Annotated in this window: 68 protein-coding genes and 1 pseudogene; 13 read left to right on the top strand and 56 right to left on the bottom strand. The window is 38.3% G+C overall.

Features of this window, described 5'->3' with window-relative positions; translation table 11 throughout:
* Positions 1-380 (top strand): transposase (locus BTR25_RS16690; RefSeq protein ID WP_175596811.1); only part of this gene is annotated, 380 nt, incomplete at its 5' end.
* Between the two features lie 260 nt (positions 381-640).
* Here BTR25_RS16690 and BTR25_RS16685 read toward each other — a convergent pair.
* The 3 genes from BTR25_RS16685 to BTR25_RS16675 are packed head-to-tail and all read right to left on the bottom strand — an operon-like array spanning position 641 to position 5,867.
* Positions 641-3,121 carry a glycoside hydrolase family 2 TIM barrel-domain containing protein gene (locus tag BTR25_RS16685; RefSeq protein WP_075689172.1) on the bottom strand — a complete coding sequence of 827 codons (2,481 nt, stop codon included), beginning with the start codon at positions 3,119-3,121 and terminating at the stop codon, positions 641-643.
* 28 nt (positions 3,122-3,149) lie between these two features.
* Positions 3,150-4,442, bottom strand: coding sequence for a glycoside hydrolase family 1 protein (locus tag BTR25_RS16680; protein ID WP_075689171.1), 1,293 nt, complete (start codon positions 4,440-4,442; stop codon positions 3,150-3,152).
* An 18-nt stretch (positions 4,443-4,460) separates the two neighbouring features.
* The gene (locus BTR25_RS16675) at positions 4,461-5,867 is read right to left on the bottom strand and encodes an MFS transporter (protein ID WP_075689170.1); all 1,407 of its coding nucleotides are present in this window, start codon (positions 5,865-5,867) and stop codon (positions 4,461-4,463) included.
* 204 nt (positions 5,868-6,071) lie between these two features.
* Between BTR25_RS16675 and BTR25_RS16670 the strand changes: the two genes are divergently transcribed.
* A complete protein-coding gene (locus BTR25_RS16670) occupies positions 6,072-7,316 on the top strand; it encodes a helix-turn-helix domain-containing protein (RefSeq protein WP_075689169.1) in 1,245 nt (414 codons plus the stop codon).
* 35 nt (positions 7,317-7,351) lie between these two features.
* Here the strand turns inward: BTR25_RS16670 and BTR25_RS16665 are convergent, their stop codons facing one another.
* The 7 genes from BTR25_RS16665 to BTR25_RS16635 form a co-directional block, all read right to left on the bottom strand.
* Positions 7,352-8,470 (bottom strand): Gfo/Idh/MocA family protein, encoded by a 1,119-nt coding sequence (locus BTR25_RS16665; protein WP_075689168.1) that lies wholly within the window; start codon positions 8,468-8,470, stop codon positions 7,352-7,354.
* Between the two features lie 89 nt (positions 8,471-8,559).
* Positions 8,560-10,056, bottom strand: coding sequence for an MFS transporter (locus BTR25_RS16660; protein WP_083652436.1), 1,497 nt, complete (start codon positions 10,054-10,056; stop codon positions 8,560-8,562).
* A 297-nt stretch (positions 10,057-10,353) separates the two neighbouring features.
* Entirely contained in the window at positions 10,354-12,066 is a 1,713-nt protein-coding gene (locus BTR25_RS16655) for a type 2 periplasmic-binding domain-containing protein (RefSeq protein ID WP_075689167.1), read from the bottom strand.
* A gap of 26 nt (positions 12,067-12,092) precedes the next feature.
* Positions 12,093-13,694, bottom strand: a complete 1,602-nt coding sequence (locus tag BTR25_RS16650; RefSeq protein ID WP_075689166.1) for a response regulator — start codon at positions 13,692-13,694, stop codon at positions 12,093-12,095.
* A complete protein-coding gene (locus tag BTR25_RS16645; RefSeq protein ID WP_075689165.1) occupies positions 13,672-15,372 on the bottom strand; it encodes a sensor histidine kinase in 1,701 nt (566 codons plus the stop codon). The genes BTR25_RS16650 and BTR25_RS16645 overlap by 23 nt, the downstream gene beginning before the upstream one ends.
* Positions 15,373-15,649: 277 nt before the next feature.
* Complete coding sequence (locus BTR25_RS16640) at positions 15,650-16,894, bottom strand: Gfo/Idh/MocA family protein (protein ID WP_175596810.1); 1,245 nt, start codon at positions 16,892-16,894, stop codon at positions 15,650-15,652.
* Between the two features lie 109 nt (positions 16,895-17,003).
* A complete protein-coding gene (locus BTR25_RS16635) occupies positions 17,004-17,744 on the bottom strand; it encodes a helix-turn-helix domain-containing protein (RefSeq protein WP_075689164.1) in 741 nt (246 codons plus the stop codon).
* A gap of 138 nt (positions 17,745-17,882) precedes the next feature.
* On the opposite strand from BTR25_RS16635, the gene BTR25_RS16630 reads away from it, so the two are divergent.
* Positions 17,883-20,342: a glycoside hydrolase family 3 N-terminal domain-containing protein gene (locus BTR25_RS16630; protein ID WP_075689163.1), complete on the top strand. Its 2,460-nt coding sequence runs from the start codon at positions 17,883-17,885 to the stop codon at positions 20,340-20,342.
* Positions 20,343-21,261: 919 nt separating this feature from the next.
* Here BTR25_RS16630 and BTR25_RS16625 read toward each other — a convergent pair.
* From BTR25_RS16625 to BTR25_RS16565, 13 genes are all read right to left on the bottom strand, one after another.
* The gene (locus tag BTR25_RS16625) at positions 21,262-22,083 is read right to left on the bottom strand and encodes an alpha/beta fold hydrolase (protein ID WP_083652433.1); all 822 of its coding nucleotides are present in this window, start codon (positions 22,081-22,083) and stop codon (positions 21,262-21,264) included.
* Between the two features lie 214 nt (positions 22,084-22,297).
* Complete coding sequence (locus tag BTR25_RS16620; protein ID WP_075689162.1) at positions 22,298-25,165, bottom strand: family 78 glycoside hydrolase catalytic domain; 2,868 nt, start codon at positions 25,163-25,165, stop codon at positions 22,298-22,300.
* 64 nt (positions 25,166-25,229) lie between these two features.
* On the bottom strand, positions 25,230-26,036 hold the full coding sequence (locus BTR25_RS16615; protein ID WP_075689178.1) for a carbohydrate ABC transporter permease: 807 nt from the start codon (positions 26,034-26,036) through the stop codon (positions 25,230-25,232).
* A gap of 86 nt (positions 26,037-26,122) precedes the next feature.
* Positions 26,123-26,989, bottom strand: coding sequence for a carbohydrate ABC transporter permease (locus tag BTR25_RS16610; protein WP_075689161.1), 867 nt, complete (start codon positions 26,987-26,989; stop codon positions 26,123-26,125).
* 83 nt (positions 26,990-27,072) lie between these two features.
* Positions 27,073-28,392, bottom strand: coding sequence for an ABC transporter substrate-binding protein (locus tag BTR25_RS16605; protein WP_175596809.1), 1,320 nt, complete (start codon positions 28,390-28,392; stop codon positions 27,073-27,075).
* A 193-nt stretch (positions 28,393-28,585) separates the two neighbouring features.
* Complete coding sequence (locus tag BTR25_RS16600) at positions 28,586-29,899, bottom strand: ABC transporter substrate-binding protein (protein WP_075689160.1); 1,314 nt, start codon at positions 29,897-29,899, stop codon at positions 28,586-28,588.
* 57 nt (positions 29,900-29,956) lie between these two features.
* Positions 29,957-31,444, bottom strand: coding sequence for a response regulator (locus BTR25_RS16595; protein WP_075689159.1), 1,488 nt, complete (start codon positions 31,442-31,444; stop codon positions 29,957-29,959).
* 3 nt (positions 31,445-31,447) lie between these two features.
* Positions 31,448-33,214 carry a sensor histidine kinase gene (locus BTR25_RS16590; protein ID WP_075689158.1) on the bottom strand — a complete coding sequence of 589 codons (1,767 nt, stop codon included), beginning with the start codon at positions 33,212-33,214 and terminating at the stop codon, positions 31,448-31,450.
* Between the two features lie 182 nt (positions 33,215-33,396).
* Positions 33,397-36,828: a glycoside hydrolase family 3 C-terminal domain-containing protein gene (locus tag BTR25_RS16585; protein ID WP_175596808.1), complete on the bottom strand. Its 3,432-nt coding sequence runs from the start codon at positions 36,826-36,828 to the stop codon at positions 33,397-33,399.
* A gap of 203 nt (positions 36,829-37,031) precedes the next feature.
* Positions 37,032-38,600, bottom strand: a complete 1,569-nt coding sequence (locus BTR25_RS16580; RefSeq protein ID WP_075689156.1) for an alpha-L-rhamnosidase-related protein — start codon at positions 38,598-38,600, stop codon at positions 37,032-37,034.
* Complete coding sequence (locus BTR25_RS16575) at positions 38,597-39,955, bottom strand: glycoside-pentoside-hexuronide (GPH):cation symporter (protein WP_075689155.1); 1,359 nt, start codon at positions 39,953-39,955, stop codon at positions 38,597-38,599. The genes BTR25_RS16580 and BTR25_RS16575 overlap by 4 nt, the downstream gene beginning before the upstream one ends.
* 148 nt (positions 39,956-40,103) lie before the next feature.
* Positions 40,104-41,093, bottom strand: coding sequence for an AraC family transcriptional regulator (locus BTR25_RS16570; RefSeq protein WP_075689154.1), 990 nt, complete (start codon positions 41,091-41,093; stop codon positions 40,104-40,106).
* A gap of 40 nt (positions 41,094-41,133) precedes the next feature.
* Positions 41,134-41,868, bottom strand: coding sequence for a DUF1836 domain-containing protein (locus BTR25_RS16565; protein WP_075689153.1), 735 nt, complete (start codon positions 41,866-41,868; stop codon positions 41,134-41,136).
* 201 nt (positions 41,869-42,069) lie between these two features.
* On the opposite strand from BTR25_RS16565, the gene htpX reads away from it, so the two are divergent.
* On the top strand, positions 42,070-42,951 hold the full coding sequence (gene htpX, locus BTR25_RS16560; RefSeq protein ID WP_075689152.1) for a protease HtpX: 882 nt from the start codon (positions 42,070-42,072) through the stop codon (positions 42,949-42,951).
* Between the two features lie 35 nt (positions 42,952-42,986).
* Here htpX and BTR25_RS16555 read toward each other — a convergent pair whose 3' ends face one another.
* Entirely contained in the window at positions 42,987-43,622 is a 636-nt protein-coding gene (locus BTR25_RS16555) for a fumarylacetoacetate hydrolase family protein (RefSeq protein WP_075689151.1), read from the bottom strand.
* A gap of 178 nt (positions 43,623-43,800) precedes the next feature.
* Here BTR25_RS16555 and BTR25_RS16550 point away from each other — a divergent pair, with 178 nt between their 5' ends.
* Positions 43,801-44,139, top strand: coding sequence for a replicative helicase loader/inhibitor (locus BTR25_RS16550; protein WP_075689150.1), 339 nt, complete (start codon positions 43,801-43,803; stop codon positions 44,137-44,139).
* A 56-nt stretch (positions 44,140-44,195) separates the two neighbouring features.
* Here the strand turns inward: BTR25_RS16550 and BTR25_RS16545 are convergent, their stop codons facing one another.
* Positions 44,196-44,888, bottom strand: coding sequence for a serine/threonine protein kinase (locus tag BTR25_RS16545; protein WP_075689149.1), 693 nt, complete (start codon positions 44,886-44,888; stop codon positions 44,196-44,198).
* 221 nt (positions 44,889-45,109) lie between these two features.
* Between BTR25_RS16545 and BTR25_RS28200 the strand changes: the two are divergent.
* A pseudogene (locus tag BTR25_RS28200) lies at positions 45,110-45,238 on the top strand (M15 family metallopeptidase); the annotation flags it as partial.
* A 91-nt stretch (positions 45,239-45,329) separates the two neighbouring features.
* On the opposite strand, the gene thrC reads toward BTR25_RS28200, so the two are convergent.
* The 5 genes from thrC to BTR25_RS16515 form a co-directional block, all read right to left on the bottom strand.
* On the bottom strand, positions 45,330-46,721 hold the full coding sequence (gene thrC / locus BTR25_RS16535) for a threonine synthase (protein WP_075689148.1): 1,392 nt from the start codon (positions 46,719-46,721) through the stop codon (positions 45,330-45,332).
* A 163-nt stretch (positions 46,722-46,884) separates the two neighbouring features.
* Complete coding sequence (locus BTR25_RS16530; RefSeq protein WP_075689147.1) at positions 46,885-47,691, bottom strand: alpha/beta fold hydrolase; 807 nt, start codon at positions 47,689-47,691, stop codon at positions 46,885-46,887.
* A gap of 327 nt (positions 47,692-48,018) precedes the next feature.
* Positions 48,019-49,695, bottom strand: coding sequence for a glycerol-3-phosphate dehydrogenase/oxidase (locus tag BTR25_RS16525; protein WP_075689146.1), 1,677 nt, complete (start codon positions 49,693-49,695; stop codon positions 48,019-48,021).
* 141 nt (positions 49,696-49,836) lie between these two features.
* Entirely contained in the window at positions 49,837-51,855 is a 2,019-nt protein-coding gene (locus BTR25_RS16520) for a beta-galactosidase (RefSeq protein ID WP_075689145.1), read from the bottom strand.
* A gap of 203 nt (positions 51,856-52,058) precedes the next feature.
* A complete protein-coding gene (locus BTR25_RS16515) occupies positions 52,059-54,320 on the bottom strand; it encodes a PxKF domain-containing protein (RefSeq protein ID WP_075689144.1) in 2,262 nt (753 codons plus the stop codon).
* A 229-nt stretch (positions 54,321-54,549) separates the two neighbouring features.
* Here BTR25_RS16515 and BTR25_RS16510 point away from each other — a divergent pair, with 229 nt between their 5' ends.
* Entirely contained in the window at positions 54,550-55,380 is an 831-nt protein-coding gene (locus BTR25_RS16510) for an AraC family transcriptional regulator (RefSeq protein ID WP_075689143.1), read from the top strand.
* A 155-nt stretch (positions 55,381-55,535) separates the two neighbouring features.
* Here BTR25_RS16510 and BTR25_RS16505 read toward each other — a convergent pair whose 3' ends face one another.
* The 22 genes from BTR25_RS16505 to BTR25_RS16400 form a co-directional block, all read right to left on the bottom strand.
* Complete coding sequence (locus tag BTR25_RS16505; protein ID WP_075689142.1) at positions 55,536-56,105, bottom strand: 5' nucleotidase, NT5C type; 570 nt, start codon at positions 56,103-56,105, stop codon at positions 55,536-55,538.
* Positions 56,106-56,107: 2 nt separating this feature from the next.
* The gene (gene ribD, locus BTR25_RS16500; RefSeq protein ID WP_075689141.1) at positions 56,108-57,211 is read right to left on the bottom strand and encodes a bifunctional diaminohydroxyphosphoribosylaminopyrimidine deaminase/5-amino-6-(5-phosphoribosylamino)uracil reductase RibD; all 1,104 of its coding nucleotides are present in this window, start codon (positions 57,209-57,211) and stop codon (positions 56,108-56,110) included.
* Positions 57,204-57,962: a GTP cyclohydrolase II gene (locus BTR25_RS16495; RefSeq protein ID WP_075689140.1), complete on the bottom strand. Its 759-nt coding sequence runs from the start codon at positions 57,960-57,962 to the stop codon at positions 57,204-57,206. Before BTR25_RS16495 ends, ribD begins: the two co-directional genes overlap by 8 nt.
* Positions 57,963-58,167: 205 nt before the next feature.
* Complete coding sequence (locus BTR25_RS16490) at positions 58,168-58,857, bottom strand: hypothetical protein (protein ID WP_075689139.1); 690 nt, start codon at positions 58,855-58,857, stop codon at positions 58,168-58,170.
* A gap of 213 nt (positions 58,858-59,070) precedes the next feature.
* Positions 59,071-63,540 (bottom strand): coiled-coil domain-containing protein, encoded by a 4,470-nt coding sequence (locus BTR25_RS16485; protein ID WP_075689138.1) that lies wholly within the window; start codon positions 63,538-63,540, stop codon positions 59,071-59,073.
* Complete coding sequence (locus BTR25_RS16480) at positions 63,518-64,270, bottom strand: DUF6063 family protein (RefSeq protein ID WP_254842733.1); 753 nt, start codon at positions 64,268-64,270, stop codon at positions 63,518-63,520. The genes BTR25_RS16485 and BTR25_RS16480 overlap by 23 nt, the downstream gene beginning before the upstream one ends.
* On the bottom strand, positions 64,267-65,778 hold the full coding sequence (locus tag BTR25_RS16475; RefSeq protein WP_254842732.1) for a hypothetical protein: 1,512 nt from the start codon (positions 65,776-65,778) through the stop codon (positions 64,267-64,269). The genes BTR25_RS16480 and BTR25_RS16475 overlap by 4 nt, the downstream gene beginning before the upstream one ends.
* Entirely contained in the window at positions 65,769-66,842 is a 1,074-nt protein-coding gene (locus tag BTR25_RS16470; protein WP_075689135.1) for a Wadjet anti-phage system protein JetD domain-containing protein, read from the bottom strand. Before BTR25_RS16470 ends, BTR25_RS16475 begins: the two co-directional genes overlap by 10 nt.
* Before the next feature lie 231 nt (positions 66,843-67,073).
* On the bottom strand, positions 67,074-67,721 hold the full coding sequence (locus BTR25_RS16465; RefSeq protein WP_075689134.1) for a ThuA domain-containing protein: 648 nt from the start codon (positions 67,719-67,721) through the stop codon (positions 67,074-67,076).
* An 18-nt stretch (positions 67,722-67,739) separates the two neighbouring features.
* A complete protein-coding gene (locus BTR25_RS16460) occupies positions 67,740-68,435 on the bottom strand; it encodes an SDR family oxidoreductase (protein ID WP_075689133.1) in 696 nt (231 codons plus the stop codon).
* 61 nt (positions 68,436-68,496) lie between these two features.
* A complete protein-coding gene (locus BTR25_RS16455; RefSeq protein ID WP_075689132.1) occupies positions 68,497-68,955 on the bottom strand; it encodes a VOC family protein in 459 nt (152 codons plus the stop codon).
* A gap of 82 nt (positions 68,956-69,037) precedes the next feature.
* On the bottom strand, positions 69,038-71,140 hold the full coding sequence (locus tag BTR25_RS16450) for an alpha-glucuronidase family glycosyl hydrolase (protein ID WP_483295263.1): 2,103 nt from the start codon (positions 71,138-71,140) through the stop codon (positions 69,038-69,040).
* Positions 71,141-71,237: 97 nt separating this feature from the next.
* Positions 71,238-72,032: a Nif3-like dinuclear metal center hexameric protein gene (locus BTR25_RS16445; RefSeq protein ID WP_075689131.1), complete on the bottom strand. Its 795-nt coding sequence runs from the start codon at positions 72,030-72,032 to the stop codon at positions 71,238-71,240.
* Positions 72,033-72,074: 42 nt separating this feature from the next.
* On the bottom strand, positions 72,075-73,181 hold the full coding sequence (locus tag BTR25_RS16440; RefSeq protein WP_075689175.1) for a Gfo/Idh/MocA family protein: 1,107 nt from the start codon (positions 73,179-73,181) through the stop codon (positions 72,075-72,077).
* 19 nt (positions 73,182-73,200) lie between these two features.
* Positions 73,201-74,355, bottom strand: a complete 1,155-nt coding sequence (locus BTR25_RS16435) for a Gfo/Idh/MocA family protein (RefSeq protein ID WP_075689130.1) — start codon at positions 74,353-74,355, stop codon at positions 73,201-73,203.
* A gap of 98 nt (positions 74,356-74,453) precedes the next feature.
* Entirely contained in the window at positions 74,454-75,443 is a 990-nt protein-coding gene (locus BTR25_RS16430; protein ID WP_075689129.1) for an endo-1,4-beta-xylanase, read from the bottom strand.
* A 68-nt stretch (positions 75,444-75,511) separates the two neighbouring features.
* A complete protein-coding gene (locus BTR25_RS16425) occupies positions 75,512-76,441 on the bottom strand; it encodes a carbohydrate ABC transporter permease (protein ID WP_075689128.1) in 930 nt (309 codons plus the stop codon).
* Between the two features lie 13 nt (positions 76,442-76,454).
* On the bottom strand, positions 76,455-77,426 hold the full coding sequence (locus BTR25_RS16420) for an ABC transporter permease (protein ID WP_075689174.1): 972 nt from the start codon (positions 77,424-77,426) through the stop codon (positions 76,455-76,457).
* A gap of 190 nt (positions 77,427-77,616) precedes the next feature.
* Positions 77,617-79,272 (bottom strand): ABC transporter substrate-binding protein, encoded by a 1,656-nt coding sequence (locus BTR25_RS16415; RefSeq protein ID WP_075689127.1) that lies wholly within the window; start codon positions 79,270-79,272, stop codon positions 77,617-77,619.
* Between the two features lie 81 nt (positions 79,273-79,353).
* On the bottom strand, positions 79,354-81,144 hold the full coding sequence (locus tag BTR25_RS16410) for a sensor histidine kinase (protein WP_075689126.1): 1,791 nt from the start codon (positions 81,142-81,144) through the stop codon (positions 79,354-79,356).
* Complete coding sequence (locus BTR25_RS16405; RefSeq protein WP_075689125.1) at positions 81,131-82,741, bottom strand: response regulator transcription factor; 1,611 nt, start codon at positions 82,739-82,741, stop codon at positions 81,131-81,133. Before BTR25_RS16405 ends, BTR25_RS16410 begins: the two co-directional genes overlap by 14 nt.
* Before the next feature lie 126 nt (positions 82,742-82,867).
* Complete coding sequence (locus tag BTR25_RS16400) at positions 82,868-84,025, bottom strand: family 8 glycosyl hydrolase (protein WP_075689124.1); 1,158 nt, start codon at positions 84,023-84,025, stop codon at positions 82,868-82,870.
* Positions 84,026-84,612: 587 nt separating this feature from the next.
* Here BTR25_RS16400 and BTR25_RS16395 point away from each other — a divergent pair.
* The 3 genes from BTR25_RS16395 (at position 84,613) to BTR25_RS16385 (ending at position 90,190) form a co-directional block, all read left to right on the top strand.
* Complete coding sequence (locus BTR25_RS16395) at positions 84,613-85,227, top strand: YesL family protein (RefSeq protein WP_075689123.1); 615 nt, start codon at positions 84,613-84,615, stop codon at positions 85,225-85,227.
* Between the two features lie 177 nt (positions 85,228-85,404).
* Complete coding sequence (locus BTR25_RS16390) at positions 85,405-86,391, top strand: glycoside hydrolase family 43 protein (RefSeq protein ID WP_075689122.1); 987 nt, start codon at positions 85,405-85,407, stop codon at positions 86,389-86,391.
* Positions 86,392-86,596: 205 nt separating this feature from the next.
* Positions 86,597-90,190, top strand: a complete 3,594-nt coding sequence (locus BTR25_RS16385; RefSeq protein WP_139311266.1) for an endo-1,4-beta-xylanase — start codon at positions 86,597-86,599, stop codon at positions 90,188-90,190.
* A gap of 112 nt (positions 90,191-90,302) precedes the next feature.
* Here the strand turns inward: BTR25_RS16385 and BTR25_RS16380 are convergent, their stop codons facing one another.
* The 4 genes from BTR25_RS16380 to BTR25_RS16365 form a co-directional block, all read right to left on the bottom strand.
* Positions 90,303-91,928, bottom strand: coding sequence for a M20/M25/M40 family metallo-hydrolase (locus BTR25_RS16380; RefSeq protein ID WP_075689120.1), 1,626 nt, complete (start codon positions 91,926-91,928; stop codon positions 90,303-90,305).
* 126 nt (positions 91,929-92,054) lie between these two features.
* Positions 92,055-93,464 (bottom strand): amino acid permease, encoded by a 1,410-nt coding sequence (locus BTR25_RS16375; RefSeq protein WP_075689119.1) that lies wholly within the window; start codon positions 93,462-93,464, stop codon positions 92,055-92,057.
* A 48-nt stretch (positions 93,465-93,512) separates the two neighbouring features.
* The gene (locus BTR25_RS16370) at positions 93,513-94,274 is read right to left on the bottom strand and encodes a dimethylarginine dimethylaminohydrolase family protein (protein ID WP_083652429.1); all 762 of its coding nucleotides are present in this window, start codon (positions 94,272-94,274) and stop codon (positions 93,513-93,515) included.
* Positions 94,275-94,291: 17 nt separating this feature from the next.
* Positions 94,292-95,146, bottom strand: coding sequence for a dimethylarginine dimethylaminohydrolase family protein (locus tag BTR25_RS16365; protein WP_483295264.1), 855 nt, complete (start codon positions 95,144-95,146; stop codon positions 94,292-94,294).
* Positions 95,147-95,322: 176 nt separating this feature from the next.
* On the opposite strand from BTR25_RS16365, the gene BTR25_RS16360 reads away from it, so the two are divergent.
* From BTR25_RS16360 to BTR25_RS16350, 3 genes are all read left to right on the top strand, one after another.
* Positions 95,323-96,066 (top strand): IclR family transcriptional regulator, encoded by a 744-nt coding sequence (locus BTR25_RS16360; RefSeq protein ID WP_075689117.1) that lies wholly within the window; start codon positions 95,323-95,325, stop codon positions 96,064-96,066.
* 440 nt (positions 96,067-96,506) lie between these two features.
* Positions 96,507-96,881, top strand: a complete 375-nt coding sequence (locus tag BTR25_RS16355) for a rhodanese-like domain-containing protein (RefSeq protein ID WP_075689116.1) — start codon at positions 96,507-96,509, stop codon at positions 96,879-96,881.
* 128 nt (positions 96,882-97,009) lie between these two features.
* The coding region (locus BTR25_RS16350; RefSeq protein ID WP_083652427.1) for an HTH domain-containing protein at positions 97,010-97,210 on the top strand (201 nt) is incomplete at its 3' end.

Below are 97,210 nucleotides of genomic sequence, written 5' to 3'. Positions count from 1 at the left end.
ATCGTGAAGGTTATAAAGAATATAAATCTAATTCAAAGAAATGCGGAAACTGTCCACTTCTTTCCCAATGTACTCGTTCCAAAAATAAGGTAAAGGTAGTAACACGTCATGTTTGGGAAGAGCACAAGGAAAAGGTAAGAGAAAATCGCTTATCTAAGTCTGGAAAAATGCTTTATAAATTTAGAAAGGAAATGGTTGAGCGAAGCTTCGCAGATTCAAAAGAACTGCATGGGCTTCGCTATTGTAGGTTACGCGGATTAAGAAAAGCAAGCGAACAGGCTCTCCTTACGGCAGYGTGCCAAAATATGGAAAAAATTGCCACACACTTAGCTAGGCTTGAAAGAGTGTGTGGCAATACTAAGATATTTGAACCCTGTTGATTTCCGCGGAAGGTGCGTAGACTCCTGCGGGAGTACGGGGCAGTGGGAGACCCCGCAGGAGCGTAGCGACGAGGAGGCTCCCCGGCACGCCCGCGGAAAGCGAAGCACCTGGAGGGGAAATCAACAGGCCTTGGTGCATAGGCAATTAAATCAAAAACAATCAATTTTTAAATCAAACAAAATGAAAAATTGCCGAGAAAACTACCCTTTCTCGACAATCTGAGGAATCACTATTTGTGATTCCTTTTTATGCCTTTTTGTTAAATATGCACTACTACTTGTTCTTTCTCACTTTCTAACTTCACTGGTATTTCTAAGGACACATTTTGAAAGCCTTCAATGTTAACAGTTAATATAGACGAACCAGACTCATAACCCGCCCGGACAATCGCGAGCAACCTTCCTTTATAGGAAGTAAACTCGCCTGTGGTATAGTTCTCAGTCGTTTGCGGTTTACTAGTACCAAATGCTGCAAGTGTGGCTGCTCCTTCAACTTTGGCAGTTGCTTTATACTCAGCAGTTGGAACTAGTCTGCCTTCTCCATCTACCACTTCCACAACTGCATGGACTAGTGACTGACCATCTGCTGTAAGCTGCTCCTTGTCAGGAACAATACGAATACCAGCAGGTTTTCCTGCTGATGTTAGTAAATCAGAGGAAATTTTTTTGCCACCAGTATAACTTATTGCTTCTAAAGTTCCCGGTTCAAAGATAAGGTCAAACGTTGCTATTAATCGGTTTTCTTTACCAGCAGGCTTTCTTCCTAGACTTTTTCCGTTCAAGATCAGTTCCACTTCATCTGCGGCTGAGTAAACATCTACCTGCACAGGTTTGCCCTCATATCCTGCCCAGCTCCAAGAATTTTCACGTTCAGGCCATGCAAATCGACCTAATACTTCTTTCAAACCGCTATTTATAGGATTAGATGAGGCAATAAAGGTCTCCGCGGATCCCCATAAGATCCTTCTGTATGCAAGCTGCGGACGAGCAAAGCCGCAGAGATCAATGTCAGCACCACCGAAAGTACGCCATGGGTATTCAACTATATGGAGTGTCTTATATGCATTAGCAGCTTCCTCTGAATGCTCATAATAATCTTGTCTTCCAAGTCCTACTTCTCCGATGTAGTCGTAACTGGTCCACACAAAATCACCAATCACGTGCGAAAAGCGCTCAGCATCGGTCCAGTAATCAAACATTTCTATCGGTTTACTTTCTGTACTGCAAATCACACGGTTAGGGTAGGTTTTTAATGCGTCTTCGTATTGATAGTTAAGATAGTTATATCCCACGACATCTAACGGTGCTGCAAATGCCTCAGTATACTCGCCCCAAACACTTTTTCCAAATTCTGAATCTAAATTGGTGATACCTCCACCTGTATTCTTTGACTTTTTCATCAGGTCTTGGAAAAATTTCAACTGATCTTCATCCTCGAGCCCGTTAAAGAAGGAAGGCAGTGAATTCGTAATCGGACGGGTCGGATCTAACTCACGTACAAAAGCAGCAAGCTTTGCAGCCCATTGGTAGCCGTTAGATAACCCACCTCGCTCTGGAACCTCATTTCCAGTAGACCACATAATCACACTTGGGTGATTACGATCCCGTAAAATAAACGCTTCCATATCCGTTTTCCAGTTCTGTTCAAAATATTGGCTATAATCATGGGTGTTTTTCTCCATCGTCCAAACATCAAATGCCTCATTAATGACGAGTAAACCTAACTGGTCGCACGCATCCAGCATATCCCTTGACATCGGATTATGAGCAAAGCGAATGGCATTAAACCCATTATCTTTGTGAATTTTCATCTTACGATATTCGCTGTCCTTAAAAGATGCAGCGCCGAGAATACCGTTATCATGGTGGACACAGCCGCCCTTAAGTTTTATGGTTCTGCCGTTAAGCATAAAGCCATTTTTTGTGTCAACGGAAATGGTCCTTATTCCGAATGTGGTACTATCGTTATCTAGAGCCGTTTCTTTATCGGATAATTGGGCATTAATCTTATAAAGATTAGGGGATTCGATATCCCAAAGATCCGCATTTTCAACAGCAATTTTCACCTGACCACTAACCTTTTCTCCAGCAGGTATATGTACCTTAACTCTTCCGATGCCCGCTTCTGTACCACAGTGATCCTTTTTTATTTTTACGTCTACCCACACATTCGTGTCGTCAGCAGTATGATTCTCCACTGTCGTTTCAACGATTACAAATGCAGTACCGTTAACTACATGTGAGGTATCAGCGAAAATTCCCCAAGGAGCTATATGGATTTTTGGAGCTGAAAGAAGATCGACATGGCGATAGATTCCTGAGCCTGTGTACCAGCGGGCATTTGGCTGTGCATCGTTGTTCACTATTACTGCTAGCCTATTCTTTTTACCGGGCTTTATATAAGAAGTAAGGTCAACATGAAACGGTGAGTAACCATAATGGTGTCTGCCCACGACATGTCCATTTAAAGTAATGGTTGGGTTCATATACACCCCGTCGAACTCTACTAATAATCTTTTACTCTCAGAACCTTCTGGAATATCGAGCATCTTTGTATAAGTCCCTATGCCTCCACCGTAATATCCGGTACCTTGCCCACCTGGTGCCTCCGGATATGGATCCGTCTCGATGGTAAAGTCATGCGGCAGATTAACCGTTTTGCCTGTTTGCCCATATCCCGGTATCATGAACGGTTTACCATTTATAAATTCCCACTTTTGGTCAATATTTTCTCTTAACATATAAATCTCCTCCTGTTTTGAAGTTAGATTAAATTCCGGACCTCTTAATATTCCCTAAAAATGATAGACTTTGCTTTGGATATCTAGTTTGAGTGGAGCGATCAACAGCAATCAGGCCAAAAGTTTGGGCATAGCCTAATTGCCACTCAAAATTGTCTAATAATGACCAGTAAGTATAACCAATTACATTAATACCCTCATCAAGACATTGCTGGACACCAGTTAAAGCACGTTCGATAAATTCCACTCTTTCCTCGTCATGATCAGTGGATATACCATTTTCCGTAACAATGATTGGTTTATCCCAGTGTTTAGCAACAAATCTCAATACATTTCCCAATGCCTCTGGATAATACTCATAACCCATTTTAGTTAATCTAGTTGTTTCGTCTGGTTTTACAATGCCATCCGGTCCATGAATTTTTCGCGAATAATTTTGAACACCTAAAAAATCATCCTCTTGAAGGAACGGCAGGTAGTTAAGAAGGTCCTCGTACTGCTCCTTTTCAGCGGATTGTTCTCCACCAGGTAATGCTTGATGATCATAAAGTGAAAAGGTGATTCCAACCTGGATCGAAGGGTTCACTTCCTTGATTACCTTTCTCGCTTTTTCATGGCATTTCATAATGATTAGTTCGCCATTTTCAGTTCGGGGAGCAAGAAAAGTTTGTACTTTCCTAGGGTCAATACCAAAAGCTTCCCCTACAGAACGAAAATAATTTTCCATTTTTTCTTTCATATCAACATTCAGCCCAACCTGTACATCAACACTGTCCTCTTTATTTGCTGAAGTGCTTTCATTACCTGACATTCTTTTCATGATCTTAGCTATTTGTTTTCCCATATTTGCTTCATTGATCGTACAGATGTAAGGAATGAGAACACCTAACTCGGAAACAACATATTTACAATAATCCCCAAAGTACTCGACCGTTGATTCACTTTCCCATCCACCTTCAGTAATCAACCATTTAGGTGATGAAAAGTGATGCAATGTTACAATTGGTGTCACATTGTTTTGGTGACAAAATTCCAGGACTTGTCTATAATGTTCAATTTCATCCTTATTAAAATCGCCTTTTGCTGGTTCTATCCTCGCCCATTCAATTGAAAATCGATAAGTATTCAAGCCTGCTTCGACTAACAACTGAATATCTTCTTTATACCTATGGTAATGATCAACAGCATCTAAAGATGGCTCTTTATACATCGTGCCAGGCACATGCTCCATTGCCCAAAAATCACTGTTAACATTATTTCCTTCTACTTGGTGTGCTGCGGTTGCCGCTCCAATCAAAAATTCATTAGTGAATCTTTTCATAATAGTTCGTTCCCTTCTCTAATGGTTATTCGGCGAATGATTTCTTCGTTTTGCAAGTTCGATTGCAATTTGTTTCTGCTTCTCCTCCGTAATATCAAACCAAGCTACCGATGCTGTAAATAAAAAGATAATTGCTGGAACAATTCCCATTAAAGCTTTTAATCCAAAAATCGTCTCACTGCTTTGCACCGCTCCTGGTACATAGCCAATCCATAACAGGGAAGTAGCTACAATTGAGCCAGAAAAAGCGATAGCAACGACCTGCATAACTCCTTGAAAAGATCCCATGAATCCATTGATATTAACTCCTGACTTCCATTCGGTATAGTCCATCGCTGCTGGGAGCATGGTAGCCTGAGCCGGATTTGCAAACCCCATAAACAAACTTGCAATTGAAGCGGTAGCAAGAAAGATTACCACACCAGCGGAAGTAGCAGGAATGAACATAACAGAAGCCGTGCATACGACGTTCACAAAAGTGCAAGTCAGGACAATCGTTTTTATTCCAAAACGTTTTGTCAGTTTACCACTAAGCATTACACCGATAATGGTTGGAAGTAAGCTCATCATTCCGAATAAAACAATTAGACTCTCAATATGAAAATAGTATTTGAAATAGTGAATCATTATGGCAGCTCTTATTCCACTTGCTAAATTAACCGCAAATATATTTACGTAAATGATCACAGCATTTTTATTTGTAAACACCGCTATACACATTTCCTTGATAGAAGGTTTAATTTCTTCTTTCCTTGTCTTTAGGACATATCTCTCCTTTAAGGAACGCACTTGGAATACAGATACTAATATACAAAATACAGCAATAAACCCCATCAGGATAGAGAATCCCTTAGCATCATTGCCACCGCCAAATGCTTTGTACAAAGGTTGAGCACCTACTGATACAATGATAGCTGCTAATATAACAGTGAAATACGTATATTGCCCCAAGGAAACTCGGTCATCAACCCTTTTCGTAACAGCAGGACCAACAGCACTAAATGGTGCGGCTTTAATAGAATTTAATAGGTTATAAATTAGATAGGTTACCGTTGCATATACTAGTGTGCCATTAGGGCTAAGATTAAAATCCGTAAAGGTTAGCCATCCAAAAATTGCAATCGGTACGCCCAATATCATGTACCAAGGTACGTACTTTCCCCACGGAGTTGTTACTTTATCTACAACAACCCCAAAGACTGGAATTAATGCTGCACTAATAATATTACTAGTAAGTAATAATCCTGCTACATATGCTGGATTAATTCCCATCACATCTGTATAAAAAAATAACAAAAAAATAGAAACCATTTGTGTATGGATTGTTCCAGTCAATCCACCTAGACTGCACGCTATTTTTTCTCTAGTACTAAGCCTTCGGTCTTCTGCAACAGGTTGATGGTTAACGGCATCAACAGCATGCATCTCCTTCTTCCTCCCCTGTTAAACATATTAAAAATAGTTTAAATGTGCGGCTGTATTTGATATTTAACAAACACTTCCCTCTTTCTTGTTTTCTTAATAGCCTAATAGTAACAGCGTATAAGAATTCAATATGGTATTTTGGTATTTTTTTTAGTATTATTAATAGATAATTAAAATGGTCGTTGGGTTAGGAGCTGATTATGGATGAACACAAATATGGAAACGATTAAAAATAGGTGCAATCTCGTTGCAGATACATTTGAATTACCCGTTTTCTTCATTAATCCAGATGGAAAAGTGATCTATGAGAACTTAAAGAATCAGTTGTTAAACCCTTTATATGAAAACCAGAAAGAGAAATTTTTTAACCCATTACGCTTTGACGCTAGTCAAGAACACCTATTTCCAGTTATCAGGAAATCTGTATTTTCAGAGAAATATATACTAATTAGTGTTTTCAAAAATAAAGTCTTGGAAGGAACCGTGATAACGGGACCTTCTCTATCCTTTCCATTATCTGAAGACAGAATTAGTGGGATCATCAATGACTCACGAGCATTCTTTTACCGTGAAAAAGTTCTTCAATATTATAGAGCTTTACCTGTTATAGGGGCTGAGAAACTTATAAATATAAGTGTATTTATCAATCACTTGTTTAATAATCAAGTACTTTCTCCTAAATCAATTGTAATGGAGAATTCTAAGTTAACTGATAACAATAATATTGAAGAAGTAAACTTAGTTGTTTCTCAGCATTTACAGTCCAATGCCTTTCATCATGATCGACTATTTGAAAAGAAAATCTTGTACATTATAAGAGAAGGAAGAGTCGAGGAATTATCAACGCTATCTTTAATTAAAGAAGAAGAAGTTGCTAGTATCCTATCTAAGTCTAGTTATCTCCGTTCTATAAAAAACCATATTATTACCCTTATCACATTGGTTTCTAGAGCCTCCATTGAGGGAGGCCTCCATGAGGAAATTGCCTTTTCCTTACATGATCGCTATATTCAACAAGTGGAAGAATTACATCGGTTAGATGAAGTGAGAAGTTTAGCGAGAGACGTTCTTTATACCTTTGCTGAGAAAGTTAAACAAGTGAAGGATGAAAAATATTCGAAAACAATTACTGCCTGTAAAGACTATATTTTCAAACATATTTACGATGAAATTAATCATTTAGAAATAGCCAAATACGTTGACCTAAGTCCTAAGTACTTGTCCGCACTGTTTAAAAAGGAAGTTGGCATTACAATAAGCGAGTATATGCAACAAACTAAAATTGATGAGGTGAAAAAGTTACTAGCCTACAGTAAAACCCCCATATCGGAAATATGTTCGTTACTTCATTTTAATGATCAAAGTTACCTTACAAAGGTTTTTAAAAAGGTTGTTGGCATGACTCCAAAGCAATTTAGGGAAAGACACCATCTGTTGGATAAAAAATAACCTTACACTGGTCTGTAGGGTTATTTCTTTTGTCATTAATTTTGAAAGGTTGATCGTGTTATTCTTTCTTGTAATTTATTTAAATAAATATCTTGATCAATAGGAAATGTAATCGTTTGGTTTTCCCAGGATGATAAATAGATGGCGTTTATTAATTCTAACGCCTTTAAACCCTCTTCCCCTGGTGCAATTAATGGGGTATTAAACAGGATTGCATCAATCCAATTTTGAATGATTCCCTTATGGCCTAGGTAATCTCCGCTTACAGAAACTTCATTTTTTATATATTGTGGTGTTTCGAATCCTGCTGTATTCGCCACATTAAATACTCTTTCTGATTCTTTTAATCTGTAAAAGGTTAGTGAATCACCCTCTATCACTATTTTCCCAAGTTCACCTGCAATTTCAAATCGATTGGTTCCAGGTGCTTCACCTGTTGAAGCGATAATGACCCCCGTTGCACCGTTTTCATATTCAATATAGGCGGTAACGTCATCTTCTACCTCAATTGCATGATATTTTCCAGTATGACAGAAAGCATGGACACGCTTCGGTATTAAACCAGTGGTCCAAAGTAATAAATCTATTTGGTGAGCAGCTTGGTTTAAAAGGACACCGCCTCCTTCTCCTCCCCAGGTTCCTCGCCATTCATTTGAATCATAATAGCTTTGTGATCGATACCAATCTGTAATGGTCCAATTTGTCCGCTTAATTTCACCTAATTCACCTAGCTGAATGAGATGACATAATTTTTGAAAAAGTGGATTTGTCCTTTGATTATTCATGATTGCAAAAACCTTTCCACTTCTGCTGGCTATTTCGTTCATTTCTATGACATTTTTAGTGTATACACCAGCTGGTTTTTCAAGAAGTACATGCTTCCCCTTTCTAAAAGCCTTTTTTGCCAATTCTGGATGACTATAATGGGGTGTAGCAATAATAACTGCATCAATGCCAGAATCATTAAAAAGAGATTCTTCATCCTTAAAAAATTGTACCTTGTTTGTCAGGTTACCGTTGAGCCAGTTCATTTGTTCTTTCCGACCACAAACTGCTGTTAATTCTGCCCCTTTAATTAGTCCCTTAGCTAACTGTTGTGCATGGGATTTCCCCATATTACCTAATCCAATCACACCAACTTTAACTTTGCTCACTTTATCACCTCTTTCAATATGAATCTCTAATAAAAATAGAGCCTTTTTAGGMTCTATAAAACTTTCATAAACAAAGACTGTATAAAAAATTAACTAACTTTTGCCTCTTCACGACGAGCTCTTAATACATCTTGAATTTCTTCCATTTTTGCTTTATCTAAGATGTAGTATTTCATGGCAACTAGTGATGCAATCCATGCCAGCATGAGGAAACCAATATATAATAGCATCGTCACCCAGAAGATCGTCTCAGAATAAGGAGTATTTAAGTCTGGAAAGGCTGCTTTAAAACCAATCATTGCCATCATTAAGCCCACAACTGTTTGTGCTAATGAAGATACCATCTTGTCAACGAATGAATAGGTTGTAGCGACGATACCAGGTGCAAAACGACCTGTTCTATAGGTTTCGTAATCAATAATATCCGGGACCATCGGAGAAACCAGTCCAGAAGAAAGATAACGAACTCCGCCACCGATTAAGAATAACGCTACAAAAGCAACCGTCATGAAATTCAAGTTACCAGAACCAATCTGTTTCGGATCACCTAACCATAAGAGTAAGAACATGGCACTAAAACTAATGATACAGCCCCACGTTGCCATGACAAAACCCTTTTTCGTACCAAACTTCGTAGCATAACGAATACCGAACAGGATTACTAGGATATTTGGGATTAGTGCAATTCCCGACAGTGTGCCAAAGAATCCATAATTACCAATAATAATACCGAATAACATAAGATTAACCACTTGGTTACCAGCAATTTGCAAGCTAAGCTTATCAGTTGTTGCTGCCAAAACAAACATTTGTAATGGTCGATTTCCCTTTAATATTGGCCACATATCTTTAAATGAAATATTTTGTGCACTACCATCACCAAAGTTTTCAATACGGTCCTTCGACCAGATTGCGATGGTTGCTAGTGTATAGGCAACTCCTGCAAAAACAGCTGCAGTAATCGCGAACTCTTGAAATAGACCTGGATTACTAAATCCTTGATATTTTGGTGCCAAAACCTTTGATAAATAAATCGAACCTAATGCAAAGAAAGTCGTTGAATACACCACTTGGAACCCGCCTAATACAGGTCGCTGTGCGGGATCATTGGTTAAAACAGCAAGTCCAGCACTGTTGGCGACCCCAACAAACGTGTAGCCTATAATATAAAAAACATATAGGAAAATAAAGTAAATCATCCGCATGCCTTCAGGAACTGTATGTGAGGTAAAGAACATCACAAGCACAGAACTTGCCATTATTAAATAGCCCAGGATGAAAAATGGTCTCACCTTACCTAGTTTCCCATTTGTCTTATCAATAACAACACCAATAATGGGATCCGTAATACTATCAAAAACCCTAGAACCTGTAATAATGATTGAAGCAACGACAGTACCCAGCCCTACAATACCAGCTGCATAAAAGGATACCAACATCATGACAAACATAAATGCATTTTGTCCTACGTTCCCAATAGGATACAGTGCCAACTGCCAAAGCTTAGCACGGTTAAATTTTTTCTCTCTTTCTAATTTTTCTGCTGCTCTTTTCTCTTTAGCTGTTAATTTCGTTTCGCTAGACATTACTATTCCCCCCTACTTTTTTCTAAAATCAACATGGATCAAATATGTTATCGCTTTCCTTTCAAAGGCACGATACATTCTTTGTTGATATACATTCATTATAAAAGCGTTTCCAACGTCTTTATATAGCGTTTCTTTAACTTTACATAGCGTTATCTAAACTATTAATCATTCTATCGGATGGCTTTCATATAATATTATTGTTTTCTCTAACTATGGTGACTTCCTATATAAAAAATGATGCCCCAAAGCCTAAGTGAATGACACTTGGTTTTGGGGCATCCGTTCTTGAAACTGTTACTTTACAGAATCATACCATTCATTTACTTCTTTTGTGACTTCATCTCCGCCACGTGAATACCAGTTCTCAACAAAATCATCAAAAGCCTCAATGGGCTTTTTACCGTAAATGATATCAATAAATGTTTCCATTTCCATCTTTTTAAGCATTTCCCATCTGCGTGACATCGTTGGGGTTGTAGGACCTTGAAAAAACTCCGGTATATCTGCAAATGCCTGCTCTGATGCTATTTTTATTGCCTCCCTAGAAATTAATTCTAGCGGGCCCATACCCAAATCTCCATTGCCAGCTAAGGCTGCATAGTCATGGGTAGTTAGTTTCTCTCCTCTTGCATGTTTTAAGCTGGCTTCTACGCGTTTTGAATTATAAATAGGCGGGCTTCCTGTTAGCATATATTTTGCCGTAAGAGCTCGTCCACCTGGAATCACTTCATTGGTCGTTAAAGCTCTCCCATCCTGAATTACATAATCATAGCCTTCCTGAAAATCCTTGAAAAGGAATGGATTTTCACTTTCATAGATAGAAAATAGTGTATTTTGATAGTGAAAAAACGCTCTTAATGCCTCTTCAGAGATATTTTTGTTGATGAAAATCCCACCAAGATAAGGGTTATCCACCGTCCGCATGATTTTTCCATCCACTCCTTCTGGCAGGGGGTATGGTTTATAGATTACACCCGGATTTGACTGTAATATACTTGTTGAATACGTATTTAGCCAATTTGGTCCGCCCATGATGCCAACCTTGTCAGATAAAATCTGTGCTGTCAACGTGTTAAAATTGTCGAGTGCAAGCTCTTCAGAAATATATCCTTTTTTCTTCCATTCTCTAAGTTTTATTAATGCATCCTTGACTCCTGGTTKAACAGACCCAAATGTAAGCCTTCCATCTTCTCCGGGGTACCATCTATCTGGTACAGCTCCAAACATTCCGAATACCCAAGATGGATTACCTATTGGGTTTGCAGAAAAATCAGGATTAGCGGCTAGGGCAAGTGGTATTGTATCGTTTATACCGTTGCCATCTGGATCCTGAGTGGCAAATGCGTGCATGAGTGCTTCAAGTTCTTCTATAGTGGTAGGAGTTTCAAGTCCAAATTTATCAAGCCAATCTTGACGAATCCACATGACGGGCTGTGTCCCCTGAAATTCGTGTATAATCGGAATTGCATATTTTTTTCCCTCACGAGTAAATGGCCACCAACCTTGAGGTGATATTTCAGCCATTGCTGCTTTATAGGTTTCAGAAGCATACTTTTCGAAGGCTTCCCCCACACCCATTACTAAATCTGACTCTACTAACATTTCAATTAACTGTTCATCTAATGAGATAAACATATCAGGTAATTCCTGACCAGCGGCTATTACAAGTTTGATTCTTTCCTCGTAAGATTGATCAATACGGGGTGAGTGCCATAATACCTCAAAGTTGATACCTAGATGTTCCTTTGCCCATCTAGTGTGAACATTATCAGAAAAAGACTCTCCTTCTCTAAATTTAGTATTAGGCAACTCAGCTAGAACGGTTGTAACGGTAACAGCTGGAGTAATCCTTCCATCCACAATGGTTATTTCTTCTATATTTCTATTACCACTATCAGTTAGTGAATTTACTCCATTTTTGATTTCATCCTTATTACTGCATCCAGCTAAAGAACTACCTAGAAAAAAAACGATGGATATTACGATTAGGCTCCACTTCATATTCATACTTTTCCCCTTGCTTTTTTTCAGACTTAGCCTTTCCTATCCCGATATTTCTGAGGAGTACACCCGTAATGCTTCTTAAACACCTTAATAAAGTGGGACTGCGAAAAGAAGCCAAGTTCATTGCCGACATCTGCTATTTTAAGTTTGCTATTACGAAGTAGGAAATCTGCCCGCTTCATACGTACTTGATAGATATAATCTCCTATTGTTTCATTTGTCATATTCTTATAGACTTTTGATAAATAAACTGGATGTAAGCATACCTTATTGGCTATCGTCTGTAATGACATATCTTCAGATAAATTTTCATGTATATAGGACCTAACAGCTGCGATAATTCTCATTTGTGAGTCATCAACATGGACAGATTTTTGTTTTTTGAAATTTTCAATCCAGTCTTCTGCCCAAGCAAATATGCGCTGTTTAGTAATCATACTCCTTTTTCGCATAAAGAGATGGAATTCTACTCCTAGGTGCTCCTCTATCGATTGATCACCTGTTACGTATAAAGAAGAAAAGGATGAGGAAAGGTGGAGTAAAACCCTGAATAAATAGTCTTGGGAATGTTCTTGTTTTGAATCATTAACCGTTAAAAATTGCGAAATTCTTGCAATCGCTCCATCCCAATCTTCTGCTTGCAATAATGTTAGAATGGTCGGTGCTTCATGTAAATTTACCGTATGTTCTATCTTCAAACTATTAGGTAAATCCTTTACTGTATTAAAATCCACCTCGTATTTGCCCGCATTATGCTTTATTAATTCAATCAATGTTTGATATCTATTCCTTACATCATAGGGAAAGATGCCAACATTGCTTGAACATATGCTGAGGGAGCCTTTTAAGAAGGTTCGAACATATTCTTGAATCTTTTCCGCATAAGAATTTGCTAATTTTAAGTTATCCCGGTTTTTACTTTTAATCAAAAACACAATATATCCTTGATCGGTGATACAATTCCACAATTCAAACAGGTCTTGAAATACCTCTTCTGCAATATTATTAACTGCAAATTCAACTAATGATATCGACTGAAGTTCATACCCTGAAAATCCCTCTTCTAATCGAATAACGAGCATCGTAAATAAATCATCTAGTTTAAAGGAATCAAGGAGTGCTAGTTTTTTTCCTAAACCCATGTGATCACTTGTTTCATTTTCTAGCAAATCATTAAGTATCTGGCTTTTCAACATTGGCATATTTAGATCTAATGTATGCTTGATCTGTTGAATAGAGATGGTTTCCTTTACCTCCTTGTCAATCGTCCGAACAAGATTTTCAACTGTTTTTATCAATTGTCTAATGTTTACTGGTTTGAGTAAGTAATCGATTGTTTGCTGTCGAATTGCCTTTTGTGCATACTTAAAATCATCATATCCTGATATAATAATCGTTTTTAATCTTGGACAAATTGTTCTCATTTTTTCATTTAAATCAAAACCATTCATTTCAGGCATTTGGATATCCGTAATCATGATATCAATGGTTTGTTCTGCAGCAATTTGCAAAGCTTCTTGTGCTGAATATGCTCGATGCACCGCTTTAATTCCATAATCATCCCACGGAATAGTAAGAGCAAGACTATCGACCACAGAGGTTTCATCATCAACGATTATTAATTGACACATACGGTAAACCTCCTTCAAAATTGTCGATTGGCCAAGACAATATAACACACAAACCGCCTAAGGTACTTCTCTTGATCTCCATTCCAGCAGGATTTTCAAAATGGATGGCCATCCTCTGTTTAATATTCCATAATGCACACCCGATGGTATCGTCCAGTGGTTGTTTCATTTGTTCAAGTAGTTTCCGTATTTCTTCCTCTGACATTCCTCTACCGTTATCTTCAACCATAATACGATACAGGTTATCCTCTTTGACTCCAGTAATTCGAATAAATCCTGCTCCCTGTTTCTTTTCGATCCCATGAACAACACTATTCTCGACCAAAGGCTGTATGAGAAGCTTTGGAATAAGCAGAGACCGCATCGAATCTGGAATGTCAATTTCAAAATTTAGACGCTTCATTCTTAGTTGCTGAATAGTAAGGTAATTCTCTACAACACCCATTTCTTTATCAAGTGGGGTTATTGGTTCATCTAGCCTAGTTGAGTATCGGAAATAATCTGCTAAGTTATGTGTCATTGCCTCAACGGCTTCATCATTCCTGAGACGATTCATATTGTTAATAAAAAACAAGCAGTTATAAAGAAAATGGGGATTGATTTGTGCCTGTAGCGTCTTAATCATCGCGTCCCTTGAAATAACCTTTTCTTTATAAACCCTTTCTACTAAATTCTCGATCTCTTCAACCATTTCATTGAAATTTTTATAAAGCATATCAAATTCATTATTACTTTTTCGACTAATCCGGTAAGAATAGTCACCATCCGTAATTTGTCTTATTCCTTTTATCATACTGATAATCGGAACCTGCACTTTTCTATATAGATAGATTAGCGTAATAATGCTAGCTAATAAGAGAAACGCACATGTTGCATAAAAGATCCGTTTCGTATGAACAATTGGCTGGAGAACTTCATCTAAAGGTAAATAATCAATTAAGTACCAGTCTAAAGTCTTGGAACGAACAAAGTTGACCATATAGTCTGTTTCACCTATTTTGATAATATCTGTACCCTCGTCACGATTAACCAAATAGGGGGAAAGCGTTAACAATAAATCGTTCATGATTTCTTTGTCCGAATCTTCATGCATAATAACCGACTTCCCAACTTGAAAGAAAAACGGATGATTGTTTTCAATTCTAGCGTTGTCCACAACCTGCTGTAAATTGTTCTTTGGAAAGGTTATACGAATAGTAAATTCATCATTACTACGGTAGGTTTCGAAACGCTGTTTGGGTGAATGAAAGGTCCAAAGAGAGCCATCGTCCTCTGCAGCTGGAGGATTTATATCATTCGTACCAATCCATTTGTTGATCAAGTGAGAATAGATAGAGGTTTCATGGTTCCATCCTTGTGAAAACCTATGGATATTCAGCATGTTCTCGACTTCTGACCTTAATTTAATTTGTTCATATGTATCAATCAGATCAATAGATGAAAGCAGTTTAATGTTTGGATTTACTTCTATAGAGATGGCTAACATACTTAATTGGTTAACACTCTCATCCACATTGTTTACGGATTGACGTAGTCGATTAAGATTATTTTCTTGAATATCAGTTCGAACAGTCGCCAGGCTAGTATTAATAATTACTGTATACATGATCATTACCGTTGTGATAGAAATAAATATTAAGAGAAGTACTGTGTAAAAAGTACGATAATGTGTTAGCATGTAGCACTCCTTTTCACTAGATGATGCTTTTTTCATTATTCTAATAGAATTCTAGTTAAAAAGATATGAATGTAGAGTAATGGGATATTTTTCATAACTTTCTGTTTTATCATTTATCTACCATAGTAATTGTGTATATTACTTCCTTATCTTCATTATTTATAGTATTTTGGTATTTTATTTGTTTCAATGGTACGTGAAAAACAAATAAAATAAAAAGAAACTCTCCTTTTCTTCTGAAGAGTTTCTTAGCAAAAGTTTTATTTGAAACGGAATACTATTCACATGGAAAAACGATCCCCCATTCCGATCGTAGTCCATCCATAAGCTTCATGGTTTCAAGCGTTTCATCAAGCGGCATAATAGAACTTTCTTTCAAACCCAGATCAAGACAGCGCATGACTTCTTCTACCTCATATTCATAGCCATTGATCCTGTAGGGGATGGAAATTTCCTTAACCCCCTGAGAATTATGAAGACAAATCACTTGAGCACCATGAAAAGGTGGTAAAACCTCAATATACCCATCAGTACCAGTCACTGTTGCTTTCATGGGTCCGAAGCGATCGATGCCAAAACTTAACTCGGCCTTTTCACCTGTACTCCAATGGAAGGTTACTGTATCTACCCCGTCAACCCCGGTTGATGTCATGATACATTCTGATGTAATAGAGTCAGGGAACCTTCCCAAAATTAAATTGGCGAAAGATATGGGATAAATTCCAAGATCAAGAAGTGCTCCCCCTCCAAACTCAGGTAATCTAAGCACTGAATCGGGCTCACAAACAAATGAAAAGTCCGCTTCAATTTTTTTCACCTGGCCAATACAGCCCTCATCAATCCATTCCTTGACCTTTATGATATTCGGGTTATACCTCATCCACATGGCTTCCATTAAAAATACATCGTTTTGGCGTGCGATGGAAATTAGTTCTTCAGCCTGTTCTGCATTGACCGTCAACGGCTTCTCACATAACACCGCTTTTCCTTTAGATAGTGCCAGCTTTGCTGTTTCCAGATGCTGCGATTTAAGATTAGCTATAAAAACCACATCTACAGCAGAATCATTCACCATCTCCTCATAGGAACCATATACTTTTTCTACTTTATGTTTCTCTGAAAAGGTCCTTGCCCTTTCCAATGAACGTGATGCAACAGCATAAAGCTCTGAGCCCTCAGTGCCCTTAATCGCTTCCGCCAATTTTTTAGCAATATTACCTGGACCAATAATCCCCCACTTTAAATCAGTATTAAAACCATCTCTTCTATAATTTTGAACACTTTCTACAATTATTGTTTCTATTCCTGATTCTTCTAATTTCTCTAGGTCCTCGATACATTCTTTTAACTGTTTAGGAGAAATGTTTGACTGCGGAAAACCTGACATTACTTTAAGTGTAAATCCTTGAGCCAGTTCAAGCCTTGGAGCGGATGTGAACCCTGGAAAATGTTTTTCCAATACAGCCTTTGCTGCTTCACTCTTTAATAATTGACCTATTCTAGTATTTTCCGAAAATGGCATAATAGACAACCTTCCCATGATTTTATTTAGGAGTAAACATCCTCCTCATTAAATAGTAAAATTCGTATGGGAAACAATATTGTATTTTAGTCACATATTTGGTGATTTCTTACGAAGATTTCATATCAGTGTGTTTCAAATAGTTGTCCGGTGTTTCTTTGTGTATTTTTCTAAATACCTTACTAAAATATGAATAATTCCTATAACCCAATAATTCTGCAATTTCATTGAATTTGTAAAAATTACTTTCCATTAGTTGAATGGCAACATCCATTTTCACTTTATGGATATAATCCGTTATGGTCTGTCCTGTCTCCATCGTGAATTTTTCTGAAAGATAGCTTCGATTTACGTGGATCGCATTTGCAACATCCTTTGCAAAGAAAAATTTAAATTTGTTGTTATGAATATATTCTATTGCCATCTTAACGATTAGCGAATACTTCCTCATCGAATATTGGTTCATCACTTCAATTAATTCCTCAACAATTTCAAAATTATAATTCTCTAATTCGATTTTGTTACGACAATGAGCAATCTTTATATAAAACTTTTTTTTGGCAGCCTGTGCAACATCCTTTGGCAATCCTTGTTTTATGGCTGTTTCGACAAAAGAAGTTATGGTTGAAGCAATATATAGTTTTTGAATATCTAATTCTTCTTCCAAAATGATATTTATATCTTTTGATTGCTCTGCAATTGTTTTCACTTCGCGAACCAAATCCATATTCCCGGTAATAATAGCACTTTCTAGCAACTGTTTTAGGCGCGTGCTCTTTTCAGAATAGTCTGTATCATATTCTGATTGTATTGACAGCTCCTTGTTCAGTGTATGGTATTCCATTGTCATACCACTTCCTTTCCCCCTGATTATCGTTTCATAAATCTATCTACCAACAATAATACCTAAAAACCAACAATAGTATAATATTTATTTTTATAATCTGCTAAACTTTTTAATAACAAAATTACTTTTAGGAGGATTATTATGATTTACAAAGACCACAGTAAAAGTATCTCTGAAAGAGTTGAWGATCTACTTCAAAGAATGACATTAAAGGAAAAGGTTGCACAATTGTTTGGAATGGTAAATCTAAGGCAACAAGATCCGATTAAAAATGCCGAGGAAAATTATAAAGATGGAGTTGGTACTCTAAGCTTCCTAAACAGCTCTCAGACAGGCACCACGACTAAAGATATAGAAACTTTACATAGTATCCAAAGATTCTTTGTGGAAGAAACTCGCTTGGGCATCCCTGCACTTGTTCATAATGAAGGGATAGCAGGTGCTCAGATCCCAGGTGCGACAACATTCCCGCAATCAATGAATGTCGCCTCCACATGGGAGCCTGAATTAGCTAAAAAAATGGGAGAAGTGGTTAGAAAACAATTGATGGCATTTGGAATTAGAGCTGTACACTCCCCTCTTTTCGATTTGGGTCGTGATCCAAGGTGGGGAAGAATCGGAGAAACCTACGGTGAAGATCCTTATTTAGTCGCCCAAATGGGAACAGCTTATGTGAAGGGCGTACAAGGGAATCATCAAGTTATGGCGGCAGCGAAACATTTTGTCGGTTATGGTAATGCAGAAGGTGGACGAAATGGAGGAGAACAGCAAATTGCTGAAAGAAAACTGTTGGATAGCTATTGTTTTCCGTTTGAAGCAGCGATACATGAAGCCGGGGTAATGGGGATTATGAATAGCTATGGGATTTTGAATGAGCAAGCGGTATCTACCTCAAAATGGCTGCTAACTGATGTTTTGCGTGAAAAATTAGGATTCTCAGGGCTTGTTGTAGCCGATTATGGCAGTGTCAGCCATGCCAATGCACGGTACCGCGTAGCAAAAACTCAAAAAGAGACGGCGATGATGGCCCTCAAGGCTGGAATGGACGTTGAACAACCAAATAACACCTGTTATCGATACTTGGAAGAAGCGGTCGAATCCGGGGAATTGGAAATGGCATATATTGATCGCTCGGTAAGACGAGTACTAGAGACAAAATTTAAGATGGGATTATTTGAAACCCCCTATCAAGAAGGAGATTTTCATGAAGAAATAAGCAAAGTAGAATATCAGGAGTTATCTCAAGAAATTGCTGAAAAATCGATCGTCATGGTAAAGAATCAAGATTCTGTCCTGCCGTTGACACAAGATCTTAAAATCGCAGTAATTGGCCCTTCAGCAGATAGTAAAATTAATTTCTTTGGCGGCTATTCATCCGTTGGAACTGCTGACACAACCACCAGTGATTTTGATCGATCTGAGAATGATAATTTTATTAAAATGGCGTATGATGTCGTCATTACAGAGCATAAGGAAATGTTGAAAACAAGAGGAATCGTATTTGATCAGCGGCCATCTCCTGAACAAAAAGAGAAAATCATTGAAATGCTCAAAAAGAACAGATCTACCTCAAACAAGGTCTATAAAACGACGGATGAGTTCGTCGAAAAGTATTATCCAAACTGTAATACTGTGAAGCAGGTTCTCGAAAATGAATTCGGAACAGAGAATGTTCTCTATGCGAAAGGATGTGACATATCGAAGCGGATTGAGGGTGGACATGAAGAAGTTAAAAAAGCGGTTCAACAAGCGGACATCGTCATCGCAGTTCTAGGCGGAAAAGAAAGTATGAGAGCTCCGGACGCTACTGCTGGAGAGAATAAGGATAATATTAATATTGGTCTTGAACAGCCACAATTAGAAATAATGGAAGAAGTGTTCCAACTGGGCAAGCCAGTGATTTCTGTCATTGTGGACGGCAGACCATTGGCAACCCCATCCATTAGCGAAAAAAGTAAAGCAGTACTCTATACTTGGCTGCCTGCGCAAACCGGTGCACAAGCCATTGCTAACATATTAACTGGAAAAAGCAATCCGAGCGGTAAATTACCAGTTACAGTCGTCAAGGACAGCGGACAGATTCCTATGTATCACAGTCGATTACCATTTTATATGGATATTAATGAATGGGCGGAGTATATTGATCATGATAAAAATACCCCATTATTTCCTTTCGGTTATGGATTAAGTTATACAAACTTCGAATACAGCAATCTTACACTTAGTAAAGAAGTATTAACTGATGGAGAATTGCAAGTGAAATTCACTATCAAAAACATTGGCACCTATCAAGGTGATGAAGTTGCTCAACTCTATATCCGGGACTGTTTCAGTAATATTGCACGACCTGGCAAACAGCTTGTGGGATTTGTTAGAGTAAGCTTGGGTGTGAATGAAGAGACAGAAGTAACTTTCACAGTTAACATGGGGCAACTGGCTTTCCATAATATCAATATGCAACAGGTTGTGGAACCAGGTGAGATGGAACTTTATGTAGGTTCTTCATCGGAAGATATACGACTAAAGGATTCTTTTACTATTATAGGAGAAGAAAAAGAGGTCCTTCGTAAGGTATTTTCATCAAAAGTAACTGTTAATTAAAGAACTTTTACCAACCAACCTCCACTATCACGGTAGTAATATTTCATCATAATTGCTAGAAAAAAAGAAATCGAATGAAATTTCCATTCGATTTCTTTTTTTACCCATTGCTACTGTTCCATGATTGGGAGCCTTATTAAAAACGTACTCCCCTTGCCAACTTCACTAGAAACTTGAATACTCCCTTTATGACTCTCCTATGATTAAACGAGCAGTCTCCGTTCTTTGTTTGGGATGAAATTCATCATATAGATGAAAACCCCTATTCGACACTCCCAAAATATGAATATAATCAGCTTCGAAAAGGCCTGGCTTGTGGAATTTGTAACTCTTTTTCTATTTCCATTAAAGGCAAGCGTTGCGTATGCGTTGAATGTGGGCATGAAGAGTTAGTTAGGGCTGCGGTTTTGCGAAGCGTTAACGAAATAAATCTTCTTTTTCCCCAGATGAAGATTACCACAAATATTATGTTTGATTGGTGCCAGATAATAGAGTTTAAAAGGACAATAAAGAGAATATTAGTGAAAAATTATAAAAAGATTGGAGTCCGGCAATGGACTTATTATGAATAAACTACTTGCCTTTGTAATTCAATAGAAGTTTTGATCATTTCAGATTGATGATGACAATTTTATAGGGATTCGTTAGAGTGTTTGTTCATCATCTGGTTGATAATTGGTTATCATTGGTAGAATGATGACTTTATTTTGAATTATTTTCAGAAGTTTGGTCATCATTATCTTAATGATGACCATTTCTTAGGATTTCTTCCGGAGGATTTGTTTTCATTGACTTAATGATGACATTCTCGCTGAATTACTTTCGGAGTTTGGTCATCATCCGCTTGATAATAACATTCTCCTGTTTAATTCAAATCCAGCAGGCCAGCACCCGGAAAGCAGCTCTCGGCAAGAAATGTCTAGATAGTATGACTGAGGATATCTCCATATATTTCTTCAGGTCTCTCTTCAGTAATTAAATGCCCCGTCTGGTCGTATATTTTTAATTTTGCATTGGGCAAATCCTTGACTAAGCGGTGTCCAACTCCTATTGGTACAACCCGATCCTCTTTTCCCCATACTAATAAGGTAGGAATATCAATATCCTTTAGTTTCTGCGGTACCAAGTCTCCCTCGCGATGACGAAGCAAACGGATAAGGGCTTTGTAAAATTCTTTTTCAGCCAATGGTCTCCCGAATTCTGTTACTAATTCATCATCGATTAATTCTTGATTGAAAAAAACGTTCCTCAATTGCTCTCTAACATCCTTGCGTCCGACATAATAACGGACGAAATGTTCAAATAAAGGTAAATAGGAACTGTATATTAGCGACCTTTTTGCCCGACTTATGTATCCCGAACTGCATAGTAACACTAACCTATTTATTTTTTCAGGTGCTATCCTCGCCATATTAAGCGCAATTTGTCCACCCATTGAATGAGCCGCAATATTTATGGAAGGACATCCAAACTGTTTGACGCATTCTAGCATTAAGAGTGCATAATTTTCTAAGGTGTAAACAAAGGAAGTTGATTTCTCACTTTTTCCAAAACCAGGCAGGTCGACTGCGATGATAGAAAATTGCTGCTGCAATAAAGGAATAATCCTACGAAAGGTATAAGTTGAGGATACAAAGCCGTGTATGAGGAGAATCGGCGGCTTGCCATTTAATAAGTATTCGCAAAACACGTTAATACCTGACACTTTAATGTAGGCTCGAGTCAATCCACATGCTGACAAATTGTCCACTCCTCGATAATAAATATTTCATAAGTATTATTTACCAAGGAGTTTATAATAACCGAATAAAAACAAGCTTGGAATATTCCACCAAGCTTTTACCTGATCTTATATATATTTACTCTCCTGAAGCCATTGCTCTAACAGTTTCATGGTTAAATCCTTTTTGCTCATTTTTATCATATTCTAGTAGTCAGCTTTGCTGTTTTTTTTGCTAAAACTCCTGATCAGCTTTTGTTTGTGCCTGAAGATAAGGTTTACCGTTAACCATTACTTTTGTATTTTTCGTTGTGTTGATTTGGACCTCAATTTTTTCCGGCAGATTAATTTGCAAATCAATATATTCATCTAATTCTTTACAATAAATATCAATTTTCCCCTGTGGAATTGGAACCGACCCTTTCATCCATTTTAGTCCATTTAAATTAGGAGAAATGGCTACTTTAGTAAACCCTGGTTCTAATGGCCTTACACCAAAAAACAGTACTCCAAAAACATATGTCGGCGCTGCAGACCAAGCATGGCAATGGCTGCGGCTAAAATCTCCCTCAATCAATTCCCAGCCTTCCCAGCATGTTGTTGCATCATTTTCCAACATATAACCATATATATCACGGATGTTCGCTAGAACCATATCATTTTTCCCTAGTTTCATTAGGGCTTCGTAATAGAAGAATAAAACAAAAGGGCTTTTTATCTGTACAAAACTAGCTGGGGGATGGATGATATACTCTTCTATTATCTTTTTACGATATCCTTCTGCACAATCAGATAAATAAACAACGAGGTTTGTCTGAACACTCTTGGTTTTCGATTTTGTCCCATCCTCATGGATACTGTCAACAAATACCTTTTCCTCTTCATCCCATAAGTGAAGGTTGATGGCTTGTTTTAGTTTCTTAGCCAAAGATAAAAAGCCAGTTTCGTCTTCCTGTTCTCCTAAAACAGAAGAAAGGTAAGCAGTTTGTCTTAAAGCTTCGACAAGGAGAGCATTTTGGTGCGTTACGATTTTATGTTCAGTATCCATGGGAGCCCAATCTAACATGTTCCAAGCATCTATTTCTACTAACCCTTGCTCATTCATAAATTCTTGAAAACGTTGAACAGTTAGCTTAAGTTCAGGATAAATTTCTTTTATAAAATCTAAATCCCCGGAAAATCGATAATACTCTCTGCAAGCCATCATCCAAAGAATCGACCATGCTGTTAACACATTCTGCCATCCACTCGGTATATGTGATTCTGGTAATGGGGAGCGATAGACAGATTTAGAAATTAGCTTTAAACATCGCCTTACTAAATCATAATTACCAAAAGTGTAGTAATTCATTAAGGAAATATTGTAGGAGTCCCCCGTCCAAAGTGCCTGTTCATACGCTGGACAATCGATAATCGTGTCCTGTGCACACATACGTATCGTGTGCTTCGAGATTTCCCATATTTGATTTAATTGATAATCAGAACTTTGAAATGCCCCAACGTTCCCGGTAGGAAAAGTCGTTACGTCTACTTTCACTCTATAAATCTTACATGGCTTATTAAGATTACGAATCGTTAATAACATATATCGGAAACCTCTCGGTATAAATGACCGGTAAACCTGACGTCCGTCTCGGGCTACATATCTTAAAGAATTGTTTAAAGAAAAGGTATGTTCAATTCTCCCATTTTGATGGATGCTTTCAAATAAGAAAAAGTCGAAAATAGTTCCCTTTGTAGCTTCTACTTCAAATTCGATATGGCCCAAATATTCCTTGCCAAAGTCAATCAAAAATTCTGAGTCTCCTTGTTCCTTCGGTTCCACAGTTGTAAAGCTATGATTTGGCAACACCATATTTTGATGCTGGAAATGTAAGGAATGAACCTGAATGTCTTTTTTAAATATGGAGAGAAGACTTACATTTTCCGTACTGACATGTTCATTCGGAATGGATTTCTCCCACTCTTTAAACGACACTAATTCTCTTAACGTAGAAACCGTCTGCAATTTTTGATATTGCTCGCTTAGAAGGAAGACTTTTTGAACAGATTTACCTATTTGGAGCCGTGTTTCCTTATAGAATGGTCCAATTGCTAGAAATTTGGAATCATCTTCTTGGCCTAATGGGGTTCTTACCTCTACTAAATCAGGAAAATCTAGTCCTAGATGAATGGTCGGTTCATGAAAGGACCCTCCTACATCTATCATTAATAAATTTGCACCTTTTCTTAGATCTACCTTTTCGTATTTTCCATTCTTTGTTTTATACTCAACCCCGTTTAGTTTGAATTCCCATTTGGCTTCTGCATGTGCATCAAAAGTCAGCATTAAAGACCCTTTCACATCGTCCTTAGAAAAGAGCTCAGTCACTACAAATCCTTGGATTATCCTCCCTGAGTTATTATCTAATTCTCCTGGAAAAAAGGTTGGCTTTAGATCTATCGAAAAATGTTGTGAAAGTGGTTTAACTTCTTTTAAGGATAAGACACTCTTTGGAAACACAGGCTCATTTGTTAAATGGGGGATATCTTTCGGAACAAGTTTCCCCCACGGCTGCATACCATGGCTGCCTATTATCTCGGCATTTGACCAAAATGAATCAACAAACACTAGCCCTGTCCACTCATCGTCAAACCTCCCTGCATGATAAATTTCTGACCATGACAAACAATTGGACATTTTGACGGTTTCCTTTATAAAAGCATCATGATTGGCTGTCTTCCAGGAATCATCGGTCTGCACCTGGTCAACCACTTTACCACCTAGTTCAAAATCAATTTGTGCAATTAACCCGCCCCGGCCTTCTATGTAATGCATCGTACCGGTCCCATAATGGTTGACTAATACTGAAATGATATTATCCTCTTTATTTAAACCGCTTAATTCATATTGGTCGTAATACCATTCATTAGTCCAGCCTCGAACAGGACCGGAACCAAGAAATTCACCATTCAAATAAACGGAATATTTGGTGTCTGCAGAAATGGTTAACCTTACTGACTCATAATCTGCAGGAACGGAAAAGTTTTTTCTAAAACAAGACCATTGATTTCTAGGATGTTTGCCGCTCCCATCCCATATCCAACTTGCTTTCCACTCCATGTAGTTACCTCCAAAATAAGACCCGATTCATCCTCGGGTCTCTACTTCATTTAGGTTTATTTTTCTATTTAACCGATCCTGCTGTCATTCCCGATACAATCTTCTTGTTAAAAATAATAAAGAGAATAAGAGGTGGAATAGAGATTAATAACACATTAGTAAATAGTAAATTCCACTTTGTAATGTACATACTCATGAAATTATAGAGCGTTAACTGTAAGGTGGCATTTTCTGCACCCGGAAAGAAATATAATGGGTTAACAAAGTCATTGTAAACGCTCACCGCAGTTAGGACGATTACAGTTGCAGACACTGGCTTTAGCAACGGTAAAATGATATTAAAGAATAAGCGAAATCTTCCACACCCATCGATTAATGCAGCTTCATCAAGCGACCTTGGAATTGTCACCATAAAACCTCGAAACAATATAATCGTAAATGGCAGATTTAATGCTACCTCAACAAGGACAATACCTGGCATTGTCTTAAATAGCCCAATTTCTTGGAGCACCCAGATGGTTGGAACGACTGCTGGAGGAATAATAAGACCCGCAAGAATAAGGAAATTTATAAAAGGGGTAAGCTTCGATACTTTTCTCTGCAATACATATCCTGCTGCTGCACCGAGAATAATTAAAAGAATAATAGAAAAACCTGTTATCATGAAACTATTAAAGAAAGCACGGATAATCATACCATCTCGCGCACTAATGACCTCTTTCATATTCTCTAAAAGATGAAAGGAACTTGGCCAATCCATATTCAACAAGGCGGATTCCTGTGTATTTTTAAATGCATTGATAATAACGAAATAAAATGGAATTCCAAAAATACCTAATGTAGACAATACAGCAAAACATTCCAGTATCATCTTCCAGAACTTTCTGCGTTTCTGTACCTTGCTTTTCTTAATGACGGTAGGATTTGTTTTACTTTCATTTACGACAATCCTGCTCATTACAAATCCACCTCTTTTTTATTGAGATAGGCATATAGTGGGAATGCTAATGCAGAAACGAGTACGAATAAAATCACATTTCCTGCTGTAGAAAGTCCAAAAAAGCCTGCTTGATACTGTTTATATATAATAGAAGCGATCAAGTCAGTACTAAAACCTGGGCCTCCTTTTGTCATTGTCCAAATCAAATCAAAAGAACGGAGCCCCCCTATAAAGGAGAGAATAATGACGGTGTTCATCGCAGGGCGGCTTAGTGGTAATATGATGCTTTTAAATTTGTGCCATGCGTTTCCCCCATCAATCATGAGTGCTTCATAATAATCCTCAGGAATCGACATAATCCCAGCGATAAAAATGACCGTTGCCATCCCGATCCCTTTCCAAACATCCACTAATGCAACCGATAAAAGTGCGATTTTTGTATCCCCTAACCAGTCTGGCCCTACAATTCCTAAACCTTGAAGAACAATATTGATGATCCCTTGTGAAGGATGCATCATCATTGTAAACGCAATCCCGACAGCAATGGTACTCAATAGAGTTGGGAAAAATACCATTGACCGAATAAATCCTATGGTTTTAAGCTTTGAGCTTAGAAATACCCCTAATAATAGTCCAAGAACAACCTTTAAGCCACACGTCACTACCGCATAAATTAATGTATTTTTAAAACCAATATTTAATGAAGGTTCTGATAAGAATGTAATAAAGTTTTCAAAACCAATGAATTTCCAATCTGTTAACGTCCACCATGTCATACTGAAAAATAGGGACATGATTGTTGGCAACAAGAAAAAGACAAAATAAACAATTCCTGCTGGCAATAAAAAGTAATACGTGTATGTTTTATTTGCTAGCTTATTCATCTGTTGCTCCTCCCTTCAATCCTTTAGAAAATTGGCCCTGCTAGAGTCTAGTCAGGGCCAATGAATTAATTAATTTGATTGTTTTACCAACCTTCAAGACCAAGTTGTTTTGCTTGTTTTTCAACGTCTTTGTCGTATAGCTCTGCTCCCTCTTTAGCTGTGCTAATGCCGCTGCCCACTTGTGTCGTAATTTGCTCAAGGTTTGGACCTTTTACCGGGCTTAAGAATTCAAGTGCTGGAGCTGTATTTTCTGATTCAAAATATGGAAGCATATCCTTTACTGCTGCGTAGACATCATCAGAAAGAGTTATTCCTTTTATAGCAACTGGACCAGTAGGTTTGATTTTTGATGTATATAGATCAGTACCTTCCTGGGAGACGTAAAACTCTAAGAATTTTTTTGCTGCATCAATATGTTCACTATTTTTGTTAATGAAAATACCTGCTGGCATCCAAACGGTTAATCCATTCTTGTCTGCACTGTCATTAGGTTGTGGAAAGAATCCAATATCCTCCATTTTGTCTGGAAAGTTTGTCGCAAGATTAGCTAAAGCGAAAGTGATCATAGGATAATGAACACCAGTACCGTCAGCAAGCATTTTTAAACCAGCATCATAACCGGTAGCAAGAAAATCCTTGTTCATGTAACTACCTTTGAACACTTCTTCTAATTTCTCAAAACTGCGGAGCGCAGCAGGAGTAGTAGAAATTTTTGCTTTGTTTGCAGTAAAATCCTCTGCAAAAGTAGAACTTTCTGCAAGGACATTATAGTTATCTGCAAGCACAATTACCTGTGATGTCCAAGTATCCTTGAAAGTTCCAATCACAGCTGTTTTGCCTGCTTCTTTAATTTTTTCGTTATTCGCCATCAATTCTTCCCATGTTTTAGGGACGGATAGACCAAGCTCTTGATATACCTTCTTATTATATAACCAGCCCCCTGCATTTGTTGGAGTCCCTGGGATTCCAAATACCTTTCCATTTGCTGAAACAGCATCCTTGTACCCGTCCATGATAGTTTCCATGAAAGGCTCTTTACTTAGATCAACAAAATTTTGCTCTGGGTTAAGTGCCTGTAACTGTGAACCTGAGTTGTTCCAAACTAGGTCTGTCATGTCGCCGGTTGCAAGACGTGTCTTAATAATATTATCGCCCTCAGAACCACCTGGACGAGTCTCGATTTCTACTTCTATATTATTTTTCTTTTCGAATTCCGCAATAATTGCTTCGATTCCGTCTAGTTGTGTTTGATTATCAATTAAGAATGTGATCGTTTCTGTTTCTGTACTTTCTCCACCACTTGAGGTGGTCTCTTCTTTGCTGGTACAGCCTGCTAATACTCCTGCCATTAGTGCACTGCTAAGTAGTAACGAGAAAATTTTATTTCTTTTACTTTTGATCATCTTTTTTCCCCCTTTTATATTATCTGATCTAGACCACAATCCCTAGTGGTTACTTTTATTTTAAGCGCTTTCATACCCGTTTTTAAGTGAGGCATTTTTTGGATATACGTCCGATTTTTTTAGGCTAGGCAGATTTTATATAAAGAGAAAAAGTCTATCTCTAATTGTTTAAAAATAGAGATAGACTTTTAATTTACCAATCTTTAAGACCAAGCTGCTTTGCTAGATTTTCTATATCTTGGTCAAGTAATACTGCACCTTCTTTTGCGGTAATCTGTCCGCTTCCAACTTGCTTTGTAATTTGTGGGAAGTTTGGACCCTTTAGCGGAGTAAGATACTCAAGGGCAGGAGTTGTGTTCCCTGAATCGAAATATGGAAGCATCTCCTTCACGGCCGCAATTAAATGATCTGGAGCACGCATACCCTTTATTGCAAATGGACCGACAATGATCTTCTTAGATAAGAATGTTTTTTGACCTTCGGCTGAGATAAAATAGGCCAGCCATTTTTTTGCAGCTTCACTATTTTCTGTATTTTTATTTAGATAGATGGCAGCCGGCATAAAAACAGTTAATCCTTGCTGATCGAGGCTGTCACCGGGCTGGGGGAAAAATCCGATATCGTTTATCTGATCAGGGTAATTTTTTTCTATTGTTGTTAAAACTCCAGATACCATTGGGTATTGGACACCGGTGCCCTGCACCAGCATTTTCATTCCATCCTTAACGGTAGATGTTTGATAGTCTTGATTCAAGTACCCATTTCGGGATACCTCTGATAATTTTTCAAAGCTTCTTACTGCACTAGGGGTGGTAGCAAATTTTGCTTTATTGGCTGTTAAATCGGCTGGAAATGTTGAATTTTCAGATAGTACATTGTGGTTATCTGCCAGAACGATCAGCTGTGAAGTCCAGTCATCCTTGTAGGTACCAATTATTGCTGTTTTTCCAGCAGCTTTAATTCTTTCGCTGTTGGCCATCAGCTCATCCCAAGTTTTTGGTACGGATAAACCGAGCTCCTTATAAACCCTTTTGTTATACAGCCAGCCGCCAGCTAAGGCATTACCGCCTGGGATCCCAAATACCTTATCATTTACCATAACCGATTGCTTAAATGCGTCAATCACATTTTTCATAAACGGCTCACCTGTTAAATCAACAAAGTATTCCTCCGGATTGAGTGCATGCATCAAGGAACCAGAATTATAAAAAACCAAATCGGTCATATCACCAGTAGCTAACCGGGTTTTCATCATCTGCTGACCTTCCATTCCGCTTGGACGAGTCTCAATTTCTGTTTTAATACCGTATTTTATTTCAATTTCTTCTGCTACTGCTCTTATTCCATCTTGTTCTACCTGATTGTCTATTAATAGACTTAGAGTAACTTCATTAGTATTTGAAAGGTTTAATGTACGGCCATTATGACTGCTACAGCCAGCTATAACACCTAAAATTAATCCTAAACATAATAATATCTTTACTATTTTTTTGATGTTTTTTAACATACTGATTCCCGCTTCTTTTTTAAAATTGTCTCTATGGTTGATGTTAATCTATGAGTATTAAAAGGAATCTCGATATTGGCCGGGATTTACGCCAACCTGTTTCTTAAATAATTCGGAGAAATGTCTATAGGTATGATATCCTACCTTTTCGCTAACATCCGCCACTTTATTTCCTTCCCTTAATAGGTCCTTAGCCCGCTCAATCCGAAGCTTAGTTAAGTATTTAATATAGGAGATTTTCATTTCCTCCTTAAATAGCAGACTAAAATAAGTAGGGTTCATCCCAACATAATCTGCTACATCCTGCAAGGTTAGCTCTTTAGAAAAATTTCTTTCTATATAGGCACAGGCTTTTTCTACTGCATCATGTTTTTTGTCCTGTCTAATATGAAGGAACCAATCGATAAACATTTCCATCTGATCCTTTAGCCAGCTAAACATTTTCTGTTTCGTTTTTAATCTCCTGATCTCTATATGCGGCAGGTAATTTCCCGGAGTAATTTTTGAAACATCCTCCCCTGTTTCTTTTGCCACTTCCAATCCAAGGTAAATTAGCTTTAAGATCTCCGTTTCGATTACATCTGGATCTAAGCGTTGGGATTGAAGTTTGTTAATGAACTCATTAAGTTGATGAAAAAGACCTAGTTTATCCCCTGTCCGCAGGTAGAAAATAATAGCTTCTTGCTGCTCTGTTAAATCTCCTGGTATATTTGGATTTTCTCCAATTTCCTCAAAACGGGTCCATTCTCCCTGTTCCATAAACTGACCATACCGTAGTGCTTGCAGTGCTTCTTTATAGCTTTTGGCTGCATCGGTAATCTTTTGGTAGGTTCTTCCAGACCCTATGGTTATTTGGTACTCACTCTGCCAATAGAATAATTGCTGCCATAATTCTGTACAGTCTTTTTGAAAATGGAAAATGACTAGTAGATGTTCTTCTCCATTTCGTATATAAACGGATAAGTACGAAGAGTGACTAGGCAAGGTAGCGCATTTTTCTGATAGTGCGAGAACTGTCACTGCCTCAATCTCTTTTATTTCTTTCTCAAAGCTTTTGGCCCACTTTGGTAAGGCCTCGTCGCCCTGAAGAAGTAAGTCTAAGGTTGCTTTCTCTACAAGTTCAACTCTACTATCCTCCCATTTTTCCTCAAGAGATAAAACCTTTTTTCGTTGTTGGATTTTATCTTGTATTCTTTGCAGGGCTTCCTCCATCATCGGGATAGTGATGGGTTTTTCCAGATAGTCTGATACACCAAGCTTTAAAGCCTTCTTTACATAAGTAAAATCATTAAATCCACTAAAAACGATACATACAATTTCAGGGGCAGCCGCTAGAATTTTTTCCACAACCTGTAAGCCATCCATACCAGGCATTCGAATATCCGTAAACACAATATCAGGTGAATGGGTTTCAACTAAATCGATGGCAGCATAACCATTTGTTGCAGTACCTACCAATTCAATTCCGTACTTTGACCAGTCGATCATCATTTGCAAGCCTTGAAGGACTATATATTCATCATCAAATATAACTGCCTTTAACATTGACTAATCCCCCTTTATTGCCGCACGGAATTTAATTTCAATACATGTTCCTTCATTGACTTTACTAGAAATGGAAAGTTTACTTTCTTGCCCGTAAAATAATTTTAACCGCTCGCGGACATTTCTAATTCCATAACCGCTTTCGGTTTCTTCCAGGTTTTCTATTCCCACACCATCGTCCTTGATGGTGAAGGTAGTCCAGCCTTCAGCAAGCCTGCCTTTTAACTCAATGGTTCCTTCCCCCACCTTCGGCTCTAAGCCGTGGTAGATGGCATTCTCGATAAATGGCTGAAGCAGCAGCTTAAGGATTGGTTTATCCAATACACCTTGATCAACATCTTCAATATATTGAAAACGATCTCGGTAACGGTAATTTTGGATGGTTAAATAATGACGAATATGCTCCAGCTCTTTAGATATAGGAATCATATCCTCTCCATTATTTAAACTTAATTTAAAGCTTTCCGATAAGGCTACAGTAATTTCTGCGATATCCCGATTGTTTTGCAGGATTGCCATCCAATAGATCGAATCTAAGGTATTGTATAAGAAATGTGGTTTTATTTGTGCTTGTAAAGCACGTAGTTCAGCTTCCCGTTCTTTTAACTGTGCGTGAATTAACCGCTCATTCAGCTCTTTGTTTTCAACTGTAATCCTTTGGAATGTTTTCCCAATCGAATTAATGGTGTCAGGTCCTTGATCTTCTCCTGATCCCCAAAGCCCCTTCGCCCAGTCAGCCGTCATTTTCTTTAACTGCACCCAAGGACGGGCAACTTTTCCTGATAGAATGAAAGAAATGAATAAAGCCATTAAAGCAATAACAGATGCTATGGCAGCTGTAATGATCCCGATTTGATTGGACTGTTTTAAAAGGTCCTTTTCTTTTGTGATATGGGCAAATTTCCATCCCGTCGTTTGGTTCGTATAACTGCTGATCAGATAACCCCTTTGTTCCAAATCTTGAAACATCGATAAGGTGTCTTTCTCATAACTAAATTCGATATCAAATGTTGAAGGGCTGTTAAAAACCGTCTGTACACCATTCTTAGAAGAATCGATGACAGCTATTACACTATTACTATCATCATTTAGCACTCTAGAAAACATGGACTTTTTAATATTAACAACTAATAAACCAATTTGCTTAGGGTCAAATAGATTATGCGGGTCGCGTAAAAGTTTAACGGAAGAGAAAGTTGTATCATCGGCTCCGTTTGCTAGAACATTATAACTGAAGAAAATGGGTCTTCCTTGTGCCTTAACACTTTTTAAATACCAATCAGAATTAGAGATCTCCTGATAGACCTTACTAGTATTGTAGCTCCCAATGCTATTGTGATTACCGTAACATACAGGGCGATAATGAACATCAAATAGACAGACTGAATCAATATCTTGTGTATCTATAAAATAACTAGATATTAAATCTTGGATTCGTTTTGTTGTGTTCTCATCTAAAACATTTAAACCCACTTCCGAAAAAGCAGCACTATCTACCAACTCTTGGCGTACACTATTGCTCCAAGAAATGACTCTTTCCATATTAATGATATTTCGAAACAGAAGATCTGTTACTTCACTAGAAGTCCGAAGATTATTTCCTGTGGTTTCTAACTGATTTTGAACGAGCGTATTTTTAGCAATATTAAAGGAAATAACACCTAGCAGGATAAGTGGTAAGATGGATAGGCAAATCATGATAAAAAAGTACTTATATCTAATTTTGTCTCGGCGTAGATGATTTYTGACTCTTCTGAATATTAACCTCATGATTGCCCGCCTTCTATAAAATTATGTATGTCTTTTTATATTTTCTATCATCATAAACCGAATTAGAAAGTATTTCTACCATATAAGAAAAGTATTACTGTTATTTTCAATTTTACTAGTAAATTAAGCACAGCCCCTGCCGATTAGGCATGGGCTGTCCCTTAATTGTTGACTTTTAAATGTTACTTTACCTTAAAGGCCAAGCTATCAATTCGAAGGTCTGGTGCATGGAATTTAACATAGATAACGTTCTGTCCTTTTGGAGCGTTTTTGCCCAAGTCAACGGTTACCTCTGTATAACCTAATTCATTTACCGTTACCCCGGCATTTTCAATGGTATACGTGTTTTTTCCTGTAGTTGGAACATTAATCTCTGCAAATGGTGCGCTATCCACGGAACCAGCATGCAAGGTTATTTTTCCACCGGCAGCATCCGAAGCAACGGAGGCGGTCACTTTCTTAGAGCCAGTCAAAACTACTTTCGGAATGGCTACCCACGAACCATTTTGTTTAGAACGAACGGAATAATATTCGCCAACAACCTTCTCTGCTTTCAAGTTTACAGCTGTTCTTCCTTTTGATACCTCATGATAAATTACCTCATTGGTCGCGAATGAATGGTCAAAAACGTTAAACGGCTTATTCGCAGGAAGTGCAGCAACGGAATCGCCAGTAAGAGCTATCTTTTTCTCTGCACGAGGTTCTTCTGAAGAAGTCCCTACAAAAAGTGCATAGTTTCCTTCTTCTACAATGAAGTCACCTTTGTTGACGTCCCAAATGGCAAAATCTTTTGGATCGACTGAAAGAGTTACTGTTTTAGTTTCGCCTGCAGCTAAGGTTACCTTTTCAAATGCTATCAGCTGTTTTTGAGGTGCAAATTCGCCATAAGCAGATTTATTATTCTTCGCGTATAACTGTACAACTTCCGAAGTATCTACCTTTCCACTATTTTTTACTTTTACAGTTGCTTGGAAAGGTGTATCTCCGTTAGCCGTTTTTGGTACACTGAAATCACTATATTCGAAGCTGCTGTATGAAAGGCCATAACCGAAGGGATATGTAACCTTTGCATCTGTATACATATACGTGAGCTTTGATTCGATTGGATCTGAGTTAGTCATATCCACAGTAAAGCGTGGGTCAATCCCGTCTAACGTTACCGTTTTATTTCCTTCTGGAATCACATATTTATTGATTTCTGGAAATGCGGACATATCTGCATACCAGGTAGAAGACAAACGGCCGGTCGGTGCATAGTCACCATAAAGGACTTGCGCCAATGCCTGGCTGTCAAACTGGCCGCCATATGGCTGGTAAACAATCGCCGATACATTCGGATTGTTTTGAATTTTTTCCATCCCAACAGGGAAACTGGTTTTTACAACAACAACCGTCTTTTTACCTTGTGCTGCAAATGCAGAAGATACTTTATCGACTAATTCATAGTCTGAATTACTCATGTTTAAATCAGAGCGGTCATTGCCTTCCCCTGCACTGTGACGAGGGATTGCGCCAACAAAAACGACTGCATAATCGTCGGTTTCGGCGCGATTAACAGCATCAGCACCGACTTCTTTCACTACAGTCTGTTCAAATTTCACATTATCGTTACGAACAGCGGCATTTGCTTTGTTACCTAAAGTTGTTGCTGACGTTTTTAACTTTCCATCCTCACCAGTAGTAATCAAACGACCATTTGAGTAATACCAGTTGGTGAAATCTCCAGAGAAACCTGTTCGGAAACCGCTTGAAATAAGGGAAACCGTGTTATCTTCGTTTTTCTCAACTCTAACGGTTGGTGGGATTGCGCTAGTTTGACCTACCATCTGTGCAAGATCCCAGTCGTTACTTGTTAAATTTAATGCAGTATTATTTGTATTTTCCACAGATGCATTTGCCCCTGTCGGAGAGGTTATCCAACGTCCATTCTTTAATGAACGTATGCTATAGCCTTCTTGCCCCCAATCATATACTTCAAATAATTGGGCGGGGTTATTTACATCTGTTGGCTCAGACGTTGTCGAAAGTTGTGCACCTAATTCAACATTTGGAGCAGTAACCGTTTGACCGTTTAGTTTAGATTCCAGTGCTATTACTTTTACTCCAGAGTCATATGATACATTGTTGGATCCATTTGCTTTAATAATGCTTAGCAATGGTGATATTCCAGAATTTTCGATTTTAGGAGTAGTCCCTACCGAGTAGGTGGTCTTAAATCTTGAATCTGCATATACACCAGTGACCGCTGCTTTCTGATTTTTCTCAAAAGGCAGTACCCCATCGTTCTTGAGTAGTACAATACTCTCTTGAGCAGCACGTAACGCAACGTTTTGATGTTCAGGTACATTGAAGGTTGCCGGTTCTGCTCTTACATCCTTCGCCTCTTGTACAAATGGATAGTTTTTTGGAATTCCGTTTTCATCTACTTCATTGAAAACGCCGACGCGAACTAACTGGTTTACATGTTGACGTGCAGCTTCAATCAAATCTTCTTTTGTCATGCCATATCTGCCTTCTTCGACTGCATCCACTAAAGCGGCCACATCTGCAAGTCCATTCTGCACACTTGGTCCTGGACGCCCGGCATTTGCCCTTGCCAATATCATTAAGATGTTTGCATTCGTCCGATCGGTAGCATATAGCGTATCATAGCCATTTCCTTGCATATTTTCTTGGAAGACTAGTTGGTCACCATTGAAATCAGGTGAACTGTATACCCCATACTTTGAATGATTATTCGCATGTATTTGATAAGGAGATAGAATATTAGGTATACCGTTAGTACGGCCAAATGATGTCATGACCCCTGCGACAGAACCTGTACCAAGAGCTTTCAAAGGACTTTTTGTCTGGTATTCAAAAATCGAACGTGCACTTGCACTGTTGCTAGCAGATTGACGGAACCATTGTGCATTATAGACCGAGAAATGTTTCGTTCCTACCGCTGCACGCATCCAGAAGCCATTGTCACTCTTATCTTGGTCAGTGCCACTTAATCCAGAAGCCAGTCCATCGATCATTTCAGCTGCCATATGAGCATCTTCGGAGAAGCCTTCATCAAATCTTCCACTTAAAGGATTGATTCGCATATCGCTGACTACTGTGAACGCAACAGTCGGGGAAGCATTTGTACCACCGTGAATATTCGATTCCCCTTGTTTTACTTTAAGCGTGCTGATTTTTTCGCTTCCCATTACTTTTCCAATATCAGATAGAAGTTCTTTGTTCCAGGTCTGTCCCATACCGACTAACGCTGGAAAATCAGTAGAAATCCCCTGTACGTTATCAGCAGCTGAAAGCGCACCCGGAATAATTTTCCCTTTATTTGGTCCGCGCTGTAAAGTATAGTGATTCCTTGAACCCGTTGCATAAACAGCAGGCCCTTCTAAACCTGTATACTCAAAATAAGTATCTACAAATTCGTCTAGGTGATCAGGCTTGCCATCAAACAGCGGCATTCCATCAAATACCCCACCAACTTGTTTCTTAAAAATAATATTTTCATTCGCACTTTTCACCGGGGTATTGAAACCAACTAATCCTGCTGTAAGAGTCGTAACAAGCATTACAGATAAAGTTCTCTTCCCCAACTTATAGAGATGGGATTTCTTCATATTGACACTTCCTCTCCCCTTGCATAATAAAGCGTTTTCAATTTTCTTAATTTTCAATATAAGGACCGGTCTCCTATACAAACAATCATAGCCGAATTCCGCAATGTTCCGATAGTGTCCCATTTTTTTGATTCTGTACGGATTTTTTAGGAGCCTCAAAAAAGAAAGGACAATCAACTTGATTGTCCTTTTCTAACATTATTTTAAAGGTTGTACTTCCTTATTAAATAGGTTGGTGTACAGCTCCATGCATGACAGTAGCTGTTGATTAAATGGCTCCCATAAGGTGAAAAGTCTTTATTGTTTGGATCATATAACTCCCAGAACGTATCTGCACCATCTTTTATCATACCGCCCCAGTACTTTTTCATCTGCCAAACTGCCTGTTCTTTTTCTCCTGAGACGAGCAGAGCTTCTACCAGGTGGTGATACATATATGGTGTAGCAACTCCAACCTTTGGATTTTCCTTCAAAAGGCGATTCATTAGATATTTATTCTGTTCCTTGCTGAAAACACCTGCTAACACCATCCAAATTTGGCTTGCCCAAGAAACTTGCCGCTCCGAACCACTGATAAAAAATTGAAGTTCTACATCCCACAAATAAACTTTTACAGCCTCTACTATTTCTTCTAACCGAACTTTCAGAACATCCTTATCTGGTACGTTCAATTCTTCTGCAAGACGAATCGCTTGTTTCATTGTATAAATGAGTACTGCCTGTGATGGAGTTTGTTTGTTTAACCCATCCTGCCAGTCGATGAATGACCACCAGTCAGAAGAATCCTTTACAAGATGATTTTCGTCCAAACGTTCAAGTGCAAGCTCCAGCTGACGTAAAGCGGTTGGCCATAGTTCCTTTAACGTGTCTAGATCGCTAGTTGCATAATAATAATCATGTAATGTAGAAGCAAAGAACAAGGAATAGTCAAACAGGTAGGTATCATCCGCAATTAGATTTGGAGCAACAAAAACGTTTGCAGCAACCTTACCTTTATCATCGGGCACACCAGCAAATAAATATAAACAACGCTTAACAAGGTCGTTGGCGCAGAATGTTTCATAGTTTGCTAATGCTTGTAATCGAAGGTCTCCCAGCCATAGCCTTCGGTCACGCTTTGGACCGTCCTCAAATACATCCTGCATACAATCGGCCAGTGTTTTAATGCTAATCTTATCTATTTCTTGGAGCTCGGCGTCTTGATGGTTTAACGCTTCGACACCGCTTAAATCAGCAGATGTAACAGCTTTACACTCAATATTTTCAAACACGACGTTATATTTAGGTGATGAATCGACTACTTCAAGTTTTATATATCTAAAACTGTACCTCCGAGGCAGAACAATGTTTGCTGGTAATACATCAACGAAAACCGTCTCTTCCTGAAGCCATGAACTGCTTAGCCATCCATTGTAGTTTTCAAATGGTTCTGCCATTTCAACTGGCATTTCACCCATTGTTAACTTCAATTTGAGAGGTGCATCCGGCGGACTTCCCACTGATCGGATATGTATGGAAAGATAACCAACTTGGTGGGCTGCAAAATCAAGGATAACATAATTCCCTTTACCATATTCATAGTCAGATAAAGTGGAAGCCGGAGCAACAAACTCAGGTTTCCAGCCGTGAATCGCATGTTTATCGCTTTTTATTCCGACAATAGAGGTCGGTCTCACTATGGTTTCAATAAGCTTAGGCTTCATTTTTTCTGCTTGTTCGATAAATAGCTCGTTTCTAACAATCACTTGGTTTTCAAGTTTTTGAATGCTCATACCGCTATCACCTGCTTTTCCTTTTTTACTTTACGCGCATCAATTTCAGCTCGAATCTGCGGGTAAATTTTATCTAAGTTATAAAAGCTCATAGTAATCATCGAAATAACAACAAGGACTGCTGGAATAATCAGGTACCCCATCTTAATAGCGAGTAATGCATTTTCAGTTTGTGAAGTGTTTGGTACATAGTTGCCCCATGAGAGCATAAGTCCAAACAATGCACCAGCAACAGCCATTGTGACTTTACCGATAAAACCGTTTAACGCTGATAATATTCCTGCCGCATTGATTCCTGTTTTCCACTCACCATAATCAACCGGGTCGGCCTGCATGGAAAAATAGATGCTTTGTCGAGTACCAAAGCCAAGTGCAGCAATTACTGCTCCAAATATAATGACAGAAACAACCGAACCAGCAAACAACATAATTAATATACCTGTAAGGTTGACAACGCTCGCAATCATAAATAAAGTACGCTTTAACATCTTTTTCGCAATAAAAGGAGTCAAAAAGGTACCCGCAATTGGGACAAATGAACCAATCCCAGCAATAATACCAACAAGATCTGGCCGCTCAAGATTATAAGTAAAATAATAGATTAGTGCACCTTGCTGAAAAAAGTATGATCCCCACATGAATAAGATATTTAGGGCAAAAATGTAATACGGCTTGTTACCTTTCAAAGTAGAAAATGCTTGTTTTACAGTTACCTTTTCAATTTGCACCTGTACCTTTTCCTCTACATTTTTAAATGTGAAGAAGAAAAATAAACTAGCAATTACACTAAAAATTACCATGGTCCAGAAAAATCCATTTGCTTGTGAACCGCCGCCTAAGAGGTTAACCATTGGCATTGTAAAAACACTAACTGCCGTTGCGCCAATAAATGAAAAGATAATTCGTACAGTTGCGAGAACCGTCCGTTCCTGAGGATCACTAGTTAGGCTTGGTAAAATGGATGCAAGTGGTATATTTACCATTGTATAAGCCATTGATAGTCCCATGTAGGTCATGTATGCATAAAGTAGTTTTGCTGCTGGTCCAACGTCAGGAACATAGAATGCTAGAATACCCAGCAGGGCGAAAGGGACAGCACCCCATAGAAAATATGGTCTTGATTTCCCCCATTTTGTATTGGTTTTATCAATAATAACTCCCATCGTAATATCGGTCACACCATCTAATAACCTAGTTAACAAAAACAGTAAACTAACTTGAACGGCTGCTAGACCTACGACATCTGTATAATAGAACATTAAATAAAGCCCAATCATTTGCCAAACAAGATTACATGAAAGATCTGCTGCTCCGTAACCAATTCGCTGACGCCATACACCTGCTGTAGAGTTCATACTATTTCCCCCTGTTTATCACTTTATCTTGAACTAGTTCTTATGTATATTTAACCGCTTTCTGAATCCGCATACAATAAACAGATTACAGTTAAAACTGCTCTTTTTACAGGTTAAGAGGAAATTCTAAGTATGTAAATACAGTTAGTCAACTATTCCTTTTTTTTCGGAACTGACTCGGTGTACACCCAAAGTGCTGTTTAAATTTCCGATGAAAAAAACTGCTGCTCTCATATCCAATATCAAAAGCAATGTCATCAATACTTTTTGTTGTGTTTTTTAATAATAAAGATGCCCTTACCATTTTTTGCATTTGAACGAGTTCCAAAAATGTCATACCTGTTCTTTCCTTTAGTAAATTGCCAAGATAGTTAGGATTAAAATTAAACTTTTCAGCAAGAGATGTGAGGCTGCAATTATGGTAATTTTCCTCAATATAATGTAACAACTCGATTATATTTGCCTTTCCAGCAGTACGTGTAAGTTCGAAATTCATGTCAATCTGATATACACGCATTAGTTCAGTAAACATTACGGGCAAATAAAATTGAACCATCTCAAGGGAGTAGTCCTGTTCATCAAAAAACTCACACATTATGTTTTTTATTATGTATTGTAAATTTTTATTGTCTTGAGAGTGAAATAAAATATAATGATCATGTCTCTGGTTTTTAGATACTGCATTTGCCAAAAAATTAGACACAATCCCTGCGTTTCCAAGACGCCCCATAAAAGACGCAGAGAAAGTTTCTTTCTTCATAATAATATTGATTAGAATATCGCCTTCTCCCAGTGCAGGAATACTGTGCGGTACGTCTATGTCTAACATACATACTTGCCCTTTGGTCAAAACTATCTCCTTGCCGTTAATAATTTGTTTGCAGGCGCCTGAGTAAATATAGTTTATTTCTATAAAGGAGTGCATATGAAGGGGCATGTCGGCGAATCGATGATGCTTATTGATAAAAACAGGTCCCTTATTAAAAAAATATTCTTCTTGCATTCTTGGAATATTACTGCCACTCTCTATAAGTAGTTCACGACCATCAAAATCATTAACATTCTTACGAGTTTTAATTTGTATTTCCTCAATATGGTCAAATTTACGAAGGTAATTATCAAGTTGCTGATGATTCATTGTTGCCCTCCCTCTATAATTCTAAAAACGTTGCTTTGACTCACCATTCCCCATTAGTTAACAATGCAGCAGTGCAATATTTTCTGGTAAGTGTTTTATAATATGCTGAAAAAACGGACAAGGAAGCCGTCAATAATATACTTGATACCATATTTTTTTGTTCTCTACTCAATTCTTCAAAAGTTTCTACCAGTTTCAAAGCTTCCTTTTGGATAAATTGGTCCATATTCTGATGCATATTTTCCCCTGAGTGATAATAAATTTTTTCAAAGATGGTCGCATATGCGTGATAAAATCGAAGAGGATCAATTACATCATCTTCACGGTCTTCCGGATTATTGAACAAAAGGGCAAGAATTTTTCCTATTGAGTCAAAGTCAAGTGAGGCTTTCAAATCCTCCACAATAAAGAGGGTCGCTGCCTGTTCGACTGTATACTTCTTCCCTAACTGGGGACTTCCTATCAACTGTTTTACTTCCCTCTTGACCCAATTTTGTACAGCTGTTGGTGTTAAATGTGTAAACTCAATCTGGTTCCCCAACTCAACAATCTGATTAATAGATAAACCAATGATTGGTGAATTTGTCTTAAGTAATTTCTCAAAAATGGGCGGCATGGCTGTACCTGAACCTATTAAGGCTCCTTCCTTAACCACTTTTTCAATAATAGATGCCCTTGCTTCCTCAAGAATTTGTTTTGGCAATTTTGTACCTACACTAGTTAGTGAAAACAGAAATTCAGCCATGGTTTTTCTCGATAGCTGGAATAATTCCAAGTTAATCAGCCCCGTTTTCTTCTATATATATTGTCTTTATCCTAAATCTTTCCTATCCCTCAGTCAATGTCTGCTTCTCACAATTGCTCCTTTAAAACTATGGGAATAGTATTTATTTGTTGCAATTTTCTATGGAATAATTTAAAATATATTTATAAATCAAGTTCATATGACCTTGAAATTTTTATTAAGGGTGAGGAAATGGGTAAACGTATTTTTTACTTCCTGTTAACTAACGTACTGGTTTTACTAACAATCAGTATTATTTTTTCTCTCATTGGCGGAGGAAATTATATTAATGCACAAGGTGGAATTGAATTTGGGTCGCTGTTAATTTTTAGTGCTGTCATCGGGTTCTCTGGTGCATTTATCTCTCTAGCGATGTCCCGGTGGATGGCAAAGAAAATGATGAATGTTCAAGTGTTAAAACCGGAGGGCCATTTGTCAGCTATGGAAAGGGTTATTGTGGAGAAAGTTCACCGCCTTTCAAGAGCGGCTGGCCTAACACATATGCCTGAGGTTGGAATCTATCATTCTCCTGAAGTAAATGCTTTTGCCACTGGTCCTTCTAAGAAACGTTCTTTAGTTGCTGTGTCATCTGGAATGCTTCAAGAATTGGACGACGATGCCATCGAAGGCATCATTGCCCATGAGGTTGCACATATTGCAAATGGAGATATGGTGACTATGACCCTGCTTCAGGGAGTTGTTAACACATTTGTTGTCTTCCTTGCGCGTATCGCAGCCTGGATTGCTTCACGATTCGTAAGAGAAGAAATGGCTCCAATTGTACATTTTATTGCCGTCATTGTGTTCCAAATTGCATTTTCCATCTTAGGAAGCTTGGTTGTCTTTGCCTACTCTAGACATCGCGAATTCCATGCAGACCGTGGCGGTGCTGACCTTGCTGGGAAAGACAAGATGACTCATGCATTAAAAATGCTAAAAGCGTATACTAATCGTATCAATGGTGGAGAACAAGCTTCCATTGCTACTTTAAAGATTAATAATCAAAGAAAATCATCACTTTTCTCAACACATCCGGACCTTGATGAGCGGATTCAGCGTTTGAGCATGAAGTAAACAAAAAACCTTGCGATGCAAGGTTTTTTTCGTTATCACGATTTCAGTTTTATCAAGCATTCACCAAGAACAGTATTTCCCCAAAGTAATGATAAATGATCATTGTCTGTTATTGGCCCAACACCTTCAGGAGTGCCAGTAAAGATGAGATCTCCTTCTCCTAATCCAAAGTTTTCGGCTGTGAATTCAATGATAGTCTGTAAATCAAAAATCATACTTTTTATGTTCCCCTGCTGTACCTTCTCCCCATTTTTAAGGAGAGAAAAGTCACTTTTCTTCAATTCTTCAGTTCCAGGGAAAGGAATGAATTGACTCACAAGCGCTGAATTAGGAAACCCTTTTGCTAAAAGCCAAGGGTGTCCTTTTTTCTTGAGTTCACTTTGGACATCCCTTAGGGTGAAATCTATGCCGATTGCCATCCCTTCTGCCATTTCATCCACCGTCATCCCTTTTTCATAGGCTTTACCCATTCTGATGACCAATTCAGTCTCAAAATGGATGGATCCACGATTATTTGGCAGTAATACTTCCTGACCAGCAGCTTCTACTAATGCATGAGTTGGTTTAGAAAAAAGCATAGGTGAGGCTGGCACTTCATTCTGCAATTCCTTGGCATGTGCTGCGTAGTTACGACCAACACAATAGATATTATTACATTTATTCAAGATCATCCCTCATTTAAAAAGTTTTGTATAGTAAAATCTTATCCTTCCTTTTTCTATACTGCAACCTTTGGGTATTGCCAAAAGGGGATTAGGATAAAAATAGAGACAAAGAATAACGTAAAACAGCTTAAGATCCGAAGTTAAACGAGTTGAGCGGCGAAGATTATGTTACGGAGGAAATACAATGACTAAGGAACAAGCATTGAAACTATTAATACTAATTGAATCTGTCTATACGAACTGTACATTCAAAGATGAGACCGTTCAGCAGTGGTTCTCATTTTGTTCAGAAATGGATTATGAGAAGGTGATGGAAAAACTGAAAAATCACATTAGAAAAAGCCCTTTTCCACCGGCGATTGCTGATATTGTTGTATTCTCTTTTGAAGAGAATCAGTTTCAGGATACGCTACAGGAATGGATCCACGAAGGGCGTGAGCGAATTGGATGGCAACACAACAGCACCAAACGAGTTACATTACCTGACTGGCTCATCGAATATTCAACAAGAAAATCGATTTGACGCAGACGGTATCCTTTAGGAGCGGTCTTACCGCTCCTAAACTGATTCTATGTCTTTTACTTTTTTGGTAATACTTTACCAGTCCTTTTCTTTCTCGAGAATATTTTTATATCTGAGCTGAATTTCAAAAATTTTTCAATTGAATCATATTGTTTTTTGTTATACCATCTTCGAATCATTTCCAGTAACCAATATGGAACAGTCCTGCCTTCGAATATATGGTAGAATTCTTTGTATGCTTTTTTTAGATGCTCCCAACGGAAATCATTTCCCTGCCGCAAATATTCTGATACATCAATCACCTTCGCCTTGCCATTCTGAAGTAATACATTTTTCAAGTGAATATCACGAGGATTTAGACCACTTGCTCTTGCATATCTCTGTGCTTCTTCAACCTCCTGTATAACGGTATAGGGTATTTTTATTCCTTGAAGGAGACAGTCATACAGTGTAATGCCGGATTCAAAACTCAGAACTAAATACCTATCACTAACCGCATAACATATTGGAAAAAACAGTGATCCTTTCAATTTCTGGTAAACCTTTGCCTCTATTTGAACTTTTTCTTTTTTATCATCGGCATACAACTTAAAAGCATATGCTGGGTTATGAATGTATTGAAAAACTGCCGCATCAGTTCCAATCCCAACACACCTCAAATCTTCTAAACTCCCGTGAATTGTAACTAGTTTGTTATTGGAATTGGAAGTAATTCTAATCTTAGACAACAATTCATGTACAATTAACAAAGCGTTACCTCCTCACCTGCAACTAGATAATATTTTTTGCAAATGGATCTTAGTATCATGTCTACGAGATTTCCTTTATTATTTATTTTTGGATCTTGATTAAGTTTAATCATGTATAGTGAAAACTTGGAGAAAAAACATTTTAAGTATTTTTTAAGGTTTATGCTTAATAATGGACAACAATGATTGTTGGAAAGTAATAATAGAAGTTTTTTATTTCGGAGAGGGGTGGTGACTGGAAGGAGTTCCCTGATTACCCCCATCTTCAAATGAATTTTGGTCTAACCATTGCCGACCTGCAAAATGGACAAAGACCTGATGGATCATCCTTTGTAGCGGATACTAGATGACAAGCTGCATACTTATGATCGACATTACCAAACACCGTTCTACTAAAAGAGGATGGCCAAAAACTTGGCCATCCTCTTTACATTCCTTCAATTAATTAAACAATTTTTTCAAGTGACGGACGATTTCTTCTTTGTCCGCCTCAATAACTTCCAGATATTGCGGCTTATTAAACAAATCCTGTATTTGTTCAGGGAATGTCTGTTTAATATCACAACGCTCAATTGATTCATTAAACTTTGCTGGGTGGGCTGTTGCAAGTGTTACACAAACCTCACTCGGGCCATTACATACTTCATAGGCAGCAACACCGCAAGCGGTATGAGGATCTAATAAGTAACTAGTTTCAGTATAATACTTGCTGATTGTTTGCAAGCATTCCTCCCCTACTACTCCATGTGCAGCAAAATCTGCCTTCACTTGTCGGAGCTGCTCCTCATTCACGACAATTTTGCCTTCCCTCTTAAAGATGTCCATTAAGGAAGATATTTCACTTGGATTTTCACCAACCAAATAGTACAAATAACGCTCAAAATTGCTCGCAACTTGGATATCCATTGAAGGACTATACGTACTGCGGAACTCACCAGGCTTGTATATGCCATCACGAATAAAGTCTTCTAAAATATTGTTCTCGTTTGTAGCTACAATCAGCTTACCAACCGGCAGCCCCATTCTTTTAGCTAGATAACCAGCAAATATATCTCCAAAATTCCCTGTCGGCACACTAAAGTTAACAGTCTCTGCATCCTGCTCTTTATTCACTTGGAAATAGGCATAGAAATAGTAAACGGTTTGAGCCAAAATTCGAACAAAGTTAATCGAATTAATCGCTCGAAGGTGGTACTTGTTTTTGAAATCAACATCTGCGAATAATTCCTTGATGATTCTTTGACCATCGTCAAAGGTTCCTTCAATCGCTAAATTCAAAACACTTTCATCATGGACAGTGGTCATTTGCAATTCTTGAACCTTACTTACTTTCCCATGAGGGTGCAAAATACAAATGCGAATCCCTTCTTTTCCTCTTACACCCTCAATTGCTGATGCACCCGTATCCCCTGAAGTCGCACCAAGAATATTGATTGATTCTCCCGTCTTCTTGGCTACATAGGAATATAGATTCCCTAAAAATTGCAGAGCAACATCTTTAAATGCAAAGGTCGGGCCATGGAACAGCTCCAATACATACATTTGATCTTTTACTTTCTTAACAGGTGTTACCTCTGGGTGGCGGAAAGTTGCATAGCTCTTTTCAATTAATTCTTTTAGCTCATGTTCTGGAATTTCACCATTAACATAATAGGAGAAAATTTCGAATGCTAACTCCTGGTAAGTTAATTGTGACATTGCATTTAACTTTTCTGCAGGGATTTGCGGGATTTTCTCAGGAACTAATAGTCCCCCATCATTTGCAAGACCCATCATGACCGTATCAATAAAACCAATTTTATCTACGTTTCCACGTGTACTAACAAAGTTCATAGCAGCCTCCAAGTACTTTCCAATTATTTTGCCATATCTCTAAAAAATGATGTCAAAATAAAAAGGATTGAATAATTAATTATATAAAAATATTTAAGTTTCATTTTATATAAATATAAACAACTAGTCGATACTTTTTTGAATATTTTTTATTTTTTTACATTTAGCTTGAATATACCGAATTATATTTCTGTGTTCCCACATTTTTCAAAAATTTTATTGAAGTATCGTTAAAGATTTCTGGCTGATCAATATTACAAACATGTCCGCTGTCCTTGATAACTGTTAGAAAAGTTTTATTGCATTTTCTTACGATTTCTTTCACAGGTGTTAGGAACATATAATCTTCCTCACCCATGATATACAGTGTTGGTATATTTACTCGTTTTTTATTAAAGCGGGTTAATAGAGAATTAATATGCTTAGTTAATGAAAACCACTTAATAAATTCCTTTTGGCATAATTTCTTTGCCTGCTCCACAAATACCAGCCTCGAAGTTTTATGCCTTTTCCTCGGCATTAGGCACCAAGCAAATAACTTATATAACCACATATATGGAAGTACCTTTTTACCTAGATTCCCAAGAGTAATTAAGGTTTTGACTCGGTTATTTAATCCAGTAACCGCACCTCCGAGTACCATTGATTTGATTCTTCTCGGTTCTAATTCTGCCAAGTTTCGAATAATGACTGTACCTAAAGATATTCCGATAAAATGGGCAGACCTAATTTTCAAATGATTTAATACCTCTATGATATCCTTAGTGAGATCATCAAAAGAATAATGTTGCTGTAACTTCTTAACATCCTTAGACCTTCCATGTCCTCGCAAATCTACTAATAATACATTAAAATTTTTTTTAAATTCTTTAATTTGTTTAAACCATATAGCAGAACTTCCACCTGCACCATGTACCAAAACAGTCCACTCGTGTGTATTGTCATTCTTATATGTTTTATAATAAAGCATACGTACCCCCTAATGATGTCCAAAAAAGGACTTTTACCGAAACGGTAAAAGCCCAATAAAATAGACCTTTACCAATTAAACAATTGATAAAGGTCTGGCTAACAACTGAAGCTGCCAACAAAGCCGAGAGCCTTAGGCTCCGTAATGACGACTATGCTGTAAAAGCTACTCCCCTTTAGAAAACATCAAAATTATAAAATATTTCAGATAAAGTATATTAAAAGTATTTTAACAAAGTTATGGATATTTTTCAAATGATAGTCTTTCCGCTTTCTTAATTCCATTTTAAGTAGACCACTAGAGTTTTCGTAACCAAATACAAATTCCTTATATTCCATCAGGAAAGACTGCATTTCTTAACTCTATTTCCAGCTCCTCTTTATATTTAGCTGTTTGTACCTTAGTCCACGCCAATCTTGTCTCCATGAAAGCACTGACATCTTCCTTCCAGGTTCGGACTAAATCAATGTTGAAAAATAGAGCTCCTGTGCGGCGAATAAAGAAGTCTGCAGGTGTAATGACCATTTCATGTTCAATTGAGTACATTAATTGAGCATAAATGATTCTGGATAATGTTTTATTTTTGTCAGCATCAAATGCCTTGCCGTATTGGAATACTTCATTCACATTCGAGCCGTACACTTTAGCCAAACTTCTTCCTTCTTCCTTTGAAAAACCAGATTCAACTGCTTCCAATTCCTTTAAGCGAATGAATGGTTTAAATCCTTCGGAGCCTCCAACGTCTCCTCCGGAAATTGGATATGTTCTAGTTTGAGATTCTTTATAGATTTGCCCTTTTTCTTCAAGGCGTTTAACTATCAGATCCACAACCGATTCTGCCATCTTCCGATATCCGGTTAGCTTCCCTCCCGCAATCGTAATCAGACCGCTTTCTGCTTCCCATATTTCATCTTTACGGGATATCTCTGACGGGTCCCTTCCTTCTTCATATATAAGTGGACGGACTCCTGCCCAGCTTGATTCTATATCGTTATGTGTAATTTTTACCTCCGGAAACATGTAATGAATAGCATTTAATAGATATTCACGGTCTTCCACTAGCATTTTAGGGCGTGTTGCATCTCCTTCATAAAATGTATCGGTTGTTCCAATATAGGTTTTCCCATCACGAGGAATCGCGAACACCATACGCCCGTCTGGAGTGTCAAAATATACAGCTTGAAGCAGTGGAAAAACAGACTGGTCGATCACAAGATGGACACCCTTCGTTAAACGTAGCTGCTTATTATTCCTTGAGTAGTCTTTTTTACGAATAGAATCCACCCAAGGCCCTCCCGCATTTACCACTTTGTTAGCCCGTGTATTTATTGCTTCGTTTGTCAGCATATCCTTCGCCTTGATCCCCATTATTTCATTATTTTGATAGATAAACTCCTCTGCTTTAACATAGTTTAGTATATTTGCTCCATTTTCGACTGCAGCTTTCATGACTTCAATCGTTAAGCGTGCATCATCGGTGCGATACTCCACATAGTAACCTCCACCCTTAAGCCCTTCTCTTCTGATTAGAGGTTCCTTTGATATCGTTTCATCCCTTGTCAGCATTTTGCGTCGTTCAGCCTTTTTTACCCCTGCTAAAAAATCATATACACGTAAACCGATGGAGGTACTCAATAGACCGAATGTGCCACCTTCATGAAGCGGAAGTAGCATCCATTCTGGAGTGGTTACATGGGGGCCGTTCTCAAATACGATTGCCCGCTCTTTACCAACTTCGGCAACCAACCCAACTTGAAACTGCTTTAGATACCTTAATCCACCATGTACGAGCTTAGTAGACCGGCTAGAGGTCCCAGCCGCAAAATCCTGCATGTCTATTAATGCCACTTTCATCCCTCTTAGGGCAGCATCCAAAGCGATTCCAGCACCAGTGATCCCTCCCCCGATCACAAGGACGTCATATTGTTCATCCGATAAAGAGTTAAGCTGGTCTACTCGATTAAAAGACGAAAATGTCACACATATTCCTCCTAGAAGAATCATTGACTAGTTGTAAAAAAGAGACCAAAACTGTGTTATAGCAAGGGCTATAGCATCGTTTTGATCTCATTAGGATCTCGAACTGTTAAATATTAACTTACAATCATTATAACGAAACATTTAATAAGAATAAAGGTAAATAAGTCAATTCTCTACAATCAGCACTCCATACGCATCTAATGAAATGGTCCCGTTCAATTCCTTATCGGTTAACAGGTCTGTTCCTCCACCAATCTCGAATTCTACAGTTGTTGCATTATGGTTCATGACAAATAAATAAGAGCGGCCATCTTTCCTTCTCTCCGTCACTTCCACTCCCTTTGGAACATTAAGCAATGGTTTTATTTCCTTTTCTACGCAAACCGTCTTCACGAAATCTGTTAAAAACGCTGTGTCAGGGCAGGTTCCTACGTAATACGCTTTACCTTTTCCAAAGGAGTTACGTGTTATGACAGGTGTACCAGCATAAAAATCAGAACCATATTCAGCTAGGACTTCTGCACCCTCAGAATGAATAATATCAAACAACAAACTGCACTCATAGCTGCCGTTTAGGCTTCCAGCTGGTTTTTTCATCACAATTTGATTTTTCACTTCAGGAGGCAGTGCATCGATTTCCTCTACCCAAATGCCAAGGAGATCCCGCAGTTCTCCTGGATAACCACCTAGGGTGACAAGATCATGCTCATTAACGATACCGCTAAAGAATGTGGTAACGAATGTCCCTCCATTTTGTACAAACTCTTTTAATTTATTCGCGTATCCTGATTTCACCATATATAATACTGGTGCGAAGACGATTTCATACTGGCTTAAATCTTCATCTACACTAATCATGTCAACCAATATATTTTCGTCAAATAAAGCGGTGTAGTATTTTTGAACTTCATTCAAGTAGTCTAATGCCTTAGATGGACCACTTGATAATTCTGTTGCCCAGCGATTTTCCCAGTCATACACAATCGCTGCTTTAGCAGGTACACGTGAATCAAGCAACTTATCAGAAAGCTTGACTAATTCCTTGCCAAGTTCAGCAGTTTCTCGGAACACTCTTGTATTCTCATGACCCACATGTTCGATTACTGCTCCATGATACTTTTCACAAGCAGCTACCGATCTCCTCAATTGGAAAAACATAACGGTATCCGCACCACGTGCTACTGCCTGATAGCTCCATAAACGCATCACACCGGGCCGTTTCAACGAATTATATGCCTGCCAATTTTGCTGGCTTGGCGTCTGCTCCATTAGCATAAACGGCTGGCCGCTTTTTAAGCCTCTCATCAAATCGTGTGCCAACGCTGTAAAACTAGGTGGTGTATTGTAGCGAGGATAGTTATCCCAAGAAACTACATCCATTTCTTTACCCCACTTAAAATAGTCAAGCTCGCTATAGGTACCCATTAAATTTGTTGTGACGGGAATTGCAGAATTATGCTTTTTTAAAACATCACGCTCTAGTTTAAAGCACTCTAACAGACTATCGGACTGAAAAATACGATAATCTAACGATATCCCTTGAAAATAGCTCGAATTTCTTGCCATTTCTTCACTTAAAACATTGGGCGGTACAATTTCATCCCATTCATAAAACGTATGGCCCCAAAACCGAGTGTTCCATGTTTTATTTAAAGTATCTAAGTTTCCGTATTTTTCTTGAAGCCATTCTCTAAAACTCTTTGCACAGTTGTCACAATAACAGTAGCCGCCATATTCATTGGACACATGCCAGATTAACACGCCAGGATGGTCTTTATATCTTTCTCCTAACCGGTCAGCGATCCTCTCCGCATACTTCCGATAGGTTGGGCTGTTCGGACAGGAATTGTGCCTGCCGCCAAACTTCCGCTTTCTCCCTTGATAATCTACTCTAAGCACATCAGGATACTTTTTAGCCATCCATGCAGGGTGTGCTGCTGTACTTGTTGCTAGACAGGTATAAATGCCATTTTGATATAACCGGTCAATTTGTTCATCCAGCCATGAAAAATGATAGGTCTCTTCATCCGGCTGATTTAATGCCCAGGAAAACACATTCAAGGTTGCCACATCAATTCCGGCAAGTTTAAACATACGGACATCTTCGTCCCAGTCCTCTTTTTCCCACTGCTCTGGATTATAATCTCCACCATACCATATTTTAGGAAGTTTTTCATTTATCACGAGCAATCACCTATCCCTTTATATCATTATATTCCAATTGTATACGATTACAAAGTTGCATTAAATATAATATTAAGGAAGCTGATATAATTAAAAAGCACATTAGTGACATTCCATCGATGATGTTCTACACCTTTAAACGAAAAAAAACCGGCAGGAAGCTCCTGCCAATTCTTAATAACAAATTCTGTTTTGATAGACACCTATTTTAATATTACATTGAAAGTATAAATGGTGCCGCTACCCACTTCTACCCTAATTTTGTATGTTCCTGCAGTCATTGACTTCGTGCTGAGGTTGAAAATATATTGATTTGCACTAGAATCATAGCGGAACAAATTATCATTTACTACTGAACTGGTGGATACACCATTAGCGTCCTCCACATAAATCTTGGCAGTCGCTCCAGTAAGATAGTTACCAGCTTCATCCGTTAATTGGAACTTAACCGGAAGTGTGCTGCCTGCCTTATAGGTTGTGGATTCATCCGTTTTCACAGGTGCAAGAATACCGCTCGCATGAATCGTTTCTCTAGCCGCTACAATCGGTGAATTCGATTCACCTTCGCCATTTACAGCCGTTACTTTATAATAAGATGTACCAACAGGTGCTGCACTATCAGTAAACTCAGGGATTGTGGACGTTCCAATCTTGGTGTATTCACCATTTTCAGTTGATGAACGATAAATATTGTATTCTTCTATCCCCAATACTGGAATCCAGCTTACATTTATATCAGCACTATTATTTACAGCTGCCTTAATTCCTGCAGGAATAAGATTTTTAATGGTTAAATCATATCTGCGGGAATCATATCTGCTGAAATTGTAGTTTCTGAAGTCTGGCATACGTGTTTCGCCTGAAATGTGCTCCCTAAGATTGCTCGTTCCATTTGAGTATATAAATACAGCCAGCTCGCCTGTAAGATTATAAACAATCAGCTCATCTCTAGAATCTCCTGCCATGTCTGCTACCATCACTTGCTCTTTAGCATCGGTATGTTGTTCAAAAGTAACAATCGGATTAAAGTATCCATCATAAAGCTTTGGTACTATTCCACTTGGGTTATCTGCATCAACCCCTCTTCTGTATGCAGTAATAAGCGGGGTATAGCTTCCTGTCCAGTTGTCAAGGGGGCGTACAATACTTCCCCAATCTCCCATTGCACGCTGTTCTTGGTATAAAGTCTCACCTTCCGAGGTGAAAAGGAACATTCCATCCTGCCCTGGGGTTCCTCTGTTCACTCGGTCCAGACCTGCAAGCTCTAATCCAGGAGAGTCTATGCGATAATCACCTACTAGTATTTGTTGAGGTTCTACTGTATCACCATTTCTGAATAATTGGTTCCCCTCAAAGTCGAAGGCAAACGTATCAGAACCACCGAGAATGATTTCATATTCTCCATCACCGTTTATATCTGCTACCCAGTGGGTATCAACGTGATCCGGTAAATTCTTTCTCCAAATTTCCTGTCCATCGTGTGCAATTAAAGAATAGTTATTAACTAACTCATCCCTGCCATCTCCGTCAAAGTCAAAAGGGAGCAAACTATGGCCAGTGTTACCTGGATAATACCATAACTGGTTAAAATCCTTGTCCATCGCCCAGATTTTTGAATATCTATCCTTCAATAAGATATCTTGTGGTGTCGGGTTGCCGGAGAAATTGGCAATAAAGATGGCATCATGTGCTCTTTGATCTGGAAGTTGATGCTTTTGCTCGATCTCACCTGTCTCACCATTAAAAATGTAAAAGTACTTTTCCGTATCTTCGCCCATCTTCATTACCGCGAGTATTTCATTTTGACCATCAGCATCAATATCATAAATCTGAACAGGCTCATCTGCCCCGCTCGTTGTCACTCTCGGGTCGACTGTTCCCTGCTGCCACAACAAGTTTCCTTCAATATCATATGCCGCTAAATGTCCTACAAAACGCGGATTATATGCATCTCTGCTTTCAAAAGCTGGCTGAACCATTAAAATATCATTACGGCCATCACCGTTCATATCGCCGATTCGCATTCTATTTCCTGTCCCTGCTGCACTTATATCGATCTTACTTACCAGATTTGGGAAAGACCATTGTGTCATACCTAGCACTTCTTTGGATTTCACACCTTCTCCAGAAGCGTTTGTTGCTGAAACCTGATATAAATAAGTGGAATCGCTTTCAACTTGATTATCAGTAAAGTTTGTTGTTTGTGTGTTTCCAACTAGTTTGTAATCCTTATACCCTAATCTTGCTCTATAAATATTGTAGCTCTCAGCACCATCTACTGAATTCCACTTCAAAGAAATAGAGTCTTGAGTTACAGAAGGAACTTCCATTCCACCTGGTGCTAATAGTGCGGATTGGACATTTGTTTCAGCAAGTGCAGCTACTGGATTATTTAATAAAACAACTTCGGACATCATTGATACTGTAAGTATACCAGCAAGTAATGTTTTTGATTTTTTAAACATGATTTCCTCCCTATAATAAATGGATTTTTGCTAAACCATGATGTCAAAGATGTTACTCAGCCAATAGTCTTAGGTCCCACCTCCTACTTTTTTCCTCTATGTAATAATTAACTTAGTTGTGATATATTACCATTGTATACGATTACAAAACGGCATTAAATATAATATAATGGAAAGCGATATAAGAAAAAGGAACATTTTACAAGTTGTCCTAGAAAGGAGCTTAAGGATGAAAAAACACTTACTAATTCCATTGAACGAAAGTAAACTTCCGCTTTTTGCTGAAACGATTGGCTTTAATCCTGCTCAAGAAAACATCAACCGGCCAAATGGTTATCCTTATTACCATTGGATTCAAACCGTCAGCGGGCAAGGGACAATCAAGTTACAAAATCAAAGAATATCCCTCCCTCCCCATAACGGCGTCCTCTTTCTGCCGAATGAGGCACATGCCTACAAAAATGAACAAAATGATAGCACTCCATGGAAAACACTCTATATAACATTTGGAGGAACAATGGTAAAAGAGATGTTAATGACACTCGGACTTTATCAATCTGCTTTTTTTCGTTGGGGAAAGGAAGCACCGATTTCTCCCTTTATTATGAACGTGTTAAAGGAAAGTGACGCAATTACAGACAGCTTTAGCGTCAGCTCCTCCTCTAATGTCTATGAATTTCTGCTGCTTTTAAAAATGTACGGGAAAACGAATAAGAACAGAGAAAAGAGTAACCTAGTAACGTTATATTCACTAGTTGACTGGATGAAGTCACGGCTTTCTAACCCAGATATCGGACTAGATGAAATGGCAGCTTTTATTCATACATCGAAACGCCATTTGAATTCATTGTTTCAGAAAAACTTTCATGTTACACCCTATGCCTATTTTGTAAGTCTACGAATCCAGCAATCTAAAAAACTCCTCTTAGAAAACAACTCCATCAGCATCAATGAAATTGCCTTACAAGTGGGCTTTCGCTCAACCAGTCACTTTGTGGCTACTTTTAGAAAAATAGTTGGTGTTCCTCCAGAAAAATACCGTCATTTAAATGGAGTATAAAGTATCTAGACACTGTATTCGAAATAAAAAAAACTCTCCCTTTTACGGGAAGTTTCTTGAACTATGAAATAAATACATATTTCAAATTCCTCCATGTCGCATAGCCTGTTGTTTATAAAAAAGATTGTCGAGAACATATCTCAACAATCTTTACTCTAACTATTTTTTATAATTTGCTTTAACTCTGTCCATTCTACTATCCGCGGGAATTTTAGATTACGATTATAGGATTGGTCCCTCATAAACACTTTCGTTTTTGGTTCATCTAAAAGGGTGTTTAGAACTCCCGGTTTATCGTCAAAGTAGTAATCTAGTTGAAGATTTTTTATGATTTGGACTTTTTCATGATCCTGCATGCCATAAAAGAACCGTTCATCGTTAACTGGAAAACCCTGACTTTTCATCCATTCTTTTGTCCGTTCACCATGTTCCTTAGGTCTAGATGTAATATAGAAAATTTCATGACCCTGCTGGTTCAGATCCTGCAATGTCTCTATCGCATTGGGGAAGGGCGGACAGGAAGTGTAATAGACCTCTTCCAATGAAGAATTCCACATAGCTCTGCCTTCCTCTTCTGTTAATCCAAACGGTTCATGTATTTCTACTCTAGTGAGTTCGTGAAATACTTCAGTAGGCACCTTTTTGCCCAAATTTTTATTATAAATATGAAAGGCATGCTGCCTTAAATCGATCAGAGTATCATCAATATCGAATCCTAATCTCATTTCTAAACTTCCTCATGGTTGTATTTCGGATAGCCAATGAATTTAAAGTCTTTCCCGATTTTTATAATCTCAGTATCCGATAATTCAACTGCATCTTTCATTTTATTGACTCCTGCCCCTTCCAAAAAGGTAGGCGCCTCTTTCCCTCCAATTAATTTTGGAGCAAAATACAAGACGACCTTATCAATTAATTGGTTTTCTAAAAAAGAGGCATTAATGGTACCTCCACCTTCAATTAACACTGACGAAATAAGATTTTCACCCAATATTTCTACTACTTCTTTCACATCTACATGTTTTGCCGCATTTGTGCGATAGACTCTTATTCCTCTAGATAAGAGTGTGTCCTCTTTGTCATGGTCAACATTCTGGCTTGTAAAAATCCACGTGTCAGCTTGTTGGTCGGTAATGACCTTTGAGTCTAGCGGTATTCTCAAGTTGGAATCCAAAATTATTCGGATGGGGTTACGTCCATTTGGAATTCTAGTTGTTAGCTCTGGATTATCTTTTATTACGGTATTAACTCCAACAAGAATAGCCATGTTTTCATTTCTGAGTTGATGTACATCCAGTCTGGACCCTTCAGATGTAATCCATTTACTGTCAGAAGAGTGAGTGGCGATTTTCCCGTCCAAGGTAATACCCGATTTTAATGTAACAAATGGCTTTTTTTGTACAATAAATTTATTAAAAACCTCATTCATTCGCATTGATTCTTCTTGGCGAATGCCAATCACCACTTCAATTCCTGCATCTTCAAGTATTTTAACACCATTACCTGAAACAACCGGATTAGGGTCGAGGGTTGCAATGACCACTTTTTTAATTCCTGCTTCCTTAATCGCAACAGCACAAGGCCCTGTTTTCCCATGATGGGAGCATGGTTCAAGCGTGACATAAATGGTTCCGCCACTTGCTTTATCACCAGCCATTCGAAGTGCATGAATTTCAGCATGCGGTTCCCCTGCCTTTAAATGTGTACCGACCCCTACTATTCGGTTCTCATTTATAATTACAGAACCTACTAACGGATTGGGATCTGTCTGCCCTTTCATGGCCTTTGCATTTTGCAAGGCTAAATCCATATAGAATTCGTGGCTAGTCATTACTACAGTTCACCTCATCACCGCTGATGTGACCGGAACGATTTATTTTTGTCTCAAGGTATTTTTCATTATACTCTGAAACATCGCCCCATAATGGTTCTCTTCCCGAAACAGGCAACCCAGCGTTTTTGAGGGCTTCTAGTTTTTTAGGATTGTTGGTCATGAGAGCAACCGGCTTACTTCTCAATGCTTTTAATACCTGTATGGCATCACTGTAATTTCTAGAATCATCAACAAAGCCAAGCGCTTGATTCGCTTCAACGGTATCATAGTTATTTTCCTGAAGAATGTACGCTAATGCTTTACTAAATAAGCCAATTCCTCGACCTTCATGGTTTGCTAAATAAAATAAGGCACCCGTGCCGTGCTCGACAATCATTTTCATAGACTGTTTTAATTGGTATCCACAGTCACACCGTTTACTGCCAAAAATATCTCCAGTATGGCATATAGAATGCATACGAATAATGGCATCATCACCGTATTCAAAGTCTCCAAAGCTAAGGACACTTGATTGTTGAAGTTCAGCTAAATTGACGGACGCCAACTTATCAATAATCCGTTCAAAATCCTCTGTTACTTCATTACAATTTAGCCAGCAATACCATTTAAATTCAACGGTTTCCCCGTACAAATTAACAGGAAGTTTTATCGGACCAACTAAATAAATTGCACCTTGTTCCGTTTTAATTAGTTGTATTTTATCTTCTAAAATCGAAAGAACTTTAGAATCAAATTTAATCTCTGCCATCGTTATTCCCCCTGGTTTTATTTTATCGTATAAGTACAACTGCCATTCTTAAGCAGCTTTATCTAAACTTATGGAGTTCTTTTATACAATAGCAAAATCAAAGTTGATGCGTCAATTAAAATATTCGTTTATATGAAATTAAGTTTACTATTAGAAAACACTTAAAACCTAATAAAAAAGCCTGTTCTTTTCTAGAAAACAGGCACTAGTTGAACTTCTTTGATATTTTATCATGTGTAACCTCGATTTTTCCCGGAAGGACAAAAAGGTACTCAATCAGACTTTCCAGTAAATCCATTAATAATGAGGTTGTCTCATAGTCCATTTCAGATTCTAATTCAAGCATTTGAAGTAGTGAGCCTCCCGTAGCGAGTAAATGACTCAGAGAATGAATAGGATTTGCCAAATCCACATGATTCGGAAGAATTTCAAGTTGCTGTGACAATGGCTGCCCTTTACTTTTTTCTTTTAGGAAATGTTTTAAGATACTTTCAATCACACGCTTCGACATTACAGCCGTAGCTGAATTTTCTCTCGCTTGATGCACATTAATCGCCGAACGGTAGGCTCTAATCAAATCCTTTGGGATATTGGGAAGACTTTCAATTTGATTGACAGCATGTTTCGCTGCTTGTATATCATATATATACGTATCCGCGTGTTCGCCTTGTTCATCATGAGCATCCTTCGTCATAATCACAAACACAGACGATTTCTTACAGGTTGGACAACTGGATTCGGTTAACACTCCATTCTTGCTGCTTTGGAAATTTGCATTAATCTTAAATTCCGTTATGTTATGACAAACTGGGCACTCACTTTGGATACTCTTTGGTATTTTAAGATTCCCATACCTTATGTAAGAATTGACGGAACCGTGATTGATCCTTCTCATTCATAAGCCTCCCAATTTAATCCATAGATTTAATACCTTAGTCCATTGGAAAATAGTCTGATTATCTTAGTTATCCCCTAAAACAATAAAATAACATATATAACTTTTTGATTTTGCAATAATAAAAACCGCCAGAAGAAATGTCTCCAGACGGTTTTTATTGAGCAGTGGGATAAATAATAGCTCTATTGATGAAATCTTCATTTCATTCTGTTACTTTACCTCAGCAGCTTCCTCTCCCTGGTAAATTCGAAATGCTGGAACAATGGTGTCCGAAACAATTTCTTTTCCCTTTTCACGAATGAAATCTAATTTATAGTAGGCAGCAAATCTTTGGCTGATTTCCGTTTTCACCAATTCGGGCGGAGTGACGACGATGAATTGGAACTTTAGTTTCTCAGCAACTGCGAAGATGGGGTCAAGTACATGTGCCGATGCAGCTTGTCCGAACGGATTATCACAGACTAAAGGAACCCAGCTTTGATCGGTTTCGCTTTTAACGGACAATAGCATCATCATCATAACCATTCTGGCTGATAATTTTTGTCCTCCACTGCCATCAGATTTCGTTTTTGAGCCTTGATTAATGGTCTGCCAGGTTGAATAATGCTCTCTCTGCGGTTTACCGTACATAAAGGCATTATCTGTCCTCATATTATAAACAAGTAACTCAGGATATCGATTTCGAAGGGAGACAAATAAAATTTGCTCATCACTAATGAGTTGCTTTATCTCTTGGTCTAATAATCGATTTTGATCATCAATCATATCAAATTGATTCGTAATTTTATTAATGGCTGTTACGAAATGTTGCTTTAGCAGTGGTTCGATATCTTCAGCCTTTTTAGGTAAAATATCTTCTTTTAGCTGGACAAGCGGGAAGGATCCTCGTTCATTTTTGAGCTTCATTTTGGCAATCATTGAACGAATGGCCTCTGAAATACTCATCACTTTCATACTCGCACGGCTTGCCCAGAAGGTTTGAGCCTTTTCTGCCCTTTCTTTGTCGCGTTCTAATTGCTCCAAACCACTCTGTGAAAAACGCTTCATATTTTTAACAATGCTTTGAATATGCGTATAATGCCTTGTATCCATATGGTCAAGTGTGGTAAGTACTTCATTTTTAAAGCGAATCTCCCAATCCTTGCCTTCAATCGTAAGCTTTAAATTACGTAAGGATTGATCAATTTTCGCGTGCTTTTCTTGACCTTCTTCCTGAATCTTTTGATGTTCTTCACACCAGGATAAGATACAAGCTTTGCCTTGATTCTTAATCTTTTCTATATCCTGCTCAGTAAATGCCGCCGCTTCTTCCTTTAGAATAACAGACAGCGTTAACAGATCCCCTTCATACCCCGTAATATTTGTTTCTGTTTCTTTTCGACGCTTCTCAGTCTGCTTTACTTCCTCTTTTGCTAACTTCGCTTGGTCTTTGATTTCTACGTCTTTAACTTCTAAGTCAAGTTCTTCCCATTTCTCAGGCTGTTTTTCATGCTTTTCTAGCTTTTTGCCTGACTTGTCTCGCTGTTCAGTCGCAAGCTGTAAGGATGTTTCTGCTACTGTGACAGCTGTTCCTTGTTCACGTTCATCTTTTTCCGCTGTTTTCGCTTCCTTGTTTGCGGTTTGCAGCATATTTTCTACTATACTCATAGGTTCATCTGGTTCTCGAACACTATTCCAATCGTTATTAAGAGTACTGAGTTTTTTCTCTAATTTCCTTTGCTGCTTTTGTTCAGTTTCTTTCTTCGCCTGGATAATGAGTAATTCTCTAGCCTGTTCTTCCTTTGATTTTTGTAACTGTTTTAACTCGTCGATACTTCCTTTAATTTCTTCTAATAAATGAGATGAAAGGCGTGGGACCTCTTCACACAGATCCGCTTTTTCATCAGCAGGAAATACTGCTTCTTCAATAAAGTAGGCAATTTCCTTTATCGTTTGTTCCGTGGTCAGCTTCCATTCAAAATAGGTTTGACTCCACTTATTTTGCAGATCAACGACCATTTGATGCTCTTTAGCTATTTCTAGCTGCTGTAGAACTAAAGTGTCCTTTAGTTTCTCTTTCTCTAGTTTCACGCGTTCATTTTCTTGATGCAGCATTTTTTCTTGAACAAAATCCTCTAATGTTTCTACGTCTCTTTTAAGCTTTTTTATTTTTATTTTTGTCTTCTCCAGCTGTTCTTTTAGCTGAAGTTGTAATTCTTTTTCTTTGTCTTGCTGTGTGGTAATTTCCTGTAAATTCGCTTTCTTAGCAAGGAGGGCGTTTTGTTCCTGATTAATCGCCTTCTCAATATCCCTAGAAAGCTCGCTCGATAAGAGTCGATCAATTTCTTTTAGAGTACGACGTAAGGAAATTTCTGTTTTTTCGATTTCTATTAGCGTATCTTTCTTCTCTTCTATTTGTTTAGCAATCTTAATTTTCCAATGAGTGAAGGTGTTTTTATCTGTTAATAGCTCTTGCTCAGTTCCGTTAATCATCACAAATGACGTCTGCTGGGTTTCGCTATTCATTTCCTCACGTAAGAAAATCGGAACAGGACTTTTAAACATTCTTCCGGAAAGAACCTGCTGATTAATTTTTTGCCATTGGTATTTGCTTACGACCAAACCATATGGAAGGAGCGGATCCTTTATAATGGACTTTGCCATTTCCTCTGGACTTAAGGATTGGAGAAATTGGGATCCATAGAACACATCAATGCCTGTTTTCTCATCGATCCATTCCTTTAATTCTTTCACATCTTTATTCGCAATCCAGAAATGTTCATCATTTAAGGAATGGTCGATTTGTGTTTCCCAAAGGTCTTTTTTTATTTTTTCCCCTTGTAGATGGTTATTGCCAAGTATTTCTTCTATCTGTAAGCCATACTTTGATAAAAGAGAGTGAGTAAACGGCACCGTGACTTCGTCTAATAAACCATGAAGCTTATTACCTAGTTTTTCTTCTCTTTGCTTTTGCTCTTCATTTGCTCTATTCAATTCTTCACATTTTTCTTCTGAAAACTGGATAGCTTGGGCAAGCGTACCATGTGAAGTGGCCAGTTGATTTTGCCGTTCATTAGAGTCCTTTTCGTTAGCGTATAGTTCATCTAGTTTTGCCTTTTTGTCTTCTATTTGCTTTGATAGACTCTCAATAAAGCCTTTTAAGTCATAGGTTACACGGTCGCCAAATTCTTTGATGAGTGTCGTTTCCTTCGACTCAAAGGCATGAATTTGCGTATACAGTAAATCGATTTCTGTAGAAGCCTGAGCGATCGCCTTCGTCTTTTGTTTATCCTGTTGCGAAAGCTCCGCTCCCTTTTTCTTTAAGAACTTTTGATAAGCTAAATACTGCTTAACAGCTTCTTGTAACGTTTGATAAGAATGCTCCCAGTACATTTTAGCTTCTTTTTTGATTTCGTCCATTCTTTGATTCACTTGCTCTAAGCCGCTATTTTGTTCCAATTTCTCTATTTGTTGTGAAAGAGAGCGAATCGTCTGTTCGTTTTCACTCCACTCTTTCAATAAAAGCTGAAAGGCTAACTGTTCCTTTCGCTCCTGTTTTTCCTTCAAAATTTCTAGTAAGGAAGTATGCTTACTCTTTTCTTCTACTAGTTTCTTTTCCCAGTCCATAACCGCTCTGTGTGCTTTTGCAAAATCTAAATTATCTTTTTGAAAGCGTAGTTCTGCTTGCCTGATGGTTAATTTCTCCATGTCTTTTTCTAAAGTACACAGTGTTTCCTCTTCCGTTTGTTTCAAATGGTCTAATGCACCAAGAAGCTGTCTTCCTACCTTTATACTGCCCTGAACTATTTCCTTATGTTCTACACCTTTTGCCAGATGCTCTTCAAATGGGACGATGTCCTCTAAGAACTCTTTATGGGCCTGCTCTCTTTTTAAGAGAACAGGCAGGTCCTTCGCGATACTAGCCTGACTTTTGAAAATCTCGACAAGATCATTCTTTTGGTGTTCTGTCCGGTGCAGTACTTGACTAACAGTTGGAATAATTCGTTTCTGGAACAAGGAATGATCATCCTCCGCTCCCTCAAAGTATTTGCCAACTCCGCCTTCATCCTTGTTAATATCCTTCATTATATCCCAGTCTTTACGGTTAATTCCGTATGTATCAAGGATCCGGTAATGTTTCTTCGTATCTCGGTAAACGTCATATCCGTTCCATTTCAAATAGTCCTTCAAGCTTTCAATTTCTGCAACCTCATCATTTTCATAGAGCGGGATATGCTCAAGGGCTGCCTCTTCTTTCCGTTCAAATTCTCTTGTATAAAAAGTAATGTTAGGGAGGATATTTGCTTCCTGTTCCAAAGTCCTGCTTTCATTGCTATTTTCTTCACTCATCGAAATCCGCTGTTCAGCTGAAAACATGCCTCCAGTAATCAGATGTCTGCGGTCCGCACCGTCCAATTCCCATTGAATAAGAACATGAAAAGTATATGGAATAAATTGCTCCTTATTATTAAAGAAGAACTGCTGATAATAACGATTGTTTTGTTTTCCCCATGAAGTTCCAGGTTTGAGAATTTGGAAGATGGTTTGAAGGAAAACACCTTTCCCGCCGCCATTCATCATCGCAATAAGGCCATTTGTTGATGTATCATCATTATGAAAATTAAAGGTGGTATCTTTATATTGCTTTTGCATGCCATCATACTTAAGGTTAACAATTCTAATTCGATTGATTTTCGGCATGCTCCTCATCCTCCTCTGGTGTCATTAATTTTTTTAATAATTCGTAACGGTCATAATCGTGGTATAGGTATTCAATTCGCTCAAAAAGCTCTTGTTTTGGAATTGCCTTAGCTATATCATCCCGATCGAGGATGACGATCAGGCCCTCCGTCTCTAATAAGCGCATTGCACCTGCAATTAACCCAATTCTGGTTCTTCTATTCCCTTTTTTCACACCGTAATCATCTGTGTCAACCTCCATGTACTTCCAAGTGGTCACCACTTCCCTCATATCGATTCGTTCCGCTTCTCCGAAGGTAGGTTTTGACTTTAGAATGTTGTCCCAACTCATGATGAGGTCATTTACTTGCCGTTCTAAAGCGTAGAAGCTGATCCCTTCCCGCTTCGTACGGATTTTCGCAGCCTGATTACGGTCTATACTAGCTAAAAAAGCCATAATGACCATGCTCATAAGATGAAAATGTTTTTTCGTTTCGACCTGCTTATGTCTTTCTTTCATATGTGTAAAATTCGTTGCAAAGACGGAACCGGTCGGCTGGACCACTAGTTGAATACGCTTAGCTGATTCAATGATATATGTACCTGATTCGTCTGCTAATAAAAGAACGGTCTGTCTCACATCCGGATCAAAGTAAGTCTGAAAGTGTTCACTATTTTCATCAATTACTTTGTCTTTTATTAATGTAAAATAGACAGCAGATGCTCTTTTAATCGTTTCTGCATTCATCATTTCTCCCCCTGTACACATATTTTAAAAGGTGTTATTTTCATTCTGTACCAGGTGAAAGGCTCTGCTCGGTGATCAAACATCGTAAAGATCTTCAAGCCTTCAAACACCTGAAATTGCGGATACTCCCTCATTAATTTATAAAGAAGAATTTCCCTCTCGTCGCTTAATGTTTCTTCTTTTCGATGAAGAACTTGAACCTTTAGCGGTTTTTTATCAAACATCATCCATAAATCAATCGTTTCGGATTCTTCAAACCATAAATCCTGTACTTCTAATGGAAGCTCAACTAAATCCGCTAACGAAAACTCTCCGTATGTTTGTAAATACTGAAAAACATAACTCCATGCCTTAATAACTGAATCCCAGTTCGTGACTCGCTGACGAGTAATCCCTTCTTCTATCTCATCTTCCACTAACGTCTCGGTAATTTGTTTTTCATCATATTCCTGCTCGCCCCAAATCCATTCAAGCGGCAAAATAAACTCATTCTTGGGTGAGAATAATGGTGAAAGGACACTTTCTGCCACTTTAAAACTTTGAATGCCTTCCTTCATTAACCAATTTTCATAAAAATGCTCGCGAAAGGAGACAAGGCTGTTTTCCCAAAATAGGGAAGGATTTTCTGCTTTCAATTTCATCTCATATGAAATATTTTGAATGACCAGCTTGGCAAATCGATCATGTAATTGTCTTGTATGGCCAATTTTTTCTTGGAGAACAATTAATTCCTTCTGTATAAAATCATCCTCTTCGTTCCTGCGTTTCGTTTTTTCGATCATACTAGTGATCGTACGGAAGTGGTTTTTCTCTTCTTCAAATTGCTTTTCAATCTCAACACGGTTATCTGCCCTTTGCATTTCTTCTTCAATCAATAATATTTTGGGATTGTTGATCATTTCCTTTTGAAAGGTGAATTCATTTGCCATTAAGCGGTTTACTCGTGAAATGAGGTGATCGAGGTTTCGAGTAGCTTTTCGAAAATTACCGTTTTTAATGAGCTGCATACTATAGAGCTGTTCTATCGTGATGGAGAATTCCTCAGCCATTTCCCTGCTCATAAAAATCATTTCTTGAGCGATATCTGTTAGTTTATACACAATAGATCCGCCCATCTCTAAATTCGTATACAATTCATCCATTGTGACATATCGAAAGACCTGAGTTTCCCAGGATTGTCTTATTTCATCGTAATATAAGGCCTCAAACGGTTTACTATACTCTTCTTTTCCCTGATACAGGAGCCCGCTTGTAATCCTTTCAATTTGCTTATCATCTGCTAAAAGCTTCATTTGTTTGATGGAGTCTCCCACCATATACTTGATATCGGCTTTACGTCGATGATCATCGTCATTTAATTCTCTATAGAAAATGGTAAGGAGCACTTGCATGAGAATGGTTTGGATATGCGGCCTCAGCTCTCCTACTTCCATTCCCCTCCCAAGCTCAAACAGTGGATTTAATCGTTGCATTCTTAGGGCGAAGCCTTCCCATGATTCGTTCACGTCCATCTCCTCCATGTTTCAATTGTTAAAACTTCCTGTGGGATCCGCTTATTTTCCTGCCATAGTTGTTGTAATAGGTTTTGCTCCTTTTCCGTAAACCATTGAAAGAAAGCATCACGGTATTTGATGTTTTGGGTTTGACCTTGTTTCTGATCATTCCTTTGCTCAAGACATTCAAGCATTTTGCGATAAACTTTCAAGGCTGGCTGAATACAGCAATCACGGTATTTTTCAATAAGCCGAATGAGGATACCATATCCTGCGGCATCTAAGTCTCCTGCGTAATAGAAAAGATAATTTTTTGACGGAAACATTCGGAAGAAAAATGAAAAGCTTCGTTCAATTTTAGTCCCTTCCCCATAAATGATTAGCTCAGGTTCATAATCAAGTTCATTCGCTTCTAATAACTTAATGGAAGTATGAAAGAATGATAGATTTTCAACGATCAGGACTCGCTGAATATCTTTTATTTCTATTCCCTGCTTCATCCAAAATACAAAAGGTTCCCCGAAATTGACCATTTTTAGTTGCTCTTCTGATACTCCAATTCTAGCTAAAAAACCTTTTCCTTCAGGAAAGCTATCAGCATCTAATAAGAACTTTTCATGCCCGAAAAGTTCAAGGCTTCTTTCTTCTAATGAAACGGTTTCCCGTTCCCGGCAGGTCTTTAGAAAAGTATAGACCTTCAGGATTCGATCCCATTCATCCTCCGTCTGCCAATCCGGATGCTTTTCATAAAAAGAAAAATCAAACTGATCGCCTAGTTTCATCATCTCGAGTCGATCCCATTTGACTATGTTCATTTTTATATTAACCCAGTAAAAGAGTGGCAGAGCTGGTATTTTCCCATTATATTGGTTATTTTGAATAGCAATTAGTTGTCCTTCCACCTGCAAAGCTTCGATTGCACGATAAAACAACGAATACCCGTCCATTTCGAAATAATCATCCGTAAGCCTTCTCAATTGAAGTTCCAAATCATTAATATTTATCCTCTTCTTTTGTTTAGGGTGCTGAATATCTTCAACAAAACCCCTCACCCTTGTTTCAATGACGTCGATTGTAATCACCTGCCTACATGATCATAGTGTTAGTAATATACTGTTACTACGATTTTGAATATCCTTATATTATAGACTAGTTATGTTATTGTAGGTAAATGAAAATTTTTTTAATATAATATGGAGGCTGCAAATCAAGGAGTTTTATTTTGACCTATATCAGATAGGAACTTTATCAATTTGTTTCCATATCAAAAAGAACCCATCACATTCGTGTTGGATTCTATTTAGAGACGAATTTCACTTATAAATCAGCCAGTTTACACAACTTCTTAAGATTTGTAAAAAATCTTGGTTGATCAATCCCTCTTTCGTATGGGCAGGTGTTAAACAACATACCTTGCCAGACCCAAAACTGTGGGACCACCCTGCTACTGCCTGTCCATCAATAGATTCAGATAAAAGGAATATATTTGTATTCTCAGTATCACAATGTACAAAATAATGCTCATCGATCATTTCGAATGAAGTAGATAGAGGAAGGACAGAGTTGCCTTCCGAAGAGTGGTAATGGACCATCTGATGCTTTTCGGGATGATACAAAAAATGTCCTTTTAACATTTTTATGTAAGAACCGTCGACAGGGAATGATGCTAATCCTGAATGCCATACAAGCCAGCCCCCGCCATTTTGTACATATTTTGTGATTTCTAACGCAATATCTTCCGTCATCCATTTTTCTACGTTTTCTTCAGCAGGATTGACTCTATTTTCTTTAAAATGGACCACAACATCCGGCTTATTCTTTAGTACCTCTTTTAATTGTTCAGGGGAGAAATATTCAATTTGAAGGTCTCCCTTATTACAATTCAGTGCAGTTTCAAGTGATTGTTTCGCCCATTCACTCTGATGATAATAATCGCCAAGCACCGCTGCCAATTTAATCATTTCGTTCACCACCTTTTTTTATAACGGCATAGAATGTCCTTCATAGGTGATAAAAACATTCCTACTATCAATCACTCGTTTTCTTTCTATAATATCGAATATTCCTTTGGCCGTGTCAATAGGGCTCCCTGGTGCACTCTCGCCGCCCATGTCTGTCCTAATCCACCCCGGATGTATGGAGTAAACGTGGACATTATTACTCTGTACATACTGACTCAATTGCTGACTGAACATGTTCAATGCGGTTTTTGAAGATGCATATGCATAATCACCGCCATATGCATTGGTTATACTTCCCGCTTCAGAAGAAATATTAATAATTGACGAACGATCACCCATCATTAAAAGAGGAAGGAAGTGTTTCACCACTCTAATTGGACCAAAGAAATTCACTTCGAAGGTTATTTTTACTTGGTCAAGATCCAAGTCCTCAAGTCGCTTACCCCTTTCTAATAAAATCCCTGCATTATTAATGATTACATCAATGGTTCCAAAATTCTCTTTCACAAAATGTGCAGCTACAGAAACCGATTCTTCATCTGTTACATCTAAAGGCAGAAATGAAATTGACTTATAGATTTCAGATTGTGTTAAACTTTCTTTGCTTTTCTGGGGATCTCTGACCCCAGCAAGAATTTGATGTCCTCTTTCTGCCCCAACCTGTGATAATGCTAACCCTAGACCTCTATTTGCACCCGTTATCAAAATCCGCATTCTTTTATCCCACCTTATAATGGTGGAGGAGAACCCATTAAGAATCTCCTCCCGTTTATATTTATCTGTCGTTTTCCAATAATTCCATGACTATTTTAAGATCATTGAATGTGTCCATATATGCGTATCTTCCACCGGTGTATTCACCTTTTTGCAGTAATGGCATTTGCTTACTTTCCATTATTGCAATTTTTTCTTTCATTCCTTGTACGAAAAAAGCAATATGGTGAGGTCCTTCACCGTGTTCATCCAGATGCTTCCGCCACGTACTTGGATTATGATCCGGTTCAATTAATTCTAATTGCAGTGAGCCCATGTCAAAGAATGCTAGTTTGGCGCGAGCCTCAGTTGGGTTACCTTCAAACTCTGTTTTTGCGCGTTCCAATGCGTCCGTTAAACTCCATTCAGGTTTTTCGATACCAAAGAAATCAGCATAAGCCTGGCTTGTTTTTTCAATATCATTAACAAGGATACCGATTTGAGCAATCACGTTCGTTCCAAGTGCATTTTTTTCTGTCATTAGAAAGTAACCTCCTATTATTTACGTTCACGATAGGTAAAAAGATCAAAATCTGCCTCCTCACATCGATTAAACAGATTTATTAATAGATTTTTCTGTTTAGCTCATCCTTGATTCCTGATTTTCTATAAAAATAGGTATTGATCATATCCCGCCATTCTTTTGAATGGTTTGCCTGTTCTTTTAATCTGTTTAAGATATCTTCAAAGCGCTCCGGATCGATCTTTTCCTTCAGCTGTATCCAAGTTTCAACTAATTCCTCAGCCTCTTCTACCCCTTCAAAGTGCGAATTATAAATATGTTGTATCACTGTTATTCCTGAATGTAGCTTATGTGTATATGGAACATGATGGAAAAATAACAGCAATTCATCCGGGCATGTTTCAAGTCTTTCATACATATCCGCATTTTCTTTAAAATACTGAGAAGTGTAACCAGTACCTGTTTTTACACTCCTGTCGACTCCAATTCCTTCCCAATCAGCAAAGTGGTACGTTCCCCAAACGGAGTATTCATACCCATCGACATTGGGTCCATAATGATGATTCGGGTTTACCATCCAGCCAACACCGAGTGGTGACGTATATTTTTCATAGATACTCCATGAATTTAACAGCATCTTGCTTACCAGCACTTTAACCAATTGATCATCGCCAAAGGTTTGCCCGATCCATTCATCCGTAATACTTTCAACTGTAAGGTCTGGGTTCCATGTCAAGCGACCAAATCCGTACAGATTAGCTTGTGCCAGCGTATGCCCGGTCCAATTATAATCACTTCCAATATTGGAAACGGCGGTAATTCCGCTATAGCTATTTTGGAACAGGGAGCCATCTACTACCTTTTTGACCTCAGAACCTCTACCTTTTGCATACGTGTCAAAATCAAGGAATTCCTTCCATTGCGGAACGAGGTAACAAAGATGTCTTTGTTGGCCTGTATATTCTTGAGTAATTTGGAATTCCAACATTTGATTTGTTTTTTCCATTGCTCCAAATAATGGTGAAACAGCTTCACGTACTTGGAAATCCATTGGACCATTCTTAATCTGTAAAATAACATTGGAATGGAACTCGCCATCTAGTGGTTGAAAATGGTCGTATGCCGCTCTTGCTCTGTCTGTGGAGCGATCACGCCAATCTTGGAGGCAGTTGTAGACGAAACATCTCCAAAGAACAATTCCATTAAAAGGCTGTAGTGCTTCTGCGAGCATATTTGCACCATTTGCATGACTTCGGCCATATGTAAAGGGACCAGGGCGGTGTTCTGAGTCGGCTTTCACTAGGAATCCACCGAAGTCAGGAATATAGCTATATATTTCTTCTGCTTTATCCTTCCACCATTCTCGAACCTCAGAATCCAGCGGGTCTGCTGTTGGTAAATTTCCAATTTGAATGGTACTCGCATAATTTACGCTAAGGAATGTTGTAATCCCATAAGCCCTAAAAACACCTGAAACTTCAGCCACTTTAGGCAGCAAGGAGCTTGTAATTAAATTCGTCTCCACCTGGTGAACGTTCACGTTATTAATTGCAATTCCATTAATACCAACTGAAGCTAGCAGCCTGGCATAATCTTCAATTCTAGTAAGCTCATTAGTGAATTGATAATCTTTATAAAAAATCGAGTTTCCTGCATAACCACGTTCAATACTGCCATCCATATTATCCCACTGATTCAGCATTCGTAATTGATTTTTAGGGTTTTCAACGATCTCTAGCTGGTGTAAATTTTCTCTGTTTTGCATGAGGCGTAATAAGTGAAAGCTACCATATAAGACACCTTTATCTTTTTTTCCCACAAGGAAAATCGTAGTTCTCTGACCAAAAGTAACGGTTTTAATTACGTATCCATCATCATTTAGTTGATTAAAATCTATATCTACTAAATCACCAACAGAATCCTTAACGGCGATCACAAGGCCAGATTGTTGTTGGATTTCAGATCTTGTACCAGGATGAATCCCTAACATAGAAGAAATACCCAGGAAAAGTTCTTTCTTAGCAGATTCTATTACTGGAGAATCCCCTAAAACAGTAATGCTTCCGCACCACTGGGTATATTTTTTTGCTGTAGCCTGATCTTCAATCTTTTTATATTGCAGCCATGCAGCATAACTTTCTTTATGCTTCGCCTTCAATAAATCTGTAGTATTTTTTGAGATAATCTCATTCGTACTTTTCAATATCTGTCCTCCTCAATGGATAATTGAGTGCAACGTATAAGGCAATCGGGCATATAAGCTTTATTATCGCCTGTGAATTTTATTAAGGTTTGACCAATTATATAACCTGCAGGGCTTGTTCAATTGGAATAAAATGGGTTGGTATACTTGGAAACATGTTTTGCAGGCATTGTGCTAAATACCTCATTCCAGGTTCTTCACTTTCCATATGGCCAAGAACGATAAGGTTCCTTTGCTTTCCTTGATAGTTTACATCTCTCACATACTCTGGAGTTTCCCATTCAGGTCCTTCGCCATAAATAATCAAATCTAATCTTTCCTGTTCATAAAGCGGGATGCATAAACTGCCCCCGCCCCGATAACCAGCTAAGATCCCGATGCGAGTACACTTCCTCAACAAATCTCCGGCAAATCGAACATACTGAATTCCTAATCTTGTCTTTAGATACTCGGAAATCTCTGCTAATGTCATAGGAGGAATATTTAGTATTGTTGCAGCAGGCTGATTTTCTACAATATAAGATTGCCAATCGAGGGCCTGAATGAAGCCAGCCATTATTCCATCCGGCTTATACCGATGCCAATAATCATGGAAACGATAGATAGCAAGACCTGATTCCGTAATTAACCTCCGTTTTTCCTTATATACAGGATCCTTTTCCAAAAATTCGCTATGATCTCGATGGCTGAAGTATATCCCTTCATGGGTAATTAACAAATTTGCACCCAGAGCGACTGTCTGTTCAATTACCTGATGTGTAGCCATAAAGGCTGTGGCAATCCCCTTTACTTCAGTAGCTGGATCCCCCGCCTTAAGTGTATCCACAGTCTTTTGAATAGGTCCTACTGGTTCCATTAATTTATCAAGTACATCTTGTACAGTATTTGGCATTGTATTCACCCTTTCACGGGAAAGGCGTTAATAAAACGCCTTTTATTTAGTTGATACTTCTGGCTGAATTGCTGTTTCTATCCATATGGCCTTTTCTTGTGCTTCAATACATAATTCGGCAGCTCTAAATGTATGCTCCTGGGTCATGGCATTTTCTGTTCCATTTAAACAGTCCAGAATAAAGTCTCCAAAGAATGGACAACCCACTTTACCGGTTAATTGATAGTGTTTTTCCCCTTGATGATTCACCAAATACAAGTGATCTCCGCGTGAATCCCTGGCAATATCAATATACTTACGTACTTCAATATAGCCTTCTGTCCCTAGGATCGTAACCCTGCCATCGCCCCAAGTTCCAAGTCCATCCGGTGTAAACCAGTCAACACGGAAATAGAACGTCGCACCATTGTCTGCGACAAGTGTCGCGTCACCAAAATCTTGGAACTTTGGATATTGTTTAAAATGATAATTTCCTATTTTACTATGCAGTACCTTTGCATCTTTAGCACTAGCAAAATGTAAAAATTGCTCAATTTGATGGCTGCCGATATCACATAAAATCCCGCCATAATATTCAGGATCAAAAAACCAATCGGGACGGCTGTTTGGATTCGCACGATGTGGTCCTGTACCCATGACTTGGATCACTCGCCCAATTGCACCAGCTTCAATCAATTGTCCTGCAAAGACAGAACTTTCAGAGTGTAACCGCTCTCCGTAATAAATTCCCCATCTCAGACCTGTTGCCGCCACTTTTTGCCTCGCCTTTTTTACCTGTTCTATGGTTGTAAACGCTGGCTTATCAGAAAAATAATGCTTTCCCTGATCAAGTACGCGAAGACCAAGAGGGCCGCGTTCACAGGGAATATTGGCACTGGCAACAAGTTTAATTTTTGGATTGGTTAGAATTTCTTCTTCTGATGAAGCAATCTTAGCTTCAGGATAATTTTTTATAAAACCTTCCACCTTTTTGGGATCAGAATCATAAACTGCAGCCAATTTCCCACCTGCTTCTATCAAACCATTACACATACCATAGATGTGACCATGGTCGAGACCAATTGCCGCAAAAAGAAACGTACCAGGTTCAACTACAACAGTTTTCACCAAACCCTTTGGGGCATAGTTCATTCCATCGGTTCTGTCCATTCCCTTTTCCCCCTCGATATTACTCATATTTTCCGCCTAATGTAATTTGTTGTTCTGTAAAGTTTTCCACATGGTTTGTCTTTTCATAAAAATGAACAGCATTATTCAAGACACCAGCTCTGGTATAAAAAGGACTATCTTCATTAAGCGGCAGCTTTACGGTTTTCCCTAGGCTTGAAGATTGATAGATAGCAGTGATGAATTCCAAGGTTTTTCTTCCTTCAATGCCGTCTACAAGTACTTGCCTTTTCCCTTCAATTGCCGATAACACATCCTCAACTTGTGCTGCATGTCCCTCAAATTCCAGATTCTTTACTTGTTGATAAGTTTCAGTAAGCTCATTCTCTAACTCCTCATCCTTTTCTGGGAACCCATTCGGCTTAGATTTGGAGGCCGCAACCTTCCACGGAACGGAAACACGGGCGTTCTTCCCTTGGAAAATCAATTGCTGTTCTTCCCCATGATGGACAACGGAACTTGTAATTTGTGCTAAACTGCCATTCGGGTAACGGCAGATAGCTATGGAAAGGTCCTCTACCTCAGCATTATCATGCGATGTATTGGTTGCAATCGCGGTAACTTCAGATGGCATTCCATTCATCCAATGGAAGATATCAATATGGTGGACAGCATGATTTAATGTACATCCGCCGCCTTCTTTTTCCCATGTACCACGCCACCATAAATCGTAATAACAATGCCCTCTCCACCAGAACGAATCTACTTGAGTATGAACGATAGGTCCCATAAGGTTTGTATTAAGGACAGCCTTTAGCTTCATCATTGAATTGGTGAAACGGTTCTGAGAAACAACTGATAATATCTTCCCACTTCTTTTTTGTGCTAGGTTCATTGCATCACATTCTTCTAAAGAGGAAGCCATTGGTTTTTCCACTAGAACGTGTTTCCCAGCCTTCAGAGAAGCAATGGCTATTTCTGCATGAGTATAGGGAGGGGTACAAACAGATAGTAAATCAATCTGTGAAAAATTCAGCATCTGTTTATAGTCACTGTAGATTTCAACATCGAGGTTAAAATCAGCCGCCATTTTTTCAGCTTTTTCCGAATAAATGTCACAGATTGCGACAATCTTACATCGATTTTGAAAAAGCTGATATGCTTTTATATGTGCAGAAGCAATAGCTCCCGTACCAATAATCGCTACATTGATCATACGTTCCCACCCTTTAGAGATTTTTTTATGTTCTTATATTCCGGAGTAAGCCATAACCCCATCAACCCTTCGTACCTGACTTCTCTATTAATCTATGTCTAATATTGGACAACCTTCCAAAAAGAATCTTTTGGCTGATGTTTTTCGTCAAAAAGGAACGGCCAATTTTTTCTTCCTCTAACAGGGAAATCGCTTAACCATGTATAATCATCGGCTGCACCCCAAAAAGTAACAGAAGTAACGTGATCTCGATATTGTCTAAGCAATTGAAATACTTGATCGTATCTTTCAGCCTGCCATTTTAACAATTCAGAAGTAGGTTCTGTGAGGTCTGTCCGTTTATCTTCAAAATTAAAGACGGATACATCTAATTCTGTTAGGTGCAGCTTCAATCCAAGAGATACGTACCGTTCAATCGCTGTACGAATATCTTCTAGACTTGGGTTGACTAAATTCCAATGCGCTTGTAGCCCTACCCCGTGAATCGGAACCCCCTTATCCACTAAAGATTTAACCAGCTTATAGATCTTTTCACGTTTTTCCGGATTGGATTCATTATAGTCATTGTAAAAAAGCAGGGCTTCGGGGTCAGCCTCATGTGCAAATTCAAATGCTTTTTCAATATAATCCTCTCCGATTATTTCTAACCATTTTGTTGACCGATATAGTTCTGGTCCCTCATCGGTTACGGCTTCGTTTACAACATCCCAGCAAAAAATCGTCCCTTTATATCTTTTCATTACCGTCGTAATATGATCTTTCATTCGTTGTAAAAGGGTTTCTCTATCTGCATTTTGAAATACCCAGTCAGGTGTCTGATTGTGCCAGACTAATGTATGTCCACGCATCTTCATTCCATTATCCTTAGCAAAAGCAGCCAATTGGTCGGCCTTTTCAAAGGTAAACTGTCCCTCAGCGGGCTGAATTTCGATGAATTTCATATCATTTTCGGCTGTAATACTATTAAAATGTTTTTTTAATAAATCCTTTTGTGACTCTATCGTTCTTAAATTAACTGCGGCACCAATATTAAAATATTCTACATACACTTTTGATAAAGAGGGAATCTCTACTGTCGTTTTTACCATTATGATCTCTCCTTCAACCTATAGTTTTATTAAAAAAATCAGATGAGAAGACTCATCTGATTCTTTTTTCAACCTTTTACTCCTCCTAGTGTTAACCCTTTTACAAAATATTTCTGCAGGAATGGGTAAACCATAATGATCGGCAGACTTGCTACGATGGTCATCGTAGCCCTGATAGAGGTTGGCGAAACCATGTTGGCACTGGCATTGGCATTGGCAAACGCGTCTGCAGCGGTTTTACCAGACATCGATGCGTTTGAATTCTGCAGAATCTTCATTAACTCATATTGAAGGGTAGAAAGGTTCGCACTTGATGAATTGTATAAGAACACATCAAACCAAGAATTCCATTGGTAAACCGCGACAAACAACGATACAGTTGCTAATACTGGCAGGGACAATGGCAGGACAATCTTAATGAAAATGGTAAAATCCCCTGCTCCATCAATTTTTGCAGATTCAAATAAACTTTCTGGGATTCCTTCAATAAAGGAACGAATTACGATTAAATTAAATACTCCAATAATGCCTGGAATAATATAGACCCAAAAACTATCTAGTAAATTTAATTCTTTCACTAATAGATAGTTCGGAATTAGTCCGCCGTTAAAATACATGGTTAAAACAAATGCAATCGTCACAAATTTTTTAAGTACGAAATCCTTTCGGCTAATTGTATAAGCAACCATTGCCGTACCCAAAACAGAGGTTAGTGTACCGATAATGGTTCTTAAAACTGATATGAAGAAAGAATTTACGATACTCGCTTCACCAAAAACGTGTTTATAATTAGCCCAAGTAAATTCTCTGGGCCATAGGTAAATACCTCCCCTTAAAGAATCACTGGCCTCATTTAGTGATACAGCCAGTTGATTTAGAAAGGGATATAACATGACCACACAAAGGAAAACTAAAAAAGTATAATTGAAGATATCAAATAAATAATCGCCTACACCAGAATGATGTCGAGTGGCTTTGAAAAAACGTTTCTGTGCCATAAAGTTCCCCCCTCTAGAAAAGCCTTGGCTGATCAAATCGTTTGGCTATATGGTTTGCTGTAAATAAGAAGATAAAACTCACGACGGTTTTAAAGATACCTGCTGCGGTTGCGATTGAGAAGTTCCCCATCGACATACCGTATTTTAATACATAGATATCAAGGTTTTCTGAATAAGATAGGTTCATAGGATTTCCTAATAAATACTGTGCTTCAAAGCCGGATTCTAAAATGTAGCCTAAGTTCATGATGAGCAAGATGATAATCGTTGGCTTTAAAGATGGGAGTGTAATATGTCTAATCCGTTGGAATCTAGATGCCCCATCAATATCAGCAGCCTCATATTGTTCTGGATCAATCATGGTAATAGCTGCTAAATAAATGATCGTATTCCAGCCTACATTCTTCCAAACCTCGGTTAGTCCGTTGATGACCCAGAACCATTTTTCCTTACCAAGCCATAAAATTGGTTCATCAATAATACCTAGGTTTACTAATAAGATATTAACGATTCCGTTTTCTAACGAGAGGCTGTAAGAGACAATACTTGCTGCTACTACCCATGAGATAAAGTGTGGTAGATAACTGATGGTTTGTACTGACTTCTTGAATCTTATATGCCTGATTTCATTAATCAGAAGGGCAAGACAAATAGCTGTAACGAAACCTAATACTAGGTTAATCGTGCTCATACCGAGTGTATTCCGAAGCACGCGCCAAAAATTATCGTCGGTAAATAAAAACTTGAAATGTTCTACCCCAATCCATTCTTGGTCAAATAGACCTCTTGCTGGCTTAAAGTCTTGAAAAGCAATCGACCAACCCCACAATGGAATATACTTAAAAACAATTAACCAAATCAAGAATGGCAGACTCATGGCCAATAGTGCTTTTTGTGACATCATCCTCTGAAAGAATGATTTTTTTGTTTTTGTAGAGATGGAAACTGAAGGATTTATTACATCTTTTGCTGCTTTGGAACCCATCTGCATTCTTACCCCTCCTCTTTCTGAAAAATCTATATCCTAAAATCATAAGCTGCTCCCTTATAATCCCCTATTAGAAGGGAGCGGCTTATGATTTCAAGATAGGTGAAGCCTTTAAAAGAAATGTGGCCGATATAGCCAATTGGGCAATATCGGCCTGCTTTCTCTTCATTCTGCTAAACTATTCATTTTACTTTTCTGCTGCCTTAATACGATCCTCAACCACTTTATCCATTAACGTTTCTAAAGCTTTTACGTCTAATGTATTAAATTCTTTGGTATATTCATCCCAAACTTTATCAAAATCGCCTGGCTTAGCTAGAACTAATTTAGGGAAGTAAACTTTTGTTAAGTCTGTTTTTCTTTGACCAAAAATTTGAGCATCAGAGCCTTGTTCAATAACAGCACTCCAAGTTGGGTACCATGGACGATCGTCTGGATCTGCGAATAAATCTGAAAATACGTTCGCGTCATATTTTTCTAGAATAGTCTTATCACCATCCGTGTAGGATACTTGAGCAACTTCAGGCTGTTTTCCTGGGACCCATGCGTTTCCGTCACTATAAAGCATATCTCCCATTGGCCAGTAATACTCAAAAGTGTTTAATCCAGATTCATCACGGAATTTTTCATCGCTTGTCTTAGCAAACTGCTCTTCAGTTTGATAGAATTTGCCTTGATCATCTACACTATAAGTCTCATCCTTAATACCCCAGAACATTAACTTTTGGCTTTCTTCTTTAGCCATGTTATCGAAGTACTTAATAATGCGAACTGGATCTTTTGCACTAACAGTTATACCAACACCACGGTTATTAATGAATGCCGGTGGATCGATATACTGATCTTTTTGTCCATCAAACGTAATTGGAAGCGGCATATATCGTAAATCGTCATTTCCTGCAACTTTAAGGTTGTCCATTGCTTGTTGAACCTGCCAGCCGTAATCAAAGAATCCTAATACTCTGCCAGAAGCCAGCTTAGCAAGATATTCATCGTAGTTAGCAACGAATGATTCTTTATCAAATAAACCTTTGCTGTTTAGTTCATTTAGCTCTTTAAGATAACGTTTCGTAATATCGTTATCAGCATATACATCCGTTTTATGTGTCTTCATATCTACAATCACTTCACCATCATTTGGGTAGCCTGCTAGATGGTTTGGAGCGTTAGATAGTGCGAAGAAGCGCCAGTCATAAGTCAATGCTGTGAAACCAATGGTAGAAGCTCCATTCACTTCTGGATGTTTCTTTTGATAATCTTCAATTAAAGCAAAATATTCATCTAGAGTTTTAATTTTAGGATACCCAGCCTCTTTTAAAATGCCGCGTTGAATCCAGAACGCACCTTGCATAATAGCCGGATCCTTGATGTATCCATGTTTTGCAGCGAATGGAAGAAAGTTAATTTTTCCATCCTTATCTTTCAGTTGCTCCCAATGAGGTGCGTATAATTTTTTAAGATTAGGACCATGCTCTTCAATCAATTCAGTAAGGTCAATAAATGCACCTGCGTCTAGTACTTTATCAATAGCAATATCCGGAACAAGAACATCTGGATACTTTCCACTTGCGATCATTGTCCCAATTTTGGTGTTAATGTCACCGACTAGGTATTCTGTTTTGAAGTTAACTCCCGTTTGATCTTCAAATATTTTCCCTATCGTCGTCTCATTCGTATTTCCATCTTTACCTGGGGAAGCTGCGTTAAAATAAGTAAAGGTTGCTTTGTCTTTTGAATCACCAGATCCGTCTGCATTACCACTAGATTTTTTATCCTTCTCACAGCCTGCAACTGCGATTAACAGGATAAGCATTAAGATTACAGAGAGAAACTTTTTTGCCATTTTTGAACCCCCTTTTTATTTGTGAAAGCACTTTCATTGTATAATGTAAGGGTTTCTAGCACCATTTGAAAAGTATAGGTGTTACTTAATAAAGTAAAGATTTTTATCCGAATTACTAGTGATTGAACTGTCTAATTGGGATGGCAATTGAATCGTAATGGTTGTACCATAATCTAGCTGACTATCAATATTAAAATAAAACTGATCATGATAGTATAGTTTTAAACGGTAATAAACATTTTTAATGCCAACATTCTCCCTTATATCTTCCTCATTTTCTAGAGATGATACTATTTTCTTTCGCTTTTCTTCTGATATTCCAGGACCATTATCCTTCATAACGCAGGTTATGGTACCAGCATGTAAAGAGATAGATACGGTGATTTTCCCACATTCCTTTAATGGTTCAATCCCATGAATGCTGGCATTTTCAATAAACGGTAAGAGTGCCATATTTGGAATCATACATTCTTCAGCGTCTTTACCCACCATAATCTCGTAATCTAATTTATCTCCAAATCGATATTTTTGAATCTCCAAAAAGCTAGTTATGAGATTTATTTCATCCCTAATAGGAACGAAGTCCTTTCCCCAAGTAAGAGAGTTTCGAAATATTTTAGCCATGTTATGGATGATTTTTGCTGTTTCTATTTCATCCTTCATTAAGCTTCTCATTCTAATCGTTTCTAAGGCATTAAACAAAAAATGAGGGTTGATTTGGCTTTGCAGCGCACTTAACTGTGCACGGTTGCGTTTTATTTCTAAATCCTTTTTTTGAATATTAACTAATAAGACATCATTAATTAAATCCTTAATTTTTTTGGTCATCCGATTGAATTCACTTGTTAATTGACCAATTTCATCTTGATACTCCTGATCATGGATTAACTCGAAGTCCTGGTTTTTCATCCGCTTTACATTGCGTAACACCCTTTGTAACCGAGTCAAAAATGATCTAGAAATAATGACGATAATGATAGTAGGGGCTAAAAAATTTATAAGGGCCAGCAAGATGATAAAGAGCTTAGATTTATTAACCGTTTTAAGCATGGTTTCTTCATATATCGTTCCAACAACGGACCAGTCACTTAAATAAGAGCCATTATTAAGACTCGAAGAGATGGTTACCAGTTTATTCTCTTTTTCTATTTGATTGAAATCGATTGGCTTTTCCAGCTGTTTTATGGAGGGATTGGTAGTATACTCAATCTCCCCTTTTTCATTAAGTAAATATACTTCTCCTTTAAACGTCACGTTGGTAAAAATATCTTCTATTGCTGCCGGATTGATTTCAACCTTTACGAACTTTTGTTTATCATTGTAAAAATAATCTAAATTCCGGATAATGCTAAAGGTTTCAAAATTCTGATTAGAAGGCGTATCAATCAAAATTTGTGAGCCATTACTATTCTTTAGGATATCCTTGAAGTGTTTTAATTCATGTTCTAGGCTGCCAATTGAATAAACCCCGCCTGAATAAATAATAGTGGGGTTATCCGTAAAAAAGCGAATGGAGTTTATAGATGGGTTAATGGGTCTAGACTGATTAAAATTCCTAAGAAAACTATTATGTTTTTCAATATATTCTATATCTGAAGTATAATCCTTTTCTAAAAATAGGTTTAAATTTAAGTTTGTATATAACGAGGAGGAAATGCCTACCGCTTCGTCGATAATGGTTTTAAATTCTCTATTAATCTGCTGCAGAGCTAACTTAGAATCTTGCATTTGCTGTTTCTTTACATTCTCAATTGTAACAATATAAAAGATTACATTTGTTAGTACAATTGGAATAAATACAGCAAAAAAGTACATGATCAGCATTTTATTTTTTAATTGAATATTATGAAAACTCCACTTAGGCTTGCTCATTTTTAATCCCTTTTCTTTCGCTGATTAAATTATTCCGATACTCAGATGGCGTGATATTTTCTAACTTACCAAAAATTGTCACAAAATAATCCGTATTATTAAACCCTATGCTTTCTGCAATTTCATAAATTCTTTTTTCCGATTGGCGAAGCTGCTTTTTCGCCTCATTAATTCTTACTTGTAGTAAATAGTCCTTAAAGTAGATTCCATAGCTTTTCTTAAACAATTGTCCTAAATACACTGGGTTCATAAAAAACTTAGAAGCAATCGTTTTTAAACTAATGTTTTCATGGTAATGCAGGTCAATATATTGTTTGATCTTGTGGGCTTCGCCATGAGCAGTCTGCTTTCTTAAATTGGCTAATTCCTCTTTACACTCTACTACAAAACCAAATATTAGACCCTTTAATTGAACTAGAGTCAAGTTGTAATTAGATAAGGTATAAACGATCTTAGAGGTTTGTAAACTTGAAGGGTCTCCTCCCATTTTCTTAATTATTCTTAGAATAGAATGTACAAAACTAGTAAGAGAAGAAATTACTGCATTTTTAGTTAGTTTATTTGTGACCAGAGAATTCAACAGTTCCTCTAAAATAATAAGAACCGACGCAGTTGAATCCTCTTCAATTTTTTCAATTAGTAATTGAATAACTGAATCATCTAGCTCTGCTGAAGTAATTGGTTTATTGATAATGTCTTCAAAGAAAATGATTCCATTTTCGTTATTTGCATATTTATGCTGTTGTGCCTCATCTACGGAACTATAGGAATCTTTCAACGAAGTTAGACTTGGGACCGCTTCACCGACATAAATCGTAAGATTCTCAGTAATCCTCTTAGTAAGTTCATGATTTACCCAATTGATAAATTTCCTAAGATTCATTTGAAATCTGGCTAAGTGGTTAGAAGTAATTAAACCCCCAATCGAATTAGGCGATATTTCTTGGAACCATATTCTTTCTTCTTTATTGCAAATATCGTAAATAACATCCTTTAATGTAAGTTTGACCTGTGTTACCCTTTCCACATTATCTATGTTAGATTCATCAGGTATCCCATTTAATTCAATTAATATGTAAAAAAACTCTTTAGGTTTTCCCAGAGAAAGGAGATTTAAAAGATCAATGGAATCATCACTCTTTTCGATCTTTCCTAATAGAAGCTGATTAAACATTTTTTTAGCCTGTTCTTCCTGCATTTGTTCATGAAGCTTTTTTTGTTCGTCTAGTGTCTTAGAAAGCAACTTAAGTGTTAGCTCAATTTCATCTTGGTCGATTGGCTTTAAAACAAAATCATGAACACCATATCTCAATGCTTGTTGTGCATATTTAAAATCACTATGTCCGCTAATGATGATAAATTTAGACTGAACTGCCCCTTTTTCTATCGCTTGTCTAATGAGGCCAATTCCATCAAGTACAGGCATACGGATATCTGTAATGATTAGATCAGGTCTTACATCATGGATCATCTTTAATGCATCTTCTCCATTAGCAGCTTCTCCTACTACCTTAAATCCGCATTCTTCCCAATTTATTAGATTTCTTAATCCTTTCCGGAAATACATTTCATCGTCTACTAATATTACTTTGTTCATTTCCGTCCTCCCCTGTTCCCAATGGATTCATCCAATAAAAACGCTTACATTAAACAATAAAAAATGCCCACATTTATAGAGAAGGCCCACAGAATATTACCTTGCGGGCCTTTCAATTATATTAAACTATTCTTTAGGCATCCAGATTTTATAGGCACCGCTTAATGCTAATATACTAAAAAAGTATAAACAGTTATCGTAGTATCTTCTAATTCCCGTTCTAACGGGGGTATTCCACAACAGTTCAACCCATTTTATACCTGATGTCTCATCTGCCGCTAAAGAGGCCATAGCGTTGGTTGCAAGCAAGCCGACTGGATGAAGCGATTTCTCTTCAAACGGTTCACCAGAAATGGTGTATCTGCGATAGTCACTAGGATCTTTATCCGTAAAAAAGGCTTGTATCTTATTTGCTTCCTCCCGCTCCCATTCATCTACTCTGAACCACTCATAATCAAGACCAATATTCGCTGCAACGCGGTAGGAGTCACTGAAGAAATGACCATAGCCTCTTTCATTGTTTGGTGTTCCATCATAATAAGCATACTCAGGCGCCAAGCCGGTTACTGGATGACAGGCAATTTTTAAATATTCCCTGCTGGCCGCTGCTGCTTCCTTCCAAAACGGCCGATCCTCTTCGTAAGCCCATAGTGCAAATAGTTCATAGAAGTGTGGCAAATGATAGGATGGATCGGAAAACTCACAATTAGGAATGAATTTAATAAGTTTATTCTTCGGATTCCACATTGGATAACCGTCTCCATTTTCACCTTTATGAATGCAGGTTTGGAGCAATTCTTTTGCTTGAACGCTATAATTAAATGGAGCAGCCTCATCACCCCAGCGATGTGCGGCAAAGAACAATGCCATTGCAAAAAACTCTTCCCCATCTGGAGCAGGACCGTATGCTCGTTTAGAACCGTCAGTGTTACAGGACCAAGCAAAGTAGCCTTTATTTTCTCCGCTAGACATATACATATACTTCATTGTCCACATCCACAAGCGGTCAAAGACATCTTTGTTGTCCATTTGCACAGCCATCATCATTCCATATGACATGCCCTCAGTCCGAACATCCAGGTTTCCGGTATCTAGCATGTACCCCATATCGTCACCTACTGGATAGTAGATTCTTGTATCCTCATCCCCATTGAATAACTCGTCCCAATTTTGCTGAATTCTTTTTGAAATTTCTTCATCTGTTTTGCCAATCTCTTTAAATAGATTACGGTATTGACCCGTATAAAAAGAACCTTCCTGCTTTTCCACTAGCCTCGACATCATAGTCCCCTCCAATTAATAAGATGGTATTAAGCTATCTTCTATTCCAATATAAGTAGCAGTTTCATCATGATCTTCATCAACTGTCTGCCGGTTAACAAAAACCTCAGTACTGTAAATAGGAAGTTCAAATTCAACCTTTTTACAAACCTATTACCTTTATTCACGACAAGATTCCAAGCTACTATGACTGGATTAAATATGTAAAATGCGCTGGTATAAAAAACTGCCAGCACATTATATTTATTTTTTTGGCAACGCTTACAGATATTTCGACAAACTTCTTCATACCCTTATATTCGAATGGACTTCCTTTATTTTATTATAACTACAGATAATTCAATTGTCTATCGGATAAACAAAGTATTTTTAAAAAGCTGTTTTCTCGAATGGACGAAAATCAACTGGAGCGAGTTATAATGGCCAGCTTCCATTTAGTTGCATTTGACGTTTTACTATATCATATATGTATGATTTCGTTCCTACTATTTAAAACTATCAAAAAATTGGTATTTTCAATAAAGGTACAATAGACTATACTTATATAAATTGATGTCTGTGTAAGTGTAAAATACAAAGGAGAAATATTCATGAATACGAAAATGAACAGTCTCTATACCATTACCGAATGGATCACAAGGTTCGCCTATGTAAATATATTATGGATAGGCTTCTCACTCCTTGGACTAGTTTTGTTTGGAATTAGTCCTGCAACCGTGGCAATGTTTTCGGTAATTCGGAAATGGATTATGGGTGATAGCGATATCCCTGTGTTCCAAACCTTTTGGCTTACCTATAAACAAGATTTTCTCAGAAGTAACGGAATAGGATTCGTCATTGCTTTAATTGCTGTTATTATTTATGTTGATTTAAACTATATAAAAATTAATCCTAGTTTCCAAATTCCGATATACCTATTGATTTTCACAGTGATTATGACCAGTTTGTATCTCTTTCCCGTATACGTTCACTATAATGTTCCGTTTTTACAATTGTTTAAAAATGCCTTCTTCATCATGATGGTCAATCCTATGGCAAATATTATGATGCTGATCGGTTTTGTCGCTGCCTTTGTTGTGATGAGGTTTTTACCGGCACTGTTCATATTCTTTGGCGGCAGTATTTCGGCAGGAATCATTATGGCTTCCTGTTATCTAGCATTTAATAAAATAGAAAAGAAAAGAAAGGAAGCACAAGCGCTATAGCTGTGCTTCCTTTCTATATGCCAAATTTAATCGATTAACCCTCGCTATTAAAGGAAGCGGGGTTGTTTTTTGGTGTATCATAAGTTATTCAACAAAACTTAGTTGTACTGATATACAAAGTTACCTTATTCAGTTATAATAAATTCGTAATTATCTAAACTATAAAAGGGAGTTATTATGATGAAAACTTCAAAGCCTAATGAACCTTTAGTAACGCATATTTTTACTGCAGACCCCTCCGCACATGTTTTTGAAGGGAAGCTTTATATTTATCCGTCCCATGACCTTGATCATAATGAACCTTCAAATGATAACGGAGACCAATACAAGATGGAAGATTACCATATATTATCCATGGACGATTGTTTCGCTCCATGTGTGGACCATGGCGAGGCTCTCCATTTAAGAGATATCCCTTGGGCAAGCAAGCAGCTATGGGCACCCGATGCTGCTTATAAAAACAACACGTATTATTTATTCTTCCCGGCACGTGATAAAGATGGGATTTTCAGAATTGGTGTGGCAACTAGCCCTAATCCTGCAGGACCTTTTACACCAGAAGCGAATTACATACCGGGAAGCTTCAGCATTGATCCAGCTGTTTTAGTAGATGAAGATGAAAAAGCGTATGTTTATTTTGGCGGGCTTTGGGGAGGACAGTTGGAAAAATGGCAAACAGGAACATATATTCCAGATGCCGAAGCTCCAGCAGCTACAGCACCTGCTATAGGTCCAAGAGTAGCGGAATTAAGTGACGATATGCTGACGTTAAAAAGCGATCCGCAGGAAATCTCTATTGTGGATGAAAACGGCAAACCGATTCTTGCGGGTGACGAAGACCGAAGATATTTCGAAGGTCCATGGGTTCATAAATACAATGGTCTTTACTATCTCTCCTACTCTACCGGTACAACTCATAAAATTGTTTATGCTGTTAGTGAAAATCCCCAGGGACCATTTGTATTTAAAGGGACGATCCTTACCCCAGTAAGCGGCTGGACTACACACCATTCGATTGTCGAATTTAATGATAAATGGTATCTGTTCTATCATGATTGCTCGTTATCAGGCGGTGTGGACCATAAGCGCTCTGTAAAATATACTGAACTAAAATATAACGAAGACGGAACCATTCAAACGATAGACCCCTATGGAGATAAATAATAAAGTCGAAGGCTGGCCTCAAGTTGAGGCTAGCCTTTTCTTTATCAGTGACTAGATAGCACATTTAGTTTCTTAAATATTATCTTTAGTTTTTAAGGTTCAATGATTTCACTACCAAGCTAGAATTATAGAATGAGAGGAGGTTGGTTCTTTTTTGAAAGGCTTTACCCGTTATAATAATATCCTTTATGGGGGAATGCAGAAAATGAGTAGAAATTTAAAAAGATTTATGTCATTACTTCTTGTAGCCTTTTTGATAATCCCGTCAGGCTGGATTACTCAAGTTGCAGAAGCGGAAACAAATGAAGATATTCCAGTTCTTCTTTACCATCGAATCGTTGAAAACCCTTCCAATGAATGGACGGATACCAGCGTTGAAAAGTTTAAACAGACCTTAAAGTATCTTTATGATAATGGTTATAACACATTGTCCGCAGAACAATATGTGAACATCATGGATGGAATTGAAGCAGCTCCTGCAAATCCAATTCTATTAACTTTTGATGATGCTACTCCTGACTTCATTACCCACGCTCTTCCAGCATTAAAGCAATATAACATGAACTCTGTTCTGTTTGTTGTTAGTGATTGGATTGGCAAGGGGTATAGCATGTCAAAAGAACAATTGCAAAGTCTAACAAATGAACCTACTGTCAGTCTGCAAAATCATTCCAAAACGCACGAACAAACCTTGGTTTGGAACAGTAATATAACGAAGAATCAAGCCTCTGAAGAGATTGCAGCAGCAAATGTATACCTAAAATCTATTACAAATGAAGACCCGGTTCTTATGGCATACCCATATGGCGCTTATAATGCAAACGCAGAAGCTGCAAACCAAGAGAACGGCATCAAGTATGCATTTAAAGTGGGATACCCTAATGCTGGGAATTACGCAATGGGTCGACACTATGTCATGATGGCTACGACTCTAAATGAAATCGCTTCCTGGGTTGGCGGACCTGCACCAGCACCTGGTGATCAAACATCTACAAAAACAGTGTACCACGAAACCTTTGAAAGTGGTGTAGGTGTTGCCACACCAGCGGGCAGCGCACAATTGAAGCCTGTTACTGATCTCGCTTTTGAAGGCAATGCTGACGGTAAATCAATTCAAGTAAGCGGAAGAACGAACAACTGGGACGGTGTTGATATCCCAATCAGCAATGTCGGGATGGGCAACGGCAAAACCTATACAATTACAGTCACTGGTTATGTTGATGCTAGTGTGAGTGTTCCTGCAGGTGCACAAGCTTTGCTTCAGAATGTTGACAGCTATAATGGCTTGTATGCAGCTGCAGATTATAAGGCAGGACAAGCCTTCACAGTAACAGGTCAGTATACTGTTGATACAAGCAAAGACAGAGCCCTACGGATTCAATCAAATGATGCCGGGAAAACGGTTCCCTTCTATCTCGGAGATATCCTGATCACAGAGAAGGTAACTTCTGGCGGCGGTGACGAGGAACCAGAGGAACAAAGACCACCTGCATTAGCATTCACAACAATTGATTTTGAAGATCAAACAACAGGTGGATTCGAAGGCCGAGCAAGTACTGAAACGCTGACAGTAACCACTGAAACGAATCATACTGAGGCAGGCTCCTACGCTTTAAAAGTTGAAAACAGATCAAATACTTGGCATGGGCCAGCATTGCGAGTCGAGCAATATGTTGACAAGGGTAAGGAATATAAAATTTCGGCGTGGGTCAAGCTTATTTCACCGGAAACATCACAGCTTCAGCTGTCTACACAGGTTGGTAATGGTGACGGCGCTAGTTATAACAACCTTCAAGGAAAGACAGTCAGCACCGAAGACGGCTGGGTTCAATTCGAGGGAACTTACCGTTACAGCAGTTTAGGCAATGAGTTTTTGACCATTTATGTGGAAAGCTCAAATAACAATACTGCATCCTTTTATATTGATGATATCACTTTTGAGCCTACCGGTTCGGGGACGATTGAAGTCCAGGATTTAACACCGATAAAAGAGGTTTATAAAGACGATTTCTTAATTGGAAACGCTATCTCAACATCAGACTTAGAGGGAGACAGACTAAAGCTTCTTAACATGCATCACAATGTTGTCTCAGCAGAGAACGCAATGAAACCAAGTTACGCATATAACGATGCAGGAGAATTTGATTTTACGGCTGAGGATGAACTTGTCGAGAAAGTTTTAGCACAGGGACTTAAGATGCATGGTCACGTTCTCGTTTGGCATCAACAGTCAAATGAAGCACTGCATACTGATAATAACGGTCAGCCTTTAAGTCGAGAAGTTGCTCTCAATAATTTGAGGAATCACGTTAAAACAGTTGTCGGGCATTTTGGTGATAAAGTTATTTCTTGGGACGTTGTCAACGAAGCAATCATAGATAACTCGCCAAACCCAGCGGATTGGAAAGCATCACTGCGACAATCCGGTTGGTACAAATCCATTGGACCAGACTTCGTGGAGCAGGCCTTCCTAGCAGCAAAAGAGGTTCTCGATGAAAAAGGCTGGGATATCAAGCTTTATTACAATGATTACAATGATGATAATCAGAGCAAAGCAGAAGCCATTTACCAGATGGTTAAAGCAATCAATGCGAAGTATGCAGCAAATCATAACGGGGAACTCCTCATCGACGGAATCGGCATGCAGGCGCACTATAATAAAAACACCAACCCAGAAAATGTAAGACTTTCCCTAGAGAAGTTTATTTCCTTAGGTGTAGAAATAAGTGTAACCGAGCTTGACATAACAGCCGGAACCAATAATGTACTTACCGATCAGGAAGCAATTGCACAAGGTTATTTATACGCACAATTGTTTAAGATTTATAAAGAGCACGCTGAGCACATCGCTCGTGTAACATTCTGGGGCTTGAATGACGCGACGAGCTGGAGAGCCGCCCAAAGTCCATTGTTGTTCGATAAGGACTTGCAAGCAAAACCAGCATACTTTGCTGTAATCGACCCGGATAAATTTATAGCAGAAAATGAACCTAATGAGAAAGAAGTGAATCAAGGAACCGCTGTTTTCGGTAAACCTGCTATCGATGGAACAGTAGATGATGTTTGGAGCGAAGCACCAGAAATACAAGTTAACCGCTATCAGATGGCTTGGCAGGGAGCAAACGGAGTATCTAAGGTCCTATGGGATAAAGAAAATCTATATGTTTTGATACAGGTAAGTGATTCACAGCTTGACAAATCAAGTCCAAATCCATGGGAACAGGATTCAATCGAAATCTTTGTGGACGAGAACAATGCAAAGACATCTTCCTATGAAGATGGAGACGGTCAATATCGAGTAAACTTTGACAACGAGACTTCCTTCAATCCTCAAAGTATCGCAGAAGGTTTTGAATCTGCTACACATGTATCAGGTAATGGATATACAGTAGAAGTGAAGATCCCGTTAAAAACAATTTCACCAGAAAGCAATACAAAAATCGGTTTTGACGTTCAGATTAATGACGGTAAAGACGGTGCACGTCAAAGTGCCGCAACATGGAACGATATGACTGGTCTTGGGTATCAGGATACATCTGTGTTTGGCGAACTAACGCTTGTAAACTCACAGGATTCAGAACCAGAAAAACCTGAAAATCCTGGGCAACCAGAAAAACCTGAGAAACCAGAGAAGCCAGAAAAGCCTGAGAAACCAGAAAAGCCTGATGCAACAAAACCAGGAGGAATCAAACATGAACTCCCTAATACCGCTACAAGTATATACAACTTTTTACTAGCAGGTATTATTATGTTGCTAACCGGAACGATATGGTTAAAGATTACTAGARGAAAAGTATAGCAAAAATCCTAACTAAGAAGAGACTGATTCAATAATCAGTCTCTTCTTATCATTTTATTAATAGGGATAGCCAAAAGTTAGCAGGTGCCTTCTTGTCAGGAAAATGCTCCCTTTAAATACATTGGGTCGAGCTTATAGCAATCATTTTAATCATGTCCTCAACTAGGGACGGGACCTCTTCAAAAGCACTTTTCATGTGAAGACGCTCTGTTCTTTTATGGGCATCCTTTCCGAAGGGACCTACATTTAGTACAGGTGCTCGGAGCTGTTTCATCGCATCAAAGGGAATTGTGTAACTGCTTCCCCAAACCGGGGTATTCGCTTTAAAGGCAGTCCACCCTTCCTCTTCATCCTGATAATTAACATAGCTTAAGTCGCTAATTCCATTAAAATAATGAACCTGTTTTACCGGTAAATTATATTTTTCCATTCCTTTTTCCCTAATATATTGTACACATGTTTTTATCAGATCATCGTCTGAAGAATTGACTGCTGGATAATAAGGAGGGGCAAAAAGTAAGACAATGGCCGGTGCAAGCTCCTGACATTCAATCATCAGACTGTCCGCAATCCGCAATGCTTTTTCACGGTCATCCCAGTTAGTATTTTCTTGGACTTCAGCCTTAATTTCCTCCACATACGTCTCTCCAAATTTACGGATTGCATATGTTTGTAAATCATCATATCGTAAAACGCGAACCTCTCCTACTGGCTCAGCAGACTGTTTCAAACAGACCTCTTTGTATGCCTGATTGCAGGCACTAGCTGCATCAATGGCAACTTTTTCAAAAATCCCGATAATTTCTTCAGCATTTCGTTTCATTAAAAACACATTATACAGGGCCGAGGACCGATAGGGCGTTTGAACAGAGTATTCCACTTTTAAATCTTTTTGCTGTAACGTAACCGGAAGCGGTGTGGCCTCCCCCATTTCTTTTTCCTGCAGACTAAAGTTCCACTCCATCCGCTGGGTCAAAAACGAAGCAATATACGGTGCTGTTATCCCACTTAAGGGTTCGCCTACATGGGTTTCCTTGCCATAAAAAAGGGCTGACGGCATGATTTTCCCTATTGAACCAGAATAAATATAAAAACTTCGATCACCGGGTTCCTGGGTAAATACCGGTTCTCCATTAAGGAAAAGTTTATAGCTGAGTTCATGCTTTTCTTTTAATTCCAGTAATTTAGTTACGGCAGCCCGCATCCCTGAGGAATTTACCTCTTCATCAGGAACTGTTAGCAAGAGAAGATTGATTGGCCATTTCTCAACTGTTGCTTTTTCCAATAAACTCATGTGCATCGCAAGTCCCATCTTCATGTCCATTGTGCCCCGTCCAAATAAATATTCACCAGACGTGAGATCATTTTGTGCATCCCCATGCAGCTCATCAATTCGTTTTAAAAGGTATTTCGTCAATTCTTCTGGGTGATATGCATATTCTTCAAGGTCACCATATTCTTCCGTATTCACCGTATCAAAATGACTTAGTAAAACAATCGTTTCCTTTGACTTTGCTTCACACTTATATAATCCTGTTAAGAACCGCCGCCCCAAGTCAGCTTCATGAAGACCCAAATAGTCGGGATTCTTCTGAAAATAATGCAGTTCCTGCAGTTTAGCCTGCACTTTACTAGGAAACGTCCGCTCACCCTCCGTTAAAGTCATACTTCGCCAACTCACCAGTTCACACAATAATCTCCGCAGTTGATCCGGCGTTCCCCACCTAAGCTGTTCCATCTATTCAATACCCCTTTGCCATTCCAATTTCCCCTACTAAAGTGTCCGCCTGAGGTGGACACTGTCCACGAGCGGTGCCTGTCACCAAAAATTGCGCCCCAAATGTCCCCCTAAATCTTCCCGTTTTTATCCTTTTATATTCGTTTCTGAGTTTGCTTTGGTTTGCCTGTTTTTAATATAGTATGATAGATAGCAAACTACAAGGAATCCTATTCCGATGAGGAGTCCGATCAACTGGGTTGGATCGAATGCCAGGAAGATTAGGATCGATACGCAGAATACAATACATACTAATGGGATTAAGGGATAGAAAGGTACCTTATATTGAAGGTCCTCTACTTTTCCACCACCTTGCAGGTATTTTCTTCTAAACATGAATTGGGAGAGAGCTATTCCAATCCAGGATATGGTCACAGATATTCCAGCAACAGACATCAAGAGAACGAATACTGTATCTGCTGCAATCACACTTGTAAGTAGTGATAATAGCGAGAAAACCATAGTAAACACAAGGGCTGCAAATGGAACTTTGCGTTTTGAAAGCTTAGCAAACCGTTTCGGCGCCATTCCTTCATGAGACATCGCCCAGAGAAGGCGGGTTGATGCATAAATACAAGAGTTCCCTACTGATAATATGGCCGTTAGTATGACAAAATTCATAATATCAGGTGCAAATGGAATACCAGCCAAATCCATTAACGTAACGAATGGGCTTTCCAGTAAACCGAGTTCTTCGGCTGGAAAAATGGCTGATAAGATAATAATGGAGGCAAGATAAAAGATAATGATTCTAAACAATACGTTTCGAATCGCACGAGGAATATTCTTAGATGGCTCTTCACTCTCTCCGGCTGCAATCCCAATTAATTCTGAACCTTGATAGGAGAAAATAACATTCATCATTGTCACAAACAGAATGGCAATTCCGGCTGGGAATAAACCAGATGGAGCAAGGTTATTTAGTAATGGAGCGGGTCGGTCATCAAGAGGAATCAGTCCAAAAATAGCACCCGCACCAATAATAATAAAGAAGATTACAGCTATTACCTTAATTCCTGCAAACCAATATTCTGTTTCAGCGAAACCTCTTGTAGTTAAGGCATTAAGACCAAATAACAGCAGGATAAAGATTGCACACCAGATCCAGACAGAGATATCAGGGAACCATCTCTGCATCAAGATACCGGCTGCCGTAAACTCCACTCCCGCCGTAGTAGCCGACCCGATAAAATACATCCATCCTAAAGAAAATCCCGCAGATGGACTTATGAATTTACTAGCATATGTCTGAAAGGAACCTGTTACAGGCATATAGACAGCAAGTTCACCTAGACAGACCATGACGAGGTACAAAATAAGGCCGCCAAACATATAGCCTATTAATGCACCGCCTGCTCCCGACTGATTAATCGTATAACCAGCATTTAAGAACAACCCTGTACCAATGACTCCCCCTAATGAAAGCATAAATAAATGACGCCGTTTCATTGATCGATTTAACTGATTTTGCTGCCCCTCTTGATTAACATTTTCCATAGCTCCCCCACCCTCTTAATGTAGCTACCCCTTTTACCCCTTTATCTATTAAAATCGCAGTGACAAGCAGCTTAAACCGCCATCCTGCTTACGGAATTCTGACATTTCCAGCTCAATTGTCTGATAGCCTGCCTCGTTAATTTTTTGCTTTGTTAGAGGATAACCGGCTGGGATGATGACATAATCGTTTATACGAATACAATTTGCTGCGTATTCCTCTTCCGGTGGTACAACGATTTTTTGATAGCTAGTAAACTCGGGATGATCAATAAATTCCCCTGCTACTACAACCGTTTGGTTTCCAAGGTAACTGATGCCAGTTTTTAAATGAAAGAATTTCTCCAGAGGGATAATGGTACCTTTATAACCTTCCGATTCTAAAATTTGCTTTAACTGCTCTGCACCGTCAAGGTTTGTTCGCGCAGAAATACCAATATAAAAATGATCTTCAATCTGCAAGATATCTCCCCCTTCAAGTGTTCCTGGAGATTGGATAGTATAAATAGTTTCATAGAAAGACTTAATAACAGGTTCTATTTCATGGATCTCACCGTTACGCGAGAGTGCTCCTGGATTGGAGATGACAGCAAACCTCGGAGTCAGAACCGCTGTATCTTCCACAAAAGTGGAATCAGGATATTGTAGATTACTAGAAAGAATCTTAACTTCTGTCCCACATTTTTTTAACGCCTCTATATATTCCTGATGCTGTTCCACTGTTTTTTCAAGAATAGGTACTCCTAAATCTGACGTAGTTAAGCCATTGACATAACTCTCACTAGGTATTTTTACAATCGTATTTTTAAACATGATTCCTTCCTCCTTCTTTATCCTCTCACTACTGGACATGTAAGACATGTCGGTCCCCCCGTTCCTAAATAAGAGATTTCATTTCCTTCATACTCGTAAACAGTTGCACCAGCTTTCAGTAATTGTTCCTTTGTGAACGGATTACCCGAAACCATTACGCAAACTCGTGGTGCTAAGGCAAGAACATTGCAGCCCAGCTTGTGATACTCTTCATCAGGTACCTCAATCAATTCAAAACCACGTTGGATGAGGTACTGGCGCAGGAATACAGGCATCAGTCTAGAATGGACCACTGCTAGATTTTCATCGACGATACTAATGAAAGACATTAGATGAAGGCATTCCTCTTCCCCCCGGTCATGCGGTAATGGTACAACAATAAACTCTTGTACCATTTCAGCTGTTATTTTTTTAATTTGCCGGATAGCTTCATCATTCGTCCGATACCCTCGTCCAACCAATAGCGTACGATCATCAAGCCAGACGAGGTCTCCCCCATCGGCAACCGCATCTCCTGTAAGTTCTCCTACGATCGGGATGTTCTTTTCCTGTAAAAATTGCCTATATACATCTGCTTCAGGCTGACGCAATTTCTTGCCCGATTTTAAAATAATAGCCCCTTTCTTTGTGAACTTAACTGGGTCATGGGCATAGAGCGAATCTAATCCAACCGTTTCTGATACTGGTAAAAATTCAATTTCAGTCACATGCTCTTTTATAATCGTAAGAAATTGTTCAAATTCCGCTTGGGCACTTATGTAATCTGGTTCGTTGATGTAGTTGAATCTTTCATAATGGTCTCTTAAGTGCTCCTGACTGATAAAGGCATCCCTTGGATGTTTCAAAATCACCTTTTGGAGTTTTTTATGCATGGATGATAACAACTTCCTCATCCTCCTTTTTCCGTATAGTGGAAAGTCTTTTCTCATGTTGGAAACTTTATAATATGATATTATAAGAGGTAGAAATGCATGTCAATATATTTTGAATTTACTGAATAAATATTTTTTCCATTAAATAAAAACAAGGATGATTGGGGTTGTATAAAATGCAAACAATTGACCGGGCCATGCAAGTAATTCATGTTCTAGCTGGAAGCGATGCAAAAAAGTGGTTCTCGATTACAGATTTATCGAAGGAATGTGACCTGCCTGTTAGTACCATGCATCGTCTTTTACAGTCCATGATTAAGCACGGATTAGCTCAGCAGGATCCAAATCTAAAACTCTATTCAATGGGATATAGCTGGTTGGAATATGGCTTGAAGATGTACGATACCTTTGATTTTGTCGGGCTGGTTCGTCCAGAAATGGAGAAATTAATGCATGAGGTGGAAGAAAGTGTTTATTTCAGTAAACCTATTGGCTCGGGCTTAGAAGCAATCATTATTGAAAGAATCGATTGTCCTCATAACCCTATAAGGATTTATGACCAGTTAGGAATCCGAATTCCAATGAATATAGGGGCTGCCAATAAGGTCATGCTCGCACATATGCATAAGGACGAAGCATTAAAAATCGTCAAAGCCTTAGTACCAAAAGAAGAGGTAGAGTCCTTCCTGCAGTTGCTAAATAATATGCGTCTTAAAGGTTATGGGGAAAGCCATGGGGAAAAAACCGAAGGCACCTCCTCTGTAGCAGCACCGATTTTTAATCACTCCAACGAACTAATAGGAGCAGTAAGCATCGGTTACGTAACCTTCAACCGAACAGATGCAAAAGAGCAGATATTAATCGAAAAAGTAATTCAAACTAGCCTGCGTATATCTGCAAAACTCGGAAGTAAATTATAACATGGCACAAACAATGGTCTTTCATCCAAGTTACGAAGGCCAAAACCAGGCTGCATAGCTAGAAAAAAGGTCTTCATCCGGGTTATGAAGACCTAAACCAAACTGCATAGCAAGAAAAAAGGTCTTCATCCAGGTTATGAAGACCTAAACCAAACTACATAGCACGAAAAATGGTCATCATCCCTTGCTTCTTAAAATTTCAGCAAATTAAGTGGCTAAAAGAAATGAGAACAAATCAGTTATTTTCCTATTATTAATTTTTACACTCCGAAAGTAAACCCGTTAGAGTAATCTCCACGCCGTTTTATTAGAAATAAAAAAGGATCATAAAAAACAGAATTCACCATCTAGAATTTCATATTTATTCACATTTATAGTCATTATATATTTACCCCATAAGGTATAATAGTAGCAACCAACTTATGTGAGGAGTATCTATTATGAAACGATCAATGCAATTTTTAATCATATTTTTAGTTGTCATTCTTTCTGCATGTGGGGCTATTATCGAAGGATATAGGAATGTATCTACAGAAGAGGCAAAGCAACAAATTGAAAAGGATGAAGTAGTGGTGTTAGATGTAAGAACCACTGAAGAGTATCAGCAGGGACATATACCTAATGCGATATTGGTCCCATTAGATGAATTAGAAAGTAGATTGAATGAATTGGATAAAGAAGAGACATATTTAGTGGTGTGCCGCAGCGGAAATCGTTCTGCTCAAGCCAGTGAAATTTTAACAAGTAATAGTTTCACAAATATTTACAACATGACAGGCGGAATGAATAACTGGGGATATGAAATTGAAAACTAGTTTGCGGTATATAAAAAGAACCCATCACATCTAAAATGTACCCGATAGTGTAGACACTTATAAAAAAGTCTACCTACCGGGTACTTTTTTGTATAATTAAGAAAAATGGGGATTGGGGAACAGCAGAAATGAGTAAAAAAGTATTAGCAGAGAAAGAGATTAAGTTACTTTCAAATAACCCTTATGTTAAGTCAGTTAGTCCAAAGGGGGTTACTTACACCGATGAATTTAAGAATATTTTTATTTCAGAAAATGAAAAGGGAAAATTACCTAGACAGATATTTGAGGAATGTGGATTTGATATTGATGTTCTAGGAATTGACAGAGTA

The sequence above is a fragment of the Bacillus sp. MRMR6 genome (assembly GCF_001940785.1).
Classification (GTDB): Bacteria; Bacillota; Bacilli; order Bacillales; family Cytobacillaceae; genus Neobacillus.
Note: the sequence above shows the minus strand (reverse complement) of the source record. Positions and strands in the feature narration are given on the sequence as shown.

Bases quoted from the DNA above. Each gene is read 5' to 3' on its own strand.
- BTR25_RS16685 (WP_075689172.1), bottom strand. From the start codon at position 3,121: ATGTTAAGAGAAAATATTGACCAAAAGTGGGAATTTATAAATGGTAAA.
- BTR25_RS16680 (WP_075689171.1), bottom strand. From the start codon at position 4,442: ATGAAAAGATTCACTAATGAATTTTTGATTGGAGCGGCAACCGCAGCA.
- BTR25_RS16675 (WP_075689170.1), bottom strand. From the start codon at position 5,867: ATGCATGCTGTTGATGCCGTTAACCATCAACCTGTTGCAGAAGACCGA.
- BTR25_RS16670 (WP_075689169.1), top strand. From the start codon at position 6,072: ATGAACACAAATATGGAAACGATTAAAAATAGGTGCAATCTCGTTGCA.
- BTR25_RS16660 (WP_083652436.1), bottom strand. From the start codon at position 10,056: ATGTCTAGCGAAACGAAATTAACAGCTAAAGAGAAAAGAGCAGCAGAA.
- BTR25_RS16650 (WP_075689166.1), bottom strand. From the start codon at position 13,694: ATGTGTCAATTAATAATCGTTGATGATGAAACCTCTGTGGTCGATAGT.
- BTR25_RS16645 (WP_075689165.1), bottom strand. From the start codon at position 15,372: ATGCTAACACATTATCGTACTTTTTACACAGTACTTCTCTTAATATTT.
- BTR25_RS16640 (WP_175596810.1), bottom strand. From the start codon at position 16,894: ATGCCATTTTCGGAAAATACTAGAATAGGTCAATTATTAAAGAGTGAA.
- BTR25_RS16635 (WP_075689164.1), bottom strand. From the start codon at position 17,744: ATGACAATGGAATACCATACACTGAACAAGGAGCTGTCAATACAATCA.
- BTR25_RS16620 (WP_075689162.1), bottom strand. From the start codon at position 25,165: ATGGAGTGGAAAGCAAGTTGGATATGGGATGGGAGCGGCAAACATCCT.
- BTR25_RS16615 (WP_075689178.1), bottom strand. From the start codon at position 26,036: ATGATACTGGAATGTTTTGCTGTATTGTCTACATTAGGTATTTTTGGA.
- BTR25_RS16610 (WP_075689161.1), bottom strand. From the start codon at position 26,989: ATGAATAAGCTAGCAAATAAAACATACACGTATTACTTTTTATTGCCA.
- BTR25_RS16605 (WP_175596809.1), bottom strand. From the start codon at position 28,392: ATGATCAAAAGTAAAAGAAATAAAATTTTCTCGTTACTACTTAGCAGT.
- BTR25_RS16600 (WP_075689160.1), bottom strand. From the start codon at position 29,899: ATGTTAAAAAACATCAAAAAAATAGTAAAGATATTATTATGTTTAGGA.
- BTR25_RS16595 (WP_075689159.1), bottom strand. From the start codon at position 31,444: ATGTTAAAGGCAGTTATATTTGATGATGAATATATAGTCCTTCAAGGC.
- BTR25_RS16585 (WP_175596808.1), bottom strand. From the start codon at position 36,828: ATGAAGAAATCCCATCTCTATAAGTTGGGGAAGAGAACTTTATCTGTA.
- BTR25_RS16580 (WP_075689156.1), bottom strand. From the start codon at position 38,600: ATGAGCATTCAAAAACTTGAAAACCAAGTGATTGTTAGAAACGAGCTA.
- BTR25_RS16575 (WP_075689155.1), bottom strand. From the start codon at position 39,955: ATGAACTCTACAGCAGGTGTATGGCGTCAGCGAATTGGTTACGGAGCA.
- BTR25_RS16570 (WP_075689154.1), bottom strand. From the start codon at position 41,093: ATGAATCATCAGCAACTTGATAATTACCTTCGTAAATTTGACCATATT.
- htpX (WP_075689152.1), top strand. From the start codon at position 42,070: ATGGGTAAACGTATTTTTTACTTCCTGTTAACTAACGTACTGGTTTTA.
- BTR25_RS16555 (WP_075689151.1), bottom strand. From the start codon at position 43,622: ATGATCTTGAATAAATGTAATAATATCTATTGTGTTGGTCGTAACTAC.
- BTR25_RS16550 (WP_075689150.1), top strand. From the start codon at position 43,801: ATGACTAAGGAACAAGCATTGAAACTATTAATACTAATTGAATCTGTC.
- thrC (WP_075689148.1), bottom strand. From the start codon at position 46,721: ATGAACTTTGTTAGTACACGTGGAAACGTAGATAAAATTGGTTTTATT.
- BTR25_RS16530 (WP_075689147.1), bottom strand. From the start codon at position 47,691: ATGCTTTATTATAAAACATATAAGAATGACAATACACACGAGTGGACT.
- BTR25_RS16525 (WP_075689146.1), bottom strand. From the start codon at position 49,695: ATGATTCTTCTAGGAGGAATATGTGTGACATTTTCGTCTTTTAATCGA.
- BTR25_RS16515 (WP_075689144.1), bottom strand. From the start codon at position 54,320: ATGTTTAAAAAATCAAAAACATTACTTGCTGGTATACTTACAGTATCA.
- BTR25_RS16510 (WP_075689143.1), top strand. From the start codon at position 54,550: ATGAAAAAACACTTACTAATTCCATTGAACGAAAGTAAACTTCCGCTT.
- BTR25_RS16505 (WP_075689142.1), bottom strand. From the start codon at position 56,105: ATGAGATTAGGATTCGATATTGATGATACTCTGATCGATTTAAGGCAG.
- ribD (WP_075689141.1), bottom strand. From the start codon at position 57,211: ATGACTAGCCACGAATTCTATATGGATTTAGCCTTGCAAAATGCAAAG.
- BTR25_RS16495 (WP_075689140.1), bottom strand. From the start codon at position 57,962: ATGGCAGAGATTAAATTTGATTCTAAAGTTCTTTCGATTTTAGAAGAT.
- BTR25_RS16490 (WP_075689139.1), bottom strand. From the start codon at position 58,857: ATGAGAAGGATCAATCACGGTTCCGTCAATTCTTACATAAGGTATGGG.
- BTR25_RS16485 (WP_075689138.1), bottom strand. From the start codon at position 63,540: ATGCCGAAAATCAATCGAATTAGAATTGTTAACCTTAAGTATGATGGC.
- BTR25_RS16480 (WP_254842733.1), bottom strand. From the start codon at position 64,270: ATGATGAATGCAGAAACGATTAAAAGAGCATCTGCTGTCTATTTTACA.
- BTR25_RS16475 (WP_254842732.1), bottom strand. From the start codon at position 65,778: ATGGACGTGAACGAATCATGGGAAGGCTTCGCCCTAAGAATGCAACGA.
- BTR25_RS16465 (WP_075689134.1), bottom strand. From the start codon at position 67,721: ATGATTAAATTGGCAGCGGTGCTTGGCGATTATTATCATCAGAGTGAA.
- BTR25_RS16460 (WP_075689133.1), bottom strand. From the start codon at position 68,435: ATGCGGATTTTGATAACGGGTGCAAATAGAGGTCTAGGGTTAGCATTA.
- BTR25_RS16455 (WP_075689132.1), bottom strand. From the start codon at position 68,955: ATGACAGAAAAAAATGCACTTGGAACGAACGTGATTGCTCAAATCGGT.
- BTR25_RS16445 (WP_075689131.1), bottom strand. From the start codon at position 72,032: ATGCCAAATACTGTACAAGATGTACTTGATAAATTAATGGAACCAGTA.
- BTR25_RS16440 (WP_075689175.1), bottom strand. From the start codon at position 73,181: ATGGACAGAACCGATGGAATGAACTATGCCCCAAAGGGTTTGGTGAAA.
- BTR25_RS16435 (WP_075689130.1), bottom strand. From the start codon at position 74,355: ATGATCAATGTAGCGATTATTGGTACGGGAGCTATTGCTTCTGCACAT.
- BTR25_RS16430 (WP_075689129.1), bottom strand. From the start codon at position 75,443: ATGGTAAAAACGACAGTAGAGATTCCCTCTTTATCAAAAGTGTATGTA.
- BTR25_RS16425 (WP_075689128.1), bottom strand. From the start codon at position 76,441: ATGGCACAGAAACGTTTTTTCAAAGCCACTCGACATCATTCTGGTGTA.
- BTR25_RS16420 (WP_075689174.1), bottom strand. From the start codon at position 77,426: ATGGGTTCCAAAGCAGCAAAAGATGTAATAAATCCTTCAGTTTCCATC.
- BTR25_RS16415 (WP_075689127.1), bottom strand. From the start codon at position 79,272: ATGGCAAAAAAGTTTCTCTCTGTAATCTTAATGCTTATCCTGTTAATC.
- BTR25_RS16410 (WP_075689126.1), bottom strand. From the start codon at position 81,144: ATGAGCAAGCCTAAGTGGAGTTTTCATAATATTCAATTAAAAAATAAA.
- BTR25_RS16405 (WP_075689125.1), bottom strand. From the start codon at position 82,741: ATGAACAAAGTAATATTAGTAGACGATGAAATGTATTTCCGGAAAGGA.
- BTR25_RS16400 (WP_075689124.1), bottom strand. From the start codon at position 84,025: ATGATGTCGAGGCTAGTGGAAAAGCAGGAAGGTTCTTTTTATACGGGT.
- BTR25_RS16395 (WP_075689123.1), top strand. From the start codon at position 84,613: ATGAATACGAAAATGAACAGTCTCTATACCATTACCGAATGGATCACA.
- BTR25_RS16390 (WP_075689122.1), top strand. From the start codon at position 85,405: ATGATGAAAACTTCAAAGCCTAATGAACCTTTAGTAACGCATATTTTT.
- BTR25_RS16380 (WP_075689120.1), bottom strand. From the start codon at position 91,928: ATGGAACAGCTTAGGTGGGGAACGCCGGATCAACTGCGGAGATTATTG.
- BTR25_RS16375 (WP_075689119.1), bottom strand. From the start codon at position 93,464: ATGGAAAATGTTAATCAAGAGGGGCAGCAAAATCAGTTAAATCGATCA.
- BTR25_RS16370 (WP_083652429.1), bottom strand. From the start codon at position 94,274: ATGTTTAAAAATACGATTGTAAAAATACCTAGTGAGAGTTATGTCAAT.
- BTR25_RS16365 (WP_483295264.1), bottom strand. From the start codon at position 95,146: ATGCATAAAAAACTCCAAAAGGTGATTTTGAAACATCCAAGGGATGCC.
- BTR25_RS16360 (WP_075689117.1), top strand. From the start codon at position 95,323: ATGCAAACAATTGACCGGGCCATGCAAGTAATTCATGTTCTAGCTGGA.
- BTR25_RS16355 (WP_075689116.1), top strand. From the start codon at position 96,507: ATGAAACGATCAATGCAATTTTTAATCATATTTTTAGTTGTCATTCTT.